At 60.4% G+C, this 115343-nt stretch carries 94 protein-coding genes and 14 pseudogenes (1 of these 108 running past the window's edge); 82 read left to right on the forward strand and 26 right to left on the reverse strand.

Annotated elements, in window-relative coordinates:
- The first annotated feature begins 473 nt into the window (after nt 1-473).
- Nucleotides 474-1946 (forward strand): OprD family outer membrane porin, encoded by a 1473-nt coding sequence (locus ACTGJ9_RS16430; RefSeq protein ID WP_456677905.1) that lies wholly within the window; start codon nt 474-476, stop codon nt 1944-1946.
- 38 nt (nt 1947-1984) lie between these two features.
- On the opposite strand, the pseudogene dinB reads toward ACTGJ9_RS16430, so the two are convergent.
- The 4 genes and pseudogenes from dinB to ACTGJ9_RS16450 all read right to left on the reverse strand — a co-directional run.
- A pseudogene (gene dinB / locus ACTGJ9_RS16435) lies at nt 1985-2446 on the reverse strand (DNA polymerase IV); the annotation flags it as partial.
- Between the two features lie 82 nt (nt 2447-2528).
- Nucleotides 2529-2747, reverse strand: a pseudogene (locus ACTGJ9_RS16440) (SOS response-associated peptidase); the annotation flags it as partial.
- Nucleotides 2748-2750: 3 nt separating this feature from the next.
- Nucleotides 2751-3200 carry a hypothetical protein gene (locus tag ACTGJ9_RS16445; RefSeq protein ID WP_456677906.1) on the reverse strand — a complete coding sequence of 150 codons (450 nt, stop codon included), beginning with the start codon at nt 3198-3200 and terminating at the stop codon, nt 2751-2753.
- 46 nt (nt 3201-3246) lie between these two features.
- Nucleotides 3247-3642, reverse strand: a complete 396-nt coding sequence (locus ACTGJ9_RS16450) for a hypothetical protein (protein ID WP_456677907.1) — start codon at nt 3640-3642, stop codon at nt 3247-3249.
- Between the two features lie 143 nt (nt 3643-3785).
- Here ACTGJ9_RS16450 and ku point away from each other — a divergent pair, with 143 nt between their 5' ends.
- Together ku and ACTGJ9_RS16460 are read left to right on the forward strand one after the other, a co-directional pair.
- A complete protein-coding gene (gene ku / locus ACTGJ9_RS16455) occupies nt 3786-4715 on the forward strand; it encodes a non-homologous end joining protein Ku (protein ID WP_456677908.1) in 930 nt (309 codons plus the stop codon).
- A 457-nt stretch (nt 4716-5172) separates the two neighbouring features.
- Nucleotides 5173-5998 (forward strand): annotated as a pseudogene (locus tag ACTGJ9_RS16460) (ribonuclease HII).
- Between the two features lie 31 nt (nt 5999-6029).
- Here the strand turns inward: ACTGJ9_RS16460 and ligD (ACTGJ9_RS16465) are convergent.
- Nucleotides 6030-6977, reverse strand: a complete 948-nt coding sequence (gene ligD / locus ACTGJ9_RS16465; RefSeq protein ID WP_456678547.1) for a non-homologous end-joining DNA ligase — start codon at nt 6975-6977, stop codon at nt 6030-6032.
- 261 nt (nt 6978-7238) lie between these two features.
- On the opposite strand from ligD (ACTGJ9_RS16465), the gene ACTGJ9_RS16470 reads away from it, so the two are divergent.
- On the forward strand, nt 7239-7439 hold the full coding sequence (locus ACTGJ9_RS16470; protein WP_219685423.1) for a hypothetical protein: 201 nt from the start codon (nt 7239-7241) through the stop codon (nt 7437-7439).
- 15 nt (nt 7440-7454) lie between these two features.
- Nucleotides 7455-7877, forward strand: coding sequence for a hypothetical protein (locus ACTGJ9_RS16475; protein ID WP_456677909.1), 423 nt, complete (start codon nt 7455-7457; stop codon nt 7875-7877).
- 179 nt (nt 7878-8056) lie between these two features.
- On the opposite strand, the gene ACTGJ9_RS16480 is transcribed toward ACTGJ9_RS16475, so the two are convergent.
- The 3 genes from ACTGJ9_RS16480 to ACTGJ9_RS16490 are packed head-to-tail and all read right to left on the reverse strand — an operon-like array spanning nt 8057 to nt 10490.
- Nucleotides 8057-8620 (reverse strand): MOSC domain-containing protein, encoded by a 564-nt coding sequence (locus tag ACTGJ9_RS16480; RefSeq protein ID WP_456677910.1) that lies wholly within the window; start codon nt 8618-8620, stop codon nt 8057-8059.
- Nucleotides 8620-10299 carry a PHP domain-containing protein gene (locus ACTGJ9_RS16485; RefSeq protein WP_456677911.1) on the reverse strand — a complete coding sequence of 560 codons (1680 nt, stop codon included), beginning with the start codon at nt 10297-10299 and terminating at the stop codon, nt 8620-8622. Before ACTGJ9_RS16485 ends, ACTGJ9_RS16480 begins: the two co-directional genes overlap by 1 nt.
- Complete coding sequence (locus ACTGJ9_RS16490; RefSeq protein WP_456677912.1) at nt 10299-10490, reverse strand: hypothetical protein; 192 nt, start codon at nt 10488-10490, stop codon at nt 10299-10301. The genes ACTGJ9_RS16485 and ACTGJ9_RS16490 overlap by 1 nt, the downstream gene beginning before the upstream one ends.
- Before the next feature lie 366 nt (nt 10491-10856).
- On the opposite strand from ACTGJ9_RS16490, the gene ligD (ACTGJ9_RS16495) reads away from it, so the two are divergent.
- From ligD (ACTGJ9_RS16495) to ACTGJ9_RS16510, 4 genes are all read left to right on the forward strand, one after another.
- Nucleotides 10857-11747: a non-homologous end-joining DNA ligase gene (gene ligD / locus ACTGJ9_RS16495; protein WP_456677913.1), complete on the forward strand. Its 891-nt coding sequence runs from the start codon at nt 10857-10859 to the stop codon at nt 11745-11747.
- A gap of 34 nt (nt 11748-11781) precedes the next feature.
- Nucleotides 11782-12087, forward strand: coding sequence for a hypothetical protein (locus ACTGJ9_RS16500; RefSeq protein ID WP_456677914.1), 306 nt, complete (start codon nt 11782-11784; stop codon nt 12085-12087).
- A 162-nt stretch (nt 12088-12249) separates the two neighbouring features.
- Nucleotides 12250-12453 (forward strand): hypothetical protein, encoded by a 204-nt coding sequence (locus ACTGJ9_RS16505; RefSeq protein ID WP_456677915.1) that lies wholly within the window; start codon nt 12250-12252, stop codon nt 12451-12453.
- A 76-nt stretch (nt 12454-12529) separates the two neighbouring features.
- On the forward strand, nt 12530-12715 hold the full coding sequence (locus ACTGJ9_RS16510; protein ID WP_219685431.1) for a DUF3606 domain-containing protein: 186 nt from the start codon (nt 12530-12532) through the stop codon (nt 12713-12715).
- Between the two features lie 44 nt (nt 12716-12759).
- Here the strand turns inward: ACTGJ9_RS16510 and ACTGJ9_RS16515 are convergent, their stop codons facing one another.
- Together ACTGJ9_RS16515 and ACTGJ9_RS16520 are read right to left on the reverse strand one after the other, a co-directional pair.
- Nucleotides 12760-13023: a hypothetical protein gene (locus ACTGJ9_RS16515; RefSeq protein ID WP_456677916.1), complete on the reverse strand. Its 264-nt coding sequence runs from the start codon at nt 13021-13023 to the stop codon at nt 12760-12762.
- Between the two features lie 317 nt (nt 13024-13340).
- Nucleotides 13341-13580 carry a hypothetical protein gene (locus ACTGJ9_RS16520; protein WP_456677917.1) on the reverse strand — a complete coding sequence of 80 codons (240 nt, stop codon included), beginning with the start codon at nt 13578-13580 and terminating at the stop codon, nt 13341-13343.
- Between the two features lie 775 nt (nt 13581-14355).
- On the opposite strand from ACTGJ9_RS16520, the pseudogene ACTGJ9_RS16525 reads away from it, so the two are divergent.
- The 6 genes and pseudogenes from ACTGJ9_RS16525 to ACTGJ9_RS16550 form a co-directional block, all read left to right on the forward strand.
- Nucleotides 14356-15317 (forward strand): annotated as a pseudogene (locus ACTGJ9_RS16525) (ArdC family protein).
- Between the two features lie 96 nt (nt 15318-15413).
- A complete protein-coding gene (locus ACTGJ9_RS16530; RefSeq protein WP_456677918.1) occupies nt 15414-17531 on the forward strand; it encodes a ParB/RepB/Spo0J family partition protein in 2118 nt (705 codons plus the stop codon).
- Between the two features lie 165 nt (nt 17532-17696).
- Nucleotides 17697-19685, forward strand: coding sequence for a conjugal transfer protein TraG (locus ACTGJ9_RS16535; RefSeq protein WP_456677919.1), 1989 nt, complete (start codon nt 17697-17699; stop codon nt 19683-19685).
- 6 nt (nt 19686-19691) lie between these two features.
- Nucleotides 19692-20117 (forward strand): ribbon-helix-helix domain-containing protein, encoded by a 426-nt coding sequence (locus tag ACTGJ9_RS16540; RefSeq protein WP_456677920.1) that lies wholly within the window; start codon nt 19692-19694, stop codon nt 20115-20117.
- A 170-nt stretch (nt 20118-20287) separates the two neighbouring features.
- A pseudogene (istA, locus tag ACTGJ9_RS16545) lies at nt 20288-21809 on the forward strand (IS21 family transposase).
- Nucleotides 21787-22107 (forward strand): annotated as a pseudogene (locus ACTGJ9_RS16550) (ATP-binding protein); the annotation flags it as partial. The pseudogenes istA and ACTGJ9_RS16550, both read left to right, overlap by 23 nt.
- Before the next feature lie 26 nt (nt 22108-22133).
- On the opposite strand, the gene ACTGJ9_RS16555 reads toward ACTGJ9_RS16550, so the two are convergent.
- Nucleotides 22134-24212 (reverse strand): recombinase family protein, encoded by a 2079-nt coding sequence (locus tag ACTGJ9_RS16555; RefSeq protein ID WP_456677921.1) that lies wholly within the window; start codon nt 24210-24212, stop codon nt 22134-22136.
- Nucleotides 24193-24663: a DUF5372 family protein gene (locus tag ACTGJ9_RS16560; RefSeq protein ID WP_456677922.1), complete on the reverse strand. Its 471-nt coding sequence runs from the start codon at nt 24661-24663 to the stop codon at nt 24193-24195. The genes ACTGJ9_RS16555 and ACTGJ9_RS16560 overlap by 20 nt, the downstream gene beginning before the upstream one ends.
- 41 nt (nt 24664-24704) lie before the next feature.
- Between ACTGJ9_RS16560 and ACTGJ9_RS16565 the strand changes: the two are divergent.
- The 15 genes and pseudogenes from ACTGJ9_RS16565 to ACTGJ9_RS16635 form a co-directional block, all read left to right on the forward strand.
- Nucleotides 24705-25248: pseudogene (locus ACTGJ9_RS16565) on the forward strand (ATP-binding protein); the annotation flags it as partial.
- Nucleotides 25249-25381: 133 nt separating this feature from the next.
- Nucleotides 25382-26284, forward strand: coding sequence for an MFS transporter (locus tag ACTGJ9_RS16570; protein ID WP_456677923.1), 903 nt, complete (start codon nt 25382-25384; stop codon nt 26282-26284).
- Between the two features lie 664 nt (nt 26285-26948).
- On the forward strand, nt 26949-29060 hold the full coding sequence (locus tag ACTGJ9_RS16575; protein ID WP_456677924.1) for an ATP-binding protein: 2112 nt from the start codon (nt 26949-26951) through the stop codon (nt 29058-29060).
- Nucleotides 29061-29191: 131 nt separating this feature from the next.
- Nucleotides 29192-32479, forward strand: coding sequence for an ATP-binding protein (locus ACTGJ9_RS16580; RefSeq protein WP_456677925.1), 3288 nt, complete (start codon nt 29192-29194; stop codon nt 32477-32479).
- Between the two features lie 903 nt (nt 32480-33382).
- Entirely contained in the window at nt 33383-34300 is a 918-nt protein-coding gene (locus ACTGJ9_RS16585) for an alpha/beta fold hydrolase (protein ID WP_456677926.1), read from the forward strand.
- A gap of 732 nt (nt 34301-35032) precedes the next feature.
- A pseudogene (locus ACTGJ9_RS16590) lies at nt 35033-35119 on the forward strand (LysR family transcriptional regulator); the annotation flags it as partial.
- On the forward strand, nt 35120-35575 hold the full coding sequence (locus tag ACTGJ9_RS16595; RefSeq protein WP_456678548.1) for a LysR substrate-binding domain-containing protein: 456 nt from the start codon (nt 35120-35122) through the stop codon (nt 35573-35575).
- Nucleotides 35576-36631: 1056 nt separating this feature from the next.
- Entirely contained in the window at nt 36632-37138 is a 507-nt protein-coding gene (locus ACTGJ9_RS16600; RefSeq protein WP_456677927.1) for a hypothetical protein, read from the forward strand.
- Nucleotides 37131-38804: a PAS domain-containing sensor histidine kinase gene (locus tag ACTGJ9_RS16605; protein WP_456677928.1), complete on the forward strand. Its 1674-nt coding sequence runs from the start codon at nt 37131-37133 to the stop codon at nt 38802-38804. Before ACTGJ9_RS16600 ends, ACTGJ9_RS16605 begins: the two co-directional genes overlap by 8 nt.
- Nucleotides 38801-39190, forward strand: coding sequence for a response regulator transcription factor (locus ACTGJ9_RS16610; protein ID WP_456677929.1), 390 nt, complete (start codon nt 38801-38803; stop codon nt 39188-39190). Before ACTGJ9_RS16605 ends, ACTGJ9_RS16610 begins: the two co-directional genes overlap by 4 nt.
- Before the next feature lie 24 nt (nt 39191-39214).
- On the forward strand, nt 39215-39862 hold the full coding sequence (locus tag ACTGJ9_RS16615) for a response regulator transcription factor (RefSeq protein ID WP_456677930.1): 648 nt from the start codon (nt 39215-39217) through the stop codon (nt 39860-39862).
- A 385-nt stretch (nt 39863-40247) separates the two neighbouring features.
- Complete coding sequence (locus tag ACTGJ9_RS16620; RefSeq protein WP_456677931.1) at nt 40248-40979, forward strand: alpha/beta fold hydrolase; 732 nt, start codon at nt 40248-40250, stop codon at nt 40977-40979.
- A 5-nt stretch (nt 40980-40984) separates the two neighbouring features.
- Nucleotides 40985-41473 (forward strand): VOC family protein, encoded by a 489-nt coding sequence (locus tag ACTGJ9_RS16625; protein WP_456678549.1) that lies wholly within the window; start codon nt 40985-40987, stop codon nt 41471-41473.
- A 51-nt stretch (nt 41474-41524) separates the two neighbouring features.
- A complete protein-coding gene (locus ACTGJ9_RS16630) occupies nt 41525-42004 on the forward strand; it encodes a cupin domain-containing protein (protein ID WP_456677932.1) in 480 nt (159 codons plus the stop codon).
- A gap of 130 nt (nt 42005-42134) precedes the next feature.
- Nucleotides 42135-43313 carry an MFS transporter gene (locus ACTGJ9_RS16635; RefSeq protein ID WP_456677933.1) on the forward strand — a complete coding sequence of 393 codons (1179 nt, stop codon included), beginning with the start codon at nt 42135-42137 and terminating at the stop codon, nt 43311-43313.
- 68 nt (nt 43314-43381) lie between these two features.
- Here the strand turns inward: ACTGJ9_RS16635 and ACTGJ9_RS16640 are convergent, their stop codons facing one another.
- Nucleotides 43382-43783: a TetR family transcriptional regulator C-terminal domain-containing protein gene (locus ACTGJ9_RS16640; protein ID WP_456677934.1), complete on the reverse strand. Its 402-nt coding sequence runs from the start codon at nt 43781-43783 to the stop codon at nt 43382-43384.
- Nucleotides 43784-43791: 8 nt separating this feature from the next.
- Nucleotides 43792-44016: a TetR/AcrR family transcriptional regulator gene (locus ACTGJ9_RS16645; RefSeq protein ID WP_456677935.1), complete on the reverse strand. Its 225-nt coding sequence runs from the start codon at nt 44014-44016 to the stop codon at nt 43792-43794.
- Between the two features lie 253 nt (nt 44017-44269).
- Here ACTGJ9_RS16645 and ACTGJ9_RS16650 point away from each other — a divergent pair, with 253 nt between their 5' ends.
- Nucleotides 44270-45355 (forward strand): IS5 family transposase, encoded by a 1086-nt coding sequence (locus tag ACTGJ9_RS16650; protein ID WP_456673093.1) that lies wholly within the window; start codon nt 44270-44272, stop codon nt 45353-45355.
- Between the two features lie 265 nt (nt 45356-45620).
- Here ACTGJ9_RS16650 and ACTGJ9_RS16655 read toward each other — a convergent pair whose 3' ends face one another.
- Nucleotides 45621-46040 (reverse strand): winged helix-turn-helix transcriptional regulator, encoded by a 420-nt coding sequence (locus tag ACTGJ9_RS16655; protein ID WP_456677936.1) that lies wholly within the window; start codon nt 46038-46040, stop codon nt 45621-45623.
- Nucleotides 46041-46461: 421 nt separating this feature from the next.
- Between ACTGJ9_RS16655 and ACTGJ9_RS16660 the strand changes: the two genes are divergently transcribed.
- The 14 genes and pseudogenes from ACTGJ9_RS16660 (at nt 46462) to ACTGJ9_RS16725 (ending at nt 61351) form a co-directional block, all read left to right on the forward strand.
- Entirely contained in the window at nt 46462-47106 is a 645-nt protein-coding gene (locus tag ACTGJ9_RS16660) for a hydrolase (RefSeq protein ID WP_456677937.1), read from the forward strand.
- 33 nt (nt 47107-47139) lie between these two features.
- Entirely contained in the window at nt 47140-47424 is a 285-nt protein-coding gene (locus tag ACTGJ9_RS16665) for a XapX domain-containing protein (RefSeq protein ID WP_456677938.1), read from the forward strand.
- The gene (locus tag ACTGJ9_RS16670) at nt 47421-49304 is read left to right on the forward strand and encodes an amidohydrolase (protein WP_456677939.1); all 1884 of its coding nucleotides are present in this window, start codon (nt 47421-47423) and stop codon (nt 49302-49304) included. The genes ACTGJ9_RS16665 and ACTGJ9_RS16670 overlap by 4 nt, the downstream gene beginning before the upstream one ends.
- A 1-nt stretch (nt 49305) precedes the next feature.
- Nucleotides 49306-49725, forward strand: coding sequence for a DoxX family protein (locus tag ACTGJ9_RS16675; RefSeq protein ID WP_456677940.1), 420 nt, complete (start codon nt 49306-49308; stop codon nt 49723-49725).
- 28 nt (nt 49726-49753) lie between these two features.
- A pseudogene (locus tag ACTGJ9_RS16680) lies at nt 49754-50660 on the forward strand (glyoxalase).
- A gap of 137 nt (nt 50661-50797) precedes the next feature.
- Nucleotides 50798-52003 (forward strand): annotated as a pseudogene (locus ACTGJ9_RS16685) (alginate export family protein); the annotation flags it as partial.
- A gap of 118 nt (nt 52004-52121) precedes the next feature.
- On the forward strand, nt 52122-52808 hold the full coding sequence (locus tag ACTGJ9_RS16690) for a YoaK family protein (protein WP_456677941.1): 687 nt from the start codon (nt 52122-52124) through the stop codon (nt 52806-52808).
- A gap of 188 nt (nt 52809-52996) precedes the next feature.
- The gene (locus ACTGJ9_RS16695; RefSeq protein ID WP_456677942.1) at nt 52997-54196 is read left to right on the forward strand and encodes an ABC transporter substrate-binding protein; all 1200 of its coding nucleotides are present in this window, start codon (nt 52997-52999) and stop codon (nt 54194-54196) included.
- A 162-nt stretch (nt 54197-54358) separates the two neighbouring features.
- Nucleotides 54359-55992, forward strand: a pseudogene (locus ACTGJ9_RS16700) (MFS transporter).
- 387 nt (nt 55993-56379) lie between these two features.
- Nucleotides 56380-57606 (forward strand): hypothetical protein, encoded by a 1227-nt coding sequence (locus tag ACTGJ9_RS16705; RefSeq protein ID WP_456677943.1) that lies wholly within the window; start codon nt 56380-56382, stop codon nt 57604-57606.
- Nucleotides 57603-58343 carry a hypothetical protein gene (locus tag ACTGJ9_RS16710; protein ID WP_456677944.1) on the forward strand — a complete coding sequence of 247 codons (741 nt, stop codon included), beginning with the start codon at nt 57603-57605 and terminating at the stop codon, nt 58341-58343. Before ACTGJ9_RS16705 ends, ACTGJ9_RS16710 begins: the two co-directional genes overlap by 4 nt.
- Before the next feature lie 299 nt (nt 58344-58642).
- Entirely contained in the window at nt 58643-59029 is a 387-nt protein-coding gene (locus ACTGJ9_RS16715; protein ID WP_456677945.1) for a hypothetical protein, read from the forward strand.
- Between the two features lie 55 nt (nt 59030-59084).
- On the forward strand, nt 59085-59597 hold the full coding sequence (locus ACTGJ9_RS16720) for an NAD(P)-dependent oxidoreductase (protein ID WP_456678550.1): 513 nt from the start codon (nt 59085-59087) through the stop codon (nt 59595-59597).
- A gap of 731 nt (nt 59598-60328) precedes the next feature.
- Complete coding sequence (locus ACTGJ9_RS16725; protein ID WP_456677946.1) at nt 60329-61351, forward strand: adenylate/guanylate cyclase domain-containing protein; 1023 nt, start codon at nt 60329-60331, stop codon at nt 61349-61351.
- 471 nt (nt 61352-61822) lie between these two features.
- On the opposite strand, the gene ACTGJ9_RS16730 is transcribed toward ACTGJ9_RS16725, so the two are convergent.
- Nucleotides 61823-62032 (reverse strand): hypothetical protein, encoded by a 210-nt coding sequence (locus tag ACTGJ9_RS16730; RefSeq protein WP_456677947.1) that lies wholly within the window; start codon nt 62030-62032, stop codon nt 61823-61825.
- A 639-nt stretch (nt 62033-62671) separates the two neighbouring features.
- Here ACTGJ9_RS16730 and trbB point away from each other — a divergent pair.
- From trbB to ACTGJ9_RS16785, 11 genes and pseudogenes are all read left to right on the forward strand, one after another.
- Nucleotides 62672-63586 (forward strand): P-type conjugative transfer ATPase TrbB, encoded by a 915-nt coding sequence (gene trbB, locus ACTGJ9_RS16735; RefSeq protein ID WP_456677948.1) that lies wholly within the window; start codon nt 62672-62674, stop codon nt 63584-63586.
- A 55-nt stretch (nt 63587-63641) separates the two neighbouring features.
- Nucleotides 63642-63914, forward strand: coding sequence for a TrbC/VirB2 family protein (locus ACTGJ9_RS16740; RefSeq protein ID WP_456677949.1), 273 nt, complete (start codon nt 63642-63644; stop codon nt 63912-63914).
- On the forward strand, nt 63914-64177 hold the full coding sequence (locus ACTGJ9_RS16745; protein ID WP_456677950.1) for a VirB3 family type IV secretion system protein: 264 nt from the start codon (nt 63914-63916) through the stop codon (nt 64175-64177). The genes ACTGJ9_RS16740 and ACTGJ9_RS16745 overlap by 1 nt, the downstream gene beginning before the upstream one ends.
- Before the next feature lie 9 nt (nt 64178-64186).
- A pseudogene (gene trbE / locus ACTGJ9_RS16750) lies at nt 64187-66627 on the forward strand (conjugal transfer protein TrbE).
- Nucleotides 66624-67352, forward strand: coding sequence for a P-type conjugative transfer protein TrbJ (trbJ, locus tag ACTGJ9_RS16755; protein WP_456677951.1), 729 nt, complete (start codon nt 66624-66626; stop codon nt 67350-67352). The pseudogene trbE and the gene trbJ overlap by 4 nt, the downstream one beginning before the upstream one ends.
- The gene (gene trbK-alt / locus ACTGJ9_RS16760; protein ID WP_456677952.1) at nt 67352-67705 is read left to right on the forward strand and encodes a putative entry exclusion protein TrbK-alt; all 354 of its coding nucleotides are present in this window, start codon (nt 67352-67354) and stop codon (nt 67703-67705) included. Before trbJ ends, trbK-alt begins: the two co-directional genes overlap by 1 nt.
- Nucleotides 67702-68931, forward strand: a complete 1230-nt coding sequence (gene trbL, locus ACTGJ9_RS16765; RefSeq protein ID WP_456677953.1) for a P-type conjugative transfer protein TrbL — start codon at nt 67702-67704, stop codon at nt 68929-68931. The genes trbK-alt and trbL overlap by 4 nt, the downstream gene beginning before the upstream one ends.
- Before the next feature lie 97 nt (nt 68932-69028).
- Complete coding sequence (trbF, locus tag ACTGJ9_RS16770; protein WP_456678551.1) at nt 69029-69712, forward strand: conjugal transfer protein TrbF; 684 nt, start codon at nt 69029-69031, stop codon at nt 69710-69712.
- Nucleotides 69709-70743: a P-type conjugative transfer protein TrbG gene (gene trbG / locus ACTGJ9_RS16775; RefSeq protein ID WP_456677954.1), complete on the forward strand. Its 1035-nt coding sequence runs from the start codon at nt 69709-69711 to the stop codon at nt 70741-70743. Before trbF ends, trbG begins: the two co-directional genes overlap by 4 nt.
- Nucleotides 70740-71951, forward strand: coding sequence for a TraB/TrbI/VirB10 family type IV secretion system protein (locus ACTGJ9_RS16780; RefSeq protein WP_231142546.1), 1212 nt, complete (start codon nt 70740-70742; stop codon nt 71949-71951). Before trbG ends, ACTGJ9_RS16780 begins: the two co-directional genes overlap by 4 nt.
- Nucleotides 71952-71954: 3 nt before the next feature.
- A complete protein-coding gene (locus tag ACTGJ9_RS16785) occupies nt 71955-72200 on the forward strand; it encodes a DUF2274 domain-containing protein (protein WP_231142545.1) in 246 nt (81 codons plus the stop codon).
- On the opposite strand, the gene ACTGJ9_RS16790 is transcribed toward ACTGJ9_RS16785, so the two are convergent.
- From ACTGJ9_RS16790 to ACTGJ9_RS16800, 3 genes are all read right to left on the reverse strand, one after another.
- A complete protein-coding gene (locus ACTGJ9_RS16790; RefSeq protein ID WP_456677955.1) occupies nt 72167-73126 on the reverse strand; it encodes a LysR family transcriptional regulator in 960 nt (319 codons plus the stop codon). The genes ACTGJ9_RS16785 and ACTGJ9_RS16790 overlap by 34 nt on opposite strands.
- An 85-nt stretch (nt 73127-73211) precedes the next feature.
- Nucleotides 73212-73844 (reverse strand): acyl-homoserine-lactone synthase, encoded by a 633-nt coding sequence (locus tag ACTGJ9_RS16795; protein ID WP_456677956.1) that lies wholly within the window; start codon nt 73842-73844, stop codon nt 73212-73214.
- Between the two features lie 87 nt (nt 73845-73931).
- Entirely contained in the window at nt 73932-74660 is a 729-nt protein-coding gene (locus tag ACTGJ9_RS16800) for a LuxR family transcriptional regulator (RefSeq protein ID WP_456678552.1), read from the reverse strand.
- A gap of 311 nt (nt 74661-74971) precedes the next feature.
- Here ACTGJ9_RS16800 and ACTGJ9_RS16805 point away from each other — a divergent pair.
- A pseudogene (locus tag ACTGJ9_RS16805) lies at nt 74972-75220 on the forward strand (dihydrolipoyl dehydrogenase); the annotation flags it as partial.
- Between the two features lie 1048 nt (nt 75221-76268).
- On the opposite strand, the gene ACTGJ9_RS16810 reads toward ACTGJ9_RS16805, so the two are convergent.
- Genes ACTGJ9_RS16810 through ACTGJ9_RS16820 form a run of 3 tightly spaced genes read right to left on the reverse strand, consistent with a single transcriptional unit; the run spans nt 76269 to nt 79452 of the window.
- Nucleotides 76269-77171, reverse strand: coding sequence for an efflux RND transporter periplasmic adaptor subunit (locus tag ACTGJ9_RS16810; protein WP_231142541.1), 903 nt, complete (start codon nt 77169-77171; stop codon nt 76269-76271).
- Nucleotides 77168-77386 carry a DUF1656 domain-containing protein gene (locus tag ACTGJ9_RS16815; RefSeq protein ID WP_456677957.1) on the reverse strand — a complete coding sequence of 73 codons (219 nt, stop codon included), beginning with the start codon at nt 77384-77386 and terminating at the stop codon, nt 77168-77170. Before ACTGJ9_RS16815 ends, ACTGJ9_RS16810 begins: the two co-directional genes overlap by 4 nt.
- Complete coding sequence (locus ACTGJ9_RS16820) at nt 77383-79452, reverse strand: FUSC family protein (protein WP_456677958.1); 2070 nt, start codon at nt 79450-79452, stop codon at nt 77383-77385. The genes ACTGJ9_RS16815 and ACTGJ9_RS16820 overlap by 4 nt, the downstream gene beginning before the upstream one ends.
- Nucleotides 79453-79542: 90 nt before the next feature.
- Between ACTGJ9_RS16820 and ACTGJ9_RS16825 the strand changes: the two genes are divergently transcribed.
- Nucleotides 79543-80481 (forward strand): AraC family transcriptional regulator, encoded by a 939-nt coding sequence (locus tag ACTGJ9_RS16825; protein ID WP_148754953.1) that lies wholly within the window; start codon nt 79543-79545, stop codon nt 80479-80481.
- Here ACTGJ9_RS16825 and ribB read toward each other — a convergent pair.
- The gene (ribB, locus tag ACTGJ9_RS16830; protein WP_283017184.1) at nt 80440-81516 is read right to left on the reverse strand and encodes a 3,4-dihydroxy-2-butanone-4-phosphate synthase; all 1077 of its coding nucleotides are present in this window, start codon (nt 81514-81516) and stop codon (nt 80440-80442) included. The genes ACTGJ9_RS16825 and ribB overlap by 42 nt on opposite strands.
- A 142-nt stretch (nt 81517-81658) precedes the next feature.
- Complete coding sequence (locus ACTGJ9_RS16835; RefSeq protein ID WP_231142535.1) at nt 81659-82216, reverse strand: Lrp/AsnC family transcriptional regulator; 558 nt, start codon at nt 82214-82216, stop codon at nt 81659-81661.
- Nucleotides 82217-82892: 676 nt separating this feature from the next.
- Here ACTGJ9_RS16835 and ACTGJ9_RS16840 point away from each other — a divergent pair.
- The 12 genes from ACTGJ9_RS16840 (at nt 82893) to ACTGJ9_RS16895 (ending at nt 94223) form a co-directional block, all read left to right on the forward strand.
- Nucleotides 82893-83246, forward strand: coding sequence for a VOC family protein (locus tag ACTGJ9_RS16840; protein ID WP_456677959.1), 354 nt, complete (start codon nt 82893-82895; stop codon nt 83244-83246).
- Between the two features lie 27 nt (nt 83247-83273).
- Nucleotides 83274-83861, forward strand: coding sequence for a flavin reductase family protein (locus ACTGJ9_RS16845; RefSeq protein WP_456677960.1), 588 nt, complete (start codon nt 83274-83276; stop codon nt 83859-83861).
- A gap of 114 nt (nt 83862-83975) precedes the next feature.
- Entirely contained in the window at nt 83976-84845 is an 870-nt protein-coding gene (locus tag ACTGJ9_RS16850) for a branched-chain amino acid ABC transporter permease (protein WP_148754989.1), read from the forward strand.
- Between the two features lie 112 nt (nt 84846-84957).
- Complete coding sequence (locus ACTGJ9_RS16855) at nt 84958-85860, forward strand: branched-chain amino acid ABC transporter permease (RefSeq protein ID WP_456677961.1); 903 nt, start codon at nt 84958-84960, stop codon at nt 85858-85860.
- Nucleotides 85857-86582 (forward strand): ABC transporter ATP-binding protein, encoded by a 726-nt coding sequence (locus ACTGJ9_RS16860; protein WP_456677962.1) that lies wholly within the window; start codon nt 85857-85859, stop codon nt 86580-86582. The genes ACTGJ9_RS16855 and ACTGJ9_RS16860 overlap by 4 nt, the downstream gene beginning before the upstream one ends.
- Entirely contained in the window at nt 86575-87294 is a 720-nt protein-coding gene (locus ACTGJ9_RS16865; RefSeq protein WP_007594456.1) for an ABC transporter ATP-binding protein, read from the forward strand. Before ACTGJ9_RS16860 ends, ACTGJ9_RS16865 begins: the two co-directional genes overlap by 8 nt.
- Before the next feature lie 105 nt (nt 87295-87399).
- Nucleotides 87400-88164, forward strand: coding sequence for an enoyl-CoA hydratase/isomerase family protein (locus ACTGJ9_RS16870; RefSeq protein WP_148754957.1), 765 nt, complete (start codon nt 87400-87402; stop codon nt 88162-88164).
- A gap of 4 nt (nt 88165-88168) precedes the next feature.
- On the forward strand, nt 88169-88960 hold the full coding sequence (locus ACTGJ9_RS16875; RefSeq protein ID WP_007594454.1) for a creatininase family protein: 792 nt from the start codon (nt 88169-88171) through the stop codon (nt 88958-88960).
- A 167-nt stretch (nt 88961-89127) separates the two neighbouring features.
- Nucleotides 89128-90261: an LLM class flavin-dependent oxidoreductase gene (locus ACTGJ9_RS16880; RefSeq protein WP_456677963.1), complete on the forward strand. Its 1134-nt coding sequence runs from the start codon at nt 89128-89130 to the stop codon at nt 90259-90261.
- Nucleotides 90262-90277: 16 nt separating this feature from the next.
- Nucleotides 90278-91057, forward strand: a complete 780-nt coding sequence (locus ACTGJ9_RS16885) for an enoyl-CoA hydratase/isomerase family protein (RefSeq protein WP_456677964.1) — start codon at nt 90278-90280, stop codon at nt 91055-91057.
- A 1-nt stretch (nt 91058) separates the two neighbouring features.
- The gene (locus ACTGJ9_RS16890; RefSeq protein WP_456677965.1) at nt 91059-92924 is read left to right on the forward strand and encodes an AMP-dependent synthetase/ligase; all 1866 of its coding nucleotides are present in this window, start codon (nt 91059-91061) and stop codon (nt 92922-92924) included.
- Nucleotides 92925-93119: 195 nt separating this feature from the next.
- Nucleotides 93120-94223, forward strand: a complete 1104-nt coding sequence (locus ACTGJ9_RS16895; protein ID WP_456677966.1) for an ABC transporter substrate-binding protein — start codon at nt 93120-93122, stop codon at nt 94221-94223.
- 72 nt (nt 94224-94295) lie between these two features.
- Here the strand turns inward: ACTGJ9_RS16895 and ACTGJ9_RS16900 are convergent, their stop codons facing one another.
- Complete coding sequence (locus ACTGJ9_RS16900) at nt 94296-95117, reverse strand: AraC family transcriptional regulator (RefSeq protein ID WP_148754990.1); 822 nt, start codon at nt 95115-95117, stop codon at nt 94296-94298.
- Nucleotides 95118-95527: 410 nt separating this feature from the next.
- Here ACTGJ9_RS16900 and mdeB point away from each other — a divergent pair, with 410 nt between their 5' ends.
- From mdeB to ACTGJ9_RS16940, 8 genes are all read left to right on the forward strand, one after another.
- A complete protein-coding gene (mdeB, locus tag ACTGJ9_RS16905) occupies nt 95528-98206 on the forward strand; it encodes an alpha-ketoglutarate dehydrogenase (RefSeq protein ID WP_456677967.1) in 2679 nt (892 codons plus the stop codon).
- A 17-nt stretch (nt 98207-98223) separates the two neighbouring features.
- Complete coding sequence (locus tag ACTGJ9_RS16910; protein ID WP_456678553.1) at nt 98224-99504, forward strand: 2-oxo acid dehydrogenase subunit E2; 1281 nt, start codon at nt 98224-98226, stop codon at nt 99502-99504.
- A gap of 8 nt (nt 99505-99512) precedes the next feature.
- Complete coding sequence (lpdA, locus tag ACTGJ9_RS16915) at nt 99513-101225, forward strand: dihydrolipoyl dehydrogenase (RefSeq protein ID WP_456677968.1); 1713 nt, start codon at nt 99513-99515, stop codon at nt 101223-101225.
- Nucleotides 101226-101242: 17 nt separating this feature from the next.
- Entirely contained in the window at nt 101243-102772 is a 1530-nt protein-coding gene (locus ACTGJ9_RS16920; protein WP_219679306.1) for an acyl-CoA carboxylase subunit beta, read from the forward strand.
- Nucleotides 102773-102780: 8 nt separating this feature from the next.
- Complete coding sequence (locus ACTGJ9_RS16925; RefSeq protein ID WP_456677969.1) at nt 102781-104796, forward strand: acetyl-CoA carboxylase biotin carboxylase subunit; 2016 nt, start codon at nt 102781-102783, stop codon at nt 104794-104796.
- Nucleotides 104797-104906: 110 nt separating this feature from the next.
- Nucleotides 104907-106784: a methylmalonyl-CoA mutase family protein gene (locus ACTGJ9_RS16930; RefSeq protein WP_456677970.1), complete on the forward strand. Its 1878-nt coding sequence runs from the start codon at nt 104907-104909 to the stop codon at nt 106782-106784.
- A gap of 34 nt (nt 106785-106818) precedes the next feature.
- Nucleotides 106819-108993 carry a methylmalonyl-CoA mutase gene (gene scpA / locus ACTGJ9_RS16935; RefSeq protein WP_456678554.1) on the forward strand — a complete coding sequence of 725 codons (2175 nt, stop codon included), beginning with the start codon at nt 106819-106821 and terminating at the stop codon, nt 108991-108993.
- A 123-nt stretch (nt 108994-109116) separates the two neighbouring features.
- Nucleotides 109117-109692 carry an FAD-dependent oxidoreductase gene (locus ACTGJ9_RS16940; RefSeq protein WP_456677971.1) on the forward strand — a complete coding sequence of 192 codons (576 nt, stop codon included), beginning with the start codon at nt 109117-109119 and terminating at the stop codon, nt 109690-109692.
- An 879-nt stretch (nt 109693-110571) separates the two neighbouring features.
- Here ACTGJ9_RS16940 and ACTGJ9_RS16945 read toward each other — a convergent pair.
- Nucleotides 110572-111042, reverse strand: coding sequence for a MarR family winged helix-turn-helix transcriptional regulator (locus ACTGJ9_RS16945; RefSeq protein WP_038944656.1), 471 nt, complete (start codon nt 111040-111042; stop codon nt 110572-110574).
- Nucleotides 111043-111559: 517 nt separating this feature from the next.
- Between ACTGJ9_RS16945 and ACTGJ9_RS16950 the strand changes: the two are divergent.
- The 4 genes and pseudogenes from ACTGJ9_RS16950 to ACTGJ9_RS16965 all read left to right on the forward strand — a co-directional run.
- Nucleotides 111560-113722: pseudogene (locus ACTGJ9_RS16950) on the forward strand (xanthine dehydrogenase family protein molybdopterin-binding subunit).
- Between the two features lie 4 nt (nt 113723-113726).
- Entirely contained in the window at nt 113727-114176 is a 450-nt protein-coding gene (locus ACTGJ9_RS16955) for a CoxG family protein (RefSeq protein ID WP_007594424.1), read from the forward strand.
- Nucleotides 114177-114178: 2 nt separating this feature from the next.
- Complete coding sequence (locus ACTGJ9_RS16960) at nt 114179-115048, forward strand: FAD binding domain-containing protein (protein ID WP_456677972.1); 870 nt, start codon at nt 114179-114181, stop codon at nt 115046-115048.
- A gap of 1 nt (nt 115049) precedes the next feature.
- Nucleotides 115050-115343, forward strand: partial view of a (2Fe-2S)-binding protein gene (locus ACTGJ9_RS16965; protein WP_038950124.1) — the 5' portion only. Its footprint extends 195 nt past the window's final position; 294 of the gene's 489 nt are visible here — the first part of the coding sequence; its start codon is at nt 115050-115052; the stop codon falls past the right edge of the window.

A 115343-nucleotide genomic window follows, 5' to 3' on the forward strand; every position in this document is an offset into this window, starting at 1 on the left:
GAGGATGCGGATGTGTTTCTATATCGGGGGCGCCTTGATCGACGTCCGCTATGCTGTGCCCCCGGTCGCGACCAATTCCCCTTCGCAACGAACCGTCGCAATGGGCCAACAACGGACGTGCTGCCCGGCTCGATCACTTCGCCCCTAGAGAAGCGCTGCCCGCGCTTGTTTCGACGTTCGGCTTGCGTCGCGCGGCACGCCACCGCGTTGCGGGAACGACTAATTCGAAGGGCAGCATCTATCGCGACATCGGTCGTGGACGCCCGAACTGATTTTTGCGGGAAGGTCGCCATTCCATCGGACAGGCAGGCCTGCGCATTTCCCTTTTTAAGCCGTAAACATTGCGATCGAGTGTTGCCATAATGGTACATGGACCCCAGTTTCACGCACTTAAGTTGATTTCGGAAACGACGATAGCGATCACACCCGTGCGAAATCCAGCAGTGCGCTAGTCAGGGGAAGGTAGGTCTAATATGGGCAACTACCTCGACAACTTTTTACAGTTCGGTGTCCCGGCTTCAACAAATGCGCGTCGAAGCGAACTTGCCAGAAAATCTATGGTTGCGGGCTGGATCGTAACTGGCGTGGTATCGTTTGGTGCGGCGACACAATCCCAGGCGCAGCAACTGCTTCCGGCTGACCGCCAGGAGATCGCAGATCAGGAGCGCCTGTCTTGGACCCTGCAAAAATTTCCTCCGCAACCTTACATGAACGAGATCTATTGGCAGTATTCCAAGGATACGCCGGCATTCTTCCGCGATTCCCTTCTGCAATTCGTAGCGCGAACCTATTATTTGACCCGCGACAACGCTGATGGATCGAGGTCGCAGGCCTGGGCCGGCGGAGGCTGGCTCGCATTTAGGTCTGGTCTGATCGGCGACGTGTTCGGCGTGCATCTCGCCGGCTATACTTCGCAACCGATCTTCGCTCCGTTCGATGAAGGCGGCACAAAGCTCCTGGCTCCGCCGCAGAATTCAATCGGCGTGCTCGGACAGGTCTATGGGCGTGTGCAACTCGGCGATCAGGAAGTTCGAGGTGGTCGTCAATTGGTGGATACGCCCCTAATCAATCCACAAGATAATCGCATGGTGCCCAATACGTTTGAAGGCGCCACGATGGTTTCGCTACCGGACAGGGACCGAAACTACGATTACTCGGTCGGGTACCTCTGGACCATAAAACAGCGAGACTCCAACGACTTCATTCAGATGTCGGATGCCCTGACGGGCACGGATGTCGCCAACCACGGCGCGGCGTACGGCATGATCAAATACCGGCCGATTCCTGGGCTCTCGCTTACCGCCATGGACTACAACGTCCAGGACATCGTCAACACGGCCTTCGGCCAGGCCGAATACGATTTCAAGCGGCCGAAAGGAGTGCCAAATTGGATCCTTGGGGCGAACGTCATCGGGCAACGAAGCATCGGAGCCGATCTTCTCACCGGAACTCCCTTCGAAACCTATCAAGCTTCCGCGAAGGGGCAAATGACTTATGCCGGATGGACTTTGTTCGTCGCAGCTTCGATTACCGGCAGTGAATCCAAGATATTTTCGCCATACGGCACCAAGCCGAACTACACCGACATGCAGCAAGTGTCATTCGACAACGCCAACGAAAAGGCTGTCGGCGCCAGCATAGCCTACGATTTCGGATCGGTAGGTCTTTCGGGGCTTAGCACAGGAGCGTGGTATACGCAGGGCTGGGACGCCATCAACACCAGCACCAACTTGGCAATCCCGGATCGCAGGGAGCTGGACGTTTGGATACAATATCGTCCCACCGAAGGTCCGCTGAAAGGTTTTCGTCTCAAGACGCAATATTCCAGTCTTTGGCAACAAGGCAACGTGCGCGATCCGCAATCGGAATTTCGCTTCATCGTTGACTACACCGTGCTCTTCCGTCCGCCACCGTTCGTGGATAAGCCATCGTTCATGACAAAATAGCTTCTTCAGCGGGGCCAGGTAAATCGCTGAGACGGTGGCACGTATTGGCCGTTAGGCTTGCGGTGGTCGGAGGCGAGCTTCGCCAGAAACTTGCTGTAGGAAATGCCGGCCGAAGCGTTGAGGCCGGTTACCTCCTTGATTTTCGCACGGATCGCGAGCGCGACGTCTCGGGCCAGTGAAATCCCCTGCAGGTTTTCCGTGACATCGAGATAGGCTTCGTCCAGCGACAGCGGCTCGATGATCGGGGTGTGCTCGGCGAAGATTTCACTGATTTGCAGGGAGACCGCCTTGTAGACCTCGAAGCGGGGCTTGACGAAGATCAGATCGGGGCATTGCCGCTTCGCGGTAACCGACGGCATGGCCGACCTGACGCCGAACTTGCGCGCTTCGTAGCTGGCCGCCGCTACGACGCCGCGCTCCCGGGATCCGCCGACGGCGACCGGCTTGCCGCGAAGATCCGGATTGTCTCGCTGCTCGACGGGCGCATAGAAGGCGTCCATGTCGATGTGGATGATCTTGCGTTGGCGGCCCGGGGTAGCTGGCTGGTCGTCATTGTCCTCGATGGTCACGTCGCTAGCCCGGCCGTATCTTCGTGGCATCCATCAGCGCCTTTGACGACGACGGCGTTCCCCATCGCGCCGTAGCGAGCTCGCGGCCCTCGACCCCGTTGCGCACGATCGGTGCCCTATAGTCGGGAAAAACCCCGGGCATGGGCGCCAGATTTCCAACACATCGGTTCACGACGCGGAACAGCGCGCTGATCGCGGCTTGGTTGGTCGTGATCGGATAAAGATTGCACATCGGTCAGGATTCGGTTGGAGGATGGCGCGGCTGCCACGTCAACTGTAGCAGAGTCGCGGATGGACGCCGGCCCGCCTTGGCGCATTTACGGCAGCGCAGCCGGCTGGCGAGATCGTGCACGAAGGTGGTCGGCGGGTGCTTCATCGCCGCGAGGTCGACATCGCTCGGCGTCTTGCAGCGCGCGCACCTGATCTCCAGCCAGGGGAAGCCTCCGTTCACAGCCTGATCGATGGTCGGCGACGGATCGATCGGTTCGCCGTCACTCCACATCCGCTCGTTCCAGCTTTCGCAAAGCAGCCTGTCGGCTTGCTGGATCATCGCCTCGCCTTTGGCCCGCATCTCCGCCGATTGGGTTGCCAGGATGCTAGCCATCGCGCGTGCCTTGCCGAGCTCTTTTGCCAGAGCCTTGCGATCGCCGCCCGATAGGGGCGTAGGGTGATACTTCGGGGCCATCCGGACATCCAGGCGCAAAGAGATCGGATCGGCAAATCCTGAGCGACTACGGCGTCTCGAACGCTGGCCAGCACCCGTCTTCTTCATGTCTGCCGGTGCGCTGCTGGCAGGTGTTGTCGAGCAACCGCTGCGCCACGTCCTTCCAGACCGCGTTGCCGCCATACAATCGGTCTGCATCGACGGTCTGGATTTCCACGGTCCGCTCGCAGCGCCGGCAGGAGATGCGCAGCACATGACGCTGAATCTCGGAAAGACGTCGCTGCCGCATCTGGGCGCCGGTCGCATCGGCGCGAGGGTCTTTGAGGACGGATTCCCAATATTCCGCCGGGAGGGGAGCATCCGGAGCCGCAGTGGAGGGGCCCGACATGCGGGCGGCTTCAGCGGCGAGCTTTTCCATCTGTTTCGGGGTCGGCATGCGCCAGCTCGCGGGTCGGTCGGACATTCCGAATTAGAACATAAAGAGAACAAAAGTCGAGTCCGCTACGGCCCGCGTCGAGAAAAATCATCGTGGGGGAAGGGGCGCGGTGTCGGAACCAAGCTGGGTGGATCGTCTTGATTCCGGCATCAGTATCGGAGTTCCCCGCAATGGCCCCCCGCGCTAACTGGAAAGGCTTCCTGCGTCTTTCCCTCGTCACCTGTCCGGTCGCGCTCTATCCGGCCACATCGGAATCCGAAAAAGTCTCCTTCAACCAGCTCAACCGAAAGACCGGCCACCGGATCAAATACGCCAAGGTCGACGCCGATACCGGCGAGGAGGTCGACAACGAGGATATCGTCAAGGGCTACAAGGTCGACACCGACACCTTCATCGAAGTGACGAAGGAGGAGCTCGAGAACGTCGCGCTGGAATCGACGCGAACCATCGAGATCGACGAGTTCGTCGACCGCAGCGAGATCGATCCGCGATATCTCATCCGTCCTTATTATCTGCGCCCTGACGGCAAAGTTGGGCACGATGCCTTCGCGGTCATTCGCGAAACGATCCGCGAGATGAACAAGGTCGCGATCGGTCGGGTAGTGCTGACCAATCGCGAACACATCATCGCGCTCGAGCCGCTCGACAAAGGGCTGATGGGGACGCTGCTGCGTTATCCCTACGAAGTCCGTTCCGCGGATGAGTATTTCGACGACATCCAGGACGTCAAAGTCACCAAGGACATGCTCGATCTCGCCAGGCATATCGTCAACCAGAAGGCGGGACATTTCGAGCCGGACAAGTTCGAAGACCAGTACGAAACCGCTCTCATCGAGCTCATCAACCAGAAGCGCGCCGGCAAACCCATCACCGCGAAAGCGCGACCCCGCGGCGAGAACGTGGTCGATCTGATGGAAGCACTGCGCAAGAGCATCGGACGAGAGGGGGCCGCGGCAGAGGCATCCAAGAAATCAGGAAAAAAGCCGCGCAAGGCGGCCGCCGGGCAGAAGGAAATGCTGATGCCGATCGCAGGCAAAAAGCCGGCGAAAGAGGCCGCGGCGAAGAAGCCGGCGGCCAAGCCGCAGCGGAAGTCGGCTTAGGTTTCTCGTGAGGCATTCGGTGACGCCGGTTGTTCGCGGCAGGCTCTGGCGGAGGGCAAATCACACTCTCGAGATGTCACGCGAGATCATTTCGTCGACAGGCTAATGGTGGCCCGGCGGGCGGTGCGCGACGCCAGGAAAGGCGACAGAGGGCGAAGCCGAAGCAACGGGGCATAGGGCCGTGGACGAGGTTAAGCGGGCGCTCGGCTAGCGCGGCTAGCATGCCATCGCCATTTCTCTGTCGCCGGCATGACGTATTGGCCTTGCTCGGGATGAACACACCCGTTGGTTCCCTCTGAGGCAGATGGACGCGGTGTCAGTGGCGACGCGGAAGTGAAAGCGGGCCAGTTCCTTCGAGAGGGCGTTGCGCAGCCGATGAGGCGGTATAGGTACTTCAGACAATCGCCACAAAATTCACCGACACGCTTCCCTACAGACAGTCTTCACGAAGGGCGTTATGTCCCAGTATTCACTAGACGTATTGCGTCAGCGCTACATCGTCGAGAAAAAGACCGCTCGAGGCCAGCGTGGAGCAGATCTTGCGGGCCGACAGCCGCGCGGGAGCGCGTGCCATCCTGGCTGCAATCGATAAACGTCGCTTCGAAAATCGGTCCGAAGGGCAGCGCCTCCGCAAGATGCTCCGCTTCGAGACCTCGCTCTGGGAGAGCGGCCATTTTGCCGTGGCAGGTGTGGACGAGGCCGGAATGAGCCCTCTCGCCGGGCCCGTGTCCGCTGGAGCCGTGATCCTTAAACCAGGCACGCGGATAGTCGGGATCGACGACTCGAAAAAACTCGACGCCGCGGCTCGCGAAGAACTCGCGAAGGAAATCAAAGAAAAGGCAGAGAGTTGGTGCGTAGCATTCGTCGAGGTCGAGGAGATCGACGCAATCAACATCTATTGGGCAGGCATCCAGGCGATGCAGCAGGCGGTCCGGGGGCTAGGGTTGACGCCGCAGCACTTGCTGATCGATGCGAAGCGGTTGAAGGAAATCGACATCCCTCAGCAGGCAATTATTAAGGGCGATGCCAAGTCCGCCAGCATCGCGGCCGCCTCCATCCTCGCGAAAGTCGAGCGCGACAGGGTCATGCGGGCGCTTGACGTGCGTCACCCCGGCTACGGATTCGCTGATCACAAGGGCTACCCGGTGCCGGCTCATTATGAGGCTCTCGCCAGCCTTGGCGCATGCGCAGCTCACCGGCGATCGTTCGGACCGGTACGCAAGGCTCTCGGGTTGCCGCCCCTGCCGCCGTGGCCTTCGACATCCGAGCGCGAAGCCGGCTGAATTCTAAGTCGTATGCTTCGTCACAAGCGCATTATTTTCGCGAACGGCTCCTTTCGCGAACAACGTCCTTCGCGTTTTTGTCAGACCGCAGCCCGAGATAGACCGGCTGGCGCAGCTCGCCCTTGCTGGTCCACTCCGCGAACTTCACTTCTGCGACCAACGCAGGACGCACCCAGGTCGTGACCTGCTCATCCTTCACCTTGGCAGGGAACGGCGACTTGGCGGTCTTGAGCTTCACGAGCTTGCCGTGAAGCTCTTCGAGAGCCTGCTGGCTGAAGCCGGTGCCGACGTGGCCGATGTACTGCCAGGCGTCATCTTCGCGCACCGCTAACACAAGAGCGCCAAAGAACGGCCGGGTTCGCCTCGGCGCTGTGAAGCCGGCAATCACGACCTCCTGCCGCTGCGTGGTCTTCACCTTCAGCCAGTCCGCGGTCCGGCGTCCGGACGCGTAGGGGCTGTCGGCGCGCTTGGCCATAATGCCTTCGAGATGTCTCCGTTCGGCTTCTGCGAAGAACTTTGTGCCATTGCCTTTGCGATGGTTGCTGAACGCGATCAGCTTGTGACGGGGCAGGATGGCCTTGAGCCGCTTCTTGCGCTCGAGGAGCGGCAGCGCACGCAGATCCTCCCCGCCTGTGAACATGAGGTCGAACGCACAGTATAAGAGCTTAGCCTCATGGCGCAGGGCGTTCTGAAGCAACTGGAAATGGGATACGCCGTCCTTTCCGATCGCAACCAGCTCGCCATCGATGACAGCGTCCGCCTTCACGCCTTCAAGTGCTTTCGCGACCTCGACATAGGAGTGGCTGATGATCTTCCCGTTGCGACTGTAGAGTGCGACCCGACCACCCCGGATTTCCGCGACCATGCGAAAACCATCGAATTTGTCCTCGAAGACCCAATTGGGATCGTCGAAGGCCGAATCTGTCAGCGTGGCCAGCATGGGCTGCAGGCGGCGAGGCACAGTTGATTTTCGAGCCATGGCTGGACGACGGGAAGAGAGATGGGCGGGAACGAGTGGAATGTATCGTGAGTTCCGTGCGACACTTGAAGAAGATGGCCCGGCCCAGGTCAAAAAGCCAGGGCGTGCAACGTCACCGGGTGCGTTGCCTGCGCTCTGAGCGGCCTTTGTGACAATTCTGCTCGCCAATTCGATGCTGTACTTGGGGCGAAGTTTAACATTCCTGAATCCACAAGTCGGCAAGACCGGTTAGGATGGGGTTTTCCCTCTTGGGGGCACCTCATGTTCGACACGGCAACCACCGCGCTTTTGCGCGCGGTCCTTGATGAAGTCTGCGAATGTGTCTCGCAGCGCGAGATCGGCGCACGGACCCACGTCGCCTCGAAAATTCTGGAGGCCGCTACCAGGGGCGAGATTTCTCCGGAGGCTCTTAAGCAGGTCGGTCGCAATGCCCTCTCGCACGCGCCCACGATGTGGCGCTGATCGGGAGGAGCGGGCGTGAACCTCCAGGTGACCGTCCTCAAGATCCTGGTGGCATATCCGGATGGGTTTGCCGTGATGGAGGACCTCAAGAGGGACATGGCGATCCTGGCGACCAGCGGTCGCGATTGGGCGGATCGAACCAGGCGCCTCGCGGCGCGGGTTCCGGATCTCGACATCTGGTCACAAGGGCTGGCCGAACGCACCAGCGGCGGTTGGAAGATCACGTCCAAAGGACGGGTGGCGCTTGAGTTCATGGAAGCCCGCCCTGCTGCACCCGAGCCGAGCCAGGCGTCGGTGGTCGAGGAGACTACAGCTGCAATGGAGGTCGCGACGGACGTTCCTCCTCTGCGGCAGGCCGCCGATCGTGCCAAGCGTCGCCGCGAGCGCCGGGAGCGTCGCCGTGAGGCCCGTGAACGAGCGAGGGCGAATGCCTCTTGAGGGACGGTCGAGCCAAAGAAAAAGCCGCCAGCGAAGCTGGGCGGCTTGATAGTCCCGGACCGTCGATCGATTCCCCAGCCCCACGCGTACCGCCGTTACCTTGTTTGCGGCCATGCCAGCCCAATCTACCGAGCGCTTTTCGATTCGGCCATCGATCGGCCGAGTTGTACGCCGGGCTCTTACAGCGCCGGCAACGTTTCAAAGGAGGTGGACGGTAGGCGCACCCGCGCGGTGTCGCCGGCCGCTACCGCTCCACCGGCCCGAACCACTCCCAGCACCCCGCATTTGAATGGAGGCCCCGTTTCCGCCGATGACAGCACGTGCCTTTTCAGGCCGGCTCGGAAACGGTCGATCAGGACACAGGGCGTCCGGAGGCCGGTCAACTCGATGATCGCCGTGGGCCCGAGCTCGATCAGCGTCCCGAGCGGCATCAGTTTGAGGTCCGGTCCAGCCGTGGTGATGTTCTCACCGAGGTCTCCCGCTGCGACCGCGAACCCAGCTTCCCGGAGGTGCGCCAATCGCTCCGATGCGATCAGGTGGACCTGCCGCAAATTGGGAAGCCGGGGGCGACGACGGGCGAGGTATCGGTGCCTGACAAACGGACCGGCGTGGGCGTCACCTTCGACACCATGGCCTTCCACCAGAACGATCTGATCCCGTGGCGGCTTGCTGAAGTGGTGCCCGCGATCGGCAGTAACCGAAATCACCCTTCCCTCAAGCGAAAGGTCGAGCGGGTGCGACATCAGGCAGCGCGGGCAAGCGAACGCCGCCTTTGGCGCAGGTAGCGTGCGATTTCGGGAAGCGGCATCGCGTTCAGGACCCGGTCGGCGGGTACGCCGCCCTTGCGAGCCATCTCGACGCCCCAGTGCATGTGGTCGAGCTCGGGAATCGAGTGCGCGTCCGGATTGATGCTCAGCATGCAGCCGAACTCGAGCGCAGCCCGGTGCCAGCGCCAATCCAGGTCGAGGCGCCATGGATGCGCGTTGATCTCGACAACTACGTCATGCTTTGCACATGCCCGAAGCACCTTCTCGATGTCGATCTCATAGCCCGGCCGCCGCTGCAGCTGCCGCCCGGTCATGTGGCCGATGATGGTAGTGTGAGGATCGGAAATGGCCCGAAGCAGGCGCTGGGTCTGCGCCTTGCGGTCCAGCTTGAAACGGCCGTGGATGCTGGCGACGACGAAGTCGAAACGTTCAAGCACCTCGTCGTCGTAGTCGAGCGACCCGTCAGCCAGAATGTCCGACTCGATGCCCTTGAGGATCCGAAAGTCCTTGCCGAAGCGCTCGTTCAGGCGGTCGGCTTCCCGGTGCTGCTGCGCGATCTCTTCGAGGGAGAGACCGCCGGCGTAATGGGCGGACTTGGAATGGTCGGCGACGCCAAAATACTCGAAGCCGCGCTGACGGGTCGCCTTCGCCATGGTCTCCAGGGTCTCTGTCCCATCGGAAGCATCGGTGTGGCAGTGCAGGATTCCGCGCAGGTCCTTGTCGGTCACAAGCTTCGGCAACTTGCCCTTCAAGGCCAGCTCGACCTCGCCGCGGCCCTCCCTGAGCTCGGGATCGATGAAGGGCAGCCCGAGAGCCTGGTAGATGTCAGCCTCCTCGCCGGCGATCAGTGTGCGGCCCTTGTGCAGACCGTGAGCGTCCAACCGCATGCCCTTCTCGGCGGCCAAGGCTTGGAGCTGCTCGATGTGAGCGGCGGAGCCGGTGGCGAAGAGAAGGGCGGCGCCGAAATGTTTGCGGTCGGACACCCGGACTTGCAGTCCTTCGGACGATGGCATCGCTGTCTCGTCCGACTTGGCAGCCTCCGCAACGATGGCGAGGTCGGCGACGAGTTCGCAGCCTCGACGGAAATCGCCAGCGATCGTCACGCGCTTGAGTTCGGGGCGTGCCTTGCGAATGGATTCCTTCGCGTGCGCTAGCAAGGCGGCGGCTCGGTGCAGGTGAAGGCGGCCTTCTCCGCTCTTGGCGATTGCGAGATTTTGCAGGATCTTGGTCTGCAGCGCGGCACCGAGTCCTTTCGCCTTCTTGATGCGATCGTCCTTGGCGGCGGCCTCCAATTCCGCGAGGGAGGTGATACCGAGATACTGGTAGAGCCGCAGCACCTTCTCCGGACGCAAACCCGGTACAGCCAGCAGCTCAAGCACGCCCCCGGGGATCTCCTTCCGCAGCTTTTCGAGGCTGGGATGATTGCCCGTCTTGTGAAGCTTGGTGATGATGTCGCCTATCGCGTCGCCGACGCCCGGGATCTCCGTAAGACGGTCTTCGGCGATGAGCACGTCCAGAGGAACGGCAAGGGTCGCCAGGCTGTCTGCGGCTCGCGAGTAGGCTTTCGCCCTGTAGGGATTGCCGCCTCGCAGGGCGGTACGCTGCGCGTACTCTCGCAGGAGACTTGCTACACCGCGAGTGTCGAGCGAAGGCATCAGCGAGCCTCCCGGTCGACGCTTTGCGGCGCCGCCGAAGTAAGGCGACCGCCGGAGCGGCCACTTGGCTGGCGATTGAGAGAGCTCTCAAGCTCCTGGGCTGCGCGGAAATCGTTCAGGTGCTGGATATTGGGGCCGTAGGCAGCTTCCTTCTTGAGGAGATTGTAAATCCGCCCGGCCACCAGCTGCATGTGCTTCATCCTGCCTCTCGGCATGGATCTCGCTTTGCAGAGAGCTCGCACCGCGTAGGCCCGAAAGTAATCGAATGCGTCTGACATGCAAGGTAAACGCCCGCTATCGACCGGAGTTCGATGCGACAGGGATTGGCCTTTTTGGCACTGCACTAAACGCGGGCCGGGTCGCTCATATTCGAAAGCTTGAGAACCAGCGAGGTCGTAGGAACTCCTCGCCACCTTCGAAGTTGCGAGACTCGTTGAGTAAGGTAGGTAAACTGCCCGCCACCGGCCCCAACCCGGCGGCGGGTTTTTTGTGAGTTGCGTAGCGTGGCGAAGCGTACAAGAGCGGCGCCTCCGGCCGAGAAGCCAGAAGCTCCTCAGATGCCGGGGTTCATCAGCCCCCAACTGGCGACCCTGAAGCTGAAGGCACCTTCGGGATCCCAATGGATTCACGAAATCAAATACGATGGGTACCGCATCCAGCTCCGAATCGACGGCGACGATCGCCGGGCCTACACCCGCAACGGCTATAACTGGGTCAGCAAGTTTTCGAGAATAGCTGCCGCCTTCGATATCGAGGGGCAGGCCATTGTCGACGGCGAAGTCGTCGTCATCCATGAGGGTCGCACCAATTTCTCCGAGCTGCAGGCGGACCTCGGCAGAGGCGACCAGGACCGCCTGATCTTGTTCGCGTTCGATCTGCTGTGGCTCGATGGCAAGGATTTGCGCAAGGAGCCGCAGCTTGAGCGGAAAAGGCTGCTCAAGGAGTTGATCGAGGAGCACAGGCTCCAGGAGCCCATCTTCTTTAGTGAACACCATGAAGGGGACGGGCAGGCGCTGTTCGTTGCCGCCAGCAAGTTGAACTATGAGGGCATCATCTCAAAGCGCGTGGATGCGCCGTACCGATCGGAGCGGGTCGAAGCCTGGCAGAAGATCAAGGTCGTTCAGAAGGGCAAGTTTCCCGTGGTCGGTTTCATCAAGGACCCATCTGGCGTGGCCGCACTCTATCTGGGCAAGAAGGAAGGCAAGGATCTCGTCTACATGGGGAAGGTCGGCACGGGATGGAGCCGGACCACTTCGGCGCATATCCGCAAGGCGCTCGATACCGTAGTCAGCCCGAAGCAGAGGCTGACGAAAACCATAAGGAAGCCGAAGGCGACGTGGGTCGAACCCAAGTTCTATGCCGACATCGAGTACCGCGACATCACCTCCGAAGGGCTCCTTCGAGCCAGCTCGTTCAAGGGACTGAGCAAAGGAACGGGCCGACCATAGCGGCGTTTTCCCGTGAGTATGTGGAGTACCGGTCATGGATCCGGAACGGCGAGTTGCGAAGGCCCTGGAAGACGCTCAGGGCATCCTGGCCCAATATGTCGAGCCTGGCCCCAGAGATTGCGAGCAAACCATAAACCAGCTGCTGGATGTGCTTGACGACGAGGCCGTCGTGCAGGCGCTCAAGGATCTGAAGATGGAAAAACCAACTGCAAAACAACTCGCCGAGCTCAAGAGGCTCAGCGCGATCGCTCGGGTGCCGGATGAATCGGAGATCGTCACTTCGAAGGAGGAAGCCGAGATCCGGATCCGCGACCTGAAAGACAAGGCTCGGATGGAATGATGCCTGAGAAGCCCGCGAATGGCGTGGAGCCCAACGCTCCGAGGACGACATTCAGAGCGATCAGCTGGGTCCGCGCGGCGTAACCGGCAAGGAAAGTCCGACGAGGATGACACCTCAGCTGGAAAAGAAGACGCCCGAGGACGTCGATCCCGGACATCCGGCATGAACTCGATGGACACGTTCGATCCCGATATGACGTGTCGCGTGCACGATGGTCTCAACGACCAGATCATCGAATGGAGCCCTCATTGGGCTTCGATGTACTGCGAGCATGCGTCGAGATGGGATGACGGCGTCATTTCCTGGGACGGTCTGCTGCTCGATGGATGGGCGCCAATCGTCCATGGTCATCCTTGTGGCCACTGAGATGCGGCCTACAAGGAACGGAACCCGTGAATCCTTGCTGCGTTGCATTGCCATCACTTCTAAAGAGGAGGAGCCGATGGCCGCAGCGAAGAAGAAGACCGCGCGTGGACGCAAACAGGATCGCGCCCGGGTCGCGAAAGGGCAGGACCACGAAGTCCGGTATGAAGCACAGAAGACTGGCCGCTCGGCCTCTGCGGTGAAGAAGGCCGTCAAGAAGGTCGGTAATTCCCGCAAGCGCGTGGAGAAAAGGCTGGCCCGCTGATATGGAAAGCCGGGCTGGCATTTTTGGGTCGAGCACCAGCCCTTCTAATCTGGAGGGCACTCCGGGCAGGTGTCGCCAATCGAGTCGAGCAAGTCGCGAACCTCGGCCACCGCTGCATCGGGGGAGACGCCTGCCGGCGGGGCGCCGCGGGCGATGTCAAAGGCCCGTTCCCGTGCATGGGGATCGGCGCGATCCTGCATCCAACCGTGCTCCTCGCACTCGCGGATAGCGCCCGCTTCCTGAAGCACGTGGACCGCCCAACCGCGCAGGGTGCGGATCGGCGGCCGTCTCTGCTTGGTCATCAGCATTCAAAGGTTCTCCCACGCTGAGACGAATCGTTTAGTCCCGCAGACGTTCCCCATCGCTATGGCCGGGTGCTCGGGTGGGCAAGAACGAACTGAAAAAGCCGTTTTCCCGATGCTTCAGACGTCCGAGCTCAGGTGGTCGCTCCTTGTCCGTTTTGCGCGTGCGGCTGTCGCCGCACCGGGCTCTCGTGAACCGAGCCGCGCAGCGTCTCGGCCTTGCGGCTTCGATCCCTCGCGCACGAGCAGATCACGCTTTGCGGGCAGAAACGAAAAACCGGACCTTTATGCAGCAGCCACCTGCACAAAGGTCCGGCCTTATCTTAGCGTGCCGCGATACCGAACGGCTGCAAAGGACGCTTCATGTCCTTTGGAAGGTCTCGCTTTTCATCCGGGTTGCGACCCGGAGGCGGCACTAGATCAGTAGCCGATACGACTACTTCTTTTTCTTTGAAGTCTTCTTTGCCACCTTCTTGGTAGCTGCCTTCGCGGTCTTCTTTGCCTTCTTCGCTTTCTTGGCCATGTCGTCCTCTGTAAGAATTGGCTCTAGTGAACATGCTCACGCTGTGCATAGACATGCGCACGAGTGAGACGGTATCACAAAAGCAAAATTGATACCAAGGAGACGTGAAGCCGTATTGAGTCGCTCGCCGGAGGCACTCGCTCTCGGGTCGCGCCGTCATTGCATTCCGGCGTCGCTATCACTGCCCGAGCTCGGGCGTCCTTTTAACCGGTCTCACGACTGCACTCGGTCCCGGGTCCCGCCGCTACGCGTCGGCGCTATGCTGACCCTCCTGCGGGTGCCTCTTTCGCCGCGTCCGGGAGTGATCTTCGCTTTCGCTCGGCCCATAGGCCTCCCTTCCATAATTGTGAGATTCCTGTGAGAATGCCGGGCGGTTCTCGTATCATTGCCTGCATCACGTTCGCTCAGGTTTTGGCGCGCGCGGCCGGGGCCGCACCGGGCTCTCGTGAACCGAGCCGCGTAGCGTCTCGGCCTTGCGGCTTCGATCCCTCGCGCTAGGCCTTTGGTGCTCCTCGCCGGGGGCACTCGGGAAAGGGGCCCGCCTGCGGCGATCGCTATCACTGCCCCGTTCCCGGGTGCCCTTTTAACCGGTCTCGTCGCTGCACTCGGACCCGCGTGCCCCTTCGGGTCGCTATGCTCACGCTCTCCGGGTGCCATTTTCGGTTGAGGCGATGCGCCCCTGGGCGCACGCCTGGTCGGGCCCGAGCCCCAGATAGATGGCGCTCGAGGCCCAGAGTAAGAGTGCAGGCTGGGTTTTTTCGTGACGGGTTGCAAGCTGCGAGAGAGGCTCGTGGCGCCCGTCGCGGAGACCCGCGATGTCAAACCTTACTGCTTGCGCGCGCGTCGGCCAGGACCGGTCGAACCTCTATAACGAGATCACCGACAAGATCATTGCCGAGCTTGAGGCCGGACGCGTCCCCTGGGTTCAGCCCTGGGGAGGGCGGCGGCGAAAGCGCCGCTGGCCATGCCGAAAAATGCGTCGACAAACCGGCAATACAGTGGCGTTAACATCCTCATCCTCTGGGGAGTCGTGATCGAACGCAGATTTACCGGGCAAAGTTGGCTCACATTTCGTCAGGCGCTCTCGCTTGGCGGCCACGTTCGCAAGGGAGAGCGAGGCACCACAGTCGTCTACGCTGATCGTTTCGTGCCGGATGACGAAAAACGGCGCGCTGCGGAGACCGGCGAAGACGCGCAGGCGATTCCATTCCTCAAACGATTTACCGTATTCAACACCAATCAGTGCGAAGATCTGCCCGATGGTATTGCCACCGCTGTGCCGCCACCGCCGGCTGGCCTCATCGAACCCACGGTCGACGCCCTGATCAAGGCCAGTGGAATTCCATTTCGGATCGGTGGAGATCGCGCATTCTATGCAACAGCCGAAGACTATGTTCAGGTCCCGCCGCCGCAGGCCTATTTCGAACCCATCAACTGGCACCGCACAGCATTGCATGAGCTCGGTCATGCGACCGGGCATCCCTCGCGGCTCAACCGCGACCAGAGCGGATCCTACGGTACCAAGAAATATGCCTTCGAAGAGCTGGTCGCCGAATTGAGTTCCGCGTTCAGCTGCGCGTCGCTCGGGATCGTCCCCACCGTGCGTCATGCCGACTATATCGGCTCCTGGCTTGAAGTCCTGCGCGAAGACAATCGCGCCATCGTGCGGGCCGCCTCGCAGGCGAGCAAGGCCGCGGACTATTTGCTCGGCTTCGTTCCCGGGTCCATTGAGCCCGCGTCGCTGGATTCGGCTGTCGCCGATCAGGAGGCTGCGTGATGCTTGGCCTCGTGCGAGAGTGAGAGGAGGGAAGGCTGTTCGCGACGGGTTGGAAGCCGAGAGAGAGTCTCACGGCCCCCGTTGTGGAGAGCCAAAATGACGAAAGCCGTACAAAAGATCACGCTGTCGCCTTCCCGGGATATTCCTTTCAACAAGCTCGTGCTCAGCCAGTCGAACGTTCGCCGCGTCAAGGCCGGTGTCTCGATCGAACAGCTGGCCGAGAGCATCGCGCAGCGTACGCTTCTGCAAAGTCTGAGTGTCCGGGCCGTCGTTGATGCAGATGGGAACGAGACTGGCATGTTCCAGGTGCCGGCGGGCGGCAGGCGCTATCGCGCTCTCGAACTCCTGGTGAAACAGAAGCGGATGTCCAAGACGCAGGCGGTGCCGTGCGTCGTTCGCGAAGGGGGCATCGCCGAGGACGATTCAGTGGCGGAGAACGACGAGCGGATCGGCCTGCATCCGCTTGATCAGTTTCGGGCCTTCCAAACTCTCCGCGATCTCGGCATGACCGAGGAAGACATCGGCGCGCGCCATTTCGTGAACCCGGCGATCGTCAAGCAGCGCCTTCGCCTGGCGTCGGTCTCGCCGAAGCTGCATGAGGTCTATGCCGAAGACGGCATGACGCTCGAACAGCTCATGGCGTTCTCGGTCACTGCCGATCACGCCCGTCAGGAGCAAGTCTGGGAGAATGTCAGCCGTTCGGGTTATGACGAGCCATACCAGATCCGCCGTATGCTCACCGAGAACACCGTGCGCGGGTCCGATCGCCGGGCGCAATTTGTGGGTCTTGATGCCTATCAGCACGCTGGTGGCGGCGTTCTGCGGGATCTGTTCGAGCACAACGAGGGCGGCTGGCTTCAGGACGTCGCCTTGCTTGATCGTCTCGTCACGGAAAAGCTCAAAGCCGAAGCCGAGACGATTGCAGCCGAAGGCTGGAAGTGGATTTCGCTCGCCGTCGAATTTCCCTACGGCCACACGGAGGGCCTGCGCGAAATCGACGGCAAACCTGTCGATCTTTCCCCGGAGGATCAGGCCACCATCGACGCCCTCAACGCGGAGCAAGCCAAGTTTGAATCCGATTATCAGGATGCCGACGAGTTGCCCGAAGAGGTGGATCAGCGTCTCGGCGAAATCGAGACGGCACTGTTGGCGTTCGAAGACCGGCCGATGATCTACGATCCGGCCGAGATCGCCCGGGCCGGCGTCTTCGTCAGCATCGATTCCGAAGGGCGCCTCTCGGTGGATAGGGGTTACGTCCGGCCGGAGGACGATTTGTCGGCAGACGATCCTGAGGTCGGACATGCCGACGACACCCAGTCGATCGAGGGGAAGGCGGCTGGTACTTCCGTCGAACGCGCGATCATCGCGGTGGCTGGCGGCGCTGCTGACGCGGAAGAAGACGATGAGGACGACACGAAACCGTTGCCGGATTGGCTGATCACCGAGCTGACGGCGCATCGGACGCTGGCGTTGCGGGATGCGCTGGCGGAAAATCCTGCGATCGCGTTCCAGGCGGTGCTGCACAACTTCGTGCTGACGGCCTTTTACCGGTTCGCATCGTCCGGGAGCTGCCTTGAGATCGGCCTTCGGACGCCGGCCCTTCCGGCTCAAGCGCCTGGCTTGAGGGAAAGCGCGTCGGCGAAGGCCGTCGAGGCGCGGCATGAGTCCTGGAAAGCACGTTTGCCGAAGGGCGAGAACGATCTCTGGGATGCGCTCACGGCCCTCGATGACGCCGCACGGGCGTGTCTCTTCGCGCACTGTGCGTCATTTGCGGTCAACGCGCTCTATGAGCCGGCCAACCGGTACAATCAGGGCCGCGTCTCCGCCCATGGCGTCCGCACCCGGCTCGACCAAGCGGATGTGCTCGCACGTGCCGTCGGCCTCGACATGGTTCAAGCGGGGTGGAAGCCCTCCGTCGACAACTATCTCGGCCGGGTCACCAAGCCTCGCATCCTGGCGGCGGTGCGGGAAGCAAGAGGCGAGTCTTCCGCGCAATTGATCGACCACCTGAAGAAGGCCGACATGGCCAAAGAGGCGGAGCGTCTTCTCGATGGTTCGGGCTGGTTGCCGGAGCCCCTGCGTCTCGTCGATCCCAATGCGGCGTCAGGGGAGCAGGAGAGTGAAACGGGCCCGCTGCCCGAATTCCTCGGCGATGACGAGGATCGGGAGAACGCAAGCGACGATGTTCCGCAACAGCTCGATGCGGCTGAGTGAGGTCTAGAACGGGATGGCAGTGGCCGTCCGGCAATTGGTTGGGGGCCGGTGTGCCGCGCCGGTCCCCATTCTTATGGGCGAGGAATGAGAATGGGGCTTTGGCCGCAAGCGCGACCTTGGCCTCTAGCATTCTCTCCAATGCAGTTGAGCAAAGGACTTTTCCAGATGTCCGGAACGAAGATCCTCTGGGGACAGGTGATCGTTGTCGGCCTGATCGTCTTGCTGGCCATTTGGGGCGCGACCGAGTGGACGGCTTGGCGGCTCGCCTGGCAACCAGAGCTTGGGCGGCCCTGGTTCGAACTGGCGGGCTTCAAGATCTATTACCCGCCGGTCTTCTTCTGGTGGTGGTTCGTCTTCGATGCCTATGCGCCTCGGGTCTTTGTCGAGGGCGCCTTCATCACGGCATCAGGGACCCTGGTTTCCATCGCGGCGGCGATCGGGATGTCGGTCTGGCGCGCCCGCGAGGCCAGGAACGTCGAGACCTATGGTTCGGCGCGCTGGGCTGATGCGGAAGAGGTTCGTGCGGCCGGACTTTTCGGTCCGGATGGCGTGATATTGGGCAAGCTCGATCGCGACTACCTCCGCCACGACGGACCGGAGCACGTGTTGTGTTTCGCACCAACCCGGTCCGGCAAAGGCGTCGGTCTTGTCGTGCCTTCGTTGTTGGCCTGGCCGGGCTCGGCCATCGTGCACGACATCAAGGGCGAGAACTGGCAACTGACCGCCGGCTTCCGCTCGCGATACGGCCGCGTCCTGTTGTTTGACCCCACCAACCCAAAGTCCTCAGCCTACAATCCGCTGCTCGAGGTCCGGCGCGGGGAATGGGAGGTTCGCGACGTCCAGAACGTGGCCGATGTCCTGGTCGACCCCGAAGGCTCGCTCGATAAGCGAAACCATTGGGAGAAGACCAGTCATTCGCTCCTGGTCGGCGCCATACTCCACGTTCTCTATGCCGAGGCGGATAAGACCTTGGCAGGCGTCGCCGCTTTCCTGTCCGACCCGAAGCGGCCGATCGAAGCGACGCTGAAGGCGATGATGACCACCGCGCATCTTGGCGACCAGGGTGCCCATCCCGTGGTCGCCTCGACCGCCCGCGAACTCCTCAACAAATCCGAGAACGAACGTTCTGGCGTCCTGTCCACCGCGATGTCGTTCCTTGGGCTTTACCGCGATCCGGTCGTGGCGCAGGTGACTTGCCGTTGCGACTGGCGGATCACCGATCTGATTGCAGATGGCCGCCCTACGACGCTTTACCTGGTGGTGCCGCCCTCCGATATCTCGCGGACCAAGCCATTGATCCGCCTGGTGCTGAACCAGATCGGTCGACGGCTGACCGAGGACCTGCATGCCCGCGACCGCCGGCATCGCGTCCTGATGATGCTCGACGAGTTCCCGGCACTTGGGCGGCTCGATTTCTTCGAGTCCGCCCTCGCTTTCATGGCGGGGTACGGCATCAAGAGTTTCTTGATCGCGCAGTCGCTCAATCAGATCGAGAAGGCCTACGGGCCTAACAATGCGATCCTCGATAACTGCCACGTCCGCGTCAGCTTTGCGACCAATGATGAGCGGACCGCGAAGCGCGTGTCCGATGCGCTCGGTACGGCGACCGAGATGAGGGCCATGAAGAACTATGCCGGTCACAGATTGAATCCCTGGCTGGGGCACCTGATGGTCTCCCGTCAGGAGACTGCAAGGCCGCTGCTGACCCCAGGCGAGGTCATGCAGCTTCCGCCAATGGACGAGATCGTCATGGTGGCAGGGACTGCCCCGATCCGGGCGAAGAAGGTGCGCTACTACGAGGATCGGCGATTCACGGAGCGGGTTCTGCCGCCGCCTGATCCGGCGACGGTCGGCCGATCATCGCGAACGGACGGATGGTCAGCGCTCGGGACGTTGAAGCTGACGGGAGGTCCAACTGACAAGGCCGCGGAGGCCGAAGAAGACACGGCGAACAGCGGGCTCCGTCGTGAGCCCGAACTCCCCGATCACGTCGCGATCGCTAAGGAAACAACCGAGCCGACGCCGGCAGAGGAATTTGCCGCCGTTCTTGACGACGACGAGGATGCGGTCCGCCAGTCCCGGCTCATACGCCAACAGATGCGTGGTGTCGCGCGTCAAGTCGCCATGGACCCGAATGACGGTATGGAGCTCTGAGGCAATATGCGCGACCGGATGAACGTCTATTTCCCGCCAGAGCTTCTGAAACAGATCTCGGAGCTCGCCGACCGCAAGAAGCTTTCCCGGTCCGCGATCGTGGAAACGGCTGTCGCTTCGTTTCTCTCGCCCGACGGAGAGGACAGGCGGGAAGCCGCATTTGCCCGTCGTCTGGACCGGCTATCGCGTCAGATGCAGCGGCTGGAGCGTGACGTCGGCCTGACGGCCGAGACCCTTGCCCTGTTCATCCGCTTCTGGCTGACGATTACGCCACCGTTGCCCAACGATGCGCAGGCGGCCGCGCAGGCAAAGGGCAGGGAGCGCTTTGAAGGATTTGTCGAGGCGCTTGGACGCCGGCTGCAGAAAGGGCAGAGCTTTCTGCGGGAGATTCCGGAAGATATCCGCCGTCAGGAACCGGCCGAAGAAACCTGAATCGAACCATGTAGACCGGTCATTTTGCCGGCTTTTCCTTTTTCTACGCCAGCCCACCTGTGTTTCGGCATGGAATAAGGACCCCGTTTTCGGGGTGATCGGCATCCAATCGGGACCCCGGGATAAGGGTCCACAGTGGCTTCCATCGAGTCATGGAAGCCGAGGTTGGGATGCTGGTGGTGGAGACGATTGGTAAGATCCGTCGCGCCTACTTTGTTGATGGTCGTCCGATCAAGGCGATCTGCCGAGAACTTGGCGTATCGCGGAAGGTGGTTCGCAAGGTCATTCGTTCTCAAGCGACGGAGTTCCGGTATGAGCGCGAGACGCAGCCGCTCCCGAAGATGGGTGCCTGGAGTGCCGAGCTTGACCGGTTGCTGGCAGGGAATGAGAGCAAGGCGGCGCGGGAACGGCTGACGCTGATCCGGCTATTCGAAGAGCTTCGCGGCCTGGGTTACGCCGGCGGCTATGATGCGGTTCGTCGATACGCACGACGGTGGAGCAAGGAACGCGGCAGCTCGACAGCGTCGGCCTATGTGCCGCTCAGCTTTGCACCAGGTGAAGCCTACCAGTTCGACTGGAGCCACGAGGTCGTCCTGCTGAGCGGCACCACGGTGATGGTGAAGGCTGCTCATGTCCGGCTCTGTCACAGCCGCATGCTGTTCGTGCGGGCCTATCCGCGGGAGACGCAGGAGATGGTGTTCGACGCCCACGACCGGGCGTTCGCCCTGTTCAAAGGCACCTGCACCCGCGGCATCTACGACAACATGAAGACCGCCGTAGAGACGATCTTCGTCGGTAAAGGCCGTCTCTACAATCGCCGCTTCCTGCAGATGTGCAGCCACTATCTGGTCGATCCGGTCGCCTGTACGCCAGCGTCGGGGTGGGAGAAGGGGCAGGTCGAGAACCAGGTCGGGCTGGTCCGGGAACGCTTCTTCACGCCGCGGCTGCGGTTCAAAAACCTCGACGAGTTAAACGCCTGGCTGCTCGACAAATGCATCGCCTACGCCAAGGCTCATCGTCATCCGGAGCTGGCCGATCAGACGATCTGGGACGTGTTCGAAGCCGAACGCCCCAAACTCGTTCCCTATGCCGGCCGTTTCGACGGCTTCCATGCAGTGACAGCATCTGTCTCGAAGACCTGCCTGGTGCGCTTCGACAACAACAAGTACTCGGTCGCAGCCAGCGCAGTCGGACGACCGGTCGAGGTTCAAGCCTATGCCGATCGCATCGTGATCCGTCAGGACGGCCGGATCGTTGCCGAGCATCCGCGATCCTTTGGCCGCGGCGATACCGTCTACGACCCCTGGCATTATGTGCCGGTGCTCGCTCGCAAACCCGGCGCCTTGCGCAACGGTGCTCCCTTCAAAGACTGGGTGCTGCCGGCCGCGATCGAGCGGGTCCGGCGCAAGCTGGCCAGCACCGACGATGGCAATCGGCAGATGGTCGACATCCTCAACGCGGTGCTGACTGACGGTCTGTCCGCGGTGGAAGCGGCCTGTGCCGAAGCGCTCAGTCACAGCGTCCATTCCGCCGATGTCGTGCTCAATATCCTGGCCCGTCAACGTGAACCCGCCCCACCGGCCAACATCATGACGCCGGCCGCACTGACGCTGCGCCATGCACCGATCGCCGATTGTGCCCGCTACGACAACCTCCGGAGGACCATCTGATGGAACGAACCCAAATCTTTGACCTCATGGGCGAGCTCAAGCTCTACGGCATGAAGGCCGCCTTCGATGAGATCATGGCAACTGCGGTCAAGCGCCAGCACGAACCCCAGCGCATTGTCGGCGACCTGCTCAACGCCGAGATCAACGAGAAGCAGGCCCGCTCGATCAAGTACCAGCTCACCATCGCCAAGCTGCCGCTTGCCAAGGACATCGCCGACTTCCAGTTCGACGGGACGCCGATCAATCAGACTCTCGTCAATGATCTCGCTGGCGGCGGCTTCATCGCCCAGCAACGCAACGTCGTCCTGGTCGGCGGAACCGAGCCCGCTTCATAATGCTCACCTTTCTATCTCGTTAGAGTTCCAGTTCTTTTTGTAGCGGAGTGCCGGACGGCGGACGTCTCGAGGCGCCGCGCGGTGGCGGCTCGTTTGACGTCAGCACGCTCAAGATCGGCTGCTTTGATGATCCAAGGTGCCCCTTTGCAAAGCTGGCCCGCCGCGAGCTGGTCGTCCTTGATCAGACGTCGCACGGTTGATGGGCTGACGGAGAGGGCCGCGGCCGCCTCGTCCAGAGTGACCTCGCCGCGGTCGTGGCGCTCGCCTTCACGATAGGCTGCGACGTCGTTGTGGCTGCGCAAGCTGCACACTCGCGACTTGGTCCAGCCATTGCCGCGCCCCGTGGTCTTGCCGGAGCGGTTTAGCACCGACGCGATCGCTTTGTCCGGCATCTGCCGCGCCAGCACGCGCACGAGATCGACTGTCTCTCCCGCTGCGCTCCAGCGGTGCTGGCCGGAGCGATTCTTCTTGACCTTGAGAGCGGAGTGGTCACCGCCGTGCCAGCGGATCACCAGATCGAGCGTGGTGTCCTCGACGCGGACGACGATCTCGTCGATCAGCGTTCGCACGATCCGCTTGCGCGTCTCGGGGGCCACGCTGGCACTCGACCAAGCACGCTCCAGGTCGGCGCCTAGCGTCATCAGCCGCTCCCGGTCGGCAGGTGTGAGATCAACAGCGGGCGAAGCCGTCAGTGCGTCCAGCTCGGTCTCCAGATTGCGCGCGACCGCCAGCCGGTCATTCCATCGCTTTTCCAGCTCGGCGGCGACGAGACGATTGGCGGGATCGACGGCATCGTATTGGCGGCGCGCCCGCCCGACCTCATAGCGAGCCTGCTCCAGCGCCAGTTCGACTTGGCCGCGTTTGTCTTCGTTCGCACGGCTGCGCGCAGCCTGCGCGGCGAGTGCCGCCTCGATACCGAGCGGCTGCAGGCGCTCGACCACCTCGGCGGCCACGTCACGATCGATCCGCATGCCGCCGAACGAGATGCAAGGGTCACCGCCATGATTGTTGGCGCCGCCCCGACAATGGTAGCGACCGGTGTTGCCGTCCTTGCCGGAGTAGGCGACGTGAAGTTTGCGCCCACAATGGCCACAGCGCAGCAGGCCGGCGAGCAGAGCCTCACCTCGGCGCAGGGCACCGCGGCTCATCGGGTTCTTGCCGTTGGCGTTATCCGCAATCAGGCCGAGGTTCCTCTCATGGTCCGCCCAGCTCAGATAACCCTCATGATGGTTCGGAATCAACACCTCCCAATCCTTGCGCTCCCTCTTGAAGCCGCGAACCACCTTCTTGCGGCCGGCCTCGATGCTGATGCGGCTGCCAGTGCGCCCGAATGCATACGCGCCCGCATAGATTGGGTTGGTCAGAATGTGCAGGATCGTGTTGTAGACCGGCAGCTTCCACTCGACCAGGCGGCCTTCGGCGCCATAGGTGACGGCCGGCAGCGGAACGCGCTCGTGTCTGAACCAGAGGTGCACCTGACGCACCGACTGCATCTCGGTGAACTTGGCAAAGACGAGCGCAATCGCCTCGCCGACGCGCCGATCCGGGTCCTTCTCGATACGGTTGTGGCCGACCCGCACGTAGCCGACGGCGACCGTCATGAACAGCTCGCCCCGGCGCGCCTTCTGCTTCAGCGCTTCGAGCGAACGCTGGCGCAGTACCGACAACTCCATCTCGCTCATGGTACCCTTCATGCCGAGCAGTAGGCGATCGTTGGGCTGTCGCGGATCGTAGACGCCGTCCTCGTCGGCGATCAGTGTGCCGACGAGACCGCAGAACTCGAGCAGGGTGTGCCAGTCGCGACCGTTGCGTGCGAGCCGCGACGCTTCGATCGAGACCACGACTCCGACGCGCACCTCACAGATGGCGGCCAGCAGCTTCTCGAAGCCGGGCCTCGCGACGCCACCACCGGAGCGACCGAGATCGTCATCAATGACGGCAACATCGCTCCAGCCCAGCTGTCGCGCGCGCTCCGGCAAATTGTACTGACGGCGCTTACTTTCCAGGTTGTGGGCGACCTGATCAGGCGTCGACTGACGGATGTAGACGACGGCCTGACGGGCGAGGTGCTCAGGCGTGACCTTGCTCATGAGCGGCCTCCTCGTCTCTGCGGTTGGCGTGCCCGTCTCGATATTGGCGCCGTCGGCGAGGGCCTCGACCAGCAGCCTCTCGATCAGGCGGACGAGAGTGCTTCTCTGCGACGCCGGAATCGCGGGCGTCTGGCGATCCTCCTCGAACAGGCTTCGTTGCAAGTAGCGTCTTGGTTGCATGATCCCCTCCTTCACGCAGGGGCCGCGCCCCGCCTCGAGAGGCGATAAGCACATCGATCTGCGCCCGCAGCTCGACGAGCCTTTCGACAGCCAACCGAGGGCTTGCTGTGAGCGTTGCAGAGCGAGCAATATCCTCGCTCATCCAGGCCGGGATTAGGGCGAGTGTCCCGTCGGGCTGCACCACGACCAAATGGTCCTCGCCGGCGAAGCGCTTGCGGTGCTCGACCTGCACCATCTGCCCGGCCCGAGGATGGAACGGATAGAGGATCAAAACCTCGAACGCCAGACACCCGGCATTGTGACGCTGTCTCGACGGGCACCGGCAAGACCCATCTGGCCATCGCTATCGCGCGAAGCTGCATCCGATCCGGCGCCCGTGGCCGCTTCTATAACGTCGTCGACCTCGTCAACCGGCTCGAGACCGAGACCCGCAACGGTCGGCAGGGACGGCTCGCCGAGCATCTGACCCGCATGGACTTCATCGTTCTCGACGAGCTGGGCTATCTGCCGTTCGCGCAATCCGGCGGTCAGCTCCTGTTCCATCTCATCAGCCGGCTCTACGAGCGCACCTCGATCATTGTCACCACCAATCTTGCGTTCGGCGAATGGCCGAGCGTGTTCGGCGATGCCAAAATGACCACCGCGCTACTCGACCGATTGACCCATCACTGCGACATCGTCGAGACCGGCAACGACAGCTGGCGATTCAAAAGCCGCGACGATGTTCAAACAACCCGCGCTCGCGCCGTCTCCGCAACCCCGACCAGCTCCGACGACCCGAGCGCTACCAGCAGAGCACGCCGCTCAAAGGGGTCCCTTTGATGCCGATAGGGGGTCCCAGTCGAACGCCGATTGACACCACCCAATGAGCTGAGGAGCAGGAACGGCCAGCATGCAAATTTCCGGGGAATGGCGTCTCACCGCGCGCGTATTTCTTCCTTTTGCTGCCGGATCACTATCTTTCGTATCTGTTTCGAACGATCAATGACTTGATCGCCAGTGATCTCAGCCTGGATACAGGATTTGGGAGTGCAGGCTTGGGGTTGCTGTCGTCGGTCTATTTCCTCGTGTTCGCGGCAGCCCAGATTCCGGTTGGCATCCTGCTGGACTGCTTTGGCCCGCGGCGCGTCCAAAGTGTTCTGCTCTTGCTCGCAGCGGCGGGCGCCGGAATCTTCGCAGTATCGACAGGTTTCGCGTCGCTCCTGATCGCGCGCGCGATGATCGGGCTTGGCGTGGCGGCGGCGCTGACGGCCAGCCTGAAATCCATCGTCCTGTGGTTTCCCAGGGAACGGGTTGCCCTGCTTAACGGCTATATGGTCATGCTGGGCTCGCTGGGGGCGGTGACCGCTACGCCTCCTGTCGAGCACCTGCTCGCCTGGATGGGCTGGTGGCAGCTCTTTGGAATTCTGGCGGCTGCTACCGCCGGGGCAGCTATTCTCATTTACGTCGTGGTGCTCGAACAAGGCATTGTCCCTTCCAATGCGCTTGCCACCCTTGGCACTGTCTTTCGCGATCGGCGCTTCTGGCGAGTAGCCCCGTTGTCGGCGACGTGCGTCGGAACGTCCTGGTCGCTGCAGGGGTTGTGGGCATCGCCGTGGCTGACCGACGTCGAAGGGCTCGATCGCGCTGGTCTCGTCAGACAGCTCTTCGTGATGTCGATCGTACTGAGCGGCGGTGCTTGGTGGTTCGGGATGGCGGTCCATCATGTCAAACGAAGAGGCATCGGGGCGGAGAAGATATTAGGGCTAGTTGCGGTGCTGTTCATCGCAGCAGAGTCTGCCTTGATCCTGCGAGCGCCCCTACCCGCTGCCCTCCGCACTTTGGTCCATTTTTCTATCTGTTTCGGCGTGGGATCCGCCAGCTTGCAGGTCGATCGCTCATGCCGAAACTAGAACATATCAAGAACAAAAAGAATGCAGCAATTCCCGAACGAAAGCTGTTCTCGCCTAAAGAGCGGGTATCGCCTTCAGGATCTGAACCTCGCCAGGGGGTCGAACAAGGGGTGGTTTTCGGCAGCACATAAAGATGCTGCAGAGCTAGCCGGCTCGCCAATAACAAAACAGGGCTCGGGATTGTGGTTTCGCGATGCAGCAAACCTCCGCCACCGCGCCGAGCGCTCACGCCGGGCACGACAGCCCGCGGGACGCTGGGTTCGCAGCGTGCACCGGGCCATGGCGGTGACGGACTTCGCGTTGGCCCTTGGTCCCCTTCAAATATTCGAAATCCAGTTGCGGATCGGTATCGCTCCGACTTGGAGGAACGACAGCGATACGCCTAGGAGGTGCACTGCTTTCGGAAGAGGCATGTTGTCCTCCCGGAGACGATCGCCAACTCTGCGAGATCTGGCTGCTCGCGACAGTCAAGAGACGAACCAACTGCACGGGATGATCTCGAAGTCGGCGAACTTCACTTGTCGTCCTCGAGTGGCTGCCGATTGGCAGCACCCTTCTCGGCTTAGGTGCTGAACACTTGTCTCGGGCAAAACCGATCCTAGACTGCTTGCATGCGATCTTTAACGAGATGGACCGCAGACACAAGCGTGCCAGGGAGCGCCCATTGCACCCAGCCTTTCCGAGCGGCAGCCTTCAGGTCTTATGGCAAGATAGCGAGGTCGCGTTCTGCAGAGGAACGAATCAGACCGACATCAATCGGACAGTGCTGGCTGTCGTCCCGATGGCGGAGCAGCCGTCGCCTGCAAATCTTGACCGTCTCGTCCGTGAATTTCTTTTGAAGGAACGGCTTGAGCCAGACTGGGCAATACGACCGCTGGAGTTAAAGCACGACCGCGGGCGAACTATGCTGATCCTTGAGGATCCAGGCGGCCAGCCGCTCATCAGGCTGCTGGGCTCCCCGCTGGAAATAGAAGATTTCTTGTCCATCGCGACTAGCGCGGCGGCGGCTCTGGGCAAAATGCACAACAGCGGCCTGATACACAAAGACATCAAGCCAAGCAACATCGTGGTGGGATGCGCAGACGGGCGCGTGCGGCTCACCGGATTCTCTATTGCATCGCGCCTGCTTCGCGAACGTCAGGCTCCCCATCCGCCTGAGACTATTGCCGGTACGTTCGCCTACATGGCTCCTGAGCAAACTGGCCGTATGAATCGCTCGATTGACATTCGTAGCGATCTCTATTCGTTCGGGATCACGCTCTATCAAATGTTGACTGGCGTGCAGCCCTTTACGGCATCGGATCCGATGGGGTGGATCCACTGTCATGTCGCGCGGCAGCCAGTGCCGCCTGCGGAGCGAGTAACCGGAATCCCTCATGTCGTCTCTGCGATCGTAATGAAGCTCTTGGCGAAGGCTGCCGAGAACCGATACCAGAGTGCGGTCGGTCTCGAGTCCGACCTTCGCCGCTGTATGACTGAATGGGAGGCAAGCAAGCGCATTCTGCCGTTTGGACTCGGTTCTCACGATGCGCCCAGCCAGCTTCAGTTCCGGGAAGAGCTCTATGGCCGAGAAGTCGAGATCGAGCGTCTGCTTGCCGCGTTCGATCGCGTCGTGATGCACAGCGCGTCCGAGCTCGTGCTGGTGTCAGGCTATTCCGGCATTGGCAAGTCATCGATCGTCAACGAATTGCAGGCCGCATTGGTGTCGGTACGCGGCCTCTTTGCTGTTGGAAAATTTGATCAATACAAGCGCGGAATTCCGTATGCCACACTCGCGCAAGCGTCTCAGGGCCTCGTCCGTCAATTACTATGCAAGGGTGATGACGAGCTTGCTCGCTGGCGCAACGAGCTAACACAGGCTCTAGGCATGAACGGCCAACTCATGGTCAATCTTGTTCCTGATCTCGCACTCATCATTGGAGAGCAGCCGCCGGTGCCTGATCTATCAGGGCCGGAGACACTGAATCGCTTCCTTCTGGCCTTTCGGCAGTTTCTGCGGGTGTTTGCGCGCAAACAACATCCCCTGGTGCTGTTCCTCGACGATTTGCAATGGCTGGACTCTGCGACCCTCGACGTTTTCGAACATCTCGCTACTCAATCGGACCTAGGACACCTTCTACTGGTGGGAGCATACCGGGAAAACGAAGTGGGACCTGAACATCCGCTGACGCGGAGGTTGAAGATCATTCGGGGAGCGGGTCGTCCGATCCAGGAGATCGTGCTGCGCGGCCTTCGGCCTGAAGACGTGACCCGGATGATTGCCGATGCGCTCGAGGCAAAGCCCGGGCGAGTCGATCTGCTTGCAAGGACCGTCCATGCAAAGACCGAGGGAAATCCCTTCTTCACGGTCCAGTTCGTGTCCGCACTCGCGGACGAGGGTCTGCTAACTTACGATCCTCCGGTTTCAACATGGCGGTGGCAGATCGATCGCATCAGCGCCAAGAGCGTCAGCGACAATGTAATCGATTTGATGATCGAACGGTTGAGGCGCCTGCCGGATCACTCTTTCCAAATCATCAAACAGTTGGCTTGCGTAGGAAGCAGTGTCAGCATTGCCAAGTCTCAGCAAATTACTGGGATTTCAGAACACGAGGCGGAGAACCGGTTGCACGATGCTGTTCGTGCCGGTCTTCTGTTTCGAACAGATGGCAATTACGCGTTTGCCCACGACCGAGTTCGCGAAGCGGCTTATGAAATGCTCACCCGGTCCGAGCGAGCGGAAATCCATCAGCGCATTGCGTTGCGCCTCATGTCAACGCTTTCCGATCCGAAATAGATGCCGACATCTTTGAAATCGTCAGCCAGCTCAATCGCTGCGAAAATCCCTATTCTGATCCGGCGGAAAGGGTGAGGGCGGCATCTCTGAACTTGCGTGCGGCTCGAAGGGCGAAAGCCTCTGCTGCCTACATGGCCGCATGCGGCTATCTCGCGGAAGGTCGGGCGCAGCTTGCCGAAGACGGTTGGGGGACTCATTACGACCTCGCATTTGCTCTGGCGCTGGAACATGCAGAATGCACGTTCCTCAGCGGCGATTTCGATGCGTCCAACAGGTTGATCTCAAACGTTCTGGCCCATGCGAGCACTGATATCGATAAGGCTGCTGTTTATAGACTGGAGATTGAGCTCCATGTGGTGAAATCGGAGAATGAAAGCGCCATAGAGAGTGGGTTGGTCGCCCTGCAGTTACTCGGTATCCAGTACTCGCCACATCCGAACTGGAGCGAAGTACAACGAGAATTTGACGACATCTGGAAGAACTTAAATGGTCGCCCTCTAGAGTGCTTTGCCGACCTGCCTGCGATGACCAATCCGCAGACGCTGGCCACAATACGCATTTTGGCCGAGCTGTTTCCTCCTGCCTATTTTACTGACTTCAATCTGACAAGCCTGATTGTCTGTCGAATGGTCAACCTCAGTGTAGTGCATGGTGTCGCTGATGCATCAAACCAAGGCCTTGCATTGCTCGGTTGCTATCTCATGGGTCCGGCCTTTGGGCGGTACCAGGAAGGACATAGCATCGGTGAACTGGCATGTGAGCTGGCGTCGAAGCGGAATGCCCCTCTTGATATGGCCAGGGTCAAATGCACGATGGGGTTGACATCTTCGTGGACGCGGCCGCTTACGGACTCGATTAATTGGTTTCGTTCTGCGTACCGAATTGGGATCGATGCCGGTGACCTGTATTTCGCCTGTTATTCCTCCTCACTTGCGGCAGTTGGCCTCCTACTGCGCGGCCATAACCTACAGGAAGAAGCCGAGGAATGCGGGCGCTACCTGGAATTTGCGCGCAACATCGGATTCCGTGATGGCGCTGATCTTATCGTGAGCACCGAGCGCACGATCGCAAGTTTGCGCGGACTCACGCACGGTCTCTCGGAGTTCCGCGATTCAAAATTCGATGAAGTTGCTTTCGAAGCAGCTCTGACGAAGACACGAATGAATGTGGTGGTCTTGTGGTACTGGACCAGAAAGCTCATGCTGCACTTTCTATCAGGAAATTATCCAGCAGCTTTGGAGGCTTCGGACAAAGTGGAGCCGGGTCCTTGGGTCAGAATCATCCAAATCCAGCATCTAGACTACCACTACTACACGGCGCTTGCTCTCGCGGCGATCATCAATCAGGCGGGGACTGAGGAACGAGACGCGCTGGGAGGGCGTCTGGCATCACACTACGAACAACTCAAGACCTGGGCCGAGGAGACGAGTTCTCCGACTTTTGCTGACAAGCACGTTTTGATCGCAGCCGAGATGGCGCGTCTGGACGGGCGAGAGCTAGAAGCAGAACGCCTGTACGAGGACAGCATCAGCCTAGCGCGCCAGAACGGATTTCTGCAAAATGAAGCTGTCGCCAGCGAGGTTGCGGCGCGGTTCTACGCGGACCGCGGCTTTGGGAAAATCGAACGGGCTTATCTGCGGGACGCGCGGTACTGCTATTTGCGTTGGGGCGCCCACGGCAAGGTGCATCAAATCGATGAAATGCATCCGTCTCTCTGCGAGGAGCAGCGGGCACCCAGCTCGACTAGCACGACTATCGCGCCGCTAGAGCAGATTGATCTCGCGACTGTCATCAAAGTCTCCCACGCTATATGTGGGGAGATCGTTCTCGACACGCTGATCGATACGCTCATGCGCTCGGCTATCCAGCACGCTGGCGCCCGGAGGGCTGTGCTGCTTCTCATGCAAGGTGTGGAGCAACAGGTCGAGGCTGAAGCCACGACGAGCGCTGACGGCCTAGTCGTGCGGCTGAGAAGGGACGCTGGATCCGAAATAGCTCTACCTGAATCGATCGTCCACTATGTCGCTCGTAAACGAGAGAGTATTGTCATCGATGATGCCCTGGTCGTGAACTCGTTCTCAGGTGATGCATACATCCTGGAGCACCGCGCCCGCTCGCTCCTTTGCCTGCCATTAACCGACCAAACAAAACTTATAGGTGTGATGTATCTCGAGAACAATCTCGCTCCCGGAGTCTTTACGGCCGCGCGGCTTGTGGTGTTGAAACTGCTTGTCGCCCAGGCGGCTATCTCACTGGAGAATATTCGCTTGTATCGAGATCTCGCTGAGAGGGAAGCCAGAATTCGGCGCCTGGTTGATGCCGATGTCATCGGGATCTTTATTTGGGATTTGGACGGGCGGATCATCGACGCCAACGACGCGTTCCTCCGTATGGTTCGGTACACGCGAGTGGATCTGGTCGCAGGGCTACGATGGTTCGACATGACGCCTCCTGAATGGCAAAAAGTGCACCTTCTCCAAGAGACTGAAGAGCTGAAGGAGACAGGCACTATGCAAGCCCGCGAAAAGGAATTTTTTAGGAAGGACGGCAGCCGCGTTCCGGTTCTGATTGGCGCAGCGGCATTTGAGGGGCAGCCGAGCCAGGGTGTGGCCTACATTCTGGATCTGACTGAACGTAAGCGCGCGGAAGCGGCGGTCCGTGAGAGCGAACAGCGTTACCGCCAAGTGCAAATGGAATTGGCGCACGCGACACGCGTCGCCACTATGGGTCAGCTCGCGGGCTCAATTGCTCATGAGGTTAACCAGCCTATCACAGCGATGGTCATCAGCGCGCAGACAGCGCTGCGAAGACTTGACCGTCAAGCGCCGGATCCGGAACAGGTGCGCCAGTCGTTCAGTCAGATCATCAAGTACGGCACGCGAGCGGGCGAGGTTGTTGGCCGAATCCGTGATCTCATCAGGAAGGCGCCCTCGCGTGAGGATCTGCTGGAGATCAATGGTGCGATCCGCGAAGTCGTTGAGCTTACGCACGGCGAGACGACGAAGAGCCGCGTCACGGTTCGGGTTGAACTTGCTGAAGGCTTGCCGCTCATTTGCGGAGATCGAGTGCAGCTCCAACAAGTAATGCTCAACTTGATCGTCAACGCCATCGAGGCAATGAGCATGATCAACGACCGTGCGCGAGAATTGTTGATCAGGACAGACAAAGCCGAAACTGGGGACGTGCTCGTGGTAGTTAGGGACTCGGGCCCAGGCCTGGATACTGCGGCTCCTGACCGCCTCTTCGAGACGTTCTACACGACCAAGGCGACAGGTTTGGGTCTGGGTCTGTCAATCTGCCGTTCAATCATCGAGGCGCACCGCGGGCGATTGTGGGCAAGCGCGAGCGAACCTTTTGGCGTCACCTTTCAGTTCACTCTACCTCCACGGGAGACCAAAAGCGATTGTCTGCACAATTGACGATCAGTGTTCCCTGAGAAAGCTGTGCGAGCTTAAGTAGTCGTAGTGATTACTCGCGCGCGCCGGGCGCAATGGCAGGGTGTACGGCTCGATCGTAGCGCAGATTGGATCACCATCGCAATCACCTGAACTGGCAGCGGTTTGCTTGGTGTGGAAATTTCGATCCGTCCTTCGCATTTAAGATCAGCGCGGAGACGCTGTTGGTGGCGACGATTTCCGAATTCGTGTGCTGAACATCGTGGCGAGAAGATCGCAATCTGCCTCGTCGCATATCAATCGGCGGGACGCGCCGAAGGGCTCGAAGCGAGCCACGAAAAATGCGTCGTTAGGTATGATGCGTGACTTGGAGAAGGAATAGAAGAGAGACCCTCATGCAGGCGCGTCAGCTTCTCCAATTTGAACATCCTGCTTGTGCCGCGGTAGGGCGCATGGATGATGTTTTCCTTGAATGAGAGATGACAGCCCTGCTGAGCACCGGAGCGGGTAGATGCCATGACGTGCGGTCGGCACCTGAGCGCTGACGAACTGCGTGGGACATATAAGTACGCCATAAGCGTGCTTTCAACGACAATGGGCGCTGTCACTCAGTGAGGTGCCAGCGATAGGCACGCCGTCGGAGCACTTAATTGAGGCCGCCCTAGCGTTCTAGCTGATGCCGACCAGCTCTTCAATTGTCTTTCCCATGATACCTAGCTTAGCTAGTGGCTAGGCTCGACGTGAGCCGCGTGTCGAGCTTGCCCGAACGTTCGTGAGACGTTCAAAATGCACGTGGCTCATGCGCCACCTGAAATCAGTTCATTTCCGCGGCGGAGCGCAATTGTGCAATTGAGTAAGCTATCAGGTCGTGGGAAGGGTGGAGCGGCGCCTCGATTCCTCTCGCGAGTCCAAAAGCGAGCGGATCACATGTTTCGATTGTCTTCAATATCCATAGCGATCGCCACAATACTGATGTGGACGCCGTCGGCCGCGCGCGTAGTCCCATATCCCGCCAGTTTCCAATCGAAGCATGTCCCGACGAATGGCACGACGCTGTACGTCCGGGTTGGTGGAGCGGGTCCTGCGGTGGTTCTTCTCCACGGGTACGCCGAAACCGGAGATATGTGGGAGCCGCTCGCCGTCGAGCTTGCCAAAGATCATACCGTGATAGTGCCCGATCTGCGGGGTATGGGGCGCTCGGAGCGGCCCGCCGGAGGGTATGACAAGAAGACACAGGGGCGCGACATCGCCGGCCTGCTCGATGCGTTGAAGATAGATCGTGCCGATCTTGTCACGCATGATATCGGAAACATGGTCGGGTACGCATTTGCTGCGCAATATCCGATGCGTGTCACCCGCTTCGCGCTTATCGATGCGCCGCTGCCAGGTGTCGGTCCATGGGAGGACATCATCCGAAGTCATGCGTTGTGGCACTTCTCATTCTACGGTCCCGATGCCGAGCGGCTGGTCAAGGGTCGCGAGAGAATCTACCTTGATCGTTTCTGGAACGAATTCGCAGCCCATCCGCAGAAAGTCGATGAGGATTCTCGCATACACTACGCCGCATTGTACGCGCAGCCTGGCGCAATGCATGCCGGGTTCGAACAGTTCAAAGCGTTTGACCAGGATGCGGAGGACGATAAGGTCTTTGTTGCGCGGGGCAAGTTATCCATGCCCGTTCTCGCCGCCGGAGGCGAAAAGTCGTTCGGTCCCATGATGGCCACCGTCATGCGTTATGCTGCCAGCGATGTAACGGAGGCGATTGTCCCAAACTCCGGGCATTGGGTGATGGAGGAAAATCCTGCCGACACAATCAAGCTGATTACGGGGTTCTTAGCACATTGAATTTCGTCCATTACCAAAGATCGGCTGGATCAAGCAGGGAACGTCCGTGGGGCGCGAACCAGAGTCGCACGCTCTGTTTCTGATCCGGAGGTCGCCACGCAGGCGTGATTGCCCGTCTTCGGAAAACCAGTGATTGCTCCAACTAGGCATTTGCCGCGCACCTCGCTCATCGTAACGCCCTAAGCGAGTTTGATCTTTCCTGAAAGGCTGGTGGCAGGCTGCTCGAATGAGCCCTCTCTAAACCAATACTAAAGTATCTGTCACGGCGCTCATTCCTGCGACTGCCGGGCTCCGAGCGCAATACAGCGGGCGCTCCCGCGTAGTTTTGTAAGCTGCCTACAGGCAACATTCGGGAGGGCGATCGCCTCATTGCTGCATTTCTGCGGCCAAGGGCCTTGTGCCGGGGCTAGCCGCACTGGAATTGTACACACCAAGGTGCAATTGAGCCGGTATTCCCGGGTGCTCTACCCTTATGTCGTCACGACCGCAGGCAGCGAGAAGAGCATATTCATGATCTTGGCCCAGGAGATCGACGTTTCATCGGAAAAGCATGGTGGCAGAAGCGTCCTCGGAGCCGTTGCCTACGCTCCAAACCCAGGGAAACGACCGGAATTCGCCGAGAGTGAGCCGCGGCCCAACCTCCGCAATGAAGCGATCCTCCGTCGTAGTTGAGTATTACCATGTCTTTCAACAGATTTGATTTGAACCTTTTTGCGCGCTTTCGACGCAGTCATGGAGGAACGAAGTGTATTGAGGGCAGGTCAGCGGATCTGTCTCAGCCCCACCGCCGTCAGTCACGCTCTCGCTCGGCTGAGAGAGTTGCTCGATGATGACCTGTTCATCCGCACCCCCACGGGTATGCGGCCGACCGCACGCGCGCTTGCCATGGCCCCGTTGATACGCGAGGCATGGAAATCATTGGAGGCAGCAATCGAACCTCCCAAATTCGATCCCCGCAACTCGGCGAGGCGGTTCACCATCGCGGTAAGCGATTTCATCGCCACGGTGATAATGTCTGATGTCCTGACGTTGCTAAGGAGAGAGGCGCCGCTTGTCGACCTCGTAGTCCGTCCGGATAGCTCGATCGACTTAGCTGAAGAGATGGATCTGGGGCGGATTGATGCGGCAATCGGCATTTTCTCGGACGTGCCTACCCGTTTCGGGTCAAGCCCCCTCTTCGCATACGACGATGTTCTCATCGCTAGTTCTTCACGTCAGGTTGAAGGCTGTCGCTTGAAGGGCTCTCGGACCTTTCGATCGTGGTGGTCACGCTGAACGGTGACCGTGAGGGAATCGTCGACCGCTTCGTCTCTGAACATGGACTGGCGCGGCGGTCGGAGATGTTTGACCGGGCCGCTTTCGAACAAACCTTTTCAGGATCGAAGAAGAGGCCGCGGCTGGTCGTATCATTGCCGCACTTTCTTCCGCTCCCGACGCTGCTCGAGAACACGGAGCTGGCGGCTTTCGTACCACGGCCCCTCGCTAAATTGTGGGTCCGTAGGCACCCGCTCTCGATGTACGAGCTGCCATACCAAACCGCTTTGGAGCAGGTCAGCGTTTTATGGTCCGAGCGTAACGCGGGTAATGCATCGCAGGAGTGGTTACGCGCCATGTTGGCCCGAGGTGCTGAGCCTCTCCGTGCTCATTTGCTTGATTTCGTGCGCCCTGAACGACCCTTGTCGTCTGCCTCACAACGAAAGATTGTAGCAGAAGCATGAACCGCCGCTTTGTTGCGTGAGCTGGGAATGAACGCCCGGGCAGGACGTTCACTTTTATGATAAACCAACACCAAGGTACGATAGCTTCGGCTTGAACAGGTGCTATGTTGCTTGTTGTTTGCCTTGTGTGTCATTGATCGCTGATCTGCGCGCGCGTTGTTCAGCGAGTAAAAACCGTCCGTCAGTTTCGCCCTTCGTCTAAGCGCGGCAGCGGACTTGCTGTAGGTGCTCGTCAACTCATTCCTTCGTTTGGGTCCTCGTGAGTACTCTTGTTGGCCCAGGAATCGACCGCTGCCGGTCAGGAGGATTGGCGAGCCGATTTAACGACAGCAAATCCCGGCATCGCGGTGACTGCCTTGGTCCCGGGCAATCCGGGTGCCAACTGCGAGCTATTATCTGGTGGCTGAATGTCATATTTTAAGACGTGCAGTCATCTTCGTATGCAACCTTGCGGGGGCGGAGAGTAGCGTGATACTTTATATCATGCGAATGCGCTCAGGCGTTGTCGATGGTCTCCAAAGCAACAACTCGGATTACCGGCCGTCGGCATGCGGTAGATGTATGCTGCGCCGAGTGTCAGCCAGGCGCGTCCGATCCCGGGCAGCGGTCTAGAATGATGGTCAACAGCAAACATTCTGCTGACGAAGGCGGGCTCCTTCGGCGCTGTATTGAAGATCTCAACCGGATCCTTGCGCACGCTCCGATCTGGAGCGATGTCTCCTTGTCACGATTACTTCCTGATTTGCTCTACATGTTGGTAGACATGTTAGAACTGGACTTTGCTTATGTTCATTTCAAAGATCCGGTGAGTACCGAGCCTTTCGAAATGGCGCGCACCAGCCAATCGCTGGAGGGAGCCATTCAGCCGCGAGAAATAGGTCAAATCTTAAAGGATTCATTGGGCCAAAATCCGCAGAGCTGGCCAACACAACAGCGAATTTGGATCGGCAAAAGAGCAGTTTCGACCCTATCGCTAAGATGGGGGATCGAGGATGAAAGCGTAACCTTGGTTGCCGGATCACGGCGAGCCGAGTTTCCTGAAGAAACAGAGAGCCTTCGTGTCAGGCTCGTAGTCGTTCAAATAGCGAACTGGCTGCGAGAGGCACGGCTTTTTGAATGAACGGAAACGCATTTCCGAAGCGATAGATCAACAGGTGGTGCGACGAACAAAGGAAGTGTGCGCCGTCAGCGAGGAGCGAAGACAGGAGATTGTCGAACTGAGGCGGGTGGTGGAAGCGCTGCGCGTCCGAGAAATTGATATTCAGCTGGTAGTGGACGCTATTCCGGCGCCTCTAGCCATTATGACCGCAGAAGGTCAAGTCGAGGCAGTCAATCGGCCCGTTCTCGACTACTTCGGGAAGTCGGTCGAGGAACTCAAGCGCTGGAGCACAATTGACGCTGTTCATCCCGATGATCTTCAATCGACAATCAGCGCATGGACACGAGCCGTCGAATATGGACAGCCGTATGAAATCGAAAGCCGCCATCGCCGCAGCGATGGAGTCTATCGATGGTTCCACGTCCGTGGATTTCCTCTGCGGGACGTCGACGGAGATATCGTGCGCTGGTGCGTGCTGCAGATTGACATCGAGGACCGCAAGTGCGCCGAGAATGCGTTGCGGACGAGCGAGGGCAACCTCAATCTGATTATCAATACCATTCCGGCGCTCGTGTGGTCCGCACGACCGGACGGCTCCGCCGAATTTTTCAATCAGCACTATTTAGAGTATATGGGTGTCAGTTCGGAGCAGGCTCAAGATTGGGGGTGGACCAAAGTAGTTCACCCCGACGATCTGAACGGTCTTACGAGTGCATGGCAATCGATCAGGACCTCTCGCGAGGCGGGAGAGAAAGAAGCGCGGTTGCGTCGTTTCGATGGGACGTACCGTTGGTTTCTTTTTCGCGCGCACCCACTGCGCGATGAAGCGGGGAACGTTACCAGATGGTTTGGTCTAAACACCGATATAGAAGACCGCAAGCGGGCCGAGGAGGAGCTACGCGACACCCAGGCAAAATTGGCGCACATGGCGCGCGTGATGACCATGGGCGAGCTTACGGCGTCCATTGCCCACGAGATCAGTCAACCGCTATCGGGTATCGTCACCAATGCCAGCACCGGCCTCCGAATGCTTGCTGCGGACCCTCCGAACGTTATTGGAGCACGGGAAACCGTGCGACGCACGATCCGCGACGGCAACCGTGCGTCCGAAATCATCGGGCGGTTGCGAGCGCTCTTCAATCGGAAAGCGCCTGAGACTCGGCCGGTTGATCTCAATGAGGCAACGCGTGAGGTCATTGCCTTGTCGCTAGACAGGCTTCGGCGTGATGGCGTCCGGCTACGGACCGAATTGATGGGAGACCTACCGCTTGTCGCGGGCGATCGGGTGCAGCTTCAGCAGGTCATCTTGAATTTTGTTCAAAACGCCCTGGATGCGATGAGCATGATGGGCGATCAGACGAGAGAACTGACAATCAGGACAGAGAGCGAAGATCTCGATCGTATCCGTCTGAGCGTACTGGATTCTGGACCAGGATTTGACCCCGCAGCTACGGAGAGACTCTTCGACGCGTTCTATACGACGAAGGCCGAAGGGATGGGTATCGGGCTATCGGTAAGTCGCTCAATCATCGAAAGTCATCATGGTCGCCTATGGGCCGCCCCAAATGACAGTCGAGGAGCCACATTTTCGTTTTCTATTCCTCGGACGACCTCTGAAGGGACCGCCGACGTTCACAAGCGTGCCAGCGGGACGCTTGCCCGGAGCGAGATCGCGAGGAATTCATGATGGCCACAGCTTCACTCGTATCGGTTGTCGATGACGATGAGTCGGTGCGGGAGTCGTTGCCCGATCTCCTGCGGGAGTTGGGTTATGCGGCTCAGGCGTTTTCGTCCGCTGAAGAGTTCCTAGCATCTGAATATCTGGGTCAGACAGGCTGTCTCATTCTCGACATGGCGATGCCGGGAATGACGGGTCCCGAGCTTCAAAATGAGCTGACACGTCTCCGCCACAAAATCCCGATTGTCTTCATTACGGCACACGGAGATGAGTCAACGCGTCCGCGAATGCTCGAGCAAGGAGCTACAGAGTGCCTTTCCAAGCCGTTCAGCGATTCGGCTTTGCTGAAGGCGCTCAATGAAGCCTTCGAGGCGAGTTGGGCTAGAGGCTCGTAGCGTCTGAGGAACGGAGCATTGACGATGAAATCTTTGGCGGAAGGGCTGCCCGGCAAGCCGCACGGCGAAGCGATCGTATTCGTTATCGATGATGACGTCTCTGTGCGTGAGTCCCTCGAACTGCTGATCCGCAACGCTGGCTGGCAGCCGGAGATATTCGAGACTGCTCAGGAATTCCTCTCTTACCCGCACATAGTTGTTCCCAATTGTCTGGTTTTGGATGTTCGTCTTCCTGGGCTCAACGGCCTCGAATTGCAGAGACGGGTGGCTGTTGATCGGCCGGGTATGCCCATTATCTTCATCACTGGTTACGGCGATGTGCCGATAACAGTGCAGGCCATGAAGGCAGGAGCCATTGAATTTCTGACCAAGCCGTTCAATGACGTCACGCTACTGAATGCTATCCAAAATGCCATTGATCGAAGTGATGCCGCGCTTCGCTTAGAAGCCGAGATGCAGGCTTTGCGGGATCGATATGCCTTGCTCAGTCGACGCGAGCGGGAGGTCATGTGCCTGATCGTTCGCGGTATACTGAACAAGCAGGTGGCCCATGAACTCGGCATCAGCGAGATAACAGTGAAGGCGCATCGGGGCCAGGTGATGCGGAAGATGAGGGTTACCTCCTTCGCAGAGCTGGTTAATATCGCGGGAAAGCTCAAGCTTTCGCGTTAATCCTCTTCACATGTAATTGCCTGTGCGATTCGCGTCACTCGCCAGACGCCGTCGCCAAGGCCGTGCCGTGATGGCCAGGCCTGATCGGCCAAATGCATTTTGCTCATTTGCAGGCTGAAATCGTTTCACTTTCGCGCGTCAGCGAAAATGCGCAACATGCCGATGGACGCTGCGACGGTTCGGTAGAGGCGTCGAGCGATTAGCTCAAGGCATGTGGTTGGCTCAGCTCAGCAGACAACAGCGCGGGGTGCATAGCGATGGTGAAAGCTCAGATGATTAGCAAGCGCGCACTGGTGAATGGCGTGACACTCCATTATGTGACGGTCGGGGCGCCGGGCCTGCGGTGCTGTGTTTCCACGGTTGGCCACAGAATCATCGCGAGTTCGTGCCAATTTTTGAGGCCTTTGCTGACCGATACCGGTTCATCGCGCCTGACCTGCGCGGCTATGCCGACAGCGACAAGCCATATGCGGACTATATGCCGGCAACCATCGCCCAAGACTTGCTCGAACTCGCTGACGTTGAAAACGTCGATCGTTTCCATATTCTCAGTCACGATCTTGGAGGCCCGCCCTCCGTCGCCCTTGCCTACATGGCAGGCAAGCGCGCACTGTCCCTCGCGACGATCGAGACGCCGTTCTTTGGACTCGACTATGACGCGTACGTCGATCCGCGCGTGCCATATTGGCACCTGTCGATGCACGCGAACATGGATCTCGCCCGGTTCCTGATCGAAGGTAGGGAGGAGCAGTATCTCCGTCATTTTTTCCGGGACTTTGCCTACAGTCCAAATGCGATCAGCGAAGAGGAGCTCCAGAGCTACGTCATGCAGATGAAGCAGCCCGGAAATCTGCGGGCGAGCCTCAACCATTACGCCTTTATTGACGAGAAGGCGGCGCAGCTCGCCGAGTTTGCAAAAAAGAAGCTTTCGATTCCCACCATGGGCTGGGGAGGGCGGCGCTCCTTTGGATCGCACTGTTTTGACAGCGCCAAGGCACTTTCGGACCGCGCGGCGGGCGGCGTGATCGAGGAATGCGGTCATTGGGTGTTTGAGGAAAAGACCGACTTCATTTGCGAGCAACTCGGCCAATTTTGGGACAAGAGCGCCAGGACGTGACCGTCATGGTTGGCGCAGGCACTTCATTTCGTATCGAGAGCGCGGACCATACCGGCATCACGGTATCCTCGCTTGACGACGCGCTGTCGTTCTGGAGCGACGTGATGGGCTTCGAGCACCTGTACACCTGGGACTTCGAACGCAGTGTCTTCCTGGAGGAACTGCTCGGCGTCAAGGCGGCAGCAGTGCGCATCGCGATGGTAAGGGCGCCCGGGCATTTGATCGAACTTCTGGAATACACTTCTCCGAACGATCGGGAAATTATGAAGCCCCGATCCTGTGATGTTGGTTCAGTGCACGTCGCTTTCCGCGTTGAGAACCTTGATGCACTGCTGCTGCGGATCGCCGCTATGGGATGGTGCGCCCTCGGCAAGGTACAGAGGGTCGAATCCGGCGAGCGCACTGGGCTTCGCCTCGTCTACGTGCGCGGACCAGATGGTGTAACGCTGGAGTTTCTTGAGCACCCAAAGGATCCGCCTGTGGCGGCGCCCTGAACTCAAAGGCCCAGTACTGCAAAAGAAGGTGAAGCCATGTCCCGAAACCATATGATTTTGATCCTTGCCACCGTCATGCTTGTTGGCCCTGCCATTGCGCAGTCGTCCACGTCGGTGCTTCCGAAGTACTCTAAGACGCCTGCAGAATTGGCGGCTACTTCGCCGACCGGCGGTGCCGGCGGGTCCGGGAACGCCAAGGTCGAGGTCGTTACCATTCTGGGCGATCCATCCAAGCCGGGGCCGTACAGCCAGCTGCTGAAAGTCGCACCCCGTGCGAAGATTGCGGCCCATCATCACGCAGGCGATCGGGTCGGCACTGTGCTTCAGGGGACCTGGATGTTCGGCTATGGCCCGAGCTTCACGCAGGAAGCGCTGCGAACGCTTCCGGTTGGGTCGGTTTACACCGAGCCCTCGGGTGCTGCGCACTTCGCGATGACCGGCGACGAGGCAGTGACGGTGCTGATCACGGGCCTGGGACCCACGGATACTGTCTACGAGAACCCTGCCGACGATCCTGCCAAGAAGCCCTGAGATGCCTAGGCGGGTTCCGTTCTCCGGGATGTCTATCAGCTCTCTACGGCGACGCCGAGCGAATATCAGGCCGGGGAGGAACGCGCCAGCCTGAGCCCGCCGGCGAACTCTTGGACTGAGGTCAAGCGCGATGCCCCTTGCTCTCTATGCTCTTGCAATTGCGACCTTCGCAATCGGTACGACTGAGTTTGTCATTGTGGGTCTTATTCCTGAAATCGCGGCCGATTTCGGCGTGTCGGTTCCAACAGCCGGCCTCCTCGTCAGCCTTTATGCGCTGTCGATCACGCTTGGCACGCCAATTGTTTCCGCCCTGACTGGGGCTCTTCCGCGCCGAGGGTTGGCCATCGGACTCATGGCGCTTTTCACGATCTGCAATTTGTCTGCCGCCATCTCTCCGAGCTACCCGACACTGCTGCTCTCACGCATTGTCATGGCGGTCGCACATGGGGTCTTCTTCGGTGTCGGCGCAGCGTGTGCCAGTTCCTTAGTTGTCAAATCGAAGGCCGGAAGCGCGATTGCTGTTATGATGGGAGGTCTCACCGTCGCCATGGTAGTGGGTGTTCCGATTGGTTCGTGGATCGGCCAACTGTTTAGCTGGCGCACTCCCTTTGTTATTGTTACGGGTATGGGCACGGTCGCGGTACTTGGTCTGACGTGGCTCTTGCCCCGCGAAATCTCAACCCAGCAGCCGGGCTCCTTTGCTGCCCAACTCACCCTTCTCGGGAATCGACAGCTCGCGACCATGTACCTGCTGACAGCGGTGGGGTTCGGCGGCACGTTTGTAGTTTTCACTTTCCTGTCGCCGTTGCTGACCGACATCACAGGCGTGCCGAAAGAGGGTGTCAATATCGCACTCTTGCTATTTGGTGCGACCACTGTCGTTGGAAATCTCGCGGGTGGAAGATTGAGTGATATCGCTGGTACGCGCAGGGCAATGATAATCCTCCTATCTGGACTGATCGTCTCTTTCATCTCGATCCGATTGGCCATCCACAACGAGGTCGCGACGTTTGCGGTTATCGCGGTCTGGGGAGCATTTGCTTTCGCCATCCCGCCGGTTATGCAGGCCGGAGTTGTTGCTGCGGCCAAGCTCGTGGCTCCTGATGCGCTTGGAACGGCCTCCGGCTTCAATATAGCCGCCTTCAATCTCGGAATTTCGAGTGGGTCTTTCATCGGTGGCCAGCTCTTGAAAGGGCCCGGGCTGCTCGCCACTCCCTACGCTTCGATCGCGATGGCGAGTGTTGCTTTGCTGATCGCGATCGTCGCGCTGCGTCCCGGTCGCGCGATCGTTGACGCGAATGCTGCGTGAGATCGGGCGCGATTGACCGCACCCGCGTCCTGAGGCAGGGTCCGCTGGCCGAGGTTCTGAAGCGTAGCTTACCCCTCAGGCCAACCGAGCAAGAACGTGCGCACAATTTGCCGAAGCTGGTTCCTCGTCGCGCCGCCCTTCGCCTCGACTGCCATTCCTTGAATGGTCAACACAACAAGCCGCGCGGCATCGGCCGCTGTCACGCCAGCAGGCAGCGGCCCGGCGACCGCAGCTTCTTCGAGGCGGTCACGTAGAATCTGAGCAAATTCATTTCGACTGCGGACGAGATACTGCCGAACTGGCTCTGATTGCGGTGAACATGCGAGTGCTGCGCCCGTGATGAGGCAGCCTGGTGGCGTTCGCGATCCGGCGTGCAGATCTGCCATACCGTACAGCAGACGCTCGACGATACGACGTGGGGTTGGCTCAGCCAGCGCGCATGCCTGACGAAATTCGACGTGTTTAGACAAGTAGCGCTCTACGATCGATGGAACAAATCCTCCTTGCTGCCGAAGGCGGCGTACAAGCTTGATTTCGTGAGCCCCGTTGCATCAAGAAGATCATTCAACGAGGTTCCCTCGTAGCCTTGGCGCCAGAATAACTCGAGCGCTTTATCCATGACCTCAGTCTCATCAAACTCTCGGGGGCGGGACATGTCGCTTACCTCAACCAAACTGACAAGATTGCGGACCGATTGGTCCATTATACCAGCCGGAGGCGAAAGCTTCAAGTGCGATGGGGACAGCCATCAAGCAAAAGAGCACGGGGAGCACTTTCTATCGCCAGCTTCCATTTTGCATCTTCTTAACTGTGCATCAGCTGCGTCTTACACGCGATCAGGCATAAGGGCTGGACCATACATGTCGATCAATCAGGGTTTAGCAGTCTGCTGAAGAACCCTCGCCACGGAGGAGGCTTGATGATTCACTTATCATCTCGATTCGGCGGAGGCGATCATGCGCGGCAGGTTTACGGATCAGGGCGGCCTGTTTTCGTACATCGCGCCGGATAAGCGTGTGCCAGCGAACCACCCGCTGCGGAAGGTCCGGGAACTTGTCCGGGATGTTTTGAGTGATTTGAACCGCAGCCTTGGGAGGCTCTACGCCAGCGAGGGACGTCCTTCGATCCCTCCGGAGCAATTGCTGAGTGCGCTGCTGCTGCAGGTGTTCTACGGCATCCGCTCGGAACGTCAGTTGATGGAGCAACTGGACTACAATCTCTTGTATCGGTGGTTTGTGGGACTGTCGCCGGACGATCCGGTCTGGGACCCGACCACCTTCACCAAGAACCGGGAGCGGCTGCAGAACGGCGATGTATTCACGAAGTTCATGACCAGGCTTCTCAACCATCCACAGGTCAAGCCGCTGCTGTCGGACGAGCACTTCTCGGTGGATGGAACGCTGATCGAAGCCTGGGCTTCACAGAAGAGCTTTCGTCCCAAGGACGGCAGCGGCGACGATGATGACGGCGCGAACTTCCATGGCCAGAAGCGCAAGAACGACACCCACGCGAGCACCAGTGACCCCGACAGCCGGCTTTATCGCAAGGCGGCCGGACGGGAGGCCAAGCTTTGCTATATGGGCCACGCCACCATGGAGAACCGGCATGGGCTGGCGGTGGCCGGCAGGGTCACGCATGCCAATGGCACCGCCGAACGCCGGGCTTCGGAGACCATGCTGAAGGCGAGACGCAAAGCCGCAGGCCGCCGCATCACGGCCGGTGAGGACAAGGCGTACGATACCGCCGATCATGTCGCCAATCTTCGCGCCATCGGCGTGACGCCGCATGTGACACAGAACCAGGCCGTCACCAAAACCGGCAAGACCCGCAACAGCGCCATCGACGAACGAACCACGCGGCATCCAGGGTACGGCATGTCGCAATCGCGCCGGGCGATGGTCGAGTGCATTTTCGGATGGGGCAAGCAACACGGCACCATGCGCAAGACCAAACATCGCGGCATCGCTCGCGTCGCCGCCGACTTCCTGCTCAATCTGATCGCCTACAACCTGATCCGCATTCCAAAACTGCTTGCCCCTTAGCCACCCAGCGTCAGGGTGCCCCCAACACCAGGCTAGAAAATCACATCCAACTCCGCCACGCCGCCCCAACAACGACCGGACAGAATAAGAAAACTCTCCATTTCAAGGTTTTTCAGCAAACTGTTAGACCGCTTCAGAGTCATCTTTCGGCTGATTCATCTCACGTCCGCTTCCCCTTTAGTCGATCACTCTGGAAGATTCCATAAGCGGGCGATTAAAAAGGTTGTCGGAGTTCGCTAGCGGCTCTTTCGCACAGGCGACAATTTCATTCGTAGCCCGCTTTTCCTCGTTGCGCGTCGAAGCGCCGACGGGCTCCTTCGACCTGATCTTGGTATGCGACGGCCCACCGGTACAGAGCGGAGAACGGCCCGGCGAGCGTACGGCCGAGTGGGCTGATGGCGTATTCGACCGCCACTGGAGAGGTATCAAGCACCGTTCGAGAAACCATCCCACTTCGCTCGAGCCTTCGGAGCGTCTGCGTCAATGATTTCTGAGTGACCGGATCTAGTGCGTGTTTGAGCTGATTGAAGCGCGTCGGGCCTTGCGAGAGGGCCGCAACGACAAGGATCGTCCATTTGTCGCCGATCTCTTCGATCAGCACACGATTCGGACAATCCGCTGGGAACGGCCAAATTTCCAGTTCTGGCGGGTAGATGAGTTCTGGGCGAGGAGCTTCATTTTGCATGGCGCAGTATCCGATCAGAAACCTAGTAGCGGGCTGGTGCCTAATTTACACGAGCGCGGTGCCGATACTATAGCCCCGTTCCGATGACGTGACGGGAAGTGGTTGAGATGAATAGACAGGGCCGCCAATCGCATCAGGTGTGTGCTTTACAGTTTGAAACGATGCCGCTGACTATCATCAGTCCAATATCGCCCGGGCGCACGATCTCTGGCCACCATTGGCAGAGGAAAGTCGAGGATTTCCAAACCTTCGAAGCCGCGGGAGCGTTCCGTTTGCTACCGCCGTGTCGATACAACGCCCTCAAGGACAGAGATGCAGCTGGTTCATCGACTAGCTGAAATCATTTCACTTCCGATGACGGCGCGGACACCGTCAATTACGAGCTGAATAAACCGCATCCACCAAACTCTGGAGATATCGAATGTCCAAGCTTGATATGCTTACACCGCAAAACAGCGCCATCGCCCTGATCGACTATCAGCCGGCAATGTACCAAGGCGTGCAGTCGCACGACCGCCTGGTGGTGTTCAATAATATCCAAATCTTGGCCAAGACCGCGAAGCTGTTCAAGATCCCGACCGTAATCTCCACGGTTGCAAAAGACTCCTTCTCCGGTCCGTTCATGCCGGAGGTGACAGATCTGTTCCCGAGCCACGAAGTCATTGATCGGACGTCCATGAATTCGTGGCTCAATGCGAACTTCCGCAACGCCGTCGCCGCTACTGGGAAAAAGAAATTCGTCATCGCCGGTCTGTGGACGGAAGCATGCGTGATGTTTCCGAGCCTCGACATGCTCAAGGAGGACTACGAAATTTACGTTGCTGCGGATGCTTGCGGTGATCTGTCGATCGAAGCGCACAACCGCTCCATGGAGCGTTTGGTACAGGCTGGCGCCATCCCGATCACCTCGTGCCAATACGTTTTCGAACTGCAGCAGGACTGGGCACGCACCGAGACCTACGAGGGCGTCATGGATATCCTCCGTGCCCACACGCCTTACGGCATCCAGGTCCGTTTCTCGAAGTGGGCGCTCGGCGAACACGCATCCGAGGCAGGCGCGCGGTAACTCCTCAGAAACGCTGGAGATAGGAGGAGTGTCATGAAGGTCTATGTATTGTCGTTGGCTGCAGGCCTCCTCGTCGGGGTGATCTACAATCTCCTCAATGTACGCTCGCCAGCGCCGCCTCTGGTGGCGCTCGTTGGGCTGCTGGGAATCCTGGTTGGAGAGCAGATCATACCGGTGACCAAACTCCTCATAGGAGGCTCTAGCTTTTCCGAGGCATTCCATCTTTCGAGCTGCGATTCCCATATTTTCGGCATGCTGCCTGGTCGACGCATGGTCGGTCCAATTGATGGCCTCAAGAATCAGGGGAAGCAAGCATGAGCAATCACGGCCCCGACCTGATCCTGCATCATGGTCTGTTCACAACACTTGATCGCTCAAATCCCGCGGCAACCGCCGTGGCCATCAAAGACGGGCTGTTTACGGCTGTGGGACACGTCGGGGATGTGATGAAGCTCGCCGATTCCTCGACAAAGATCGTCGACCTGAAAGGGCGGCGCGTGCTGCCGGGTCTCATCGATAATCATCTCCACATCATTCGCGGAGGGCTCAACTATAATATGGAGCTGCGGTGGGACGGCATCTGGTCACTCGCCGACGCCATGGCGATGTTGAAGAAGCAGGTTGCGATCACGCCGCCTCCGCAGTGGGTGCGAGTCGTCGGCGGATTCACGGAGCATCAGTTCGCGGAGAAGCGACTGCCGACAATCGACGAGCTAAACGCAATCGCGCCCGACACCCCGGTCTTCATCCTACATCTCTACGATCGCGCCATGCTGAACGGCGCCGCGTTGCGCGTCATTGGATACACAAAGGAAACGCCAGAGCCGCCCGGCGGCGAGATCGTGCGCGATGCGAATGGCAATCCGACGGGGCTGCTGCTGGCCAAACCGAATGCCAACATCCTCTACGCGACACTTGCAAAGGGACCAAGGCTTCCCTTGGAATACCAGGTCAACTCGACCCGTCATTTTATGCGGGAGTTGAACCGTCTCGGCGTCACCGGAGCGATCGATGCCGGCGGTGGCTTCCAGAATTATCCAGAGGACTACGCGGTCATTCAGAAGCTGTCGGATGAAGGGCAGCTCACCGTCCGTTTGGCGTACAACCTGTTCACCCAGAAACCGAAAGGAGAGAAGCAGGACTTCCTGAACTGGACCAAGACGTCGAAGTACAAGCAGGGAACCGACTATTTTCGCCACAACGGCGCGGGAGAGATGCTGGTGTTCTCGGCAGCTGACTTCGAGGATTTCCGCGTGCCTCGTCCGGATATGCCGCCGGAAATGGAAGGTGAACTCGAAGACGTTGTCCGCATCCTGGCCCAGAACAAATGGCCATGGCGCCTGCACGCGACCTACGACGAGACGATCTCGCGCGCGCTCGACGTATTCGAGAAGGTCAATCTGGACACACCGCTTGACGGTCTACACTGGTTCTTTGACCACGCCGAGACCATCTCCGACCAGTCCATCGACCGCATCGCCGCGCTTGGCGGCGGCATCGCCGTGCAGCACCGCATGGCCTATCAGGGGGAGTATTTCGTCGAGCGCTACGGTTTTGGCGCGGCCGAAATGACGCCGCCCGTCAGGAAGATCATTGACAAGGGCGTCAAGATCTCCGCCGGTACGGATGCAACCAGGGTTGCCTCCTACAATCCCTGGGTCTCGCTGGCGTGGCTCGTGACCGGCGTGACCGTGGGCGGTCTGCGGATATATCCACAACGCAACTGCCTCGATCGCGAAACCGCACTGCGGATGTGGACCGAAAACGTCACCTGGTTCTCCAACGAGGAGGGGAAAAAAGGGCGCATCCAAGTCGGTCAGCTCGCTGACCTGATCGTGCCCGATCGCGACTTCTTCTCCTGTGCCGACAACGAGATCGCCGACATCACAAGCGATCTCACTGTGGTCGGCGGGCGCGTCGTTTACGGGGCGCGAGATTTCAAAGCTCTCGACGATACCGCGCCGCCTGCGGCGATGCCCGACTGGTCGCCGGTGCGCAGTTTCGGAGGGTACGGCAACTGGGCAGAACAGGACGGCAAGGCACAGGCCGTTCGCGCCAACGCGATGCAGATGTGCGGCTGCGCCAATTCCTGCGGCGTGCACGGCCATGATCACGCGCGCGCATGGTCTGGAAGGCTGCCGGTTTCGGATCTCAAGAGCTTCTGGGGCGCGCTCGGTTGCGCTTGCTGGGCGGTGTGAGATGTTCGCTAGGTCGGATACGCCGAGCTGGGTCGCGACAGTCCTGTCGTGGTCCTGGCTTGCGGTGGCAGCTAGAGTAGCGCTGGTTTCGGCGTTCTTGATCGGCGGAGTTCAGAAAGCGCTCGATTTTCCGGGGGCCGTTGCGGAGCAGGCGCATTTCGGTCTCCAGCCGGCATGGCTTTGGGCCACGGCCGCCATCATCGTCGAACTCGGCGGTTCCGTGCTCGTCATTCTTGGACGCTGGATCTGGCTGGGAGCCGGCGGGCTCGGCGTGCTGACTGCGGTCGCCATGCTCACGGCGAACGATTTCTGGATAAAAGCCGGCCACGAACGCTTCCTGGCGGTGAATGCCTTCTTTGAGCATTTGGGGCTGATCGCCGGCTTGGTGCTCGTGTCTATGCTGTCCTTGCGCTCGAAATGAGCGTTCAATTCCGTGTTCGAGGTGTTCCATGATCGGCAAACGTCGTCTGATTGAAGTCCTCCTGGCTTGGTCACTGCTATTCCCATCGGTGGCAATCGCGCGGGATCAAGAAGCCCATACTGCGCAACAGGTCGGTGTCGGCGCGCAATACGACACCACGCATGTCTATGTGGCCCCCGAGGATGTGGACAAGTTCGCGGCCAGTTTTCTCGCTACCTTCGGAGGCCAGAGCACGAAACAGGTCGTTGCCACGGTAACACCGACGCCAAGCAGCACGACTTCCCAGCTTCTTCAGACGCCCGTTGGTACCGTCTCGCTGTTCGGCTTCAAAACGCCCATTCCTTATCCATTCGGCGCCGAGCGAACGGGCTATCTCGTTACAGACCTTGACGAAGCGATCAATGCAGCCCGGGACTCGGGCGCGGACGTGCTCGTGGCAGCCTTTCCGGATCCTATCGGACGGGATGCGGTGATCCAGTGGCCGGGCGGCGTGAATATGCAGCTGTATTGGCATACGACAAAGCCTTCCTATGCGGCATTCGAGACCATCCCTGAGAACCGCGTTTACCTCTCCGGACCGGGCGGATGCCTTTACCCGCAGCTTCCTGCGGTTTTCGCACGGGAAGGTTGTTTCCGACGATCAGCATGCCGCCGGGATCGAGATCGGCCGAGCGAAGGATACGTTCAGGCGCATCCGCATCGAATCGATGTTCGGAAAGATGACAGTGTTCGTTACTGACGGCCACCTGCCTTATCCCTACGGGCGGGAGCTGACCGGTTACGAGGTGAAGGATCTGCAAGGAACTTTGACGAAAGCTAAGGCCTCGGGTGCTATCGTGCTTGTCGATCCCTATAGCTCTGACGGGCGGTCCGAAGCCATGGTACAATTTCCCGGCGGATATATTGCGGAGATTCACGCGACCGTACCGAAGTGAGGGGACGCGATGGCATTGCTGCTGGGACGATCGCTTTTGCGGACGGTATGGGCGGCGGGCGTACTGTGCGCGGCGGCGCCACAGATGGCGTCGGCGGATGATCAGTCAAAGCATCAACGCCGCAACGACCGGCTATCATGTTCAATCGCTGGCAGGAGGACTGGTCGGTGCTCGCGGATCCTCGCGTGCCGCGTGAGCCACTTGATGAACTCAAATACATTCCGCTAACCGGCTTCGATCCGCGCACCTATCTCTCGTTCGGTGCAAACACCCGCGAGCGCTTCGAGTCAAATAATGCGCCAAGCTTCGGCACTGGCTCGAACCGCAGCCAGAATTACGTTATCAGCCGCAACGAATTCCATGCCGATCTGCGCGTTGCCGATCAAGTGCAGGCATTCGTGCAGTTTCAAGCCGACTATGCTCCGTGGAAGACTATGTTGACGCCTGTCGATCGGAACCCGCTCGATCTGGAGCAGGCTTGGGTTGCTCTGACCGAGCCGGTGGGTGGCGGAACGCTGAAACTGAGGGCCGGTCGTCAGCAATTTGGCTTCGATCTGCAGCGCTTTGTGGCCGTACGCGACGGTCCCAACGTTCGCCAATCCTTTGACGCTGCCTGGGCAGATTATGAGAATGGACCGTGGCGGTTCATCACCTTTTACAGCCTACCGGTGCAGGTTCGCGACAATACCATATTCGATGACTACAGCAGTGTCACCGTGCAGACCTTCGGGATGGCCCGGGCAGAGTATAAATTTTCCGAGTCCCTGTTTATCGCCGGCTACTATGCCAATTTTACACAGGCGAATGCGCGGTTTGCAAATGCGTCCGGCGATGAGCGAAGAGACATTCTAGATGTTCATCTGAACGGAAATGCCAATCATTTCGATTTTGACCTCGAAGTGATGGGACAGACCGGACGGATTGGTGCCGAGCCGATCAAGGCCTGGGCTATCGGCTCACTCGCTGGCTACACCTTTGCCGACGTGAATTTGAGCCCAAGGGTAGGCATTCAAGTAGACGCGGCGTCCGGTGATGGCAACAGCGCAGGAAGCTTTGGGACATTTAATCCGCTGTTTCCCAACGGTTACTATTTTACGCTTGCGAGTTACACCGGCTACACAAACCTCATTCACGTCAAGCCTTCCCTGACGTTGACTTTGAGTCCGTCACTGAAGCTTATGTTCGCAGCTGCGGCTCAATGGCGCCAAAACACTGCGGATGCGATCTACACCCAACCCGATATACCGGTCCCGAACACTGCCGGGCGGCCGGGCGCCTATACCGGAAGCTATGGCCAGATTCGTCTCGATTGGAATATAGACCGGGCGACTTCCTTCGCGGTCGAGGCGGTGCACTTCGCGGTCGGCGACACTTTGCGCAACGCCGGCGCCCACGACTCAACTATGTCGGCGTCGAGATCAAACGGGGATGGTAGTGCAGCCGGAGCCGAGCGGAAGTCCAATGATCGTGCCGTTTCTCTTGAGTCTAACCGCGGGCTACATCGACACGGCGGGCTTTCTTGCATTGCAAGGCCTCTTCACAGCTCATGTGACCGGAAATTTCGTTACCTTTGGTGCATCGCTTGTTCTTGGCACCTCCGGAGCCGTTGCGAAACTCCTCGCGCTCCCGATCTTCTGCGCTGTCGTGATGGCTGTTCGCCTGCTTAGCTCCGCGCTAACGCCGCGCTGGCGCTTCGTCTTTGAAGCCATGCTAGGTCTTAAGGTCCTCCTGTTGATCGTCGGTGCCGCGCTCGCGATCAAGTTCGGCCCTTTCCAGAATGGCGACAGCTTGCAGGCTGTGACTACCGGGATGGTGCTCGTCGCGGCCATGGCCATCCAGAACGCGGCGCATCGGGTCTATCTTGGAAGCGTACCTCCTTCGACCCTGATGACAGGCACGACGACGCAGATCATGATCGATCTTGCGGACGTAATCTACGCACGGGGCAAGGCGCCAACTGGCCAAATCAGGTCGCGGATGGCGATGATGTCAAAGAACGTCATCATTTTCGCTGTCGGTTGCGCCGCCGCAGCCCTCTCGTACGCGCACTACAACGTTTGGTGCTTCGTGGTGCCCCCGCTGTTAGGCGGACTTTCGCTACTTGTTCGACTATGGGAGTCGACGAAGAAGGAAGCACCAACAATCTGACGTTCAGCTCGATGCTTTTAGAGACGTTTGTTGTTCGAGATGTTTCGGAGGCCGAAAATTCGTCCTGAGCCACCCGGCGCGGCCTCAGCGGAAACACCTGCCAGCGTCCTATCAGCGGAAGTCATTCTACGCGAAGCGCAGGTAAGCTTGTGAGGAGAGCCAAACAAATGGGCATAATACTAAGGATCGTGTTGGCAGCGCAGTTGATTATCGTGCCGAGTCTTTCTCTCGCCGCACCGGAGACGAAAGATAGGGGCGATAGTGAAATCCGTGTCGGCAACATCATGCCCTATAGCGGTCCCTTGACGGAATTTTCCTCGATCGGAAAGACAGAATCCGCCTTCTTCGACATGATCAATGATCGCGGAGGCATCAATGGCCGGAAGGTGAGGTTCATTTCGCGTGATGACGGTTCAGATCCAAGGACGGCGTTGGACGAGACCCGCCGGTTAGTCGACGACGACAACGTGCAACTCATTTTTGGCTCGTTCGGGACACCGGGCAACTTGGCGGTGCGCTCCTACCTTAACGATAACAAGATACCGCAGCTCTTCGCCGCTTCCGGTGACGAAGAATGGAATAAGCCGACTGCGTTTCCCTGGACAATGGGCTGGCAGCCTTCGTTTCGCACGGAGGGACGCATTTACGCGAATTTTGTGCAGGCGTTTTACCCAGACCGCAAGGTTGCCGTGCTCTGGCAGAACGATCAGTTCGGGCGCGATCTGTTGATCGGCCTGCAGGAGGGCATGGCGGAGTGGGCGCGTATGATCGTGGCCGACAGTACGTTTGACATGTCGGATAGATCGGTCGATGGACAGATCGATCTTCTAAGGGCGTCGGGAGCAGGTATCTTCGTCTTCGCGGGTTCACCGAGGACGGCTGAACTCGCTATGAGGAGGTTGGCGGATATTGATTGGCACCCGCTCATTATCGTCACCAACGTGGCCGCGCCTGCCTTGCGCGCTCTGACGCAAGCTGGCGTGCAGAACACGGCGGGAGTCGTCTCTACATCGTTCTTGAAAGATGATTCCGATCCGGTCTGGAAAAACGACGAGGGAATGAAGCGTTTCGCGACGTTCATGGACGAGTATTATGCCAACGGCGACAAGCAAGATAGTAATGTTGTCTTTGGGTATGGTGCTGCCGAGACGCTATCGCTGGTGCTCAAACAATGCGGCGATGATTTCTCGCGCGAGAACATCATGCGGCAGGCAACTTCGTTGAAGGAGTTTCAGAGTTCAGTCACGCTCCCGGGAATTAAGATAAGTACCGGTCCAAACGATTTTCGTCCGATCAAGCAGGTGCGCCTTGTGCAGTTCGACGGCAGCTTGTGGCAGCCAATTGGTGACGTGATCGATAGCGCATTTCTCGGTCAGACCAAGCACTAATCGAGCGATGAGAGCGACAACTCAGTCGCCATTTTCCGTGAAAGTCTGATTGTGCAGCCCGGTGATCGAGCTCCTTGGCTCGGAGGAGGGGCGTTTGCAGTCGATCGGCAGCTGGCGTCGGCGCGGGACTCTTACACCTGAATCTTATTGGAGCGAACGACGATGGCGACCGATCAGCAATCAACACAGTCTCCGAACCCGCCGAGCACATTGTCCTGGAACGCATTTCGCCACACGTCGTTCACCGTGGTTTGGCTGGCTACCGTGGTTTCCAACGTCGGTACTTGGATGTACAATGCGGCGTCGGGTTGGCTGATGACAAGCCTGGATGCTGATCCGCTTAGTGTCTCTTTGGTCCAGGTCGCAACCAGCCTTCCCATGTTTCTCTTTGCGCTTCCGGCTGGCGCGATGGCGGACATCGTCGACAAGCGGCGTTTTCTGATTGTTACGGAAATCGTGGTGACGTTGGTTGCAGCGGCGAGCGCTGTGCTCGTCTGGCTTGGCTTCGTTAATCCGCCCATCCTGCTCTTGTTCACCTTCCTGCTCGGTGTGGGTGCAGCTTTTACCGCGCCAGCGTGGCAATCGGTGGTGCCCAGCCTTGTGCCGAGGCAGGACCTGGCTGCAGCAGTGGCGAGCAACGGCGTGGGTGTCAACATCAGCCGGGCGATTGGACCCGCACTGGGCGGTGTGATCATCGGAGGATTGGGAATTGCCGCGCCGTTCTGGTTGAACGCGCTGAGCAATCTTGGCGTTATCGGCGCCCTGTGGTGGTGGCGGCCGTCAACTTCCGGCGGCCATGCACTTCCTGCAGAACGTCTAACAAGCGCGTTGGTCGTCGGACTCCGGCATGCCCGGTATAATCCCCATCTGCGGGCAACGCTGATAAGAGCCGCCGTCTTCTTCTTCTTTGCGAGCACCTATTGGGGGCTGCTTCCGCTTGTCGCGCGCAACCAGATCGCCGGGGGCCAGCGCTTTACGGCATATTGCTGGGCGCAATTGGAGCGGGCGCGGTCGGTGGAGCATTTGGTCTACCCTGGATGAAAGCGACCTTTGGGCCCGACCGGATCGTTGCCCTCGGCACCGCTGGCACAGCCATCAGCTTGATCCTGTTCGGCTTCGCACGCAGCCCCGCGGTTGCGCTACTTGCTTCCATCGTCGCTGGTATTTCCTGGATCGCGGTCCTGGCGACCCTCAATGTCTCGGCGCAGCTCTCGCTGCCGGATTGGGTACGTGGCCGAGGACTTGCCATGTTCGTAACGGTCTTTTTTGGTGCTATGACTGCGGGCAGCGTGTTTTCGGGACAAGTTGCCGCGATGCTGGGTCTGCCGGCCGCTCACTTCATTGCGGCGGTCGGTGCCTTAATTGGAATTGTATTGAGCTGGTCGTGGAAGCTGCAAAGCAGCGCTGAAATCGATCTAACCCCCTCCATGCATTGGCCTGTCCCGGTGCTGACTATCAACGCCGAGGTAGATCGCGGACCAGTGCTGATAACTGTTGAATACCACATCAACCCTGAGCGACGGATGGCCTTTCTCACGGCCCTCCAGAAGCTTGGCCAGCAGCGGCGACGGGATGGCGCGTACGCCTGGGATATCTTTGAAGACTCGGCCCAGGAGGGGCGCTTCATGGAAACATTCCTCGTTGCGTCTTGGCTTGAGCATTTGCGGCAGCACCAGCGTGTTACGAATGCAGATCGCATCGTTCAAGATCTCGTGCGCCAATACGATGCCAAGGCTGAGCCGAAGGTAACGCATTTCGTTGCTGCGGCCTGTGATTCTGAGAGCTTGGGCGGATGAGCTGATTTGCCAGCCGCAACGAAAAGCGCACTCGCCATTCCCGGGACGATGGGCCAAGATGATTATCAAGATCACGCTGCTCCAAGGCGTGATAGCAACTATTCGAGCTCAGATGTGGCGCTTCTTGCTACCGTTGAGCTGGACCTTAGCGTCACCGGCGTGCGCATCGGGGAGTCCGATGACAGGTGATCTCGCCGGCGCCTCCCGAGCCAGATTGAGACCAGACGGAAGTCGAAGCCACGTTCGGTTGAGATCTGCGAAGCCGCATGCCAATTTCGAATGCAGAGGGTTCATCAGGCGACTGAAGACATTTCACTTCCGCACGGACTTCGAGTTGTTAAGAGACTGTTCCGAAGGCGTTCTCGGAAGTACACAGGAGTTCCGTTAGTGCGATCAGCATTGTTCGTTGCGGTAATTGTCGCGGCAGGTACAGCCGCAGCCACTCACGCGAAAGCGGCCGATATCAAGTCGATCTCTCGGATCGAATTTGGACCCGCAAACATTCTATTCGTAGCCGATTGGCAAGCGTCGGCGATCGATGCTCTAACTCTGCCGGCTATGGCGCCGGCAGAAGCGCGAACGTTCAACATCCGAGATCTGGGCTCCCTCCTTGAAAAACAGAGCGACGGTGGACCGGCTCATGTGACTGACATGAAGGTACGTCCCGGTACGGGAGTCGCGTATGTTGCCTACGAATTCGGACGCGCGCGCAGTCCCGGACTGGCGTGGATAACCCCAGATGGGCAAGTGCATAAGGTCGATCTAGAAACGACCAAGGCAGCTGAGACAAAGCTCAAGGACGCAACCGATTCAGATAACTCCTTCTGGGGGCGTATTCCCGAGCGAAGTCTGACCGTGACCACTATGAAGTGGCATGACCGAGAGCTTTTCGTTGCCGGTCTTTCTAATCAGACGTTCGCATCTTCCCTCTGGCGGCTGCGCTTCCCGTTCGACTCCCAGATCAGCCCGACTTCGATAGAGATTTACCATACATCGCACGATCAATGGGAAACGCGAGCCCCGATCCGTGAGATGGCTTTCGCCGATCTGGACGCGAAAAGCTATCTGGTGGCGGCCTACATGTGCACACCGCTCGTCACGATACCGTTAGACGAGATTAGGAGTGGTGCACATATTCGGGGGAAGACGATTGCCGAATTGGGCTATGGCAACACTCCATCAGACATGGTTTCGTACGTTGGGACAGAGCAGGGCAAAAAGGTACCCTACGTTCTGCTGACGAATTACGAGCGTAGCGCTGATTTGATACCGGTGAGTTCGATTGCTGAATCGAACAAAAAAGCTGGTTTTGAGAAGCCAGTGCCCTGGGGAAATATAACCGGAGTGGATCTAACTTATTTGCCGCTCTCGGGCGTGACCCGGATAGACAACCTCGACGATAAATACCTTATCGTCGTCCGACAGGATCCGGAGCAAGACAAGACGCAACTTGTAACGTTCAACAAGGACATTCGGTTGCGTGTCACTGATTTTGTGTCGGAGTACGATTTTCCTGACTACAAATACCCGAAAGGATACCAGTCAACTTTTATAAAGCCCATCGAAGATACTCTCATTCGTGAGGAGGGTGTCCAGAGTCCAAGCGAGCCGTGACCCGTACCACCCTGCAAACGCTGGCGATCATCGCGCTCCTCAACTCGCCAGCGGCCCTTGCTCAATCAGTGGTTGCGGTCAGACCGTCCGGTGCGACGGTGCCCGCGAACCTGTTGCGGTTTTCGATCGCGTTCTCTCCGGCGCCTTCGAATGTCAGTGTTCAGGATTTCGCTCTCCGACAGGCGAGCGGCTCTCAAATCTTGGCGCCTTTCGATCCAGTAGAGCTTTGGTCGCCTGATCGTCGCGTCCTCACAATCTTGTTCCAACCGGGAAGAGTTAAGACTGGCCTTATCGCTCACAATACCCTCGGTTGGGCTCTAGCTCCCGGCACGGAAGTTGCGTTGCTGTTTCGCGGTCGTGCCATCATCTCGTGGCGTGTGACTGCTCCGATCAACACCCCGCCTGATCCGACAGATTGGCACGTCAACGGGCCACGATCGGGTACGATCGATCCTGTCACGGTTCATCTTGGCGCTGCCATAGATGCGCTCGACAAAGATCTCGTGGCTGTTGCCGATGCTGGCGGCCGCCGCGTTCCTGGTTACGCGACGCTCGCCCAGGGCGAAACCGTTTGGCGCTTTGCGCCAAGCCGCCCGTGGCAGCCGGGCTTCTACTCAATCAAGATCAATCCTGGTCTGGAAGATCCTGCCGGCAATCGGGTACGACAGAGTTTCGAGCATCGACCCAAGCCCAACGTCACCATGGATAACCCGCACCTCCAATTTCATATTCAATGAACTGTTCACGAGCGTGAGATCGTTATGGCCGCCGAGTCGGATGTGCCACGCCAGCATTGCTCAGGCCCTCGACTGGTTGGCCAGACTGGTAGGCCAGCGCCTCGGCCGCAAACGACAAAGTCACCGATGTCGCTTATGGCCAGTCCTGCGGCGATTCGCGCGTTTCGCATGCAATTTGCTCAGCGCAAGCCTGAAAGAAATTCACTTGCCGGAGTCTGCGTTCCGCGTGCGCCTACCCAAAGGCGACTTGCAGGACCTCGCTGAGTGTTTCTGACGCCTGCCGCTGATGGAGGATGCCGATGAAGGTTGCGATCCTCGATGATTACCAAAACGTCGCGCTTGAACTGGCTGATTGGTCGGACGTGCGACGCCAGGCTGAACTCACGGTATTCAATGATCATGTCACCGAGTCCTCCGCAGTGGTTGCACGGTTGCGGCAGTTCGACGTTGTATGCGTGATGCGCGAACGCACACCTCTCACAAGGGAGATCCTGCAGCAACTGCCGATGCTCAAGCTTATTGCCTCGACAGGATCTGTAAACTCATCCATCGACAGGAAAGCCGCAGCCGATCTCGACATCGCGGTCACTGAGACGGGGTACGACTCCACGCCAACGATTGAGCTCGCCTGGTCACTGATCCTGGCGAGCATGCGGCGCATCGATCGGGAGGCCGCTTCACTTTAGGGCCGGTAGGTGGCAAACGGGTCTCGGTTCTAACCTGCGAGGTAAATGTCTCGGGATACTCGGGTTGGGCAACATCGGAAGTGAGGTTGCACGTATCGGGCTGGCTTTCGGGATGAAGGTGATCGCCTGGAGCCAAAATCTGACCGATGAGAGAGCACGGGCAGCCGGCGCGACCTTCGTGGATAAGCCGTCGCTGTTTCGGGAAGCGGATGTCATCACGGTACATCTCGTTCTGAGCCGCCGCACCAGAGGCCTGATCGGCGCGCCCGAGTTCGCCTTGATGAAGCGGTCAGCACGATTTATCAATACATCGCGGGGTCCGATAGTCGATGAAGCCGCCTTAATTGAAGCTCTGGAGGCGCGAAGGATCGCGGGAGCGGCAATTGACGTATTCGATACCGAACCGTTGCGAACTGACCATCCATTCCGCAAACTCGATGATGTCCTTGCTACGCCTCACATTGGCTACGTCACCGAGGAACTCTATCGCGTGTTTTATGGCGACGCCGCAGCGAATATTGCACGATGGCTTGAGAACAACGCGCCAAGGTTCCAAGCGAAGGCCTAGCAAGCATCCGCGACCGTTGAGTGATGAGGGGCGACCAACATGCCCAAGAGCGCGCAACCCCGCTCGGCGAAGGCATACAGCCCGTTAGCGAAGCAGCGGTCGCTCGGCACCAGCCTCGGGAGAATGAGCCCGACCACTTCGTGCATGAGATCGCCGCTGGCCAACACAAGTCGCTCAAGTGGGCTGACAACCCGGGGTATGAAACCACCCTGCTTCGGCGAGAGCCTCTTGAACAAAGGATCACCTTCTTGCGCCAAAAGACGCTCTTTGCTCGAGCTTGTTGATGCGTCACGCCACCAGCCCATCACCAGGTCTCAGCCGGTCTGTGCGTCGTGGTCCGGCCCACGGTATGCTCCCAGTTGTTTGCCCACTGGCTCGCTCCATTCTTTCCACGCTGATGCTCCTGCAGTGTCTGAGACAGTTTATCCCGCGGCCCGAGTGTCGAGCAGGCGACCGGGAAGGGTCCTAGGACATGCTCTGGGATTACGGCTGGCGCGGCCGATGGCCGACAGAGACTCAGGCAATTCGTCGGCACGACGTCGAAGCAGGGACTGGGGCCGTCTCCGCCGGTAATCCAGGTCCCGCCTAGCGTGTCGATGCTCCTCATACGATTGGATCATCACTCGGCAATTGCAGAGCGTCCGCGCGCAGAAAAGCCGGCTTTGATGCGTACCGATAGGTAGTCCGATAATGCTCGATCTTATCCGTCCCCCTTTCTAGTCGCCGCGGCCGTGCTTGCCAGCGTCATCTTTCTCATTGATACCTTATCGTCGCTGCATTTTGCCGTGGCATCACTGTATGTTATCGTTGTTTTGATCGCCGCCCATGATCTTCATCGGCGAGGCGTTTTCATAACGGGCGCCGCCTGCTCATTGCTCACGGTCGCCAGCTATGTGTTCGTGCACGGATTTGTGCTGGATAGAGCCGCCCCGTTGCGCTCTGCAGTTAGCCTAGTTTCGATTCTGATCACCACGGCTCTAGTCCTGCGGAGCATTTCCGCAAATGAGCGCGTAAAGAAGGTCGAGCGCGAGCGCGCAAACCTCGCTCGTTTTGTCTCGCCGGCAATTGTAGATCAGCTTGTCGGTATTCATGTCCCATTCTCCTTCGCGCGAAGCCAGCCGGCGGCGGTACTGTTTGCCGACATGATCGGATTTACGGCGTTTTCCTCGGGCAAGTCTCCAGCTCTTGTCATCGGCCTGCTACGCGATCTGCTGCGCGTTCTCAGCGAAGCGGTCTTTCTGCATCACGGATCAATAGACAAATTTCTGGGCGACGGTCTCATGGCATTTTTCGGCCCGCCCTTGACGAGCCTGCGCGATGCTACGAACGCCGCGGCGTGCGCCCTGGAAATCGTCAATTCAATCGAACATTGGAACCACCGCCATGCCGATTGTACCGAGGAGGCCCTACGCGTTGCCGTCGGCATACACTATGGCGAGGTCGTACAGGGAGACGTAGGCAGCGAAAAGCAGCTTGAGCTTACCTTGGTCGGAGATACCGTAAACATCGCAAGCCGTGTTGAAGCCTATTGCCGCACTCTAGGTGCCGCGGTGCTGGTCACCGACGCATTCGTGCAGGCACTGCGCGCTGAAGGCAGTCTTGAGCTTGCCAAAGCCTTCGCAGACGAAGGATTGCACATGCTGCGGGGCCGAAAAGAGCCTATTCGTCTTTTTAGCCTGCGAAGAGAGCCAAGCCTCGGGAAGCCGCCGGTTGAACCAGCTGGTTCGCAATCTTCTGCGGACAGATCCCCATAAGATGACAAAGGGACATCACAAATTGGAGCGGCCTCTCCCGTCGCCAAAGCTCTGAATGCGATCGGTGACACTGCGGATTGTGCAGGAGGCGTTGGAGGGTAGAAGAAGGTTCGGAAAATTTCAAAGGAGTCTCGGGCTCGCCAAGTGCATCTTGTCCGCCAAGACTGAAAACGTTGGTTGAGTTCGAAATCCTCAGAATCTCACCAGCTTCTGACGGAAGCGCATATCGCGAGTACAATTTAGCTGAAGGGCCGAACGCTCTGTAGCGATCTACACCGCGACCAGGTAGCGATTCAGCGACACCTGCGCGGGGGCACCGAACCAATCCGTTGTTCGCCATTCAGTCGCTCGTCATGGTGTCTTGTCCTCGTCATTCACTGTGGGGCTGGCTGCCCCAGACAACACACAGGTGGGGTCGACACGAGCGCCGGTTTGAACGCCATTAGGCCTGATGCTGCGGCTCCAACCCTCTCATGAAGCGATCGAGTTCCGACTTCCGGACAACGTCCGTCCTCCGTATTTCACGCTCTGGAGCGCTCCGTCGTTGAAGGCGTCGTAGATCCAGCTGCGCGCGATTCCGCTCTCCCTCACGACGTCCGGGATTGAGAGCATCTGTGTATCGTCCTGATCGACCAGACGGATCGCCGGACGATCGATCTCGGCCTTCTCCGACCTGGCCAACCAGCGATCCTGCCCTGGTTTGTTATTGCAATTGTCGGAACGGCGACCGTGGTCAGCTTCGCGGTGATAGCCGATTACTTTCCGCCAGAGCTTGCCGGTCGTGTCAACAGCGCCTTGAACGTCTTCCACTTTAGCTGGGCATTTCGGCACAGTACGCGACGGGCCTGATCCTGGAGCAGTGGTCTGCGGATAATGGCCATAGGCCCGCGATAGCTTATCAGGTCGCGTTCGGCGTTGATATACCTATGCAGATCGCGGCGCTTTTCTGGTTCGCGCTGCCCAGGTGCACATCCGTCGCTTTATGGTTCGTTGCGGGTCCCGTCTTCATGCCGGCCGATGTTTCCAATGCTGTCGAGTCAGTTGGCTTGTATGAGAGTTCAGCCGTGCTGGTGCCCGCGGACAACAGCGAATGGTGAGCTGCAACTCGCCATCAGGAATTGAGCAGCATCAGTCAAGAGCTCCTCCGGGTCTTTCCTTTTTTGCGCCAGCCTACGATCACGAAAAGCGCGTGTTGCGCCAAAGCGACTGATGCCATTTCTAATTGTCCCCATCCGGGGACGCTGTGGACGTCCTCATCGGTGGGGGCGAACGGTGGCAATCGGATCCATTCAATCGCAAGCGAGTTTACGTGGTGCGCGAATGCTGCGCAGCGCGCTTGGCACAGCGATAGCCGGCTACCTCGAAGACGAAGCGATCATCGAGGTAATGCTCAACCCGGATGGGCGGCTCTGGATTGACCGGCTATCCAGTGGCCTGGCCGACACCGGCGAAACCCTGACGGCAGAAGACGGTGAGCGCATCATTCGCCTGGTCGCCCATCACGTAGGCGCCGAGGTGCATGTCGGGGCCCCAAGGGTTTCGGCTGAACTTCCCGGGACCGGAGAGCGCTTTGAAGGTCTCTTGCCTCCGGTCGTTGCAGCACCGGCCTTTGCTATCCGCAAGCCCGCGGCCGCCGTGTTTACGCTCGACGACTATGTCGCCAGCGGGATCATGACCCCGGCGCAGGCCAGAATCCTGAAGAACGCGGTCGCTGAACGTAAGAACATCCTCGTTGCCGGCGGGACATCGACCGGCAAGACCACGTTGACCAACGCGCTTCTGGCCGAGGTAGCGAAGACCGCTGACCGCGTCGTCCTGATCGAAGATACGCGCGAACTTCAATGCAAGGCGCCCAATCTCGTAGCGCTACGGACCAAGGACGGCGTAGCCACTTTATCTGACCTTGTCCGCTCCTCGCTTCGACTGCGCCCTGACCGCATTCCGATCGGCGAGGTCCGCGGGGCCGAAGCGCTCGATCTCCTCAAGGCTTGGGGTACCGGCCATCCCGGCGGGATCGGGACCATTCATGCGGGCAGCGCGCTCGGCGCGCTGCGGCGTCTTGAGCAGCTGATCCAGGAAGCGGTCATCACGGTTCCGCGCGCCCTGATCGCCGAGACCATCAACTTCGTCGCCGTGCTCGCGGGGCGCGGCGCCGATCGTCGCCTCGCAGAACTCGCTCTCGTGACGGGGCTCGGGTCGGCCGGCGACTACAGCCTTTCACCAGCAGGAGACTGACATGCGTCCACGATTTCGTTTGGTTCGGGATACCACTTCACTAGCAACGTCCGGGATGGTTCTTTTGTCGTCAGCACCGGCGTGGGCGGCCGGCTCGAACATGCCCTGGGAGCAGCCGCTCGATCAGATTCTGCAGTCGGTCGAAGGTCCCGTCGCCAAGATCATCGCCGTCATCATCATCGTCGTGACTGGGCTCACGCTCGCGTTCGGGGATTCGTCGGGCGGTTTTCGCAGGCTGATCCAGATCGTGTTCGGTCTGTCGATCGCCTTTGCGGCCTCGAGCTTCTTCCTGTCGTTCTTCTCGTTCGGCGGCGGCGTGGTGGTTTGATGAATGAGGCGGTCGCAGGTTTTGTCGTGCCCGTTCACCGTGCGCTCACCGAGCCGATCCTGATGGGCGGTGCCCCGCGGGCGGTCGCGATTGTCAACGGCACGTTGGCGGCGGCGCTAGGACTTGGACTGCGGCTGTGGATCGCGGGTCTGGTCCTCTGGTTCATCGGTCACATGGCCGCCGTCTGGGCCGCCAAACGCGATCCTGCCTTCGTCGATGTAGTGCGCCGACATTTGCGCATTCCCGGTCATCTCAACATCTGAGCGCTCGCGATGATGAACCTTGCCGAATATCGCCATTCCAATACGCGCCTTGCGGATTTCCTGCCCTGGGCAGCCCTCGTCGACGAGGGCATCATCCTGAACAAGGATGGTTCGTTCCAGCGGACAGCGAAGTTCCGTGGGCCGGACCTCGACAGTGCGGTGCCGGCGGAGCTTGTTGCCGTCGCCGGTCGTTTGAACAACGCACTTCGCCGCCTGGGATCCGGTTGGGCCGTGTTCGTTGAGGCGCAGTGCCATTTTGCCGGTAGCTATCCTCCGAGCACGTTTCCGGATGTCGCATCCGCGCTGGTCGACGCCGAGCGCAGGGCTCAATTTGAGGAGGCCGGCGCGCACTATGAGTCCAGCTATTTTCTGACTTTCCTCTATCTTCCACCGGAGGAGGGCGCAGCCAAGGCAGAGCGACTGCTCTATGAAGGGCGCGATCGGACCGTTGGAGCCGATGCTCGCGAGGTACTTCGCGGCTTTGTCGATCAAACCAGCCGCGTGCTCGGGCTTCTTGAAGGGTTCATGCTAGAATGCGCCTGGCTCGATGATCAGGCCACGCTGACCTATCTACACTCGACGATTTCGACCAAGCGTCATCGGGTTCGGGTGCCCGAAATTCCAATGTACATCGATGCGCTATTGGCCGACCAGCCGCTGACCGGCGGGCTCGAGCCGATGCTGGGCTCGACCAATTTGCGAGTTCTCACGATCGTCGGTTTTCCGGGCGCGACGACGCCGGGAATTCTGTATGACCTCAATCGCCTGCCATTTTCTTACCGCTGGTCGACCCGGGCGATCATGCTCGACAAGATGGATGCCACCAAGCTCTTGACCAAAATCCGCCGGCAGTGGTTCGCCAAGCGGAAGTCGATCGGGGCCATTCTCAAGGAGGTCATGACCAATGAGGCCTCGACGCTGCTCGATACCGACGCCCACAACAAGGCGCTTGATGTCGACGCGGCGCTACAGGAACTGGGTTCGGACCAGATCGGACAGGCCTTTGTCACCGCGACCATCACGGTGTGGGACTCCGATCCCGGTGCGGCCGATGAAAAGCTCCGCTTCGTCGAGAAGGTCGTCCAGGGCCGCGATTTCACCTGCATGATCGAGACGGTGAACGCCGTGGAAGCCTGGCTCGGCAGTCTGCCCGGGCACGTTTATGCCAATGTGCGGCAGCCGCCGGTCTCGACCCTCAACCTCGCCCATATGATTCCGATGTCGGCGGTGTGGGCGGGTGAGGCGAGGATCTGCATTTTGGCGGTCCGCCGCTCCTGTTCGGCAAGACCGAGGGATCGACCCCGTTCCGTTTCTCGCTCCACGTCGGCGACGTCGGCCATACCTTGGTGGTGGGACCGACAGGTGCGGGCAAGTCGGTGCTGCTCGCCCTCATGGCAATGCAATTCCGCCGTTACCCGAACTCCCAGGTGTTTGCGTTCGATTTCGGCGGTTCGATCCGGGCGGCCGCACTTGCCATGGGTGGCGACTGGCATGATCTCGGTGGTGCCTTGTCTGACGGAGGCGATCAGCCCGTCGCGTTGCAGCCGCTGGCCTGGATCGACGATGCTTCGGAGCGCGGATGGGCTACCGAATGGATTGGTGCGATCCTGGCACGGGAAAAGGTCGAGATCACCTCGGAGGTCAAGGACCATCTGTGGTCGGCCCTGACGTCTCTCGCTTCCGCGCCGATGCAGGAACGCACCCTGACCGGCCTATCAGTCCTCTTGCAATCGAACGCCCTGAAACGAGCCCTGCAACCCTATTGCTTGGGTGGTTCCTCCGGGCGCTTGCTCGACGCCGAATTCGAGCGCCTTGGCGAGTCCTCCGTCCAGGCGTTCGAGACCGAAGGGTTGATCGGAACGAGCGCGGCCCCGGCCGTGCTGGCCTACCTGTTTCATCGGATTGGGGACCGTCTCGACGGCCGTCCTACGCTTCTCGTCGTCGATGAAGGCTGGCTTGCCCTTGACGATGAGGATTTCGCCGGCCAACTCCGGGAATGGCTAAAGACGCTTCGCAAGAAGAATGCGTCGGTCATCTTCGCTACCCAGTCGCTGTCGGATATCGATGGTTCGGCGATCGCCCCGGCGATCATCGAAAGCTGCCCAACACGCCTGTTGCTGCCGAACGAACGCGCGATCGAGCCGCAGATTACGGCCATCTATCGCCGCTTCGGGCTCAATGATCCTCAAATCGAGCTTCTGAGTCGGGCGACGCCCAAGCGCGACTATTACTGCCAGTCCCGTCGCGGCAACCGGATGTTTGAACTTGGGCTTGGCGAAGTTGCGCTCGCATTCACCACAGCCTCATCCAAGACAGACCAGGCCGCCATCGCGCAGCTCCTCGCCGAACACGGACCTGACGGCTTCGTGCCGGCTTGGCTTCAGCACCGCGGCGTTGCCTGGGCCACGGACCTGATTCCCAGCCTCGTCAATCTGGAGAAGTCACAATGAGGCGCCTCGGTCTATTCGGTGCCGCTGGCACGATCGCCGTCACGCTTTGCGTCACGGCACCCGCACGAGCGCAGTGGATCGTCTTTGATCCCAACAATTACGTCCAGAACGTGCTGACCGCCGCGCGAGCTGCAGCAGATCAGCAATCAGATCACCTCATTGCAGAACGAAGCGCAGATGCTGATCAACCAGGCCAGGAATCTGGCCAGCCTGCCATATTCCTGCTTCAGCAACTGCAATCCTCAATCCAGCGGACCCAGCAACTGCTGGCCCAGGCTCAGCGGATCGCCTACGATGTCCAGCAGATCGACCGCGCGTTCTCGACCAGCTATGCGCCGGCGAGCGGCAGCCAGTCCAGCCAGCTGCTGATGACCAATGCTCAATCGCGCTGGCAGAATTCGGTCGCCGCGTTGCAGGACGCGCTCCGGGTCCAGGCCGGCGTCGTAGGCAACCTCGACACCAACCGCATCCAGACATCGGCGCTCGTGACCTCGAGCCAGGGTGCGAGCGGCGCCCTGCAGGCGACCCAGGCCGGCAACCAGATTCTCGCGCTTCAGGCGCAGCAGCTTGCAGATCTCACCGCCACTGTCGCGGCACAGGGCAGGGCGCAGAGCCTTGAAGCGGCGCAGCGCGCTGCAGCCCAGGACCAGGGCCGTGAACAGCTCCGGCGATTTCTGACCCCGGGTCAGGGCTATCAATCCCAGGACGTGCGGATGTTCCACTGATGACTGAGACAGGCCCATTCAAGGCGCTATCGCTACTCATGTCGGTCGGGGTGCTGGTCGTCGCAGGCTGCGCGATCCAGCTTCGTGGCGGAGGAGATACATCTCCGCCCCAGATCGAGCAGACCAAAGACGTTGACCATTCCGAGCTTGCGCGCTGCCGCAGCCTCTCTTCCGAAGATGCAGCCGACTATCGGCATTGCCAGAAGGTCTGGGCCGAAAACCGCCGTCGCTTCTTTGGCAGGCGGGACGGTGCTGCCGCTGCGGTAACCGGCCCGACAGCGGTGCCAAAGGATCAGAGCCGGATGCCGCAAGGATATCTGTCCGTCGGGGTGCCCGAGGAAGCTAAGCCATGACCGGCACAGGCATCATCGACCAGTTCCTTGAGACCTTCACCCGCTACATCGACAACGGCTTCGGGCTCTTGGGTGGCGAGGTCGGGTATCTCGCAACTACGCTTGCCGCCATCGACATCACGCTTGCCGCGCTATTCTGGAGTTGGGGCACGGACGAGGACATCGTCGCGCGTCTGGTCAAGAAAACGCTGTTCGTCGGGGTCTCTGCCTATCTGATCGGTAATTGGAACAACCTCGCACGGATCGTCTTCGAGAGCTTTGCCGGTCTGGGACTGAAGGCATCTGGATCAAGTATTTCAGCGTCAGACTTTCTTCGACCGGGAAAGATCGCCCAAGTCGGGCTCGATGCCGGCCGGCCGATGCTCGATTCGATCTCGAACCTGATGGGCTACATCAGCTTCTTCGAGAACTTTGTCCAAATCGTCGTCCTCCTGTTCGCCTGGATCGTGGTTCTGCTCGCCTTCTTCATTTTGGCGATCCAGCTCTTCGTCACGCTGATCGAGTTCAAGCTCACGACGCTGGCCGGCTTCGTGCTGATACCCTTTGGCTTGTTTGGCAAGACGGCCTTCGCGGCGGAGCGGGTCCTCGGCAACGTCATGTCGTCCGGGATAAAGGTTTTGGTCCTGGCCGTCATCGTCGGCATTGGCTCAACGTTGTTTTCACAGTTCACGGCCGGTTTTGGCGGCGCGCAGCCAACAATCGAAGATGCGATGACCCTGGTGCTGGCGGCCCTGTCCTTGCTCGGTCTCGGTATCTTCGGTCCGGGAATCGCAAATGGCCTGGTGTCAGGCGGACCGCAACTCGGCGCTGGCGCCGCGATTGGGACGGGCCTTGCTGCCGGCGGCGTTGTTGCGGCGGGTGCCGGCCTTGCCGCCGGTGGCGCTGGTCTTGCTGGTGGTGCGCTCGCCGGTGCGGGGCGTGGTGGGGCTGCCATGGTGAGTGGCGCATCCGCCGCTTATCGGAGCGGCGGCCTTGCTGGCGTCGCGAAGGCCGGTGGCTCGGCTGTGATGAGTCCCTTACGTCGAGCCGCGGCCGCATTCGCCGGCAGCGGTCAGGCGTGTGAGCCGGCTGCGAGCACGTCCACGGAGGCGCAACCCGAGTGGGCGCGGCGCATGAAGCGGGCCCAGGCCGTTCGGCATGGCGCGTCGGCGGCCGGACACGCGGTGCGCTCCGGCGATCATGGCGGTAGCGGCTCTTCTGTCGATCTCTCGGAAGGAGAGCGCTGACAGGCAGCCCAACCTGCTGGTTCGCCGGGCCAGCAACGGCGTCAAACGGCACACCGCACACTCGCAACCAATCACTCGATCTCAGGGGCAACTATCCATGTTCAGACGACCTTCCGTTCACTACGGGCGCATGCCCGAGCCGGTCACGCCGTACCAAAAAGCAGCGCAAGTCTGGGACGAACGCATTGGATCTGCGCGCGTGCAGGCCAAGAATTGGCGCTTGATGGCTTTTGGTTGCCTCATGCTCTCGGGCGGCCTGGCTGGCGGACTTGTTTGGCAATCGACACAGGGTTCGATCACGCCTTGGGTGGTCGAGGTCGATCGTCTCGGACAGGCCCAACGGGTTGCGCCAGCCAACATGGACTATCAGCCCACAGACGCTCAGATCGCCTACCATTTGGCGCGTTTTATCGAGGACGTCAGAAGCCTGCCGGCTGACGGCATCGTTCTGCGTCAGAACTGGCTTAGGGCGTATGACTTTACGACCGATCGTGGTGCGGCCGCGCTCAACGACTTCGCGCGCAACAATGACCCCTTTGCCAAGCTGGGCAAGGCGCAGATCTCCGTCGAAGTGTCGAGCGTCATCCGTGCGTCTTCAGAGAGCTTCCGGGTCGCCTGGACGCAACGCATCTACGAGAATGGCTCGCTGAGTGCGACCGAGCGCTGGACCGCGATTCTCACGGTGGCAATCGAGACGCCGCGCGATGCTGAGCGCCTGCGCAAGAATCCCCTTGGCGTCTACGTCCGCGCCATCAACTGGTCGAAGGAGTTGGGTCAGTGATCAAGACGACGCGTGACATGTGTTCAAATGGTCCAATCCAATACCGCAGGTTCAGCTCGAGCAGGTGCAAGCTCGCCGCTTTGAGGCGAGCCCTTTTACCAGCTCTGCTGCTTGGCACATCCGCCCTAGCTGGATGCGCCACCTACGTTCCGCCGGAAATCAGCTATGACGCCGCGGTCCCGCCGTTGCCAGCGCCTCCAGTGGCGCTCGACGACCGACCTCGCCCGCTTCACGTTCCACCGCTCTGGAAACCCGTTCTCGGCGGCAAGTCGGAGGCCAAGGAAGAGGCTGAACCCGTGAGCCGGGTTGAGACCGCAAATAGCGCGGCGCGAGTCGAGCCGCGCAAAAGGGGATACTTTAACGCGGCGCAGATTTACGCCTTCAGCCCCGGGGCGCTCTATCAGGTCTACGCCGCTCCCGGACAGATCACGGACATCGCGCTGGAAGAGGGAGAGCAATTGACGGGATCTGGACCGATCGCGGCAGGAGACACCGTGCGCTGGGTGGTGGGCGATACTGAGAGCGGGAGCGGGGATACGCGTCGCGTCCACATCCTGGTCAAGCCGACGCGGGCCTCGATCGAGACCAATCTTGTCGTCAACACCGACCGGCGCACCTACCTGATCGAGCTCCGCTCCCGCGAGCGGCCGTACATGCCGTCCGTTGCCTGGTACTATCCGGAAACCGTTCGCGAACGAACGCGCTCAGTCGCCCTCAGACCCGTCATTCCAGATCCAGCGCAGCGTGTCTTTCGTTACGCGATCGACGGCGACAGTCCACCTTGGCGGCCGCTCGCAGCGTATGACGACGGCCGAAAGGTCTATATCGAATTCCCTCAAGGGATCGTCCAGGGCGAGATGCCACCGCTCTTCGTCATCGGACCCGACGGCAAGACTGAACTCGTCAACTATCGCGCCTTCGGCAACGTGCTGATCGTGGACCGGCTGTTTGCAGCCGCAGAACTGCGGCTTGGCGGTGAGCATCAGCAGAAGGTCAGAATCGTCCGGACTGACGGGAGGCCGTCGTCATGAACACGAAGAACGAAAACAGCTCTGACGGGGTCATTCCGCCGCAAACGCCGGAGCAGCATTCCAGGAGCTTCCGACTACGAGCCGAACCCCCGCGGGTCACCCGATTGTCGCGCAAGGTACTGGCGGGAGGGAGCGCGGTTGCCCTGCTGGTTATCGGCGGAGCCGTATTGTGGTCATTGCAAAGCAATCGCCCTCGCAATCAGACGACCGACGAGCTCTATAGCACCGATCATCACAATCTCGCTGACGGGATCGAGGCGCTGCCGAAGGACTATACTGGCGTTTCGCGCCAAACCGTGCCGCAACTTGGCCCGCCGCTCCCAGGCGACCTCGGTCGACCGATCCTGGCCGCTCAAGGCCAGTCGCCGACCACCGGCGGAGATCCGGAACAGCAACGCCGGGATCAAGAGAGCGAGGCGGCCCGTATCAGCCATCTGTTCGCGTCGAGCATTGGGAGAGAAGCGCGTCCGCCCGGCGCTACGGCAGCTGGAGGCGAGCACTTCGTGCCGCCGAACGCAACGAGCACCGGCGAGGATGGATCTGCAAAAAACGCGCAGGACAGAAAACTTGCCTTTGTGAACGCTTCTGTGGATCGCCGCACGGTAAGCCCTGACCGCGTCAGCAGGCCCGCTTCACCGTACGTTGTGCAGGCTGGGACGGTTATTCCAGGAGCGCTGATCACCGGGATCAGATCAGATCTTCCCGGCCAAGTCACGGCCCAGGTGACAGAGAACTTATACGACACTCCGACAGGTCGCTTTTTGCTCGTACCTCAGGGTACGCGTCTGATCGGCATGTACGATAGTCAGGTCACCTTCGGACAGTCCCGCGTGCTGCTCGTCTGGACGCGGTTGATCATGCCGAATGGACGTTCAATCGTTCTCGAGCGGCAGCCTGGCGCTGACACCGCGGGATATGCGGGTCTCGAAGATCAGGTTGACAGTCATTGGGGCGAACTCTTCAAGGCTACGGCACTATCGACGTTTTTGGCTGTCGGGACTGAACTCGGCGCCGGGTCGGACACCAACAGCAACGACAGCGCAATCATCCAAGCATTGCGGCACGGCGCCTCGGACTCACTGAACCAGACCGGACAGCAGGTAGTTCGGCGCAGTCTCAACATCCAGCCCACGTTGACCGTGCGACCAGGTTTCCCGGTTCGCGTTGTCGTCAATCGCGACCTCATACTTGCGCCGTACGGAGGATAGGGGATGTCCAAGCTTAGAATAGGAGCGCTGCCCGACGACAAGCCCGTCAAGGTCGCCATTGAGCTTCCGGCATCAGTGCATCGAGATCTCGTCGCCTATGCGGAGGCCCTGGCACGCGAAAGTGGGCAGCGCATCGACCCGGCAAAGCTGATCGCGCCCATGCTGGCGCGCTTTATGGCCACGGACCGCGGATTTGCAAAGGCGAGACGGGCCGGTCACGCCCAGGCAGTCGGTGGCGGCGAGGGATAGCGTTCTGCCAACAGATCGAGGAAACGCTTCAGAGCCGGATTCTCATTGTCATCGCGCCAATGGGCATAAAAGTCCACCCGGCTTGGTCCCGCTCCGTCTTGCAACTCCCTGTACACGAGGCCTGCAAAACTTGCACCAATATCCGATTCCATCACCAGGCTGAGCCCCATGCCCATACTCGTCAGACTCTTGATAATGCCGCGGCTTACGTCATGGCGCTGCACCCTGGGTCGGTCGTCGGGTAGTAGGAGTTTCGAGATCAGCAGATCCTCAAGTTCTCGTCCGGGATCATACTCGCTTACAAGAATCGTCTGGTCACGCAAATCGGTCCAATAGATGATCTCACGTGACGCGAGGCAGTGATCCTGAGGCAGCGAGATCAGGATGCGTTCGCTCCAGAGCAATAGTGATCTGGTGCCCCTTGAAGGCAGACGTCCAGGGCTAACGACAACGTCGACGGTTCCGCTACTTAGCGCAGTCATCAGACGGAAGCGAGAGCGCTCCATCGTTGCCAATTCGAGCTGTGGGAGCAGCTTCTTAAGCTCACCTATCGTCGCTCGCAAATTGCCGGTGGACATGGAGGTGAAGAAGCCGATCACAAGATGGCCAGTCTCTCCACGACCACCGGACCTCCCGGTGTCAACGAGCATGTCGACTTGTTCCAGAATCAACCGTGCGATCCGCAGAATGGCCTGTCCAGCCTGAGTAGGCTTAATTCCTCCGCTTGAACGCTCAAACAGTGAAGTACCCACGAGGTGCTCAAGTTGACCGATAGAGCGGCTGAAGGTGGTATGTTTGATTGCAAGCGCCTCCGCGGCTCGTCGAAAGCTTCCGCAATCACAAGCGACAACTGCCAGTCGAAGCTGTTGCAGGTCAATAGCTCTGGCTGCGTTCCGCCGATGATTCCTGATCTCAATATCCGTCATGTTCATAGCTCGCCAGGCAAAGCGCAAGATACGGCGTCCCCGCTCTAGGCGGGGACGCGCATATCGTTTGTTGACATGGACCGTTCTAGGCGGCCGCGAAGATTACTGGCGTCCAAAGGGCCGGTGCCGAAAGACCGCCGGCTTTACGAAGGCTGGCCAGAATATCGCGCGAAATCTCCAGGTAACCCGCCACGGCTAAGGTGTTGCCAATTGCGGAAGGATTGCCAATGCGCCGTAGGGGCCAGCCGGCTCGCCGAAGGATTCTCTCCATACGGACGTCCGTTACGGTGACGATGTCAGTGAGTTGTCGTGAGAGCCCGAACTCGACCATTCCCGCAAACAGCTCGTACGCAGCACGAGTGATACCGTGGTCCCCTTTCGGGGCATCGGCAGCAACATCGATTGCGAATCTACTACTTTCCCAAACGAGAGGAGTTGACGGCGCCAGTCGGCCTTCAAGAAGCGCGGGGAAGGTGTCGCAAAGCATGGTCGGGCCAAGTGTGGGGAGGAGGCGTACGGAACCTTGCACCTGCCCGTTGTCACATAGCTGGGTTAGGTAAGCGGGATGCAATGCATCAAAATCGTCGATCTCCATGTCGCCACTGGTTTGAACGTCCCATGCCATGCGAAGCTTGAAAACGCGATACCGTAGCCGATGCATTTCGACGAGAGTTTCGGCGAACTGGCCAGACAAGGGTGGTGTGATAAGCTGAATCATAGTCCCTCCAGGGGTGTGTACATCGCCACCTTTGGAGCGGATCACGGATCTTAAGTCATTACCTGTAGTTGTAGGGGGGCTGCGTCCCTAATTTTGCTCTTTTCTTTTCACGGCGGCTAAGCGGGCTACCGCTTGTACAATCGTCCGAACACCGAGTTTTTTCTTCGCGCCTTCTAGGTAGAAGGCAACCGTGTTGCGCGAGATGCCGAGAATGCATCCAATCTCCCAAGCGCTCTTGCCCCGAGCTGCCCACTCCAAGCATTCGAACTCGCGCGGGGATAGGCATGCCCCCTCTATTTCGTGTGCATTTGCTAGCTTTCGCCGGGTATGAGCATGGAAATACATCGCTATTAGCTGAAGAACGCGTCCATGCGATTCAATGAACCGTTCGAATTGTGGGCGGCTCTGGTCAACGGCAAAGGTCAATGCAGCGATGGGGCCGTGGCCATCGTGAATGGGCATCGTAAAGCCAAACCGAACTCCGAATTCCGCGGCCTCTTCGAAAAGCCGATGCTGTGTTTTCGATGTGAACTTCGAGTTGAAATTAACCCCCCATCGAAAGGGCTCGGGGTTTCGAAGAGCTTCTCCGATGACGGGATCAAGCACTTGATAATTGTTTCGTAGATAGTGTGCTACCCACCGCGATGGATATGTAGAGATTAGGCGCGGTTTGCCTTTGCTTGAGTGCTGGAGGGCTAGATAGGCAAAACACGATAGGTCCAAAGCGGTCGCTGTGTCCGCCATGGCTTTGGAGAAGTCTTGAAGATCTTCTGCGGTCGCTAGGAGATCAATGAAATTTTGAAAGATGCGGTGCATCGCTGCCAAGCAAGCCGTGCATGGTGCGAGAGCAGAGATCTCGCCCAATTCGTTGATTGTGCCTACAACAAGTGACCAAAGAGCCGCGCTTCGCGGCCGGTGAAGTCAAGGCAAGACCCTCTTGTACCAAACACCACAACGTCGTGCCTCGTACAGTTTGTCTTTGCCTATTCTCATAACGCCCCCGGCATTTTGTGCCGAAATCGCAGCCGTCACCCCCAAAGCGCCGAATGTGATGCGGCTATGCAACTGGCCAGGGGCCTGCATGTGCCGGGACTCTGCGTTGACCGGCCAGGAAGGCCAGTTTGCCGACCAATCTGATCATCGACCAAGAGACTCACCGGATCATCGGCGGTGTGATCGTTGGCCCGCAGGCTGGCGACATGATCGGAGAACCTGCCCGGCGATCGAGATGGGCGCCGATGCAATTGATATCAGCAAAACCATTCATCCGCATTCGACGTTCGGAGAAACAATAGGCCTGGCTGCCGAAGTACGAAGGTGTTTGCACGGATGTGTTGCCGGGTGCGAAGAGGTCGACCAAGCGCGCGAGCCACTAGAAATTCAAAACATGAGCCTGCATCAGGTGTCTCGCTGCCGATCGTTCATATGGGACCCGAATATGGCGGGAACTTCTCGGAGGGAGGTCAAGGTACCTTTGAGCGTTCAGGAGGAGGAATTTGCCGCGGCATGTCGATACGTCGTTTTGGAGAGAAGACCTGATCTAGCAGCATCCATCGTCATTGTAGACAGCCAGCTCAGGATTGGGAATGATCCGCATGTTCGGTCGCATTTGTAGAACTCGGTCTTGCCAGATTGGTGCGAGTTCTACATCTCGCAATCGAAGGCAAGGCGATGGCGCTGGAAAAAGTGCCTAGGCTCCTGTTCGACCTGTCGAGCTTCAGAAGAAAGACGCTCCACGCGCTAGGTAGAGACGATCGAGGACAGCACCTCGTGAAATAGGCGCGATTTCGTCAGCGCGCGATTTAAAGGAATGGACACTCATCATCGCAACGCGAACCCAGGCAGTCATCCTCGGCAGAACCCTCGGCGATTGGGAGCTCTGAATTGCAAAAGCAGGTATGGCGGCGCGGGCATTGCGAGATCTGAGCCGGGCGATGAAATGAGCTGTTCTGGACGTGCGGAGCCTGGTGATCGGGACCCTTCAAGTTTCGCGCGCGCTTTTTGGTGCAGTCGAAATCGTACCTCGCGTCAAATGCCGAAAATGGCGCTGAGAGCTGCGGACTTCAGCACAAAATGCGGTCTGATGTGCACGACAGTATTGCTGCTGAATGTCGTTCGTTAGATTTCCGCAATCGAATTCCGCATTCGGCGTTTGCGAAAGATATCCGATCTTTCGTTTCCTCCCTCTACTTGGCCCGGCGCGATCGGCGGGCCCTTTCTCAAGGTCTGGCTACATCTGGTGACGCGGCGAAACGGCGCTATTTCGCGATTCTTGCTTGCGCTTACGGTAACAAACGCTAGTTGTTTCAATGCTCCGGACCAGACTACGAATCTGAGGGTCGGACGTTCAGATCGTTCCGGGCGCGCCATTCGGCTTTGTTTTCATTAGATTTTCTTGGCGCCGGCTGAGCGCGTTACCGAGCGTTACCGTAAAACGCCCATGGTGTTTGGCGGTGCGTTGCGGTTTCCAACATTGACTTGCACCGTCGCAGTCGTTCCGACGATCAGGCGATCGACATCTTTGCGCGGGATGCGGACCCGAACCGGAATGCGCTGGGCGAGCCTGACCCAGGAGAACGATGGATTGACGCTGGCGAGCAGGCTGGACCCCAAACTTCGATCGCGGTCCTCGATTCCGCCAGCGATACTCTCGACCCGACCGCTCAGCGTCGCTCCGCTCATCAGCTTCACGTCAACGGCGTCACCGAGGTGGATCCGCGGGATCTTGGTCTCCTCGAAATAGCCTTCGACACGCACGGTGTCGATGTCGATCAGCGCCATGATGCCGCGCCCCGCGGCGAGATAGGTGCCGGGCCGTAAATCGAAATTGGTCACGCGGCCGTTCGCGGGTGCCCGGATTTCGGATCGATCGAGATCGAGCTGCGCGATCTGAAGGTCGGCCACGGCCTGACCATAAAGCGCCTTGGCTTGCAAATCCGTAGCGCGGATCGTCTCGCGCTGTTGCTGCGACACGACACCTTCGCTCAGCTTCTCGTATCGTACGCGGTCGCTCGCCGCCTTCTCCGCGGCGGCTTCGCGGTTGGCCAGAGACGCCTCTGCTTGTTGGACGGCGAGGCGGAAACGGTCGGGATTCAGCCGCAGCAAAATATCGCCCTTGCGGACGACCTGATTGTCCCGGACCAGCACCTCGTCGACCAGCCCGGAGACATCGGCGGCAACGGCGATGATGTCGGCGCGGACGCGGCCGTCCCGTGTCCATGGCGCCGCCTCATAATGCTCCCACATGCCGATGCCGACCGGTGCCGCGACGCTCACCATCAGGACAGTGAGCATCATGCGGGGAAACATCGAACTCATCGTTGTCATAGCGGCAGCTTTCCCAGAACAGCGTAGAAGATCTTGGTCAGAATGACGAAGACGGCGAAGTCGAGCAGCGCGGGGTGCCACGCATACCTTCGAATATCGACGCCGATGAATTTGCGGTTGGCCGCGGAGGCGATAAAGCAGGCCGCGAGCGCACAAGCACAGGCCAGCACAAACGTCGGAACGTAGACGCCGGCAATGGCGATTTCTTCGTTCATGGCATGGCCTTGCTGGACAAAGCAGGAGCATCCGGAAACATCGTCCGACGCAGGCCGATCAGCGCGAGCGTTCGCTGCTGGCAGGCGGTCGTGTCTTTGCGCGTGTCGCACAGCGCGTTGTCGATCGCGGCCAGAAGGGCGCGCGCAACGTCAGGCTTCAGTTTCGCGTTGCCGCGGGCCAGCCAGCGGAATGCCTGCGACAGCATCGGCAGAAGCTGCTGGAGGCCAGGGTCGCTGCGCGCGTCCTCGTGCACTGCGGCTTGCCTGAGCGCGAGCAGATCGAGGCCGATTTGCAGCGCGGCCAAAGGACGGGCTTCCACCGCGATGTCCGTCGTCGCGCCAGCCAGCCGAGGGATCACCAGGCCGAATCGATCAAGCATGATGCTGGTCCATCTGGCGCGGCTCATCGGCCGCCGTGCAGCAGCCAGCCTCGCCAGATCGGACCAGCCGTGGCGCAGCAGACGCTGCGCCGCTCCCGATGCTGACAGTGAACGCAGCAATCGAATTGCGATGAACGCTGTGAGAAGTCCGATCATGGCAGCCGCATTTCTATTGATGAATAGAGCGAAGTCGGCGCTGAATTTGTTCTGGAGGTCGAGCGCGCTGATCAGTCCGAGACCGAGCGCCAGCGCCTTGATGAAATGCCGGGGATTGGCCTGCAGATAGCCGATCACCAGAAAGGTCGGCGCCAGCGAGAACACCAGCATCGGAAAGCCGGTGATGGCCGGGAAGATCACGAACAGGTAGATCGCGGCGATCGGCAGGCAGGCCAGCGTCCAGAGCGCGTAGGAAATCAGCGTTGGCGCGGGATCGTCGAGGCTGCTGTAGAGCGCCGCGGCGATGGCGGCGATTTGCGTGGCGACGCCGCCTTCCGGCCAGGCCGTCGTGATCCAGACCGTGCAGCAGCCGAGCACGGCGACGCCAAGAGCCACGACCGACAGAACGGCAAGGCCGGGATCGCTGTGCAGGCGTCGCCTCACGTGTCGATCCCGCAGGCCAGCTTGGCTCCAAATGGCAGGGTGAGCACCGCTGTGCAATGCGCGCGACAGGTTTCGCGCGGCAGCCAGCGCTTCGATCAGCGTGGCCAATCTGGTCGCGGTTCCGGCCTCGATCAGCCGATCCCATTCGCTGCGATCGTTGCAACAGGTCGCTTCGAACGATGTGCACTTTCTGATCAGTTCGTCGGAAGTGGCCGGTGATCGCTCCGGCGCACGTGTCCAGTCGGCGAGTTCAGACAGCAGGTGGTTCAACTCGGCCGAGCGCCGCTCTCCCAAGGCGGCGAGTCCGTCCTCCACCGGCAGCAGCATCGGCAAGACCAATGCGAGCTGGTCCTGCACGGCACCGATGGCGCGCAGGTCCGGCTTGCTCGCGGCGGTGTCGTAGCGCAGGTGCGTCGACAGGATCTCGATTTGCGTGATGTCCGCAGCGAGCTTCCAGCGCCCCGTATTCGGTGCCTTGTCGACGCGCGCGCAGAGCACGTCGGTGGTCCGGGCGAAGGCGTCCGACAATGCGGCGCAGAGGGATTTCAGCACAGGAGTAGTGACGTCGCGCGGGAACAGCAGGGTGTGCACCAGGGTCGCACAGCCGATGCCGAGCAGGATCTCCTCGACACGCGACAGCGCGGTCACAAATACCATCGCCGGAACGTTGACGCTCGAGAACGCGATTGTCGTCGCGGTGTAGCCTGCCAGCAGGAAAGCATAGCTGCGCGGCGTGCGGTCCTGCAAGGAGATATAGAGGCAGAGTCCGGCCCATGCGGTAACGGCAACCGACAATAACGCGGGTTGATCGACCAGGATCGGGACCAGCGCCAGCGCCGCGCAGGCGCCCAGCAATGTCCCGACAAAGCGGTAGACGGCGCGTGACCGAACCGCGCCGGCGAACGGCTGTGCGGTCAGATAGACCGTGAGCATCGCCCAATACGGCCGCTCCAATCCGAGCCGGAAGGCAAAATAGATCGCGAGCATTGCCGCGATGAAGGAGTTCGCCGAGAACAGCGCCCATTTCGGATCGAGCCGGCCGGGCGCTGCTGCTGCGAGAAGCCGAGACAGAAATGGTGAAGGCATGATGTGATCGTCCGTGAAGCACGGAGACCATAGGCGTTGCTGCGTCGAGAGAATTTCGTTATTCTGCCAATTAATTGCTAAAGGATGACAATGCGCGGCACGCTCTATCAGCACTATCGGCGGTTCGATCCTGACATTTTGGACCGTCCGATCGTGGCCGGCATGGTGGATACCCGGGAGCAGGAGGACGAACTGCCGGTTCATATCCATCGCAAGGGACAGCTCGTCCTCGCCCAGCGCGGCGGTGTGACGTGCGAAGTGCCGAGCGGCCTGTGGATGGTCCCGCCGCGCTGCGGCGTCTGGATTCCCGGCGGTATGCCCCACAGCAATCGCGTCAGCGGCAACGCCAGCCTGCTGTTTCTCTATGTGGACATGGATGCGGCGAGCGTGCCGCAGGAATGCTGCACGCTGTCGATCTCACCGCTGTTGCACGAGCTGATCCATCGGATGGCGACGCTGCCCCCGCTCTACGATCCCGACGGCCCGCCCGCGCAGATCGCCGCGGTGCTCCTCAACGAGTTGATCGCCATGCCGACCGAACGGCTGCATCTTCCGATCACGCGGAGTTCGAAACTGCGTATGATCGCCGATGCCTTGATGGACAATCCGGCCGACCGTAGGACCGTGGCGGAGTGGGCGCAAGCCGTCGCGCTCGGCGAGCGGACGCTGATGCGCATTGTGCTCGCCGAGACCGGCATGACCTTCAGTCGCTGGCGTCAGCAGCTTCAGATCATCGTCGCCATCCAGAAATTGTCTGCTGGCAACACGGTTCAGTCCGTGTCCGAGGCGCTCGGCTACGAGTCGGTGAGTGCGTTCATCACCATGTTCAAGAAGGCGCTTGGCAAATCGCCGGCGCGCTACTTCTCCGAGCGCGAGGCCGGCCAAGCTGGCCCGGGGGAGACCTGCCGCGAGACGAACTGCAAGCTTCGCCGGATGCCTGAGGTGCGGGACGCGCTCAATGGACTTTCGCAACGCGGATGGCTGGAGTTAGAGCGCTTCGTTTCGGACGATCTCGATGCCGAAGCCTGACAGTCCCTTGAAGTGATGCGTCGACGACGTGAGGTGACGGATGGAGCTGATCTTGAGATCCCGCAGGATCTGGGCGCCGACGCCGATCTCGCGCCATTGCCGATTACGGTCGTCTTCGCGCGAACTGATCGGGCCTAGCGGCGCAGGCGGAACGCCCGCCGCGCCGTCGCGCAGATAGACGAGCACGCCGCTGCCGTTATCCTTGAAGCGTTGCAGAATGACGTTCATCTTGGCCTGTTCCTGACCCGAGAACAAATCGCGCAGGATGTTGGGTTTGTAGAAGCGCGTAAGGACGTTGGTGCCGTCGCCCAGTTCTCCGTAGATATAGGCGACGTGATGAATGGGGTCGAACGGCGAGCGATACGAATAGCCCTGGAGCGGGCCGATCGGGCTCTCCGCCGTGACGCTCGAGACGCGCTCGATCAGCGTCTCGCGGGCCTGCCGGAAGCTGATGAGGTCTGCGATGGTGACCTGTTTCAGCTTGTGCTTGTCGGCGAACGCCGCGACTTGCGGACCCTTCATCACCGAGCCATCGTCGTTCATCAGTTCGCTGATGACGCCGACCGGCTCGAGACCTGCCAGTCTGCACAGGTCGACGGCGGCCTCGGTGTGACCCGAGCGCATGAGTACGCCCCCTTCTTTTGCGATCAGCGGGAAGACGTGTCCCGGCCGGCAAAAATCGCCGGCGCCAGCGTTGGGGTTGGCGAGTGCACGGCAGCACGAGGCCCGCTCTTCGGCCGAGATGCCCGTACCGTTATCCGGCCGGTAGTCCACTGACACGGTGAACGCCGTGGTGTGAGCCGAGTCGTTGTCGACAACCATCGGGTCAAGCCGCAGGCGTCTCGCGTCTTCGAGGGTAATCGGAGCGCAGACGATTCCCGATGTATGGCGAATGATGAAGGCCATCTTCTCAGCGGTACACCGCGAGGCGGCAACGACGAGGTCCCCTTCGCCCTCCCGATCGTCGTCGTCGGTGACCACGACGATTTCGCCGTCGGCGAACGCCTGCAGGGCCGCTTCGATCAATCCCGTCATCTCGGTCGCTCTGCTCGCTAGAACCGACGGGTGCTCGCGTTGGGTCTTGTGCGGATTGTCAGGCTCGCAGCGCCGCTCGAGCACTCTGCCGATCTTAACTTCACCATTATTGTCAACTGGCCGGAGCCCATGGCGGGGCGCCTCATAGTCTTTCCACGCTGTAGCTGGGACGATTGGTGTCGAGCCCGATCGGCGCATCGGACAGCAAAGGACCAGTTGGGTCGTATCGGGGTCTTGGTGAGCGCTCCAGAGGGCGCGAGGGGGTGGCGCAAGCCTTGACGGTGACCGGCCGATTGGCGTCGATCGGCAGCACGGTCTTGTACGAAATGCGCTTGAGGGCCAGATTTGATCGAATGCTGCTGACGCCGGGGATGCGGGATAGTTTGTTGACAATCAGGTCTTCGAGATCTTCGATGTCGGCCGCCATGACGCGGAGCATGTAGTCGCTCTCACCGGTCATGAGATAGCATTCCATTACCTGGGCCAGCCGGTCGATGGATCGGGTGAAATTCTCCAGGGACGTCTGGACCTGCTTTTCCAGCTTGATCTGGATGAAAGCCGTTACACCAATGCCGAGCACGGCGGGATCGAGAAGGGCGATCCGTCGATCGATCACGCCGAGTTTTTCGAGTGTTCTGACGCGTGCCAGACACGGCGACGGCGAGAGATTGACGCGTGATGCGAGCTCGACATTGGTCAAGCTCGCATTCTGCTGGAGCTCGTTGAGGATCCTGATATCTATTCTGTCGAGAGAGGTCGTTGACATCGCGTATCTCCCAAGTATGGCAGTCTTCTGCGGCGCGTATCACCGTCGTTTGCGGGGTGATGACAATCGCGTGGTAAAAGCTAACCGCAATTGCGCTTGTGGGATTTCGACAAATCATCGACTTGTATCGAAAAACCGTCAACCTTCGCATTGTGCATTGCGATCAGGAGGTTAGTTGCCTACTTCCGATACATTTTTTGCCTATGCGATATGCAGGCCGACGTTGATCCACGGATTCGGTCAAGATGTAATGCCCGCCGCTCCATCGATTGGCTCCCCATGTCATTTGACGGGATGTGCAGCAGAGCTCGATGTCGAGAGCTGCCCTGTTTCGTACAACCGCCTGTCGTCGCGTGTGGCCCTGGTCCCACGTCGCTGACCACGCCGCGGGCGTTGCGCGAGACAAAAGGTTCGGCAGCAACGACGCCCACCCTCGTCAACCAGAAAATGGCAAAGATCGGCCGGATGCAGAGTTGGATCTAGCGACTCGACAAGTCGTTACAGCATAAAATGCTGATGAAGCTTCTGTGACAGGCGTTGTTCAAGCAGTAATGCTGAGAGGCTCGGGCGACTATCCACCCACGATCGCACTTGGGTAGCGACGGTTTGGATGTCGAGCGTGAAACTGAAGCAAGTCTATTTGACGGCGAACGATCCTGGACGCCTGGCCGAGTTCTACGAAGGCCTGGGTCTGAAGGTGCGCTTCGCTGATCCCGGCAAGTGGATCCAGTTCGTGAGCGATGCGGCTGCGTTCTGCGTCGCCGGACCGACGGAGTCGATCTCGGACCAGCTGCAAGATGCTGTTCTTGTCTTCGATGTCGATGACCTCGAGGCCGCCATGGAGCGTGCCGCAGCCATGGGGGCGCAGGTCGGCGCGGTCCGGGACATGGCCAGTCACGGCCGTGCGGTGAAGGTGCGGGATCCGGGCGGCAACGTCATCCAGTTCTATCAAGCAGCCGGATAGCTCAGACGTTCACCGGGGCAGCGCTGCATGCCCGGAATCACAACCAGACAAAGAGGGCGCATCCATCCCATGAATCCAAGGGTCGTAGCCATGCCGTCCGCAACACCGCCGCTGTCCGAAACGAGCCCACTCGATGCCGCAGCATTCCGCGCTGCAATGCGCAGCGTGCCGGGCACCGTGTCGATCGTCACGACAGGCCGGGCGCCGAACCGCCATGGTCTGACACTGACGGCGGGCTGCTCACTGTCGGCGGCTCCGCCCAGCGTGCTGGTTTGCGTCAATCGATCTGCCGGTGCGCACGACACCATTCTCAGCAGTCGGTCGTTCTGCTGGAATATTCTGGGGGTCGAGCATCGCGATCTGGCGCTCAAGTTTTCCGGGCAGGACGGCAGCAAGGGCGATATCCGCTTCGGCGACGGTTTGTGGTGCGATCTCAAAACCGGAGCACCGAGTCTGGTCGGCGCGGTCTGCAGCTTCGATTGCCGCGTGGTGAATGCTTACAGCGACAGTAGTCACACCATTTTCACCGGAGAGGTGGTGGCTCAGACCACGAGAGCCGGATGTGAGTCGCTCGTCTACATCGACGGATGTTTCGCCGCGCCAAAGGCGGTCTGAAACACAGGACGACGTCAGGCGCCGCTACGTTTCCGCTACAGCCAAGATGGAACCGATCAGCATGCAAGAAAGACGAAGACTTTCCATCGCGCATCCATCAGCGGTCGGTCGCTGATGCTGTCGCTCTGGCTCAATGTCATCGCCGGCGGGGTGCTCATCGGACTGGTTTACGGGCTCGTCGCGCTCGGTCTCACGATCATCTTCGGCGTCATGCGCGTGGTCAATTTCGCTCATGGCGAGATGGTCGTGTTCGGGATCTACATCGGATACTGGACCGTTCGAATTTGGGACGTCCCGATCTTTCTAGCCGCTGCGGTCGCCGCGGTCGTCATGTTCGTGTTCGGCTATCTGCTGGAGACGCTCGTCGTGAAGCGGTTCGTCAATCGGCCGCATCATTATCAGTTTATCGTCTTCATCGGCCTCTCACTGCTTTTCAGCGGCGTATTGCTGATGTCGTTCGGTCCGGATCCGCGGCCGACGGCGTCTCAGCTGTCCTTCCAGACCGTGAGCGTGGGACCGCTCACCTTGGATTGGGCCCGCATCCAGGCGGCCGCTACGGCCGGCCTGCTAATCGCCGCACTGGGAGCCTATCTGAAGTACTCTGCATTCGGCCGATCGCTGCGGGGCGCCGCCAATAATCGACTCGGCGGACTGGTGGTCGGGCTTAATATCCCTCGGGTCTATGCGGTGACCTTCGGCATCGGAGCCGCCTGCGCTGGCGTCGCCGGCGCATTGATCTCGCCGCTGTTCGATGCGCAACCCTATCTCGCCGTCGACTTCACGCTGCTGGCCTTCGTGACGGTGATCGTCGGCGGTCTCGGCAGCTTCGGCGGCGCTCTTCTGGGCGGCCTGACGATCGGAGTCGCCGAAGCGATCGCGGCCTTGATGTTCACGCCGTCGATGAAAACTGCACTCCCTTACGCGCTCCTGATAATCATCCTGATTTTACGTCCGAGGGGGTTTTTCGGTGCAAAGGACATCTGATCAAGCCAGCGACACCAAGCGTTGGGGCGCCGGCGCTCTGGTCTTCGCCGCCCTGGCCATGGTGGGTGGCATGTCCAACGCCTACGTCATCTCGCTTCTGACGATCGTCCTGTTGTTCACCTTCCTGGGACAATCGTGGAACCTGATGCTCGGGATCGGCGGGCAGCTATCCATCGGTCACGCGCTGTTCGTTGGAATCGGTGCGTATGCGGTGGCGATCCTGAACATCAAATACGGCGTCACCCCGTGGATCGGTCTGCTGCTGGGCGCGGTGATTGCGGGCTTCGTCGGCGCGGTGCTGGCGTGGCTGAGCTTCCGCTTCGAGGTCCGTGGCATCTATTTCGCGCTGCTCACGATCGCAGCCGCCGAATTCGCCCGGATCATGTTCGGCGGGTGGGACTATGTCGGCGGCATGCAGGGCCTGTTCTATCAGGCGCCGAGCGGCACGATGGACCTCGGGATGCTGCGCGGTGACGCGCGGTTTTACTACTTCGTCGCGCTCGCGCTTGCGGCCATCGGCGTCGCGGGAACGGAGCTGATCTCGCGGTCCTATTGGGGCTATGTCTGGCGGGCGATGCGGGACGACGACGAGGCCGCCCGCGCGCTGGGGGTGCGGACGTTTCGCCACAAGGTGCTGGTGGTCTCGATATCGGCCGCGACGGCCGCGATCGGCGGCGGCGTCCTGGGCCTGGTGCAGGGCGCGATCTTTCCGGATTCGATCATGGGCATGGCGATCTCGGTCGATGTCCTGATCGGCCCCGTGGTTGGCGGATTGGGCACTGCATTCGGCCCGCTGGTCGGCTCGATGGCCGCGATCCCGCTGCATCACGCCATGGGGGCGCTCGGCGACAGCCTGGGGCTCCCCGGACTGAACAGCGTCGCCTACGGGGCGGTGCTGATCCTGGTCGTGTGGTTTCTGCCCGACGGCATCTGGCCGGCGATCGTCCGGCTCTACGGGGCGATCCAGCTGCCGGCGCGCGGCCGGATCTCACAACTGCGGAAGGCCGAGGAATGACCGCGCTGCTCGAAGTGAAGAACTTGACCAAAGCGTTCGTTGGATTGGTCGCGGTCAATGACGTCAGCTTCTCACTGCAGGCAGGCCGCATCACCGCCCTGATCGGGCCGAACGGCGCCGGCAAGACCACCTGCTTCAATCTCGTCGCCGGGGCGCTGAGACCGACCGCCGGGCAGGTGTTGTTCGAGGGGTGTTCGCTCGAGCGCGAGCCGCCCGAAGCGGTGTGCCGCAAGGGCATTGCGCGCACCTTCCAGATCGTCCGGCCGATGAAAGATATGTCGGTGCTCGAGAATGCCATGGTGGGCGCCTTCAGTTGGACGACGAACGTCAAGGAGGCGCGGGACAAGGCGTATGAGTCGCTCGAAAATGTCGGGCTCGCCGGCAAGGCGAATGCCCGGACGGATCAGTTGACGTTGCCCGATCGCAAGATGCTCGAGATGGCGAAGGCGCTCTCGACTCGCCCTAAGTTGCTGCTGCTCGACGAAGTGATGGCGGGGCTGCGTCCGACCGAAGCGGCCGGCGTCGTCGGCGTGCTGCACCGGCTCGCCGAGGGTGGACTGACGATCCTACTGGTCGAGCACGTGATGCGGATCGTGATGGACGTGGCGTCGACCGTGGTGGTGCTTCACCACGGCGCCAAGATCGCCGAGGGCAAGCCGTCAGAGGTGGTAGCGGATCCTGCGGTGCTGGAAAGTTATCTGGGAGCCGGTTTCCATGCCTGACGACGCGCTTCTCGAAATCGACGACCTGTGCGTGGCCTATGACGGCTCCAATGCGCTGAACGGCGTGTCGCTCCGCATCGGCAAGGGTGAACTGATCTGCGTGGTCGGCGCCAACGGCGCCGGCAAGACCTCTCTGATCCGATCAATCGCGGGGATCGTGCCGTCGTCGCGCGGTTCCGTCAGGATCAACGGAGTCGAAATCTCGCGGCGACCGCCGTGGGACATCTGCGAAATGGGCATCGCTCAGGTCGCCGAGGGCCGCCAGATCTTCAGTGCGCTTTCCGTCGAGGACAATCTGCTGATCGGCGGCTCGCTGAAGCGGGCCAGGCACGACCTGGCAAATACGCTTGATTCCGTCTATCAGCTGTTCGGGCGACTTCGCGAGCGCCGCGACCAGCTCGCCGGCACGCTGTCCGGCGGCGAGCAACAGATGCTGGCGATCGGTCGGGCGATCATGTCGAAGCCAGAAATCGTGATGTTCGACGAGCCGTCGATCGGACTGTCGCCGGCGCTGACCGATGTGATGTTCGGCGTCGTCAAATCCCTTAACGAGCAGGGCATCACGGTCCTTCTCGTCGAGCAGAATGTCGCCAAGTCGCTCGCGATGAGCAGCCGCGGCTATGTGCTCGAGAACGGCTCCGTGGTGTTGCATGGATCTAGCCGCGATCTGCTCGAGAACCCCGATGTCCAGCGCGCCTATCTGGGATTGTGAGGCGCGCCGTCTCGGCGAGGCGTCGGGAGTTGCGGCTCTCGTCGCGCCGCCGTTCGGTCCACCGCTCCCCGGCTGTTGCAGCCGCCTCTCGCTTGGGTCTCATTGATGAACACTGCCACTTCTCTCCTGATCGAGCGTGATCAAGACCTGGTCACGATCACGATGAACCGGCCGCCGGCCAATGCGCTGAATGCGCAACTCATCGTCGAGTTGCTGGAGGCGATCCGGCGCCTTGCCGACGACGAGAATCCGCCCGGCATCGTGCTCACCGGAAGCGGCGACCGCTTCTTCAGCGCAGGCGGCGACATCAAGGAAGTCGTCGGGATCGACGTCGCGAGGCCGCGCATCCGGTTCTTCCACGAACTCCTCGTGGCGATGGAGAACTATCCGGGCCCGATCGTCTGCGCCGTCCGCGGCTATGCGGTCGGAGGCGCCCTGGAGTTTCTGCTGCATGCGGACTATGTTGTGGCCGATGCGGTGTGCAAGATTGGATTTCCGGAAATCAACCATGGCCTGCTGCCGGTGACCAAAGGCATGCGCCGGGCCGTCGAGAAGCTCGGCGTGCGGGCGGCGCAAGAGCTGCTCTACTGGGGCGAGCTCGTCGGCGCGGAGCGCGCCGTGGCGATCGGCGCCGTGAATGAGATCGTCCCGACCGAGGAGGTCGCGTCCCGTGCGCGAGACGTGTGCGGCGTGTTGCGGCAGAAAGACCGCAAGCTGTTCCATGCCATCAAGCGATCGCTCAACCTCACCGCGCAAATGAGCGATCAGGCGCTCGAAAAAATGACCGTGGCCGACCTCGATGCCTATGTCACAGCCGAGAGCTCAACCAACGCGCGTGCGAGATTTTTGTCGAAGAACAGTAAGGGCTGAGCCGATGACGCGCGGATATCCCGATCAGATCTATCTGGAGCAGATGAGCCACGAGGAAGTCGCCGCGGCGCTGGCCGATGGGTGCACGACGGTAGTGATCCCGCTGGGGGCCGTCGAGCAGCATGGGCCGCATTTGTCTTTGGGCATGGATGCGGATCATGCCGATGCTCTGGCCGAGCGGATCGCGCGCAGCCGCGGCAACACGCTGGTGGCGCCGACCATCACGGTCGGCTGCTCGTCTCACCATCTGCCATTCGCGGGTACGATCTCGCTACGGCCGGAGACGCTGGAAGCGATTTGTGTCGATTATTGCACAAGCCTGGCGCGGCACGGCTTCAAGCGTATCCTGATTCACTCGGGTCACATCGGCAATTTTCCGGTCCTGAAGGACATGCTCGGTCGCTTGCGCGAGGCCGTCCCCTCGGATGTCGAGATCCTGGCGTTCTTCGACTCGACGAAATGGATCGACACGTGGCGCGATGCGGTGCGCGAAGCCGGAGGAGACGTGTCGGCCGTCGGCGGGCACGCCGACATCGCCGAGACGTCGCTGATGATGGTCATTAGGCCCGACAGCGTCAGACCGGACCGCTTCGAGGTGGGTCATCTTGGCGGCTTGTCGGAGGCTGATCTCGAGCTGATGTGGAAGAACGGCATCCGATCGGTTTCGCAGAACGGCGTGATCGGAAGTCCGATCGGCTCGAGCTACGCCATCGGCGAAGCGTGCCTCGCGGCGGTCGCCGAGTTGCTGATCAAGACCTTCGATAGCGAGGCCGGAGCCGCCAGCGCCCGCCGTTGACGGTCAGCCCGTCCGCTGCGTGGCGAAGCTTCCCGGGGCGTCTGCCATGTTGCGAATGCTGACAGCATAAAATTCGGAAAGCGTTACTACGCAACGCGGCTTTCGGGCGAAAATATCGCCACGCCTATGAAACCCTGTGCCATCTCGCAAGCTAAAAGGATTGAGACATGGCACTTACGTTTGGGTTCTGGTCTGAACAGGAAACCCAGGTCGGCCACAGTTACTCGCGCAGGCTTCACGAACTGGTCGACGAAGTCCGTCTGGCCGAGAAGGTCGGCTTCGACTGCGTCGCGCTCTCCGAGCAGCACGTGGCACTGGGCGGGATCTCGAGCTCGGCGCCCGAAGTGGTGTTCGGCTATCTGGCCGCGGTGACGTCGCGCGTCAAGCTGCGCGCGGCGGTGACGCTGATGCCGCAGCGCATCAATCACGCCTTGCGTTCGGCCGAGCGGCTTGCCGTGACCGACATCCTGTCCAACGGCCGCATGGAATTCTACGGCGGCCGCGCCAACACCACCATCGCGATGCGGGCGTTCAACGTCGATCCGAACGAAACGCTGGCGCAGATGGAAGAAGGACTGGCGCTGCTGAAAACGGCGATGCGCCAGGACATTTTCACGTTTGACGGCAAGTACTACCAGATCCCTCCGCGCCAGCTGGTTCCGAAGCCGCTGCAGAAGCCGCATCCGGTGATCGGGATCGCGGCGACCAGCGAGCGCAGTCATCTCTGGGCGGCCTCGCAGGGCTTCGCCGTGATGAGCAGCAACATCTATCAGGGCTGGGAAGCTCAGCAGAAGCTGATCGACGCCTATCAAAAGAACTGGAAGTGCGACGCGGAGGGACCGCTGCAGCGTCCGCGTATCGGCATTCCGCTGTTCATCGGCATCGGGAAAACGGACGAGCAGGCCAAGGCAGATTATGCCGGCCCGCTAATGCACTATGCCAAGATCTCGACCGATGCCTATCCGCGTCTCGCGGCGATTGCCGACGACTACAAATACATGGGGGAGAGCGTGCCGTCGATGGAGCGCGCCGCCAACGACTGGGACTATCTGGTCAACGAGTCGGCCACGACGGTGTGCGGCAGCCCCGATACGGTCATTCGTCAGATCGAGAAGTTCGAGGCCATGGGTATCGACGAGGTGCTGCTGCACATGGACTCCGTCCCGCACGAAAAGATCAAGGAGGCGATCGACATGGTCGGTCGCTACGTCATCCCGCATTTCAACGACGGGAACAATGTCGTGCGGCCGACCGAGGAGATCCTCGGGCAGATCCGGCTGATGCGGACCCAGAAGCAGTAATCGAACGGTGAGATCAATGTCGCAATACGGCTACAAGTACCTGATCGTCGAGCAGCGCGCCACTGGCGTCGCGATCGTCACGATGAACCGCCCGGAGATCCTCAACGCGATCAACTGGGAGATGCACGAGGAGCTCGAAGACGTCTTCGTCAAGCTGGATCACGACAGTTCTGTCAACGCGATCGTTCTCACCGGTGCGGGCCGCGGATTTTGCTCTGGTGGCGATCAGAAGTCGCTGGATAAAGGAACGCTGCCGTCCCCGACGCGCAGCGGTCGCCACCTCATCCGCAACATGCTGGAAGTCGAAGTGCCGATCGTCGCGGCCGTCAACGGTGTCGCGGTCGGCCTGGGTGCCACGCTCGCGCTGTTCTGCGACGTGATCTATGCGAGCTCGACAGCCCGTTTCGCCGACACGCACGTCAATGCCGGCGTCGTCGCGGGCGATGGCGGCGCGGTGATCTGGCCGCTGCTGATGGGGCCGGTACGCGCGAAGCACTATCTGATGACCGGCGAATTCATCTCCGCCGAGAAAGCGGCTGCTATCGGCATGATCAACGAGGTGATCGCAGACGGCAACGTTCTCGATGCCGCGATCGAATACGCCGAACTGCTGGCAAGCGGGCCGAAGGAATCGATCGTGTGGACCAAGTACAGCGTCAACAAGATCATCAAGCAGTACGCCCACCTGCTGCTCGACACCTCTGCGGCGCTGGAGATGTTGACGTTCAAGTCGCCCGAGCGGGCCGAGGCGGTTGCCGCATTCGCAGCCAAGCGCAAGCGTTTCGCGGAGCGCTGAGATGAACGTCGCTGAGATGACATCCGGCGCCCAGTTGGCGGATACGACCGTCGTGCAGCTTTTGGCCGCGCGACTCGCGGAGCGGCCCGACAAGATCGCCTTGCAACAAAAGCGTCACGGCGCCTGGACCGCCATGACGTGGGGCGCCTATGCGCAGCGTGTCGTGAACCTGGCCAGCGCGCTGCGGCGTGCTGGTCTCGAGCGCGGCGATCGGGTCGCGATCATGGGCGATTCGTCCGAGGAATGGCTGATCGCGGACATGGCCACGATGTGCGCCGGCGGCGTCATGGTGGGCGTGTACTTCACCTCGTCACCCGAAGAAGTGGCTTACTGCTTCACGGATTCAGGCGCGAAGTTCGCGTTCGTCGGCGGGGAGCCGCAGCTTCGCATCGTGCTCGCCTCCGGTCGGGCCGAGCAGCTCCGCGGCATCATCGTGCTCGACCTGGATTGGACCGGCGAGGCCTCGGCGTCGATCAAGTCGCTGGCCGACTTTGTTGGAGCACTCGATGTCGATGCGCATGACTATCTGCAGAAGGAGAGCGCGACAGCAAAGGCGTCCGATGTCGTCAGCATCGGCTATACGTCCGGGACGACCGGAAACCCCAAAGGCGCCATGCTGACGCACCTTTCCATTCTCGCCGGCGTTCATTGCATCACCCTGTTCGGCCCCAGCATGCGCGAACAGGAGCACCGGGTGGTCGTGCATTTGCCGATGTCGCACACCGTGGCGCGCGGGCAGGCGACCACGTTGCCGCTGATCGCCGACGCAGTTCCATATTTCGGCGAGACGACCGCGGATTTCGCCCAGACGATCAAAGAGGTGAAGCCGACCTACTATATGGCGCCGCCGCGGTTCTACCAGCGCTTTGCGACACAGATCCTCAGCAAGGTGCATCCCGCCGGGGAAGCGGGAGATCAGAACTACACGCTCGCCATGACGATCGCGCGCAGGGCCCTCGAAGACCGTCAGCGCGGCCACGAGGATGCCTTCGTCTCGAAACTGTTCGCGGCCTGCCGCGAGCAAGTGTTCCTGCCGCTGCTCGCGGAGGTCGGTTTCGACGAGCTGAAGATCGCGTTCACCTCGTCGGCGGCGATGCCGTCCGAGCTGATGTCGCTGTGGCAGTTGTGGGGCTTGCAGCTCAAGGAGTGCTACGGCCAGACCGAACTGGTCGGTGCCAATCTGGTGCAGATGGCGGAGTGGCCGAAGGCCGGCAACGTCGGGGTCCCGCTGCCGGATCCGGCCTGGGAAACCGCCGTGCTCCAGGACGGCGAGATGATCGTCCGTGGACCGGGATTGTTCGCGGGCTATTGGAACAAGCCGGACGAGACGAAAGCGGCGCTTCGCGACGGCTGGCTCTACACCGGCGACATCGTCGAAGTGTCGCCGGAAGGAACCTTCAAGCTTGTCGACCGGAAGAAGGAGATCATCAACACGTCGAACGGCAAATCGATCAGCCCGACTCAGATCGAAAACGAGCTGAGGCACAGCCCGTTCATCTCCGAGGCGGCTGTGATCGGCGAGGGGCGAAAATATCTCACCGCCCTGATCGAAGTGGATGCCACCGCCACAATGGACTGGGCGAAGTCGCGCGACGACAAGATCGCGAGTTACGCGGACCTGGCAGGCTCCGAGATCGTCAACCGGCTGATCGAGGCGGAGATCGGCAAGGCCAACGGAAGGCTGGCGCGAGCCGAGCAGATCAAGGCGTTCCGCATTCTGCCGGAGGAGCTGTCGCTCGAGAACGGCGTGATGACGCCGACGCGGAAGAAGCGTCGCAAGCAGATCAACGAGCGCTATCAGTCGCTGATCGCGTCGCTCTACGACGAATCCGAGGAGAAATTGATCAAGGCCGAGATGGGCCTTTGAAGTCGGCGGTCGCTCCTCAAACGTACGAAATCACTAGTCGAGAACGATTTCACCCCTTAGCAACAGGACATTGAGATGACCAAGCGAAGCGGAATCACGCGGCGGACGATTGTAGGAAGCGGATTGGGAATTGCGGCAGGCCTGGTATCTAGGCCATCGTTTGCGGCGAACACGAAGGTGAAGGTGGGAGCGATCATGCCCAGCAGCGGCGTGCTGGCGTTTCCCGGTCAAGCCTGCGTGCGCGGCATCGATCTCGGCGTCAAATTCGCGCGTGAGAAGTTCGGCCTCGACATCGAGATCGTTCACGCCGACACGCAAAGCCGTCCGGAGAACGGTCGGATTGCCGCCGAGAGCCTGATCCGGCAGGGCTGCGCCGTGCTGATCGGCGCGTGGGATTCCGGCGCCACCATTTCGGCGTTGCAGGCCTGCGAGGCCGCCAAGGTGCCCATGGTGGTCCACATCGCGAGCGCTACCCAGGTGACTTCGCAGGGCTTCACCCAGGTGTTCCGCTATTATCCCACGTCGCTGACCATCGTGCGGCAATCGCTGACCGAGCTGAAGTCCGTGCTCGGCACGCTGAAGGATCCGCCGAGCAGCGCGGTCGTTCTCCATCTCAATAACACGATGGGGCAGTCGACGGCGGCCAGCATCGATCAGGCGTGGAAGGAAGTGGATGTTCCGCTCAAGATCGCGCAGTACATTGCCTATGACGAGAAAGCGAAGGATCTGTCGGTAGAGGTCGCCAAGGCGAAAGCGTCGGGTGCCGATGCTTTGATCTCGGTCACGCGCGTCAACGACGCGATCATGATCGCGCGCGAATGCATCAAGCAGGGCTGGGATCCAAAGATGGTGTTTTCGCCCAACTCCAACGGCGTGTCGGACAAGGCGTATCACGACGCGCTCGGAAAGTATGGTGACGGTCCGATTCTGTCGGCGTTGTGGCTCAATCCCAAGGGCGCCGAGACCGACAAGATCGTGAAGATGTTCGCGGCCGACTACCCGAATGACTGGTTCGATGCCAATGCGGGCTGCGCGTTCGAGGCGGTGCAGATCGTCGCAGACGCCGTGACGCGGGCGGCGTCGCCGGAGTCGGCGGCGATTCACGGCGCGCTCAAGAAGACCGACATGAAGCCGATCCTGATGTACGGCGACAACACCAAGTTCGACGAGACCGGCCAGAACATCCACTGTTCGATGGTGATGCTGCAGGGTTTGAAAGGCAGGCCGCGGGTGGTGGCTCCAAAGGCCATTGCGGAAGCGTCGCTCGAGTATCCGCTTGCGCCTTACAGCAAACGCTGACGTCGTTACGGGCGGCCCCACGAAAGCGTCGTGGGGTCGCGGTAGTCAAAGGCTCAGGCAGGGACGTGCGAACTAGGGCAAACCGTCCGAATTGATCAGGCGCGACCGCTCGGCAAGGAAGCGGCGGGGGCTCTTTCCCATCGTCTTCTTGAACATCGTGATGAACGCGCTGGGCGTTTCGTAGCCCAGTTCCAGCGACACAGCCTGGACCGAAGTGCCCGCCGTGAGGCGCTGCATGGCGATCAGAATGTGGAGACGCTGGCGCCAGCGCCCGAAGGTCATCCCTGTTTCCTTGGCGATGAAGCGTGCGAACGTACTCTCGCTCATCGCGTAGCGCGAGGCGACTTCGTCCATCGTGCTGCGGTCGCCCGGATTATTCAACAAGGAGGTCGCGAGGTGTTGAAGACGGGCGTCGGGGGAGATCGGCAGATACATTTCATCCGTTGTCGACATCTGCACGAGTTCGTCGAGCAAAACGCGGCCGAGACGGCTGGTTGGTCCTTCCAGCGGATAGAGCGGTGGGAACACCGAGAGACGGTGGATCAATTCGCGCACCAGCGACGTGATCATCAGCGTGCAGCAGGTCCGCGGCAGCATGCTGACCTGCGGATCGATGAACACGGTGTAGAGTTTGCCGAAATCGGCCACGCAATTGCTGTGCTGCACGCCGGCCGGGATCCATACCGCGCCTTGCGGAGGCACGATCCACAAGCCGCCAGGCGCCCGGCACATCACCGAGCCATGAGATGCGACGACCAATTGGCCTTTGCGGTGTGAGTGCAGCGGCAGATCGTCGTTGTCTTTGCTGGTTTCGAGACAGAATGAAGTGACGGGACGATCGAACTGATCCGGATCGACAGGATCATAGTTGATCCGAAGATCGGGCAGATCCATTCGCGCAAATTCGCGATCGAGCTCGGTCTCCGGCGGCATTTCAATCCTGCCAATTCGTCAAGTCGGTCAAGCTTTGATGCAGATCCTGCTGCTAGCCGAGGTTAGCTGTTTTGAAAGGTCAGGTCACTAGTCGCGGCGAGCCGTCGAGTTCGCTGATCTGCGACAAGATGCCCGCTACTGCGGCGTGGGCGCTGAGCGATGCGGCATGCTGCGCCCTGACCAAGCGGGAGCACCTGTCAGGCGGCCGACGGCTCGATCACTCGCCCGATTAAACCAACAGCAGAGAATGCTGCAATGCGAGCCTCGGCGTCCCGCCGGAGCCGGGCAATCCGTCGGAACGCGGCCGTATTCAGCAGCACGTGCCATAGCACCCGATGCTACCAAGTGCGGGCTTTCTCGGAGCCCGACGCATGACTGCACACATCGATCCGCCACGCAAGGCCGTCAACGCCGATCAGGATGCGGTCGAAACCGCCGATTGGCTCGCCTCGCTTGGATCGCTCTACCACAGCGCCGGTGCCGAGCGCGTGCGATATATCCTGGCTGCGCTCGATCGGCGCGCGGAGGAGCTCGGCGTTCCGCCGGACTCTCCGCCGTTTTCGCCCTATCGCAATTCTATTCCGCTCGAGCAGCAGAAGCCCTACCCCGGCGACATCGCGATCGAGACCCGCCTGACGGCGATCATTCGCTGGAACGCGCTCGCGATGGTGGTCCGTGCCAACAAGGCCTATGGGGAGCTCGGCGGGCACGTCGCCAGCTACACCTCGGCCGCGGAGATTTTCGAAGTCGGTTTCAATCATTTCTTTCGCGCGTCAAGCTCCGAGTCGGAGGGCGACTTGGTGTACTTCCAGCCGCATTCGTCCCCCGGAGTCTATGCACGAGCGTATCTCGAAGGCCGACTGTCGGACGAAAATCTGAAGCTGTATCGCCAGGAACTGAGCGGCCCCGGTCTGTCGTCCTATCCGCATCCCTGGCTGATGCCGGAGTTCTGGCAGGTGCCGTCGGCGTCGATGGGCCTTGGGCCGATCAGCGCGATCTACCAGGCGCGGTTCATGAAGTATCTGGAGCATCGCGGCCTAGTGCAGACGGCTGGTCGCCACGTCTGGGGTGTGTTCGGCGACGGCGAGATGGACGAGCCGGAATCGATCGCCGGGCTCGCCCTGGCGGCGCGGGAAAATCTCGACAACCTCACCTTCGTCGTCAATTGCAACCTGCAGCGCCTGGATGGGCCGGTCCGAGGCAACGGGCAGGTGATTCAGGAACTCGAATCACTTTTCCAGGGCGCCGGCTGGAACGTCATCAAGGTGCTGTGGGGATCGGACTGGGACGATATCTTCGCGCGCGATAGCAAGCATGCGCTGCTGCGCAAATTCGCTGACACCGTCGATGGCAAATATCAGACGCTCGGCGCCAAGGATGGGGCCTACAACCTCGCCCACTTCTTCAGCGAGGATCCCGAGGTCCGGGCGCTAGTTGCGCACATGTCGGACGCGGATATCGACGGCCTGAAGCGCGGTGGCCACGACTTCAAGAAGCTGTTCGCGGCCTTTGCCGCCGCGAAGGACATTAAGGGTCGGCCGACCGTCATTCTGGCGAAGACCAAGAAGGGCTACGGCATGGGCGGCGCCGGCGAGTCGCGCATGACGTCGCACCAGGCCAAGAAGCTCGACGTCGACGCGCTGTATGCGTTCCGCGACCGGTTCGCCCTGCCTCTCAGCAACGAGCAAGTCGAGGATCTGGAATTCTTCAGGCCTGCGGAAGACAGCGCGGAAATTCAGTACCTGCGCGCCCGTCGCGCGGCACTCGGTGGCTACATGCCGGCGCGGCGACGCGCTTCGGCGGCGCTGCCGGTGCCGCCGCTGCAATCCTACGCGAAGTTCGCGCTGCGCGGCGACGGCAAGGAGACGTCGACCACGATGGCGATCGTGCGGCTGTTCACCAATTTGCTCAAGGATAAAACGCTCGGCCCGCGCATCGTTCCGATCGTCGCCGACGAAGCCCGCACCTTCGGAATGGCGAACCTATTCAGACAGGTCGGCATCTACTCGCCGACGGGACAGCTCTACGAGCCGGAAGATGCCGGTTCGATGCTGTACTACAAGGAAGCGATCGACGGTCAATTGCTGGAGGAGGGGATCACCGAGGCGGGGGCGATTTCGTCATGGACCGCGGCGGCGACCTCCTATAGCATCCATAACTTCCCGTTGCTGCCGTTCTATATCTACTATTCGATGTTCGGCTTTCAGCGGGTCGGCGATCTGATCTGGGCGGCGGCGGACCAGCGCGCGCGTGGCTTTTTGATCGGGGCGACGGCCGGCCGGACGACGCTCGGCGGCGAAGGCTTGCAGCATCAGGACGGGTCCAGCCATCTGATGGCGGCGACCGTTCCGAACTGCCGGGCCTACGATCCGGCATTCTCCTACGAGGTGGCCGTCATCGTCGATCACGGCATGCGGTCGATGCTCGAGCAGGGCAACGACGAGTTCTATTACCTCACGGCGATGAACGAGAACTATGCGCAGCCCTCGATGCCCGACGATGCACGCGACGGCATCATCAAGGGTCTCTATCGGGTTCTGCCGAGCGCTGACGGGCCGGCGAAGATCAGGCTGGTCGGCTCGGGCGCCATTCTCCCGGAGGCGCTCGCCGCCGCAGCGATGCTGCAAAGCGAATGGAAAGTGGCCTGTGAAGTCTGGTCGGCAACGAGCTTTTCCGAGCTGGCGCGGGAGGCGCGCGATGTGGAGCGAACTAATCGGCTCTCGCCACTGTCGACCCCGGTCGAGAGCCACGTCGTACAATGCCTCGGCGGCAAGGTGCCGATCGTCGCGGCATCGGATTATGTCCGGGCGTATCCGCAACTGATCGGTTCTTACATCGAGGCGCCCTATACGGTGCTGGGCACCGACGGCTTCGGGCGCAGCGATACACGCGCCGCGCTGAGATCGTTCTTCGAGGTCGATCGCAAGCAGATCGTCGTTGCGGCGCTGTCGGCACTGGCAAAATTGGGTCAAGTGGCGCGTGAGCAGGTCGCCGAAGCCATCGCCAGCTACGAATTGCCGACCGGCGTTGCATCGCCTTGGTCGCGCTGAGAGAGGGCGAAGCGCGCATGTCTCGTTCAATTGAAGTCGTTCTGCCAGATATTGGGGACTACAAGGATGTCCCGGTAGTCGAAATCAATGTGTCGGTCGGCGACGAGGTCACGATCGACATGCCGTTGCTGTCGATCGAGTCCGACAAGGCGACGATGGAGGTGCCATCCCCAGCCGCAGGCACGGTGGCCAAACTGATGATCGACGTCGGGGTGCGGGTTTCTCAAGGTTCGGTTCTGATGGTCCTCGAAGGTCGCGGCGAATCCACCGCGCCTCCGCCGGCGACTGCGTCGGCACCGCTGGTGGAGCAACGGATCTCGCAGCAGGAGGCGCTGTCACGGCCGGCGCCCGCGGCTCCAGTCGATGACTCGCGAGCACGTGCACAGCAGCCGCAGCCTAGCGGGGCGGCGCATGCATCGCCGTCGGTCCGCGCTTTGGCGCGTGAGCTCGGCGTGACGCTGGACTCTGTCGTGCCCACAGGCCCCAAGGGCCGGATTTTGCGCGAGGATGTGGCGGCCTTCGTCAACGGACTGGTGCGATCGAGACCGGCGATGGCGCCTGAGCCCGGCGCCCCGGTCGATTGGCCCAAGGTGGATTTCGAGAGGTACGGCGCGGTCGAGCGCCTGCCGCTGACACGGCTCCAGAAGCTGACCGGTACGAACCTCTCGCGCAACTGGAGCGTCATTCCCCATGTAACGAATTTCGACAGAGCGGATGTGACCGACGCCGAAGCCTTTCGTCAGCTCGCCAATGCCGAGGCCGCGAAGGACACGGCGAAGCTCACCATGGTGTCGCTGCTGATCAAGGCCGCGGCCTTGGCGCTGCAGAAATACCCGCGCTTCAATTCGTCGCTCGATGGCGATGAGTTGATCCTCAAGCACTACGTCCACATCGGCGTCGCTGTCGACACGCCGAGAGGTCTGGTCGTGCCGGTGATCCGGGACTGCGATAAGAAGGGCCTTCGGCAGATTGCCGCGGAGATGCGCTCGCTCGCCGACAAGGCGCACGCGGGGCAGCTCGCGTCGGGCGACATGCAGGGCGGCTGTTTCTCGGTGTCGTCTCTCGGCGGCATCGGCGGTCAGGGATTTACGCCCATCATCAACGCGCCCGAGGTGGCGATCCTCGGCGCCGGGCGGGCCGCCACCGAGGCGGTCTTGAACGGCCGCGAGTTTGAACCGCGCCTCATCCTTCCGATGAGTCTGTCGTGGGATCACCGGGTCGTCGACGGCGTGGCTGGGGCCCGGTTCCTGGGCTTCGTCGCGTCGGTGCTCTCCGATCTGCGGCGCTTCGCATTGTGAGGACGCAGATGCGGACAGAGGAAATCCGGGTCCCCGACATCGGGGATTTCCGAGACGTCGAAGTCGTCGAGGTCCACGTCAGGGCGGGCGACGTCGTCGTGCGGGAACAGGCGTTGATCACAGTGGAATCCGACAAGGCCACGCTGGAGATTCCGTCGCCGATCGCAGGGGTGATCACGAGCATGCCGCTGCGTGTTGGAGACAAGGTGTCTCAAGGCTCCATGATTGGCACGGCGTCGGCGTCGGACGAAGCGGGCGCGCAAGGCGAGACGATCTCGGCGGATCAGGATGTTGGCCAGCGCGCAACAGATTATACGCGCTACGATCTTGTCGTGATCGGAGGCGGGCCGGGCGGCTATTCAGCAGCGTTTCGGGCCGCAGACCTTGGACTGAACACCGCGATCGTCGAACGATACGGCACCTTGGGCGGAGTTTGCCTGAACGTTGGATGTATCCCGTCGAAGGCGCTGCTTCATGTTGCGGCCGTCAAGGAGGAAGCCGAACGGATCGCGGACAAGGGCATTCGCTTCGCCGCGCCGCAGATCGATCTGCAGGAGCTGCGCGCCTTCAAGCACGGCACCGTCAAGAAGCTGACGGATGGGCTGAGCCAGATGGCGGCAGCGCGCCGCGTCACGGTGATCCGCGGCATCGCGAAATTCGCCTCCGCCATGCGGCTCGAGATTGTCGGTGAGGGGGCAGGCTCGCAGCAAATTGAATTTGGTCAATGCATCATCGCCACGGGCTCGCGCGCGGTGCAGCTGGCGGTGCTTCCCAAGGACGACCGGGTCGTGACCTCGACCGGCGCGCTCGCGCTGCGAAGCATTCCGGGCCGCATGCTCGTGATCGGAGCGGGGATCATCGGGCTGGAGATGGCGACCGTCTACAGCTCGCTCGGCGCCAAGATCAATCTTGTCGAAAGGCTTCCCGATATCCTGGCGGGCGTGGATGCCGACGCGGTGAAGATCTGGCGTTCGCGCAACGCGCATCGCTTCGAGCATATCGACGTCGCAAGCAGCGTATCAACCGCCGAAATCACGCCGGACGGCGTGAGGGTCGGTACCACAGGCGCATCGGTACGGACACGATCGTACGATTTGGTGTTGCAATCGGCCGGCCGTGTTCCCAACAGTAGCGACCTCGGCCTCGAACGGATCGACGTTGCCATCGATTCGAACGGCTTCATTCAGGTCGACGAGCAGATGAGAACGACGGCGCGCAACGTCTTCGCCATCGGCGACGTCGTCGGCGGTTCGATGCTGGCGCACAAGGCAGTTCACGAGGGGCACGTCGCCGCGGAAGTAGCTGCCGGGAAGCCGGCGGCCTTTGCCGCGAAGATCGTCCCCAATGTCGCCTACACCGATCCTGAGATCGCCTGGGTCGGCAAGTCCGAGCGTGATGTCGCCGAATCCGGACGGAAGATCCGTTCGGCAAAATTCCCATGGGCCGCGTCCGGCCGGGCCATCGCGTCGGGCGCGTCCTATGGCATGACGAAGCTGCTGTTCGACGCCGAAACCGGTCGCATCGTCGGGGGCGTGATCGTCGGACCGCATGCCGGCGATATGATCGGGGAAATCTGTCTCGCTATCGAAATGGGGGCTGACGCGATCGATATCGGAAAGACCATTCACCCGCATCCGACCCTCGGCGAGACGATCGGCATGGCTGCCGAAGTCCATGAGGGCATTTGCACCGACCTGCCTCCAATCGCCAGAAAGCGGTAGATCAGTTGGCCCAATCGATGTCCGTTATCGAGGCCCTTGAACAACGTCGCGCCGGCGCCAAGCTCGGCGGCGGCGAGAAGCGCATCGACGCGCAGCATGCGCGCGGCCGCCTCACCGCGCGGGAGCGGATCGATCTGCTGCTCGACAAGCATTCGTTCGAGGAGATGGACATGTTCGTCCAGCACCGCTCGACCGAATTCGGGATGGAGAAGACCAAGATTCCGGGAGACGGCGTGGTCACCGGCTGGGGCACCGTCAACGGCCGCAAAACCTTTGTCTTCGCCAAAGACTTCACGGTGTTCGGCGGTTCGCTGTCGGAGACCCACGCTCTGAAAATTACAAAATTGCAGGACATGGCGATGAAGGCGCGCGCGCCCATCATCGGCCTCTACGACGCGGGCGGCGCCCGCATCCAGGAAGGTGTGGCCGCGCTCGCCGGCTATTCCTACGTGTTCCGCCGCAACGTGCTCGCCTCGGGCGTGATCCCGCAGATATCGGCGATCATGGGCCCCTGTGCCGGCGGCGACGTCTATTCGCCAGCGATGACCGACTTCATCTTCATGGTGAAGAATACCAGTTACATGTTCGTCACCGGCCCCGACGTCGTGAAGACCGTGACCAACGAGGTGGTTACGGCGGAAGAACTCGGCGGCGCCTCGGTGCACGCCACGCGCTCCTCGATCGCGGACGGTGCGTTCGAGAACGACGTCGAGACGCTGTTGCAGATGCGGCGGCTGATCGACTTCCTGCCGTCCAACAACACAGACGGCGTGCCGGAATGGCCGAGCTTCGACGACATCGAGCGGGTCGACATGTCCCTGGACACGTTGATCCCCGACAATCCGAACAAGCCCTACGACATGAAGGAGCTGATCCTGAAAGTCGTGGACGAAGGCGATTTCTTCGAGATCGCGGAGAGCTTTGCCAAGAACATCGTCACGGGTTTCGGCCGTATCGCCGGCCGCACCGTCGGCTTCGTCGCCAACCAGCCGATGGTGCTGGCCGGCGTGCTCGACAGCGACGCATCGCGCAAGGCGGCGCGCTTCGTTCGTTTCTGCGACGCCTTCAACATCCCGATCGTGACCTTCGTCGACGTGCCGGGCTTCCTGCCGGGCACCGCGCAGGAATATGGCGGCCTGATCAAGCACGGCGCGAAACTCCTGTTCGCCTATTCGCAATGCACCGTGCCGCTCGTGACCATCATCACGCGCAAGGCCTATGGCGGCGCCTTCGACGTCATGGCCTCCAAGGAGATCGGCGCCGACATGAACTACGCCTGGCCGACCGCGCAGATCGCGGTGATGGGTGCCAAGGGTGCGGTCGAGATCATCTTCCGCAGCGACATCGGCGACCCCGACAAGATCGCGGCCCGCACCAAGGAATACGAAGATCGCTTCCTGTCACCCTTCATCGCCGCCGAGCGCGGCTATATCGACGATGTCATCATGCCGCATGCAACGAGGCGCCGCATCGCACGGGCGCTGGCCATGCTGGGTGACAAGAAGATGGAAATTCCGGCCAAGAAGCACGACAACATTCCGTTGTAGGAAGAGCTGTGTTCAAGAAGATTCTGATCGCCAATCGCGGCGAAATCGCCTGCCGGGTCATCAAGACCGCTCGCCGCATGGGAATTCAGACGGTTGCAGTCTATTCCGAGGCCGACCGCGACGCTCTCCATGTCGAGATGGCCGACGAGGCCGTGCTGATCGGGCCGCCCGCCGCGGCCGAGAGCTATCTGGTGATCGAGAAGATCGTCGAGGCCTGCCGCAAGACGGGCGCCGAGGCCGTGCATCCCGGTTACGGCTTCCTGTCCGAGCGTGAGGCGTTTCCGCGCGCGCTGGAAGCCGCCGGCATCGTCTTCATCGGCCCGAACCCCGGCGCGATCGCCGCAATGGGCGACAAGATCGAATCCAAGAAGGCGGCTGCGAAAGCCAAGGTCTCGACCGTGCCGGGCTATCTCGGCGTGATCGAGGACGACAAGCACGCGGTCAAGATCTCCGACGAGATCGGCTATCCCGTGATGATCAAGGCCTCCGCCGGCGGTGGCGGCAAGGGCATGCGCATCGCGCATTCCAAAGCCGAAGTGTCCGAGGGCTTCAATCTCGCCAAGGCCGAGGCCAAGGCCTCGTTCGGCGACGACCGCGTCTTCGTCGAAAAGTTCATCGTCAATCCCCGCCACATCGAGATCCAGGTGCTGGGCGACAAGCACGGCAACGTCATCTATCTCGGCGAGCGCGAATGCTCGATCCAGCGCCGCAACCAGAAGGTCATCGAGGAGGCGCCGTCGCCGCTGCTCGACGAAGCCACCCGCCGCAAGATGGGTGAGCAGGCCGTCGCGCTCGCCAAGGCCGTGAACTACGATTCCGCCGGTACCGTCGAATTCGTCGCGGGGCAGGACAAGAGCTTCTTCTTCCTGGAGATGAACACCCGCCTTCAGGTCGAGCATCCCGTCACCGAGCTTGTGACCGGCGTTGACCTCGTCGAGCAGATGCTCCGCGTCGCCGCCGGCGAGAAGCTCGCGATGACGCAGAAGGACGTCACGCTGACCGGCTGGGCGGTGGAATCGCGCCTCTATGCCGAAGATCCGTTCCGCGGCTTCCTGCCCTCGATCGGGCGTCTGGTGAAATACCGTCCGCCGGCAGAAGTCAGCAAGGACGGCATCACCGTGCGCAACGACACCGGCGTGCAGGAAGGCGGCGAGATCTCGATCCATTACGATCCGATGATCGCAAAGCTGGTCACGCATGCGCCCTCGCGCGCGGCCGCCATCGAGGCGCAGGCCGTCGCGCTGGATTCGTTCTACGTCGACGGCATCCGTCACAACATCCCGTTCCTGTCCGCGCTGATGCACCATCCGCGCTGGCGCGAGGGCAATCTGTCGACCGGCTTCATCGCCGAGGAATTCCCCAAGGGTTTTGCGGTGCGCGTGCCCGAAGGCGAGGTCGCGCGTCGGATCGCCGCGGTCGGCGCTGCCGTCGACCACGTGTTAGGGGAGCGCAAGCGGCAGATCTCGGGCCAGATGGGCGGTCGCATCGTGCAACGCGAGCGCCGCCGCGCGGTCTGGCTCGACCGCCAGGAGATTCTGCTCGAGGTCGCGCGCGAAGGCGAGGCGATCGCGGTGCGCTTCGTCGATGCCGAGGGCAAGGCCGGCAACGCGCATCTGCTGCAGTCCGCATGGAAGCCGGGCGATCCGGTCTGGCAAGGTACCATCGACGGCCATGTCGTTGCGGTGCAGACACGCCCGATCGCCAACGGCATCCGCGTCGCGCATCAGGGCGTCGAGGTGCCGGTCTATGTCTGGACGGAAGCGGAAGCGGCATCGGCGAAGCTGATGCCGGTGGCGACGGCCGCCGACACCGGCAAGAAGCTGCTTTGTCCGATGCCCGGGCTCATCGTCTCGATCGCCGTGACGGAAGGCCAGGAGGTCAAGGCCGGCGAGACGCTGGCTGTAGTCGAGGCCATGAAGATGCAGAACGTGCTCCGCGCCGAGCAGGACGGCACCGTGAAGAAGATCCACGCCAGTGCCGGTGCGACGCTCGCGGTCGACGCGCTGATTTTGGAGTTTTCCTGAATACCGCAAGAGGCGACCTGAGATGGGCAGCCTGACTGCAGGAATTCCGGTTACTTCCAGGCAGAAGTCATGTTGGGCAGCTCGGCGTCACTTGGGATTAGGTGGACTTGATGAAAACCGAACGGTTGGCATTGGCATCGGGCTTTGCGCCTGCTTCACGCCAAGACTGGCACAAGCTGGTTGATGGCGTGCTAAAGGGAGCGCCGTTCGAAAAGCTGATTGGTAGGACGTACGACGACTTGAGAATCGAGCCGATTTATCTCCGCGCGAAAGATATTGCACTAGTCGACGGGCGGGCACCCGCGGCGCCTTGGCAGATCATGCAGCGCATCGATCATCCAGACGCGGTGACGGCCAATAGGCAGGCCCTTCACGATCTGGAGAATGGGGCGACGGGCCTGGCGCTCGTCTTTGCCGGCGCCAACAGCAGCCGCGGGTTCGGTCTCGATCAAACGGCAGGTACCGTCGCCAAAGCTTTAAAGGACGTCCACCTTGATGCCGGCATCGGGATTGAACTCCAAATTGGTACAGACGGGCGTAAGACCGCGATCCATGTTGCGGAATATGTGAAGTCGGTCGGTCTCGATCCTGCCGTCTGCGACATTCGATTTGGGCTCGATCCGCTGGGCGCGTGCGCCCTAAGCGGACGTAGTCCATACACTTGGGAAGAAATCGCACGGAACGTTGCCAGCACGATCAAAGGGCTTGTAACGCTGGGGTTCAAGGGGCCGTTTGCCGCGAGCGACGGGCGTATCGTTCATGACGCCGGCGGCTCAGAAGTGCAGGAGCTTGCCTTTGTGCTCGCCTGCGGCGTGGCATATCTGCACGCTATGGAGGCAGCGCGCATTCCGCTGGATCAAGCGCGAAGTATGATCTATGCGCGACTCACTGCTGACGCCGACCAGTTTTTGACTATGGCTAAATTCCGCGCGTTGCGACTCCTCTGGGCGCGCATCGGATCGGTGTGCGGTGTGGCGCCGAGGCCGCTGTTCATTGCGGCTGACACGTCCTGGCGCATGTTGACCCGGCGCGATCCCTACGTAAACATGTTGCGCGCTACCTTGGCTACATTCTCTGCGGGAATCGCCGGTGCCAATGCGATCACAGTCCTGCCGCACACGTTGGCGCTCGGCCTTCCAGACTCGTTTGCCCGGCGCGTGGCCCGCAACACGCAGCTTCTGCTGCTGGAGGAAAGCAATCTTGCCAAGGTTAGCGATCCTGCCGCAGGTGCTGGCGGCATTGAGGCGCTAACAACGGAGCTTTGCGACGCGGCCTGGAGGAGTTTTCAAGAGACTGAAAATGCGGGCGGCATTTTTGCCGCTCTACAGCAAGGAACGCTTCAGGCGAAGATCACAGCTACACGCACAGCGCGCTGTGCAAATCTCGCGAAACGCAGCGACCCGCTGACCGGAGTGAGCGAGTTCGCAAACCTTGGCGAAGGCGCAGCGGCGGTACTAAGCGTAAGACCGATGGCTCTTCCGCCTAGCTTTGATCAGAAATTCGTATTCGACCCACTGCCGCCGATCCGGCTTGCGGAACCGTTCGAATCGCTCCGCGATAAGTCCGATGCGATATTGAAGCTACTCGGCGCGCGGCCGCGAGTGTTTCTTGCTAATCTCGGCACACCGACCGACTTTACGGCCCGCGCGACATTCGCCAAGAGCTTCTTCGAAGCGGGAGGAATTGAGGCTATCGACGGCGCCGGCTTCGCCGACCCAGCCGAGCTTGCCCTCGCATTCACGGGCTCTGGTGCCGAACTTGCTTGCCTTTGCTCCAGCGATAAGATCTATGCGGAGTGCGCCGAAATCTCCGCCCACGCGCTTCAGCAAGTCGGAGCTAGGCACATCTATTTGGCGGGACTTCCCTCTCTATCCGAGCCCGCGTTTCGGCGGGCTGGCATCTGCAGCTTTATTCACGTCAGTTGCGACGCCTTGGCAACGCTAAATGCCGCTTACAACCGGATCCAAAACCCGAAGGTTTCTGGATAATCGACAATCGAACGCGAACACTCAGATGTCATCCATCAGCGTTATCCCGAATTTTGCAAGTATTGCTTTCGAAAGGTGCTCGGTCGCCGCTTCTTCCGTTTCCGTCGATCCGTGGGTGACTCCGGAGGGCATTCCGGTCAAGTCGGCATACGGAGAAGCAGATATCGCCGGGCTCGATTTCCTTGAGACCTGGCCAGGCATCGCGCCGTTCCTGCGCGGTCCCTACCCGACCATGTATGTCAACCAGCCCTGGACGGTCCGGCAATATGCCGGCTTCTCCACGGCGGAGGATTCCAACGCGTTCTACCGCCGTAACCTCGCGGCCGGACAGAAGGGCCTCTCGGTCGCCTTCGATCTCGCCACCCACCGCGGCTATGACCTCGATCATCCGCGCGTCGGCGGCGACGTCGGCATGGCCGGCGTCGCCATCGATTCCATCTACGACATGCGCACGCTGTTCGCAGGGATTCCGCTCGACCAGATGAGCGTGTCCATGACCATGAACGGCGCGGTGCTGCCGATCCTGGCGCTCTATGTCGCCGCGGCGAGCGAACAGGGCGTGCCGCCGGAAAAACTGTCGGGCACCATTCAGAACGACATTCTGAAAGAGTTCATGGTGCGCAACACCTATATCTATCCGCCCGCGCCCTCGATGCGGATCATCTCGGACATCTTCGCCTATACCTCGCAGAAGATGCCGAAATACAATTCGATCTCGATCTCCGGCTATCACATGCAGGAGGCCGGCGCGACGCAGGACCTCGAGCTCGCCTATACGCTCGCCGACGGCGTCGAATACTTACGCGCCGGCATTGCCGCGGGTCTCGACGTCGATCGCTTCGCACCACGTCTGTCGTTCTTCTGGGCGATCGGCATGAACTTCTTCATGGAAGTCGCCAAGCTGCGTGCCGCGCGCCTCTTGTGGGCGAAGCTGCTGAAGCCGTTCAATCCGAAGGACCCACGCTCGCTGTCGCTGCGCACGCATAGCCAGACCTCGGGGTGGTCGCTGACCGCGCAGGACGTCTTCAACAACGTGATGCGCACGACGGTCGAGGCGATGGCAGCAACGCAAGGCCATACCCAGTCGCTGCACACCAATGCGCTCGACGAAGCGCTGGCGCTGCCGACTGATTTCTCGGCCCGCATCGCCCGCAATACCCAGCTGTTCCTGCAGCAGGAGAGCGGCACCACCCGCATCATCGATCCCTGGGGCGGCTCGTATTACGTCGAGCGCCTGACAGGCGATCTCGCCGCCAAGGCGTGGGGCCACATCCAGGAGGTCGAGGAGCTCGGCGGCATGGCGAAGGCCATCGAGGCCGGCGTGCCGAAGCTGCGCATCGAGGAGGCCTCGGCCAAGACCCAGGCCCGCATCGATGCCGGCAAGCAGGCGGTGATCGGCGTCAACAAGTACAAGCCGACCGACGAGGCGCCGATCGACATCCTCAAGGTCGACAACACCAATGTGCGGCGCCTGCAGATCGACAAGCTGGCGCGGCTGAAGGCCGAACGCAGCCAGAAGGACGTCGACGCCGCGCTCGCTGCGCTGACGCGCTCGGCCGGCGAAGGCAACGGCAATCTGCTCGCGCTCGCGATCGACGCGGCGCGGGCGAAAGCAACCGTCGGCGAGATTTCGGACGCGATGGAAAAGGTGTTCGGCCGGCACCGCGCCGAGATCAAATCCATCACCGGCGTCTACAAGCGGGAGGCGTCCAGCATGGGCAACCGGGTCGAGAAGGTTCAGGCGCTGATCGACGCCTTCGAGGAGGCCGAGGGCCGCCGTCCGCGCATCCTGGTCGCCAAGATCGGCCAGGACGGCCACGACCGGGGCCAGAAAGTGATTGCGTCCGCGTTCGCCGACATCGGCTTCGACGTCGACATCGGGCCGCTGTTCGCGACCGCCGATGAAGCCGCGCGACAGGCGGTCGAGAACGACGTCCACATCCTCGGCGTCTCCTCGCTCGCTGCCGCCCATCTCACCGCGGTGCCGGAGCTGAAGGCCGCGCTGAAGAAGCAAGGCCGCGAGGACATCATGATCATCATCGGCGGCGTGGTGCCGCCGCAGGACTATGATGAGCTCTACGCCGCCGGTGCCGAAGCCATCTTCCCGCCCGGTACCGTGATCGCAGACGCCGCGGATCAGCTGATCCAGAAGCTCAATGCTCGGCTCGGGCACAGTGAGGCGGCATATAGTAAGCGCCACGGCAGATAGTAACGGCGTATCGGTCCAGATTGAAAGCTCAAAGCCGGGGCGTCGAACGTACGATTTGATCCTGCAGTCCGCAGGCAAAGCGCCTAACAGCGCAAATCTGGGCTTGGAGAAGATTGGTGTAAGATGCGACGCAAAGGTTTCATTGCAGTCAATAGGCAAATGCGGACGAATTTGCCTCATATTTTCGCGATCGGCGATGTCGCGGGTAACCCGATGCTCGCCCATAAGGCGGTTCACGAGGGGCATGTCGCGGCAGAAGCGGCTGCCGGGCTCAAGAGCTTCTTTGACGCGAAGATCGTTCCGAACGTCGCCTACACTGATCCTGAGGTGGCCTGGGTTGGCATCATGGAACATGAAGCGGCCTCCTCGGGCAGGCACGTTAGATCCGCGAAGTTTCCGTGGGCTGCCTCGGGCAGAGCGATCGCCTCGGGCGCATCTTATGGCATGAACAAGCTGATCATCGACCAAGAGACGCACCGCATCATCGGCGGTGTGAACGTTGGCCCGCACGCTGGCGACATGATTGGAGAAATCTGCCTGGCGATCGAGATGGGCGCCGATGCAATTGATCTCAGCAAGACCATCCATCCGCATCCGACGTTCGGAGAGACAATAGGCCTGGCTGGCGAAGTGTATGAAGGTGTTTGCACGGATGTGTTGCCGGGTCCGAAGAGATCGACCAAGCGCGCGAGCCACTAGAAATCCAAAAACCTGAGCCGGCTCAGGTGCCTCGCTGCCGCTCGTTCATAGGGGACCCGAATATGGCGGGGAGTTCTCGCAGGGAAATAAAGGTACCTTTGAGCGTTCAAGAGGAGGAATTTGCCGCGGCATGTCGAGACTTCGTTCTGGAGACGAAACCTGATCTCGCGGCATCCATCGTCATTGTAGACAACCAGCTCAGGATTGTGAACGATCCGCATGTTCGGCTCGCGTTTGTAGAACTTGGTCTTGCCAGATTGGTACGAGTTCTACATCTCGCAATCGAGGGCAAGGCGATTGCGCTCAAAAGAGTGCCAAGACTCCTGTTCGACCTGGCGAGCTATAGAAGGAAGATACTCCGCGCGCTAGGTAGGGACGATTGAGGACAGCCCCTCGGGTCACTAGCACGATTCATTCAGCGCGCAGAGTCAAGGAATAGATACTCATCGACGCAACGGGGACCGGCAGTCATCCCTTGGCAGGAGATTCGGATCTCTGAATTGCAAAGGCGGGTACGGCGGTGCGGGCATTGCGAGATCGGAGCCGGGCGATGAAATGAACTACCGGACGCGTGGAGCCTGGTGATCGGGACCTTCCAAGTCTCGCGCGCGCTCTTTGTCGTGCTGTCGAAATCGTACGACCCGTCAAATGCCGGAAACGGTGCGGAGAGATGCCGACTTCAGCACAAAATGCGGTCTGACATGTACGATAGTATTGCTGCTGGAGGTCGTTCGTTGGGTTTCTACGATCGAATTCCGCATTCGGCGTCTGCGAAAGATTTGCGATCTTTCGTTTTCCTCCCTCTACTCGGCCCGGCGCGATCGCCGGGCCCTTTTTCTCGGCTGCTGACGATATCTAGTGCCGCTCGAAGCCGGTTGATCAGCGTCGTATGATCTTCTTCAAGATTTCGGTGAGCGCTCGAAATTCATCTTGGGTCAGCGGAGCGAATGTCTCGCCGGAAATCTCGCCAATAGTTTCAATCGCTGCGTCCGCTATCCGTCTTCCCTTCTCGGTCAAATCTATCTCGCGTCGCCGCGGATCCAGAGGGTCTTTGGAGCTCTTGATGAGGCCGCGAGATTTCAGGCGATTGATAACGCCGGTGATGGTCGCCGAATCATAATGAATTAGCCGTCCTAAGTGGTTTTGCGAGCAAGGGCCTACCTCCTTCAATTTCGCTAGCGTCGAGAATTGGGGCCCCGTTAATTCTTCAATCATCTTAGCGGCAAAGATGGACGTGTGAGTACGGAGCGCGACTCGCAACAAAAAGCCCGGTGCGTCATCCAGCCGGTACGAATCTATAGCTTCTTTCACTTTCCCGGCCGCGCGCGGCTTTGTCTTGGGTTGCACCACTTTTTGCTTCCTTGCCGTAGGTTGCCTCAGTTCAAGAAATACAGGCCTCAAGCTCCGAAGGTCTCCGGTGCCGGCCGATTGTCTACATTTCCCGACCTAGGAAATCCATCTTTGTTCGACTTCATTCTGTTTAATGCGATTTGCTTCGTTGAGAGCCCCGGAAGTGGCTCGCTTCGATGCGTCCGTCGTTCGCATATCGAAATCCGCTCCGCCTAAGAGGCAAACCCATTCTCGCACGCGCTGGGCTAGACCGATTCGCTCCTGGCTTGCCTCCGATCACGGGAAGAGAACATCTAATAACTTGCAAGCAAGTGCAGCACTTGCATACAAGTGATAAATGTTGTAGTGTCCTAAGATTGCTCCCCGGACCTTGGCTACACGCCTTACGGACCGGCGCACCAAAGTACCATCGGATTTGCGTATGTCGGCGATTGACAACATGAGTTCCGTTCGGCCCGACCTGATCGAAAAGGTTACGGGCCGCGCCGAGTACGTTACCGACCTGACGGTTCCGGGGATGCTGCATGGGTTTGTGGTTCGCTCGCCAGCCATTCATGCCCGCATCGCTTCTATCGATTCGAGCGTTGCACGGGCCATGGACGGCGTTGTGGACGTGCTGATCGGCGAAGACGTCGCCTCGTTCGGTAACTGGGGCGTTGTGCTTAAAGACCGGCCGATCATTGCGACCGACCGCGTGAGATATGTGGGCGAACCCGTCGCCGTGGTGATCGCGGAGACAATCGAGATCGCAGAAAACGCCGCAGAACTAGTCGATGTGGGATACGATGACCTTCCGCGCGCAACGACCATCCAGGAAGCCCTGGCGGAAGAAGCGCCGCTCATCCACGAGCGCCATGAAAATCTGGAAGACTTTTATTTCAAGGGCGGCGCCCGGCCGACCCAGAACACCAACATTTTCCACACTTACCGGAACAACGTCGGAGACGTTGACGCGGCGGAGGCGACCGCAGCGTATATCCACGAAGATCGCTTCACCTTCCCGGCCATTTCTCACTTCGCAATGGAGCCGCATGCGGTCATTGCGGATTTCCAGCGGGACTCTCTGACGGTTTGGGCAGGTGCACAAACGCCGACCGCTGTTCAGAAAGTGCTATCGCGCCTCTTCGGGCTGCAACTGGCCAAGGTCCGGGTGATCGTTCCGTTTGTCGGCGGAGGGTTTGGCGGCAAGGCCTCGGTGAAGATTGAGCCTTTGGTCGCCGCTGCTTCGTGGAAGGTGCAACGCCCGGTCCGGATTGCCCAATCCATAGCTGAATCGATGCTCACGTGCAGAAGGTTGGGCGCCGACATCGCGATCTGAACGGCTGTGGACGCCAACGGACGGATCCTCGCCAAGAGCGCCAAACTGCTGCTCGATGGCGGGGCATATTCCGACACAGGCTCGGCCGTCGCCACTAAAGCGGCAAATCGCATCATGGGCCCCTACGCGGTGCCCAATCTGCGTCTTGAGGCCTGCGCGGTCTACACGAACACCGTTCCAGGTGCGGCGTTCCGCTCGATCGGGGGGCCGCAAGCTGTTTGGGCCAAAGAATCGCACATGGATAATGTCGCGGCGGCAATCGGCATGGATCCGTCCGAGTTTCGGTTGCGGAATTTGGCGTCCCGCGGTGAGCGCATCCGCCCCGATTTGCGGGCGCTCGATATGGATATGAGTGAGCTGATGGGCCGAGTGACCCAGTCGTTCGCATCGGAGGTGAAGGCCTCCAACCGGCAGGCGCGCGGATTGGCAGTCGCCGCGACCGATCCGGCCAATACGCCGATTAGTAACGCGATCGTACGTCTCAAGATCGACGGGTCGATCCTCGTTTCGGTCTCCAGCATTGAAGTCGGCCAGGGCGCGCACGCGACCATGGCGCGCATCGCATCGCAGACCTTGAAGCAGCCAGCCTCCGCGGTAACCGTCTTGCGCACCGATACGGCCGTCGCCCCTTACGACTGGGGCACAGGCGCAAGCCGATCGACCGTGGTCGTCGGCCTTTCCGTCGAGAATGCCGCACTCGACGCAGCCGATCAGATACTCGAAATGGTTGCTGATGTTTGGGAGCTTCCCCGGGAGAACCTCTCGCTTGTTGAGGGCGGTGTCACGACCGGATCCGAGGTTCTCACTTTCCACCAGATTTTTCACCGCACGCTGGGTGTCGATTCGGGAGAGGTCATCGGCCGCGGCGCGATTACGCCACGCTCGAAGAAGGGCACCCTGGTTGAGTCCCCTCTGTTCTGGGAGACTTCCGCGGGCCTCGCTGAAATCATTGTCGATGAAGACACCGGCGAGATCCATGTCACCCGATATGCCAGCGCCGCTGACGTCGGCCGCGTGATCAATCGCGTTGCGGCGGAAGGGCAGGACGAGGGGGCTGCAATCATGGGCCTCGGACACGCACTTTATGAAGTGCTGGAGTTCGAGGATGGCCAGCCGGTCAATGCGACGCCGATCGATTATTCGATACCGCGCATCTCCGACGTTCCCCCCGTGTTTGACACCATCCTTGTCGAAAACGGCGACGGTCCCGGTCCAGGCGGCGCCAAGGGAATGGGCGAGGGAGCGATCCTTCCGGTCGCGCCCGCGATCGCCAATGCGCTGTTCTCCGCCTACGGCATTCGGATCACCGAGCTGCCAATGACGCCCGAAAAGGTATGGCGCGCCCTGCAGAAGAGGAACTGAATTCATGGAATTCAATATGTCGATGGTGGTGCCCGCGACGCCGGCGGAGCTTTGGAGCACGCTGATCGACGTCCCTCGCATATCGGGTTGCATCCCCGGCTGCGAAAACGTCGAGGAAATCGAGCGGCTTGCAACCTACAAAGCGACCGTCAAACAGAAGATCGGCCCGTTCAAGGTCGAGGTCCCGGCCGACATCATCGTTGAATCGATAACGGAGCCGTCTCACGTCCGCACGCGCGCCACGGGCCGCGACAAGATCACCGGGACGAGGCTGGCGGTTGTTCTCGACGTGACTGTGACGCCGGAAGGGGCGGGGTCCACATTCGCCGTGGACGCGAAGGTCGACGTGCAAGGTCGGCTCGCGACTATGGGGTTCGGCGTCATCAAGCGTCGCGTCGATCAGAACTTCGAGGAGTTCGAGAAGCGGCTCAAAGAAATGTTGGGCGCGACCTGATCATGCTGCCTTCACCCTTCGCATTCGAGAGGCCTTCGACGATTGCCGGCGCCGTACGTGCGGTCGGAAAGTCCGGTGACGGCATGTTCTACTCCGGCGGAACCGAATTGCTACTGGCGTTGAAGTTGCGCGTCATCCATACGGACCGGCTCATCAACATTAAGGGAATCAACGGACTTGACCGCATTGCTCTGAACGATGCGAATGACATCGAACTCGGTGCGCGCTGTACGCACAACAAGATCGCCAATGATCCTGTTATTCGCGCGCATGTGCCGGCGCTGTCCTCGCTCTGTGCCAACGTTGCGAACATCAGGATCCGCAGCGTTGGAACGATCGGAGGCAATTTGTGCTTCGGAGAGCCCCACGCCGATCCGCTGACTATGCTCGCGGCCTTGGACGCACGGCTGGTGCTTATTGGCCCCAGCGGTACGCGTGTCGTTCACGCTGACGATTTCATCCGAAGTGAGCTGGAAACGGTGCGGGAGCCGGATGAGCTTCTGACAGTCATTGCGTTTTCGCGCCCTACCGGACCGGTGACCTATCGGCGGTTCAAGCATGGTGAGAGGCCCTCGGTGAATGTCGCGATGGCTTGGTCGCTGGGCCCCAGCGGAAGGACGATCAGAAGCGCCCGCGTGCGGGTCGGAGCGCTCGGTTCGCGACCTCAGCCTTTGAAGGCCATCGAAGATGTCCTCCAGGGCATATCCGTCGCTGAAGTCCGCCCGGCGATCGAGGCGGTGCTCCCGACGGCGCTGGGCGAGTTGGAAGTCAACGAGGATCGGCATGGCGGCGCCGAATATAAGCGGCACCTTGCAGGTGTCTTGCTTCTGCGAAACGCGGACGAGGCGATCGCCGCAGCCGGGAGCGCGTGAAATGACACATGTGCTGCCCATTTCGTTCTCGCTGAACGGCCAGGCGATCGCGATCGACGTTCCTGCCCATACGCTATTGATCGACCTGATCCGGGATCGCCTTGGCCTGAAGGGGACGAAGCGCTCCTGTGACATGGAGGTGTGCGGCGCCTGCACCGTTCTGCTCGACGGTGAGCCGATCTCGAGTTGCACCACGCTCGCCGTCGATGTCGATCAGCGGGAGGTCACGACGATCGAGGGCGTAACGCCGCCCGAGGGCCTATCGCGGATTCAGAAGGCGTTCGTGCTTCACGGC

It is taken from the genome of Bradyrhizobium sp. RDM12 (assembly GCF_051917485.1).
Classification (GTDB): domain Bacteria; phylum Pseudomonadota; class Alphaproteobacteria; order Rhizobiales; family Xanthobacteraceae; genus Bradyrhizobium.

Coding starts and splice junctions, on each gene's coding strand:
- ACTGJ9_RS16430 (WP_456677905.1), top strand. CDS start 474: ATGGGCAACTACCTCGACAACTTTTTACAGTTCGGTGTCCCGGCTTCA.
- ACTGJ9_RS16445 (WP_456677906.1), bottom strand. CDS start 3,200: ATGGCCCCGAAGTATCACCCTACGCCCCTATCGGGCGGCGATCGCAAG.
- ACTGJ9_RS16450 (WP_456677907.1), bottom strand. CDS start 3,642: ATGTCCGACCGACCCGCGAGCTGGCGCATGCCGACCCCGAAACAGATG.
- ku (WP_456677908.1), top strand. CDS start 3,786: ATGGCCCCCCGCGCTAACTGGAAAGGCTTCCTGCGTCTTTCCCTCGTC.
- ligD (WP_456678547.1), bottom strand. CDS start 6,977: ATGGCTCGAAAATCAACTGTGCCTCGCCGCCTGCAGCCCATGCTGGCC.
- ACTGJ9_RS16470 (WP_219685423.1), top strand. CDS start 7,239: ATGTTCGACACGGCAACCACCGCGCTTTTGCGCGCGGTCCTTGATGAA.
- ACTGJ9_RS16480 (WP_456677910.1), bottom strand. CDS start 8,620: ATGTCGCACCCGCTCGACCTTTCGCTTGAGGGAAGGGTGATTTCGGTT.
- ACTGJ9_RS16485 (WP_456677911.1), bottom strand. CDS start 10,299: ATGCCTTCGCTCGACACTCGCGGTGTAGCAAGTCTCCTGCGAGAGTAC.
- ACTGJ9_RS16490 (WP_456677912.1), bottom strand. CDS start 10,490: ATGCAGCTGGTGGCCGGGCGGATTTACAATCTCCTCAAGAAGGAAGCT.
- ligD (WP_456677913.1), top strand. CDS start 10,857: ATGCCGGGGTTCATCAGCCCCCAACTGGCGACCCTGAAGCTGAAGGCA.
- ACTGJ9_RS16500 (WP_456677914.1), top strand. CDS start 11,782: ATGGATCCGGAACGGCGAGTTGCGAAGGCCCTGGAAGACGCTCAGGGC.
- ACTGJ9_RS16505 (WP_456677915.1), top strand. CDS start 12,250: ATGAACTCGATGGACACGTTCGATCCCGATATGACGTGTCGCGTGCAC.
- ACTGJ9_RS16510 (WP_219685431.1), top strand. CDS start 12,530: ATGGCCGCAGCGAAGAAGAAGACCGCGCGTGGACGCAAACAGGATCGC.
- ACTGJ9_RS16515 (WP_456677916.1), bottom strand. CDS start 13,023: ATGCTGATGACCAAGCAGAGACGGCCGCCGATCCGCACCCTGCGCGGT.
- ACTGJ9_RS16530 (WP_456677918.1), top strand. CDS start 15,414: ATGACGAAAGCCGTACAAAAGATCACGCTGTCGCCTTCCCGGGATATT.
- ACTGJ9_RS16535 (WP_456677919.1), top strand. CDS start 17,697: ATGTCCGGAACGAAGATCCTCTGGGGACAGGTGATCGTTGTCGGCCTG.
- ACTGJ9_RS16540 (WP_456677920.1), top strand. CDS start 19,692: ATGCGCGACCGGATGAACGTCTATTTCCCGCCAGAGCTTCTGAAACAG.
- ACTGJ9_RS16555 (WP_456677921.1), bottom strand. CDS start 24,212: ATGAGCAAGGTCACGCCTGAGCACCTCGCCCGTCAGGCCGTCGTCTAC.
- ACTGJ9_RS16580 (WP_456677925.1), top strand. CDS start 29,192: ATGGCCGCATGCGGCTATCTCGCGGAAGGTCGGGCGCAGCTTGCCGAA.
- ACTGJ9_RS16585 (WP_456677926.1), top strand. CDS start 33,383: ATGTTTCGATTGTCTTCAATATCCATAGCGATCGCCACAATACTGATG.
- ACTGJ9_RS16600 (WP_456677927.1), top strand. CDS start 36,632: ATGATGGTCAACAGCAAACATTCTGCTGACGAAGGCGGGCTCCTTCGG.
- ACTGJ9_RS16610 (WP_456677929.1), top strand. CDS start 38,801: ATGATGGCCACAGCTTCACTCGTATCGGTTGTCGATGACGATGAGTCG.
- ACTGJ9_RS16615 (WP_456677930.1), top strand. CDS start 39,215: ATGAAATCTTTGGCGGAAGGGCTGCCCGGCAAGCCGCACGGCGAAGCG.
- ACTGJ9_RS16625 (WP_456678549.1), top strand. CDS start 40,985: ATGGTTGGCGCAGGCACTTCATTTCGTATCGAGAGCGCGGACCATACC.
- ACTGJ9_RS16630 (WP_456677932.1), top strand. CDS start 41,525: ATGATTTTGATCCTTGCCACCGTCATGCTTGTTGGCCCTGCCATTGCG.
- ACTGJ9_RS16635 (WP_456677933.1), top strand. CDS start 42,135: ATGCCCCTTGCTCTCTATGCTCTTGCAATTGCGACCTTCGCAATCGGT.
- ACTGJ9_RS16645 (WP_456677935.1), bottom strand. CDS start 44,016: ATGGACCAATCGGTCCGCAATCTTGTCAGTTTGGTTGAGGTAAGCGAC.
- ACTGJ9_RS16650 (WP_456673093.1), top strand. CDS start 44,270: ATGCGCGGCAGGTTTACGGATCAGGGCGGCCTGTTTTCGTACATCGCG.
- ACTGJ9_RS16655 (WP_456677936.1), bottom strand. CDS start 46,040: ATGCAAAATGAAGCTCCTCGCCCAGAACTCATCTACCCGCCAGAACTG.
- ACTGJ9_RS16660 (WP_456677937.1), top strand. CDS start 46,462: ATGTCCAAGCTTGATATGCTTACACCGCAAAACAGCGCCATCGCCCTG.
- ACTGJ9_RS16665 (WP_456677938.1), top strand. CDS start 47,140: ATGAAGGTCTATGTATTGTCGTTGGCTGCAGGCCTCCTCGTCGGGGTG.
- ACTGJ9_RS16670 (WP_456677939.1), top strand. CDS start 47,421: ATGAGCAATCACGGCCCCGACCTGATCCTGCATCATGGTCTGTTCACA.
- ACTGJ9_RS16675 (WP_456677940.1), top strand. CDS start 49,306: ATGTTCGCTAGGTCGGATACGCCGAGCTGGGTCGCGACAGTCCTGTCG.
- ACTGJ9_RS16690 (WP_456677941.1), top strand. CDS start 52,122: ATGATCGTGCCGTTTCTCTTGAGTCTAACCGCGGGCTACATCGACACG.
- ACTGJ9_RS16715 (WP_456677945.1), top strand. CDS start 58,643: ATGAAGGTTGCGATCCTCGATGATTACCAAAACGTCGCGCTTGAACTG.
- trbB (WP_456677948.1), top strand. CDS start 62,672: ATGCTGCGCAGCGCGCTTGGCACAGCGATAGCCGGCTACCTCGAAGAC.
- ACTGJ9_RS16740 (WP_456677949.1), top strand. CDS start 63,642: ATGGTTCTTTTGTCGTCAGCACCGGCGTGGGCGGCCGGCTCGAACATG.
- ACTGJ9_RS16745 (WP_456677950.1), top strand. CDS start 63,914: ATGAATGAGGCGGTCGCAGGTTTTGTCGTGCCCGTTCACCGTGCGCTC.
- trbJ (WP_456677951.1), top strand. CDS start 66,624: ATGAGGCGCCTCGGTCTATTCGGTGCCGCTGGCACGATCGCCGTCACG.
- trbK-alt (WP_456677952.1), top strand. CDS start 67,352: ATGACTGAGACAGGCCCATTCAAGGCGCTATCGCTACTCATGTCGGTC.
- trbL (WP_456677953.1), top strand. CDS start 67,702: ATGACCGGCACAGGCATCATCGACCAGTTCCTTGAGACCTTCACCCGC.
- trbF (WP_456678551.1), top strand. CDS start 69,029: ATGTTCAGACGACCTTCCGTTCACTACGGGCGCATGCCCGAGCCGGTC.
- ACTGJ9_RS16780 (WP_231142546.1), top strand. CDS start 70,740: ATGAACACGAAGAACGAAAACAGCTCTGACGGGGTCATTCCGCCGCAA.
- ACTGJ9_RS16785 (WP_231142545.1), top strand. CDS start 71,955: ATGTCCAAGCTTAGAATAGGAGCGCTGCCCGACGACAAGCCCGTCAAG.
- ACTGJ9_RS16790 (WP_456677955.1), bottom strand. CDS start 73,126: ATGACGGATATTGAGATCAGGAATCATCGGCGGAACGCAGCCAGAGCT.
- ACTGJ9_RS16795 (WP_456677956.1), bottom strand. CDS start 73,844: ATGATTCAGCTTATCACACCACCCTTGTCTGGCCAGTTCGCCGAAACT.
- ACTGJ9_RS16800 (WP_456678552.1), bottom strand. CDS start 74,660: ATGCACCGCATCTTTCAAAATTTCATTGATCTCCTAGCGACCGCAGAA.
- ACTGJ9_RS16810 (WP_231142541.1), bottom strand. CDS start 77,171: ATGACAACGATGAGTTCGATGTTTCCCCGCATGATGCTCACTGTCCTG.
- ACTGJ9_RS16815 (WP_456677957.1), bottom strand. CDS start 77,386: ATGAACGAAGAAATCGCCATTGCCGGCGTCTACGTTCCGACGTTTGTG.
- ACTGJ9_RS16820 (WP_456677958.1), bottom strand. CDS start 79,452: ATGCCTTCACCATTTCTGTCTCGGCTTCTCGCAGCAGCAGCGCCCGGC.
- ACTGJ9_RS16825 (WP_148754953.1), top strand. CDS start 79,543: ATGCGCGGCACGCTCTATCAGCACTATCGGCGGTTCGATCCTGACATT.
- ribB (WP_283017184.1), bottom strand. CDS start 81,516: ATGACGGGATTGATCGAAGCGGCCCTGCAGGCGTTCGCCGACGGCGAA.
- ACTGJ9_RS16840 (WP_456677959.1), top strand. CDS start 82,893: ATGTCGAGCGTGAAACTGAAGCAAGTCTATTTGACGGCGAACGATCCT.
- ACTGJ9_RS16845 (WP_456677960.1), top strand. CDS start 83,274: ATGCCCGGAATCACAACCAGACAAAGAGGGCGCATCCATCCCATGAAT.
- ACTGJ9_RS16850 (WP_148754989.1), top strand. CDS start 83,976: ATGCTGTCGCTCTGGCTCAATGTCATCGCCGGCGGGGTGCTCATCGGA.
- ACTGJ9_RS16860 (WP_456677962.1), top strand. CDS start 85,857: ATGACCGCGCTGCTCGAAGTGAAGAACTTGACCAAAGCGTTCGTTGGA.
- ACTGJ9_RS16865 (WP_007594456.1), top strand. CDS start 86,575: ATGCCTGACGACGCGCTTCTCGAAATCGACGACCTGTGCGTGGCCTAT.
- ACTGJ9_RS16870 (WP_148754957.1), top strand. CDS start 87,400: ATGAACACTGCCACTTCTCTCCTGATCGAGCGTGATCAAGACCTGGTC.
- ACTGJ9_RS16875 (WP_007594454.1), top strand. CDS start 88,169: ATGACGCGCGGATATCCCGATCAGATCTATCTGGAGCAGATGAGCCAC.
- ACTGJ9_RS16880 (WP_456677963.1), top strand. CDS start 89,128: ATGGCACTTACGTTTGGGTTCTGGTCTGAACAGGAAACCCAGGTCGGC.
- ACTGJ9_RS16885 (WP_456677964.1), top strand. CDS start 90,278: ATGTCGCAATACGGCTACAAGTACCTGATCGTCGAGCAGCGCGCCACT.
- ACTGJ9_RS16890 (WP_456677965.1), top strand. CDS start 91,059: ATGAACGTCGCTGAGATGACATCCGGCGCCCAGTTGGCGGATACGACC.
- ACTGJ9_RS16895 (WP_456677966.1), top strand. CDS start 93,120: ATGCCCAGCAGCGGCGTGCTGGCGTTTCCCGGTCAAGCCTGCGTGCGC.
- ACTGJ9_RS16900 (WP_148754990.1), bottom strand. CDS start 95,117: ATGGATCTGCCCGATCTTCGGATCAACTATGATCCTGTCGATCCGGAT.
- mdeB (WP_456677967.1), top strand. CDS start 95,528: ATGACTGCACACATCGATCCGCCACGCAAGGCCGTCAACGCCGATCAG.
- ACTGJ9_RS16910 (WP_456678553.1), top strand. CDS start 98,224: ATGTCTCGTTCAATTGAAGTCGTTCTGCCAGATATTGGGGACTACAAG.
- lpdA (WP_456677968.1), top strand. CDS start 99,513: ATGCGGACAGAGGAAATCCGGGTCCCCGACATCGGGGATTTCCGAGAC.
- ACTGJ9_RS16920 (WP_219679306.1), top strand. CDS start 101,243: ATGTCCGTTATCGAGGCCCTTGAACAACGTCGCGCCGGCGCCAAGCTC.
- ACTGJ9_RS16930 (WP_456677970.1), top strand. CDS start 104,907: ATGAAAACCGAACGGTTGGCATTGGCATCGGGCTTTGCGCCTGCTTCA.
- ACTGJ9_RS16940 (WP_456677971.1), top strand. CDS start 109,117: ATGCGACGCAAAGGTTTCATTGCAGTCAATAGGCAAATGCGGACGAAT.
- ACTGJ9_RS16955 (WP_007594424.1), top strand. CDS start 113,727: ATGGAATTCAATATGTCGATGGTGGTGCCCGCGACGCCGGCGGAGCTT.
- ACTGJ9_RS16960 (WP_456677972.1), top strand. CDS start 114,179: ATGCTGCCTTCACCCTTCGCATTCGAGAGGCCTTCGACGATTGCCGGC.